Source organism: Xanthomonas sp. NCPPB 3200 (genome assembly GCF_056393585.1).
In genome coordinates, this window is record NZ_CM150785.1 from 4,487,844 (window position 1) to 4,601,601 (window position 113,758).

The 113,758-nt window shown below is 66.6% G+C and carries 99 protein-coding genes, 1 tRNA gene and 1 other RNA gene (2 of these 101 only partly in view); 40 read left to right on the plus strand and 61 right to left on the minus strand.

What is annotated here, in order from left to right:
* From AC06DU_RS19400 to AC06DU_RS19430, 7 genes are all read left to right on the plus strand, one after another.
* Positions 1-350, plus strand: partial view of a Do family serine endopeptidase gene (locus AC06DU_RS19400; protein ID WP_478203040.1) — the 3' portion only. It extends 1,090 nt beyond the left edge of the window; only the last 350 of its 1,440 coding nucleotides appear in the window; the start codon falls outside the window, past its left edge; it ends in the stop codon at positions 348-350.
* Between the two features lie 114 nt (positions 351-464).
* Positions 465-827: a hypothetical protein gene (locus AC06DU_RS19405; protein ID WP_006450942.1), complete on the plus strand. Its 363-nt coding sequence runs from the start codon at positions 465-467 to the stop codon at positions 825-827.
* 3 nt (positions 828-830) lie between these two features.
* Positions 831-1,319, plus strand: coding sequence for a hypothetical protein (locus tag AC06DU_RS19410; protein WP_016902650.1), 489 nt, complete (start codon positions 831-833; stop codon positions 1,317-1,319).
* The gene (locus AC06DU_RS19415) at positions 1,316-1,699 is read left to right on the plus strand and encodes a hypothetical protein (protein WP_054591247.1); all 384 of its coding nucleotides are present in this window, start codon (positions 1,316-1,318) and stop codon (positions 1,697-1,699) included. Before AC06DU_RS19410 ends, AC06DU_RS19415 begins: the two co-directional genes overlap by 4 nt.
* A 184-nt stretch (positions 1,700-1,883) precedes the next feature.
* Positions 1,884-2,990, plus strand: a complete 1,107-nt coding sequence (locus AC06DU_RS19420) for an AI-2E family transporter (protein ID WP_026064355.1) — start codon at positions 1,884-1,886, stop codon at positions 2,988-2,990.
* Between the two features lie 100 nt (positions 2,991-3,090).
* Entirely contained in the window at positions 3,091-3,828 is a 738-nt protein-coding gene (locus AC06DU_RS19425) for an HAD family hydrolase (RefSeq protein WP_478203041.1), read from the plus strand.
* Positions 3,829-3,871: 43 nt separating this feature from the next.
* Positions 3,872-5,242: a leucyl aminopeptidase family protein gene (locus tag AC06DU_RS19430; RefSeq protein ID WP_039524791.1), complete on the plus strand. Its 1,371-nt coding sequence runs from the start codon at positions 3,872-3,874 to the stop codon at positions 5,240-5,242.
* A 65-nt stretch (positions 5,243-5,307) separates the two neighbouring features.
* Here AC06DU_RS19430 and AC06DU_RS19435 read toward each other — a convergent pair whose 3' ends face one another.
* Both AC06DU_RS19435 and AC06DU_RS19440 read right to left on the minus strand, forming a co-directional pair.
* Positions 5,308-6,063, minus strand: a complete 756-nt coding sequence (locus tag AC06DU_RS19435; protein ID WP_115509918.1) for an anti-sigma factor family protein — start codon at positions 6,061-6,063, stop codon at positions 5,308-5,310.
* Positions 6,060-6,575 carry an RNA polymerase sigma factor gene (locus tag AC06DU_RS19440; protein ID WP_016902644.1) on the minus strand — a complete coding sequence of 172 codons (516 nt, stop codon included), beginning with the start codon at positions 6,573-6,575 and terminating at the stop codon, positions 6,060-6,062. Before AC06DU_RS19440 ends, AC06DU_RS19435 begins: the two co-directional genes overlap by 4 nt.
* A gap of 162 nt (positions 6,576-6,737) precedes the next feature.
* Between AC06DU_RS19440 and AC06DU_RS19445 the strand changes: the two genes are divergently transcribed.
* Entirely contained in the window at positions 6,738-7,835 is a 1,098-nt protein-coding gene (locus AC06DU_RS19445) for a catalase family peroxidase (protein WP_478203042.1), read from the plus strand.
* The gene (locus AC06DU_RS19450; RefSeq protein WP_016902642.1) at positions 7,832-8,374 is read left to right on the plus strand and encodes a cytochrome b; all 543 of its coding nucleotides are present in this window, start codon (positions 7,832-7,834) and stop codon (positions 8,372-8,374) included. Before AC06DU_RS19445 ends, AC06DU_RS19450 begins: the two co-directional genes overlap by 4 nt.
* A 147-nt stretch (positions 8,375-8,521) precedes the next feature.
* Here AC06DU_RS19450 and AC06DU_RS19455 read toward each other — a convergent pair whose 3' ends face one another.
* The 3 genes from AC06DU_RS19455 to AC06DU_RS19465 form a co-directional block, all read right to left on the minus strand.
* Positions 8,522-9,310, minus strand: coding sequence for a ThuA domain-containing protein (locus tag AC06DU_RS19455; RefSeq protein ID WP_047129996.1), 789 nt, complete (start codon positions 9,308-9,310; stop codon positions 8,522-8,524).
* Between the two features lie 169 nt (positions 9,311-9,479).
* Positions 9,480-10,082 carry a response regulator transcription factor gene (locus tag AC06DU_RS19460; RefSeq protein WP_039524779.1) on the minus strand — a complete coding sequence of 201 codons (603 nt, stop codon included), beginning with the start codon at positions 10,080-10,082 and terminating at the stop codon, positions 9,480-9,482.
* Between the two features lie 91 nt (positions 10,083-10,173).
* A complete protein-coding gene (locus tag AC06DU_RS19465; protein WP_065033469.1) occupies positions 10,174-11,361 on the minus strand; it encodes a sensor histidine kinase in 1,188 nt (395 codons plus the stop codon).
* A gap of 290 nt (positions 11,362-11,651) precedes the next feature.
* Between AC06DU_RS19465 and AC06DU_RS19470 the strand changes: the two genes are divergently transcribed.
* From AC06DU_RS19470 to AC06DU_RS19490, 5 genes are all read left to right on the plus strand, one after another.
* A complete protein-coding gene (locus AC06DU_RS19470) occupies positions 11,652-12,896 on the plus strand; it encodes an efflux RND transporter periplasmic adaptor subunit (RefSeq protein ID WP_478203043.1) in 1,245 nt (414 codons plus the stop codon).
* Between the two features lie 397 nt (positions 12,897-13,293).
* Entirely contained in the window at positions 13,294-13,983 is a 690-nt protein-coding gene (locus AC06DU_RS19475) for an ABC transporter ATP-binding protein (protein WP_478203044.1), read from the plus strand.
* A 12-nt stretch (positions 13,984-13,995) separates the two neighbouring features.
* Positions 13,996-15,156: an ABC transporter permease gene (locus tag AC06DU_RS19480; RefSeq protein WP_102251085.1), complete on the plus strand. Its 1,161-nt coding sequence runs from the start codon at positions 13,996-13,998 to the stop codon at positions 15,154-15,156.
* Between the two features lie 13 nt (positions 15,157-15,169).
* Complete coding sequence (locus AC06DU_RS19485) at positions 15,170-16,489, plus strand: ABC transporter permease (RefSeq protein ID WP_184381511.1); 1,320 nt, start codon at positions 15,170-15,172, stop codon at positions 16,487-16,489.
* Positions 16,490-16,676: 187 nt separating this feature from the next.
* Positions 16,677-17,792, plus strand: coding sequence for an alpha/beta fold hydrolase (locus AC06DU_RS19490; protein WP_024939054.1), 1,116 nt, complete (start codon positions 16,677-16,679; stop codon positions 17,790-17,792).
* 241 nt (positions 17,793-18,033) lie between these two features.
* On the opposite strand, the gene rarD is transcribed toward AC06DU_RS19490, so the two are convergent.
* Both rarD and yedA read right to left on the minus strand, forming a co-directional pair.
* Positions 18,034-18,945, minus strand: a complete 912-nt coding sequence (gene rarD, locus AC06DU_RS19495) for an EamA family transporter RarD (RefSeq protein ID WP_102251087.1) — start codon at positions 18,943-18,945, stop codon at positions 18,034-18,036.
* Positions 18,942-19,838, minus strand: coding sequence for a drug/metabolite exporter YedA (gene yedA / locus AC06DU_RS19500; RefSeq protein WP_102251088.1), 897 nt, complete (start codon positions 19,836-19,838; stop codon positions 18,942-18,944). Before yedA ends, rarD begins: the two co-directional genes overlap by 4 nt.
* Positions 19,839-19,924: 86 nt before the next feature.
* On the opposite strand from yedA, the gene AC06DU_RS19505 reads away from it, so the two are divergent.
* Complete coding sequence (locus AC06DU_RS19505) at positions 19,925-20,341, plus strand: Rap1a/Tai family immunity protein (protein WP_478204457.1); 417 nt, start codon at positions 19,925-19,927, stop codon at positions 20,339-20,341.
* A gap of 124 nt (positions 20,342-20,465) precedes the next feature.
* Here the strand turns inward: AC06DU_RS19505 and AC06DU_RS19510 are convergent, their stop codons facing one another.
* From AC06DU_RS19510 to rocF, 7 genes are all read right to left on the minus strand, one after another.
* On the minus strand, positions 20,466-22,118 hold the full coding sequence (locus tag AC06DU_RS19510) for a M28 family metallopeptidase (RefSeq protein ID WP_478204458.1): 1,653 nt from the start codon (positions 22,116-22,118) through the stop codon (positions 20,466-20,468).
* 848 nt (positions 22,119-22,966) lie between these two features.
* The gene (locus AC06DU_RS19515; RefSeq protein ID WP_478203045.1) at positions 22,967-23,911 is read right to left on the minus strand and encodes an MBL fold metallo-hydrolase; all 945 of its coding nucleotides are present in this window, start codon (positions 23,909-23,911) and stop codon (positions 22,967-22,969) included.
* Positions 23,912-23,968: 57 nt separating this feature from the next.
* Positions 23,969-25,258, minus strand: coding sequence for a tryptophan--tRNA ligase (locus AC06DU_RS19520; RefSeq protein WP_478203046.1), 1,290 nt, complete (start codon positions 25,256-25,258; stop codon positions 23,969-23,971).
* Between the two features lie 181 nt (positions 25,259-25,439).
* Positions 25,440-25,649: a CsbD family protein gene (locus AC06DU_RS19525; protein ID WP_478203047.1), complete on the minus strand. Its 210-nt coding sequence runs from the start codon at positions 25,647-25,649 to the stop codon at positions 25,440-25,442.
* 250 nt (positions 25,650-25,899) lie between these two features.
* Complete coding sequence (locus tag AC06DU_RS19530; RefSeq protein WP_016904515.1) at positions 25,900-26,034, minus strand: entericidin A/B family lipoprotein; 135 nt, start codon at positions 26,032-26,034, stop codon at positions 25,900-25,902.
* Between the two features lie 82 nt (positions 26,035-26,116).
* A complete protein-coding gene (locus tag AC06DU_RS19535) occupies positions 26,117-26,269 on the minus strand; it encodes an entericidin A/B family lipoprotein (protein ID WP_006451340.1) in 153 nt (50 codons plus the stop codon).
* A 109-nt stretch (positions 26,270-26,378) separates the two neighbouring features.
* Positions 26,379-27,302 carry an arginase gene (rocF, locus tag AC06DU_RS19540; RefSeq protein WP_046346094.1) on the minus strand — a complete coding sequence of 308 codons (924 nt, stop codon included), beginning with the start codon at positions 27,300-27,302 and terminating at the stop codon, positions 26,379-26,381.
* A gap of 478 nt (positions 27,303-27,780) precedes the next feature.
* On the opposite strand from rocF, the gene AC06DU_RS19545 reads away from it, so the two are divergent.
* The 5 genes from AC06DU_RS19545 to tmk all read left to right on the plus strand — a co-directional run bounded on the left by AC06DU_RS19545 (position 27,781) and on the right by tmk (position 31,396).
* Complete coding sequence (locus tag AC06DU_RS19545) at positions 27,781-28,233, plus strand: roadblock/LC7 domain-containing protein (protein WP_054591235.1); 453 nt, start codon at positions 27,781-27,783, stop codon at positions 28,231-28,233.
* Positions 28,234-28,297: 64 nt separating this feature from the next.
* Positions 28,298-28,657, plus strand: coding sequence for a roadblock/LC7 domain-containing protein (locus AC06DU_RS19550; protein WP_016904518.1), 360 nt, complete (start codon positions 28,298-28,300; stop codon positions 28,655-28,657).
* 94 nt (positions 28,658-28,751) lie between these two features.
* A complete protein-coding gene (locus AC06DU_RS19555; RefSeq protein WP_054591234.1) occupies positions 28,752-29,669 on the plus strand; it encodes a hypothetical protein in 918 nt (305 codons plus the stop codon).
* Positions 29,666-30,208, plus strand: coding sequence for a GTP-binding protein (locus tag AC06DU_RS19560; RefSeq protein WP_016904520.1), 543 nt, complete (start codon positions 29,666-29,668; stop codon positions 30,206-30,208). The genes AC06DU_RS19555 and AC06DU_RS19560 overlap by 4 nt, the downstream gene beginning before the upstream one ends.
* A gap of 510 nt (positions 30,209-30,718) precedes the next feature.
* Positions 30,719-31,396 (plus strand): dTMP kinase, encoded by a 678-nt coding sequence (gene tmk, locus AC06DU_RS19565; protein WP_039814984.1) that lies wholly within the window; start codon positions 30,719-30,721, stop codon positions 31,394-31,396.
* A 177-nt stretch (positions 31,397-31,573) separates the two neighbouring features.
* On the opposite strand, the gene AC06DU_RS19570 is transcribed toward tmk, so the two are convergent.
* The 4 genes from AC06DU_RS19570 to birA all read right to left on the minus strand — a co-directional run bounded on the left by AC06DU_RS19570 (position 31,574) and on the right by birA (position 34,463).
* Positions 31,574-31,649 (minus strand) — tRNA-Thr (locus AC06DU_RS19570).
* 32 nt (positions 31,650-31,681) lie between these two features.
* On the minus strand, positions 31,682-32,569 hold the full coding sequence (locus AC06DU_RS19575; protein ID WP_478203048.1) for an SPOR domain-containing protein: 888 nt from the start codon (positions 32,567-32,569) through the stop codon (positions 31,682-31,684).
* 155 nt (positions 32,570-32,724) lie between these two features.
* Entirely contained in the window at positions 32,725-33,453 is a 729-nt protein-coding gene (locus tag AC06DU_RS19580) for a type III pantothenate kinase (RefSeq protein ID WP_184381503.1), read from the minus strand.
* Positions 33,450-34,463, minus strand: a complete 1,014-nt coding sequence (gene birA, locus AC06DU_RS19585) for a bifunctional biotin--[acetyl-CoA-carboxylase] ligase/biotin operon repressor BirA (RefSeq protein WP_311544223.1) — start codon at positions 34,461-34,463, stop codon at positions 33,450-33,452. Before birA ends, AC06DU_RS19580 begins: the two co-directional genes overlap by 4 nt.
* 40 nt (positions 34,464-34,503) lie before the next feature.
* On the opposite strand from birA, the gene AC06DU_RS19590 reads away from it, so the two are divergent.
* Together AC06DU_RS19590 and AC06DU_RS19595 are read left to right on the plus strand one after the other, a co-directional pair.
* Positions 34,504-34,818 carry a hypothetical protein gene (locus AC06DU_RS19590; RefSeq protein ID WP_024939067.1) on the plus strand — a complete coding sequence of 105 codons (315 nt, stop codon included), beginning with the start codon at positions 34,504-34,506 and terminating at the stop codon, positions 34,816-34,818.
* 8 nt (positions 34,819-34,826) lie between these two features.
* Positions 34,827-35,582: a M90 family metallopeptidase gene (locus AC06DU_RS19595; RefSeq protein ID WP_184520032.1), complete on the plus strand. Its 756-nt coding sequence runs from the start codon at positions 34,827-34,829 to the stop codon at positions 35,580-35,582.
* 156 nt (positions 35,583-35,738) lie between these two features.
* Here AC06DU_RS19595 and AC06DU_RS19600 read toward each other — a convergent pair whose 3' ends face one another.
* The 14 genes from AC06DU_RS19600 to aroE form a co-directional block, all read right to left on the minus strand.
* Complete coding sequence (locus tag AC06DU_RS19600) at positions 35,739-36,926, minus strand: DUF1501 domain-containing protein (RefSeq protein WP_448122138.1); 1,188 nt, start codon at positions 36,924-36,926, stop codon at positions 35,739-35,741.
* Positions 36,927-37,008: 82 nt separating this feature from the next.
* Positions 37,009-38,490 (minus strand): DUF1800 domain-containing protein, encoded by a 1,482-nt coding sequence (locus tag AC06DU_RS19605; protein WP_478203049.1) that lies wholly within the window; start codon positions 38,488-38,490, stop codon positions 37,009-37,011.
* A 231-nt stretch (positions 38,491-38,721) separates the two neighbouring features.
* Positions 38,722-40,092 carry an ATP-binding protein gene (locus AC06DU_RS19610; protein ID WP_024939071.1) on the minus strand — a complete coding sequence of 457 codons (1,371 nt, stop codon included), beginning with the start codon at positions 40,090-40,092 and terminating at the stop codon, positions 38,722-38,724.
* A 74-nt stretch (positions 40,093-40,166) separates the two neighbouring features.
* Positions 40,167-40,850 (minus strand): response regulator transcription factor, encoded by a 684-nt coding sequence (locus tag AC06DU_RS19615; protein WP_002808458.1) that lies wholly within the window; start codon positions 40,848-40,850, stop codon positions 40,167-40,169.
* A 71-nt stretch (positions 40,851-40,921) separates the two neighbouring features.
* Positions 40,922-41,224: a hypothetical protein gene (locus AC06DU_RS19620; RefSeq protein ID WP_054591227.1), complete on the minus strand. Its 303-nt coding sequence runs from the start codon at positions 41,222-41,224 to the stop codon at positions 40,922-40,924.
* Between the two features lie 334 nt (positions 41,225-41,558).
* Positions 41,559-42,563: a tRNA dihydrouridine(20/20a) synthase DusA gene (gene dusA / locus AC06DU_RS19625; RefSeq protein WP_126966445.1), complete on the minus strand. Its 1,005-nt coding sequence runs from the start codon at positions 42,561-42,563 to the stop codon at positions 41,559-41,561.
* Positions 42,564-43,017: 454 nt separating this feature from the next.
* Positions 43,018-43,242, minus strand: a complete 225-nt coding sequence (locus AC06DU_RS19630; RefSeq protein ID WP_016902784.1) for a hypothetical protein — start codon at positions 43,240-43,242, stop codon at positions 43,018-43,020.
* A gap of 862 nt (positions 43,243-44,104) precedes the next feature.
* Positions 44,105-44,680, minus strand: coding sequence for an ankyrin repeat domain-containing protein (locus tag AC06DU_RS19635; RefSeq protein ID WP_054591226.1), 576 nt, complete (start codon positions 44,678-44,680; stop codon positions 44,105-44,107).
* 58 nt (positions 44,681-44,738) lie between these two features.
* On the minus strand, positions 44,739-46,244 hold the full coding sequence (gene katB / locus AC06DU_RS19640) for a catalase KatB (protein WP_180968604.1): 1,506 nt from the start codon (positions 46,242-46,244) through the stop codon (positions 44,739-44,741).
* 436 nt (positions 46,245-46,680) lie between these two features.
* Complete coding sequence (locus AC06DU_RS19645; RefSeq protein WP_478203050.1) at positions 46,681-47,289, minus strand: DUF6624 domain-containing protein; 609 nt, start codon at positions 47,287-47,289, stop codon at positions 46,681-46,683.
* Positions 47,290-47,478: 189 nt separating this feature from the next.
* The gene (gene dinG, locus AC06DU_RS19650) at positions 47,479-49,611 is read right to left on the minus strand and encodes an ATP-dependent DNA helicase DinG (protein WP_167764380.1); all 2,133 of its coding nucleotides are present in this window, start codon (positions 49,609-49,611) and stop codon (positions 47,479-47,481) included.
* A 253-nt stretch (positions 49,612-49,864) separates the two neighbouring features.
* Positions 49,865-50,101 (minus strand): hypothetical protein, encoded by a 237-nt coding sequence (locus AC06DU_RS19655; protein ID WP_039524729.1) that lies wholly within the window; start codon positions 50,099-50,101, stop codon positions 49,865-49,867.
* A complete protein-coding gene (locus tag AC06DU_RS19660) occupies positions 50,098-50,472 on the minus strand; it encodes a hypothetical protein (RefSeq protein ID WP_016902791.1) in 375 nt (124 codons plus the stop codon). The genes AC06DU_RS19655 and AC06DU_RS19660 overlap by 4 nt, the downstream gene beginning before the upstream one ends.
* On the minus strand, positions 50,462-51,313 hold the full coding sequence (gene aroE, locus AC06DU_RS19665; RefSeq protein WP_102582101.1) for a shikimate dehydrogenase: 852 nt from the start codon (positions 51,311-51,313) through the stop codon (positions 50,462-50,464). The genes AC06DU_RS19660 and aroE overlap by 11 nt, the downstream gene beginning before the upstream one ends.
* A gap of 52 nt (positions 51,314-51,365) precedes the next feature.
* Between aroE and AC06DU_RS19670 the strand changes: the two genes are divergently transcribed.
* On the plus strand, positions 51,366-52,247 hold the full coding sequence (locus AC06DU_RS19670; protein WP_478203051.1) for a TolB family protein: 882 nt from the start codon (positions 51,366-51,368) through the stop codon (positions 52,245-52,247).
* A gap of 865 nt (positions 52,248-53,112) precedes the next feature.
* Here AC06DU_RS19670 and AC06DU_RS19675 read toward each other — a convergent pair.
* The 3 genes from AC06DU_RS19675 to AC06DU_RS19685 all read right to left on the minus strand — a co-directional run bounded on the left by AC06DU_RS19675 (position 53,113) and on the right by AC06DU_RS19685 (position 57,474).
* Positions 53,113-55,632 carry a PepSY domain-containing protein gene (locus tag AC06DU_RS19675; protein WP_478203052.1) on the minus strand — a complete coding sequence of 840 codons (2,520 nt, stop codon included), beginning with the start codon at positions 55,630-55,632 and terminating at the stop codon, positions 53,113-53,115.
* A 344-nt stretch (positions 55,633-55,976) separates the two neighbouring features.
* Complete coding sequence (gene hemB / locus AC06DU_RS19680) at positions 55,977-56,966, minus strand: porphobilinogen synthase (RefSeq protein WP_440584971.1); 990 nt, start codon at positions 56,964-56,966, stop codon at positions 55,977-55,979.
* A gap of 265 nt (positions 56,967-57,231) precedes the next feature.
* Positions 57,232-57,474 carry a hypothetical protein gene (locus tag AC06DU_RS19685; protein WP_024939083.1) on the minus strand — a complete coding sequence of 81 codons (243 nt, stop codon included), beginning with the start codon at positions 57,472-57,474 and terminating at the stop codon, positions 57,232-57,234.
* 198 nt (positions 57,475-57,672) lie between these two features.
* Here AC06DU_RS19685 and AC06DU_RS19690 point away from each other — a divergent pair, with 198 nt between their 5' ends.
* Positions 57,673-58,110 (plus strand): hypothetical protein, encoded by a 438-nt coding sequence (locus AC06DU_RS19690; RefSeq protein WP_167710025.1) that lies wholly within the window; start codon positions 57,673-57,675, stop codon positions 58,108-58,110.
* Positions 58,111-59,037: 927 nt separating this feature from the next.
* On the opposite strand, the gene AC06DU_RS19695 is transcribed toward AC06DU_RS19690, so the two are convergent.
* The 3 genes from AC06DU_RS19695 to AC06DU_RS19705 all read right to left on the minus strand — a co-directional run bounded on the left by AC06DU_RS19695 (position 59,038) and on the right by AC06DU_RS19705 (position 64,312).
* Positions 59,038-60,840 carry a DUF885 domain-containing protein gene (locus tag AC06DU_RS19695; protein ID WP_478203053.1) on the minus strand — a complete coding sequence of 601 codons (1,803 nt, stop codon included), beginning with the start codon at positions 60,838-60,840 and terminating at the stop codon, positions 59,038-59,040.
* 343 nt (positions 60,841-61,183) lie between these two features.
* A complete protein-coding gene (locus tag AC06DU_RS19700) occupies positions 61,184-63,412 on the minus strand; it encodes a S9 family peptidase (RefSeq protein ID WP_478203054.1) in 2,229 nt (742 codons plus the stop codon).
* A 210-nt stretch (positions 63,413-63,622) separates the two neighbouring features.
* Complete coding sequence (locus AC06DU_RS19705) at positions 63,623-64,312, minus strand: glutathione binding-like protein (protein WP_104553141.1); 690 nt, start codon at positions 64,310-64,312, stop codon at positions 63,623-63,625.
* A gap of 249 nt (positions 64,313-64,561) precedes the next feature.
* Here AC06DU_RS19705 and AC06DU_RS19710 point away from each other — a divergent pair, with 249 nt between their 5' ends.
* The 5 genes from AC06DU_RS19710 to AC06DU_RS19730 all read left to right on the plus strand — a co-directional run bounded on the left by AC06DU_RS19710 (position 64,562) and on the right by AC06DU_RS19730 (position 72,188).
* On the plus strand, positions 64,562-67,576 hold the full coding sequence (locus AC06DU_RS19710) for a TonB-dependent receptor (protein ID WP_184616101.1): 3,015 nt from the start codon (positions 64,562-64,564) through the stop codon (positions 67,574-67,576).
* Between the two features lie 177 nt (positions 67,577-67,753).
* On the plus strand, positions 67,754-68,455 hold the full coding sequence (locus AC06DU_RS19715; RefSeq protein WP_226427926.1) for a SapC family protein: 702 nt from the start codon (positions 67,754-67,756) through the stop codon (positions 68,453-68,455).
* Entirely contained in the window at positions 68,445-69,458 is a 1,014-nt protein-coding gene (locus tag AC06DU_RS19720) for a cupin-like domain-containing protein (protein ID WP_478203055.1), read from the plus strand. The genes AC06DU_RS19715 and AC06DU_RS19720 overlap by 11 nt, the downstream gene beginning before the upstream one ends.
* A 12-nt stretch (positions 69,459-69,470) precedes the next feature.
* On the plus strand, positions 69,471-71,036 hold the full coding sequence (locus AC06DU_RS19725) for a tryptophan halogenase family protein (protein ID WP_478203056.1): 1,566 nt from the start codon (positions 69,471-69,473) through the stop codon (positions 71,034-71,036).
* Between the two features lie 132 nt (positions 71,037-71,168).
* Positions 71,169-72,188: an energy transducer TonB gene (locus AC06DU_RS19730; protein ID WP_226427924.1), complete on the plus strand. Its 1,020-nt coding sequence runs from the start codon at positions 71,169-71,171 to the stop codon at positions 72,186-72,188.
* 374 nt (positions 72,189-72,562) lie between these two features.
* Here the strand turns inward: AC06DU_RS19730 and AC06DU_RS19735 are convergent, their stop codons facing one another.
* From AC06DU_RS19735 to AC06DU_RS19755, 5 genes are read right to left on the minus strand one after another with little or no spacing between them, the layout of a single operon-like run.
* Positions 72,563-73,756 carry an ABC transporter permease gene (locus tag AC06DU_RS19735; RefSeq protein ID WP_102251113.1) on the minus strand — a complete coding sequence of 398 codons (1,194 nt, stop codon included), beginning with the start codon at positions 73,754-73,756 and terminating at the stop codon, positions 72,563-72,565.
* On the minus strand, positions 73,753-74,499 hold the full coding sequence (locus tag AC06DU_RS19740; protein WP_024940732.1) for an ABC transporter ATP-binding protein: 747 nt from the start codon (positions 74,497-74,499) through the stop codon (positions 73,753-73,755). The genes AC06DU_RS19735 and AC06DU_RS19740 overlap by 4 nt, the downstream gene beginning before the upstream one ends.
* A gap of 31 nt (positions 74,500-74,530) precedes the next feature.
* Positions 74,531-76,114 carry an alpha/beta hydrolase gene (locus tag AC06DU_RS19745; RefSeq protein ID WP_478203057.1) on the minus strand — a complete coding sequence of 528 codons (1,584 nt, stop codon included), beginning with the start codon at positions 76,112-76,114 and terminating at the stop codon, positions 74,531-74,533.
* A 60-nt stretch (positions 76,115-76,174) separates the two neighbouring features.
* A complete protein-coding gene (locus AC06DU_RS19750) occupies positions 76,175-76,375 on the minus strand; it encodes a helix-turn-helix transcriptional regulator (protein ID WP_016903655.1) in 201 nt (66 codons plus the stop codon).
* A complete protein-coding gene (locus AC06DU_RS19755; RefSeq protein WP_167710015.1) occupies positions 76,372-76,959 on the minus strand; it encodes a hypothetical protein in 588 nt (195 codons plus the stop codon). Before AC06DU_RS19755 ends, AC06DU_RS19750 begins: the two co-directional genes overlap by 4 nt.
* 328 nt (positions 76,960-77,287) lie before the next feature.
* Between AC06DU_RS19755 and AC06DU_RS19760 the strand changes: the two genes are divergently transcribed.
* Positions 77,288-78,853, plus strand: a complete 1,566-nt coding sequence (locus tag AC06DU_RS19760) for a GH39 family glycosyl hydrolase (RefSeq protein ID WP_478203058.1) — start codon at positions 77,288-77,290, stop codon at positions 78,851-78,853.
* A gap of 282 nt (positions 78,854-79,135) precedes the next feature.
* On the opposite strand, the gene AC06DU_RS19765 is transcribed toward AC06DU_RS19760, so the two are convergent.
* A non-coding RNA gene (locus tag AC06DU_RS19765) (sX9 sRNA) lies at positions 79,136-79,210 on the minus strand.
* 62 nt (positions 79,211-79,272) lie between these two features.
* Positions 79,273-79,545: a metal/formaldehyde-sensitive transcriptional repressor gene (locus AC06DU_RS19770; RefSeq protein ID WP_039514053.1), complete on the minus strand. Its 273-nt coding sequence runs from the start codon at positions 79,543-79,545 to the stop codon at positions 79,273-79,275.
* 65 nt (positions 79,546-79,610) lie between these two features.
* On the opposite strand from AC06DU_RS19770, the gene dmeF reads away from it, so the two are divergent.
* Positions 79,611-80,609, plus strand: a complete 999-nt coding sequence (gene dmeF / locus AC06DU_RS19775) for a CDF family Co(II)/Ni(II) efflux transporter DmeF (RefSeq protein ID WP_478203059.1) — start codon at positions 79,611-79,613, stop codon at positions 80,607-80,609.
* A gap of 260 nt (positions 80,610-80,869) precedes the next feature.
* Here the strand turns inward: dmeF and AC06DU_RS19780 are convergent, their stop codons facing one another.
* A complete protein-coding gene (locus AC06DU_RS19780; RefSeq protein WP_161961245.1) occupies positions 80,870-81,697 on the minus strand; it encodes a ferredoxin--NADP reductase in 828 nt (275 codons plus the stop codon).
* Positions 81,698-81,732: 35 nt separating this feature from the next.
* Between AC06DU_RS19780 and AC06DU_RS19785 the strand changes: the two genes are divergently transcribed.
* From AC06DU_RS19785 to AC06DU_RS19800, 4 genes are all read left to right on the plus strand, one after another.
* The gene (locus AC06DU_RS19785; RefSeq protein WP_024940739.1) at positions 81,733-82,749 is read left to right on the plus strand and encodes an ABC transporter ATP-binding protein; all 1,017 of its coding nucleotides are present in this window, start codon (positions 81,733-81,735) and stop codon (positions 82,747-82,749) included.
* Positions 82,746-83,549, plus strand: a complete 804-nt coding sequence (locus AC06DU_RS19790) for an ABC transporter permease (RefSeq protein ID WP_046345017.1) — start codon at positions 82,746-82,748, stop codon at positions 83,547-83,549. Before AC06DU_RS19785 ends, AC06DU_RS19790 begins: the two co-directional genes overlap by 4 nt.
* Positions 83,550-83,554: 5 nt before the next feature.
* A complete protein-coding gene (gene panE / locus AC06DU_RS19795) occupies positions 83,555-84,499 on the plus strand; it encodes a 2-dehydropantoate 2-reductase (RefSeq protein ID WP_435012957.1) in 945 nt (314 codons plus the stop codon).
* Between the two features lie 363 nt (positions 84,500-84,862).
* Positions 84,863-85,378 (plus strand): hypothetical protein, encoded by a 516-nt coding sequence (locus AC06DU_RS19800; RefSeq protein ID WP_024940686.1) that lies wholly within the window; start codon positions 84,863-84,865, stop codon positions 85,376-85,378.
* A 6-nt stretch (positions 85,379-85,384) separates the two neighbouring features.
* Here AC06DU_RS19800 and AC06DU_RS19805 read toward each other — a convergent pair whose 3' ends face one another.
* The 9 genes from AC06DU_RS19805 to mgtE all read right to left on the minus strand — a co-directional run bounded on the left by AC06DU_RS19805 (position 85,385) and on the right by mgtE (position 97,887).
* On the minus strand, positions 85,385-85,789 hold the full coding sequence (locus AC06DU_RS19805) for an acyl-CoA thioesterase (RefSeq protein ID WP_024940687.1): 405 nt from the start codon (positions 85,787-85,789) through the stop codon (positions 85,385-85,387).
* Positions 85,790-85,827: 38 nt separating this feature from the next.
* On the minus strand, positions 85,828-86,280 hold the full coding sequence (locus tag AC06DU_RS19810; RefSeq protein WP_478203060.1) for a hypothetical protein: 453 nt from the start codon (positions 86,278-86,280) through the stop codon (positions 85,828-85,830).
* Positions 86,281-86,320: 40 nt separating this feature from the next.
* On the minus strand, positions 86,321-86,647 hold the full coding sequence (locus AC06DU_RS19815) for a thioredoxin family protein (RefSeq protein WP_024940689.1): 327 nt from the start codon (positions 86,645-86,647) through the stop codon (positions 86,321-86,323).
* Positions 86,619-87,104, minus strand: coding sequence for a flavodoxin (locus tag AC06DU_RS19820; RefSeq protein WP_039521114.1), 486 nt, complete (start codon positions 87,102-87,104; stop codon positions 86,619-86,621). The genes AC06DU_RS19815 and AC06DU_RS19820 overlap by 29 nt, the downstream gene beginning before the upstream one ends.
* Before the next feature lie 200 nt (positions 87,105-87,304).
* Complete coding sequence (locus AC06DU_RS19825; RefSeq protein ID WP_046345022.1) at positions 87,305-88,348, minus strand: ribonucleotide-diphosphate reductase subunit beta; 1,044 nt, start codon at positions 88,346-88,348, stop codon at positions 87,305-87,307.
* A gap of 185 nt (positions 88,349-88,533) precedes the next feature.
* Positions 88,534-91,032 carry a ribonucleoside-diphosphate reductase subunit alpha gene (locus AC06DU_RS19830; RefSeq protein ID WP_102582119.1) on the minus strand — a complete coding sequence of 833 codons (2,499 nt, stop codon included), beginning with the start codon at positions 91,030-91,032 and terminating at the stop codon, positions 88,534-88,536.
* A gap of 1,371 nt (positions 91,033-92,403) precedes the next feature.
* Positions 92,404-93,444 carry a DUF475 domain-containing protein gene (locus AC06DU_RS19835; protein WP_478203061.1) on the minus strand — a complete coding sequence of 347 codons (1,041 nt, stop codon included), beginning with the start codon at positions 93,442-93,444 and terminating at the stop codon, positions 92,404-92,406.
* A 106-nt stretch (positions 93,445-93,550) separates the two neighbouring features.
* The gene (locus AC06DU_RS19840) at positions 93,551-96,259 is read right to left on the minus strand and encodes a bifunctional acetate--CoA ligase family protein/GNAT family N-acetyltransferase (protein WP_046345026.1); all 2,709 of its coding nucleotides are present in this window, start codon (positions 96,257-96,259) and stop codon (positions 93,551-93,553) included.
* A gap of 260 nt (positions 96,260-96,519) precedes the next feature.
* Positions 96,520-97,887 carry a magnesium transporter gene (mgtE, locus tag AC06DU_RS19845; protein WP_478203062.1) on the minus strand — a complete coding sequence of 456 codons (1,368 nt, stop codon included), beginning with the start codon at positions 97,885-97,887 and terminating at the stop codon, positions 96,520-96,522.
* 548 nt (positions 97,888-98,435) lie between these two features.
* Between mgtE and AC06DU_RS19850 the strand changes: the two genes are divergently transcribed.
* Complete coding sequence (locus AC06DU_RS19850) at positions 98,436-100,247, plus strand: monovalent cation:proton antiporter-2 (CPA2) family protein (RefSeq protein WP_053051610.1); 1,812 nt, start codon at positions 98,436-98,438, stop codon at positions 100,245-100,247.
* A 733-nt stretch (positions 100,248-100,980) separates the two neighbouring features.
* Here the strand turns inward: AC06DU_RS19850 and zwf are convergent.
* From zwf to AC06DU_RS19875, 5 genes are all read right to left on the minus strand, one after another.
* Positions 100,981-102,843, minus strand: coding sequence for a glucose-6-phosphate dehydrogenase (zwf, locus tag AC06DU_RS19855; RefSeq protein WP_478203063.1), 1,863 nt, complete (start codon positions 102,841-102,843; stop codon positions 100,981-100,983).
* A complete protein-coding gene (locus AC06DU_RS19860; protein WP_102257127.1) occupies positions 102,840-104,639 on the minus strand; it encodes a glycoside hydrolase family 15 protein in 1,800 nt (599 codons plus the stop codon). Before AC06DU_RS19860 ends, zwf begins: the two co-directional genes overlap by 4 nt.
* A 63-nt stretch (positions 104,640-104,702) precedes the next feature.
* Positions 104,703-105,032 carry a low molecular weight protein tyrosine phosphatase family protein gene (locus AC06DU_RS19865; RefSeq protein WP_016902847.1) on the minus strand — a complete coding sequence of 110 codons (330 nt, stop codon included), beginning with the start codon at positions 105,030-105,032 and terminating at the stop codon, positions 104,703-104,705.
* A 26-nt stretch (positions 105,033-105,058) separates the two neighbouring features.
* Complete coding sequence (locus AC06DU_RS19870) at positions 105,059-108,379, minus strand: ankyrin repeat domain-containing protein (protein ID WP_184434889.1); 3,321 nt, start codon at positions 108,377-108,379, stop codon at positions 105,059-105,061.
* Positions 108,372-108,632 carry a YcgL domain-containing protein gene (locus AC06DU_RS19875; protein ID WP_039529613.1) on the minus strand — a complete coding sequence of 87 codons (261 nt, stop codon included), beginning with the start codon at positions 108,630-108,632 and terminating at the stop codon, positions 108,372-108,374. The genes AC06DU_RS19870 and AC06DU_RS19875 overlap by 8 nt, the downstream gene beginning before the upstream one ends.
* Before the next feature lie 218 nt (positions 108,633-108,850).
* Here AC06DU_RS19875 and AC06DU_RS19880 point away from each other — a divergent pair, with 218 nt between their 5' ends.
* From AC06DU_RS19880 to AC06DU_RS19895, 4 genes are read left to right on the plus strand one after another with little or no spacing between them, the layout of a single operon-like run.
* Positions 108,851-110,047: a beta-ketoacyl-[acyl-carrier-protein] synthase family protein gene (locus tag AC06DU_RS19880; protein WP_024940579.1), complete on the plus strand. Its 1,197-nt coding sequence runs from the start codon at positions 108,851-108,853 to the stop codon at positions 110,045-110,047.
* Positions 110,047-110,820 (plus strand): beta-ketoacyl synthase chain length factor, encoded by a 774-nt coding sequence (locus tag AC06DU_RS19885; RefSeq protein ID WP_184434895.1) that lies wholly within the window; start codon positions 110,047-110,049, stop codon positions 110,818-110,820. Before AC06DU_RS19880 ends, AC06DU_RS19885 begins: the two co-directional genes overlap by 1 nt.
* Positions 110,817-111,638, plus strand: a complete 822-nt coding sequence (locus AC06DU_RS19890) for a glycosyltransferase family 2 protein (protein WP_478203064.1) — start codon at positions 110,817-110,819, stop codon at positions 111,636-111,638. The genes AC06DU_RS19885 and AC06DU_RS19890 overlap by 4 nt, the downstream gene beginning before the upstream one ends.
* Entirely contained in the window at positions 111,635-113,257 is a 1,623-nt protein-coding gene (locus AC06DU_RS19895; protein ID WP_184434900.1) for an NAD(P)/FAD-dependent oxidoreductase, read from the plus strand. The genes AC06DU_RS19890 and AC06DU_RS19895 overlap by 4 nt, the downstream gene beginning before the upstream one ends.
* 309 nt (positions 113,258-113,566) lie before the next feature.
* Here AC06DU_RS19895 and fabG read toward each other — a convergent pair whose 3' ends face one another.
* On the minus strand, positions 113,567-113,758 hold the 3' portion of the coding sequence (gene fabG, locus AC06DU_RS19900) for a 3-oxoacyl-ACP reductase FabG (RefSeq protein ID WP_024940574.1). 546 nt of this gene lie beyond the right edge of the window; the window shows 192 of its 738 coding nt (coding positions 547-738); the start codon falls outside the window, past its right edge; it ends in the stop codon at positions 113,567-113,569.

A 113,758-nucleotide genomic window follows, 5' to 3' on the forward strand; every position in this document is an offset into this window, starting at 1 on the left:
GGCTGGAGATTCGCCGCGATGGCAAACCGCTCACCCTCACCGCCAAACTGAAAGAGCAGGACCGGGCAGTCACCGGCGACATGCTCGACCCACGCCTGGGCGGCGCCACCTTCGTGGACCTGCCCGAATCGCTGCGCCAGTCCGGCATTACCGGCGTCATGGTCAGCGAGGTCAAACGCGGCGGTCGTGCCGCAGCCAATGGTCTGGTCAGCGGCGATGTGATCGTGGCCAGCAGCGTGGGCGAGTTTGCCGATCTGGCCAGCTGGCGTGCCAACTTCCAGCGCAAACCGCAGCAACTGGTCGTGCGCATCCTGCGTGGCAACGCGCAGTACGACGCGTTGATGCGTTGACGTGGCGTGCACTGCCATCGGCGCGCACTAACACCTCCTACACCGTAGCGATGCTATTGCTGCACCACGCCCGCATGCTGTCGCGGCTGCCATCAATGACGAAGGAGATATCGCATGAGCCCCACCAATACCGACCAGCTGAAAGAAAATCTGAGCGAAGCCAGCACCCACCTGAAGTCTGCCGCCAGCGCCGCAGGCGAAGCCGTCAAGGGCGCCACCAGCGCTGCAGGCGATGAGCTCAAGCTCGGTCGCGCCAACGTCAAGGCTGAGCTTTCCGATACCGCACTGGCCGGCATGGCTGCTGCCGAGTTCGGCGGCGCCGCTGCCAAGGAACAGCTCGACGTGCTGGTCAGCAAGGGCAACGATCTGCTGGAAAGCGCCACCGATCTGATTCGTGAGCGCCCGCTGGCTGCGTTCGGCGTTGCGTTTGCGACCGGCTGGATCATTGCCAAGCTGGCACGCAGCAACGACAACTAAGTCGTGAGCGACCAGGCCTCTACAGCTGCCGCCTCCGACGCGCCCAACGCGCGGCCGGAAACGCCAGGACTGGACGAAAGCGTACGTGCGGTCGGCGCAGCCGGCCGCGCCACGCTGGGCTCGGCCAAGGACACCAGCCGCGCGTTGCGCCGGCTGGTGTCGGCCGACTTGCAACTTGCACGCAGTGCCTTCGGGCGTGGACTGGCCTGGGCATGCGTTGCCGTGGTCTTCGGCGCGTCGTCGTGGCTGTTGCTGGCAGGTGCGATCATCGCGCTGCTGCAACGCGCCGGCCTGTCGTGGTTCCAGGCGATGTTTTTCACCGCGTTGGCCAGCTTGTTGGTCACCGGCATTGCGGCGTGGCGGGTGTTCTTCTACTTCGACCACACCGGCCTGAATGCAACACGTCGTCAGCTGGTCAAGCTGGGCATCTTTGATGACAGCAGCGACGACGACGATGCCCACGCATCGGCTGCCAATGGAGCACGCACATGAAGTTCGGCACCTTGCGTCAGCGCGTGGAACGCGCCGAATTCCTGGTGGAGGGGCGCGCCCAGGAAACACGCCTGCATTGGGGACAATTGCGTGACACCTGGCGTGCCGGGTGGTCTCCGCTGCGAATCATGGTGGTTGGTTTCGGCCTGGGGTTTGTCACCGGCCGCAACGAACCGCAGGCGGCATTGGGCAGCATCGCCAGCAAGCTCGGCGGTATCCCGAAGATTCTGCAGATGATCAGCACGATCTCTGCGCTGTTCACCGCACACCGTGCGCAGGAAGCCTCCGAGCAGGCCGAACGTGCCGCAGACAGTGCCGAAGAGGTCGCTGCCGATCCACCGGTGACGGTGGTGCAGGCGCCAATCGATCGCGCCGCGTAATGGCGGGTTCCCGAGCACCGCTCGGGATCACGCTGCGGGTATCCGCCGCCCGCTGCGCGGCAGAGCCCGCCACCGATGCTATTAAGGACTGACGTTACACGCACACCCTCTGTGCGCTGCGTTGACGCGTTCGGCTGATAATGGCCCACCGCTGGCAGCACGCCAGTCTGCTGCCAGGGCGCGCATGACTCTTCCCGTCGATTCTATGGATGCTGCCGTTGCGGCAGATTCGCTCCCGCCGCCACCGGCACCGCGCCCGCGCGCACCGGTCTCGCTGGTGGTGCTGGCCACGCTTGCGGTGGGTTATACGCTGTGGGCTGCACAGACGATCATCCTGCCGGTGATGCTGGCCGCCTTCTTTGCCCTGATCGGCAACCCCATCCTGCGCGGTCTGCGCAAGCTGTACATCCCCCGCTTCCTCGGCGCCTTGATGGTGCTGTGCCTGGGCCTGGCCGGTACCGTGACACTGGCCGCGCAGCTGGCCGGGCCGGCCGCCGAATGGGTGCAGCAGGCGCCCCGGCAGATGCGCCAGATCGCGCGCGACGTGCGCGATTTCACCAAGCCGGTGATGCAGGCCAACCAGGCCGCGGAAAACTTTGCACGCGCGGCCGGCGGCGATGGCCAGCGCAGCGTGCAGATCGTGCGCACGCAGATGGACGACCCCTACAAGGCGCTGGTGCGCACGCCGAAGCTGGCCGCCTCGGTGCTTGCGGTGGTGCTGCTGACGTTCTTCTTCATGGTCTACGGCGAAAGCCTGCAACGGCATGCGATCGCCTTGCTGCCCAACCGACAGCAGCAACGCTTCACCACCGAAATCATGCTGGACATCGAGCGCGAGGTCTCGCGCTACGTGCTCACTATCAGCGTGATCAATACGCTGGTCGGGCTGGTCTTCGCAGGCATTCTGTATGTGCTCAAGATTCCGCTGCCCGAAGCGCTGCTGTGGGGCACGGTGGTGGCGCTGCTCAACTTCGCGCCGTATGTGGGCCCGTTGATCGGCGTGATGCTGATGCTGCTGATGGGCTTTGTGGAATTCCGCACTACCTTGTCGGCGATGCTGCCGGCGATCCTGTACCTGGCGCTGCACACCATCGAAGGCCAGGTGGTCACCCCGATCGTGCTCGGCCGCCGCATGGCGATCTCGCCGCTGATGCTGATCCTGGCGTTGATGCTGTTCGGCTGGCTATGGGGCATGGTCGGCCTGCTGCTGGCGGTACCGCTGCTGGTCTGCATCAAGATGGTGCTGAGCCGGGTGGAGGGAATGCAGCGTTGGGCGCGGCTGCTGGAGTAGCCGGGAATCGGGAGTTGGGAATCGGGAATCGCAAGAGCAGTGGCTGCGCTCTACCCATTCTCGATTCCCGACTCCCCATTCCCGGCATTACAATTTCGCGATGAGCTTCCAAATCAGCGCCATCACCCTCGACCTCGACGATACGTTGTGGCCCTTTGCGCCGATCGGGGCGCGGATCGACCAGGTGTTGTACGACTGGATGCGCGAGCACAGCCCGGTCACCGCCGAGCGGTTTCCGGTAGAGGCAATGCGCGAACTGCGCGAGCGCAGCTTTGCCGACAACCCGCACCTGCATCATGACCTCAGCGCGCTGCGGCGGTTGACGCTGGAAATGGCGCTGCGCGAGAGCGGCGGCGACCTGGCCTTGCTGGAGCCTGCGTACGACGTCTTCTACGCCGCGCGCAACCAGGTGGAGTGCTACCCGGATGCGCTGGACGCGCTGGGGCGTATCGCCGCGCATGTGCCGGTGGCGGCGCTCAGCAATGGCAATGCCGATCTGCAACGCATCGGGCTGATGCATCACTTCGCGTTTCAGCTGGGCTCGCGCGAGCACGGCAGCGCCAAGCCGGATCCGAGCATCTTCCTGGCTGCATGTGCGCGGCTGGAGGTACCGCCGGCGCAGGTGCTGCATGTGGGCGACCACGTGCGCATGGACGTACTGGGCGCGCTGGATGCCGGGCTGCGCGCCTGTTGGATCAACCGTGATGGAGCGCAGTGGTCGCACCCGACCCAGCAACCGGATCTGGAGTTCGACTCCATGACCGGGCTGGCCGACTGGCTGGACGCGCAGCAGCCGCACCCCGACCCCGCACACGCCGGCATCCGCCTTCCCGCCTGAGCCACTTTTTGCTCGGCGCATGGCGCCGCCTCCGAGGATTTCCATGTCGCAGCTCACCGGTTTCATCGATCCCAACGCCGCAGCCTTGCCGCTGCATGTGCTCGACCGCGAAGGCTTTGCACGTTGGTGCGCCGAGCAGCCCACGCACGTGCTGTCGTGGGCACAGGCGCAACGGTTCGATGCCGCGCCGGGCAGCGTGCTGTTGTTGCCGGGCGAACAGGGGCTGGCCGGCGCGGTGCTGGGCATCGGCGACCGCGCCGATGCCTACGCCTACGCGCATGCACCGATGGCGCTGCCGCCGGCCAGCCGCTGGACCCTGGCCAACACGCTGAGCGAGAGCGAGCAGGCGCTGCTGCACCTGGGCTGGGGCCTGGGTGCGTACCGCTTCTCGCGCTACCGCAAGGTACCGCGCGCACCGGCCGAACTTGCCGCTACGCCGACACCGCAGACGCGCGCCTTGATCGAGGCCTGCATCCGCGTGCGCGACTGGGTCAATACGCCGACCGAGGACATGGGCCCGCAGCATCTGGAAGAGGCCACGCGCGCACTGGCGCAAACGCATGGCGCCCAGGTCGATGCCATCGTCGGCGAGCAATTGCTGGCGCAGAACTTCCCCACCATCCACGCGGTCGGGCGTGCCTCGCACCGGGCGCCGCGGCTGATCCAGCTGCAATGGGGCGATGCGGCGCATCCGCATCTGGTGCTGGTTGGCAAGGGCGTGTGCTTTGACACCGGCGGGCTGGATCTGAAGCCGGCCGATGGCATGCGCAACATGAAGAAGGATATGGGCGGCGCGGCGCATGCCTTGGCGCTGGCCGGCCTGGTGATGGCGCAGCAGCTGCCGGTACGACTGACCCTGTTGATTGCCGCGGTGGAAAACGCCGTCGGCCCGGATGCGTTCCGCCCGGGCGAAGTCATCACCACCCGCGCCGGCGTCACGGTGGAAGTGGACAACACCGATGCCGAAGGCCGCCTGGTGCTGTGCGATGCGCTGAGCTACGCCACCGAGCAGCGCCCCGATCTGATCCTGGATTTCGCAACGCTCACCGGTGCCGCACGCATCGCCTTGGGGCCGGACCTGCCCGCGCTGTTCGCCAACGACGATGCGCTGGCGCAGGCCTGGCTGCGTGCCGGCGAGCAGACCCGCGACCCGGTCTGGCGCATGCCGCTGTGGCGCCCGTATCTGCGTTACCTCAACAGCCACGTCGCCGACATGGCCAACGCCGGCTCGCGCATGGCCGGCGCGGTCACCGCCGCGCTGTACCTGGAGCGCTTTGTCGCGCCGGGCCAGCTGTGGGCCCATCTGGACGTGTACGCCTGGAACGACAGCGACCGCCCCGGCCGCCCGGCGGGCGGCGAGGCGCTGGCGCTGCGCTCGGCCTTTGCGATGCTCCAGCAACGCTACGGCGGCTGAGCTCGCAGAGCTCGCCGCGCACGTAGCGCGCGCGGGCCATCAGCACGCAGCTTGAGTCGCGCCGGTCATCCCTGGCTGCGCAGCAACGGCGCGATCGTGCGCATGCGCGTCTGCGTCGCCGGGCCGACCAGCGCAAACGCGGTCTCGCCTTCGGCCCAGTACTGCGCCAGTAGACGGCCATCGCGTCGTTCGCCGGTGGGCATCGGCCCGCTGCGCGGACGCAGATACAGGCCGATACGCGCGCCGTCGGCATCGCTGTAGACCAGCATCGCTGCCGCGCCTTCCGGTGTGGAAAGCAGCTGCCCGCCGCGCAGCACATAGCCCTGCGCGCGCAGATCCGGCACCACACCGGCATTGCCGAAATGCGTGCGCAACCACGGCTCCAACTCCGTACGGCGCTGCACCTCCAACGCAACGCCCGGATGCGCGTCGACATCGGCAAACAGGCGGTAGGCGGCCACTGCATCAGCCATCGGCACGCGCTGAATGGCGAGCCGGCTCTCGCGCAACTGCCAGCCCAGCCCGGTGCCCAGGCCCAGCGCCAGCACGCAACTGGCGGCCATGGCCGCCAGGGTCCGGCGGCGTTGCTGCAGGCCACGGCGAATCGCCGCAGGCGTCAGCGCCAGCGTGGCCATCTCCGGCTCCAGGCCGGCGTGCGCGGCGCGCAGCGCTTCGGCATCGCGTTTCCAGCCGGCCACGCGCGCGGCCTGCGCCGGGTGCGCCTGCAACCAGGCGGCCACCGCTGCGCGTTGCGCCGGCTCCAGCCGGCCATCGACATAGGCGTGCAGTGCGTGTTCGTCAGGCGGCGGCGTGCTGGTCATTTCAGGATCCTCAATGCAGGTGCGTGGCGCACGTGGCCTTCGTTCAATGCACGCAGGCGTTCGCGCGCACGCGACAGCCGCGACATCACCGTGCCGATCGGGATGCCGAGGGTGTCGGCCACCTCGCGGTAACTGAAACCCTCCACGCTGACCAGGAGCAGCAAGGCGCGCTGTTCCGGCGGCAGCAACGCCAGGCTGGCCAGCATGGCGCGGCCGTCGTGCACCTGCTCGGCCGATGCGGACTGGCTGGGCTGCTGCGGTGCGAACAAGCCCACCACGCGCTGCCAGCGCGCGGCGCGGCGCTGCCCGTCCAGAAACTGCCGGTACAGGATGGCGAACAGCCACGGCTGCAGGGCCTCAGCGGTATGGCGGGTGCGCCAACGCCGCAGCGCACGTTCCAGCGTGGCCTGCACCAGGTCGTCGGCGCTGGCGGGCTCGCCGCTCAGCGAGCGCGCGAAGCGACGCAGCGCCGGCAGCACAGCACGCAGTTGGTCATCGTCCAGAGCATCCATCGGCAGGTTTGGTGGTGGCATCACAAAGTAGACGCGCTGGAGCGTGGACTATTCCCAAGTTCGATGCGCGTGCCACAACGCCTGGGCGATCACGGGAATAAGTCGGCCTGCACGTCGTCTCACTGCATCGACCACTCACCGCACCGACCCCTGGAGCCAGCCATGACCTTGCCACCTCCTTCCCCACCGCCACAGCATGGACGCGTTCGCGTGGCGCCCTTGCTGGGGATCGCCGCGATTGCCGGCGGCCTGGCGGTTGCGTTCGCCTGGACCGCCGGCTGGATCGGTGGCGACCGGCTGACCGCCGCGCGCATGACCGACACCATCGAGGCCAGCGGGCCGCCGCATCCGGGCTTTCGCCGCGCACATACCAAGGGCGTGTGTGTGAGCGGGGACTTCAAGGCCAGCGGCAAGGCCACCTGGCTGTCGTCGGCACGCATCTTCAGCCAGGCCAGTACGCCGGTACTCGGGCGCCTGTCGATCGGCGGCGGCGACCCGCATGGCGCCGATGGTGCGGCACGCGTACGCAGCATGGCATTGCTGTTGCGCAGCGACGACGGGCAGGAATGGCGCACCGCGATGAACAGTTTTCCGTTCTTCGTGGTGGCCACGCCGGCCGGTTTCCAGGCATTGAACGTGGCATCGCGGCCGGACCCGGCGACTGGCAAACCCGACCCGGCCAAGCTGGCCGCGTTCGGCAAGCAGTATCCGGAAGCGGCCAAGTTCCAGCAGTGGGCCAAGACCGCACCGTGGTCCAACAGCTGGGCCAATACGCAATACAACGGGGTCAATGCGTTCCGCGCGATTGCCGCCGATGGACGCGAGCGCTACATCCGCTGGTCGATGCGTCCGCATACCCCGTTCCAGGAGCTCAGCGCCGAACAGCGCGCGCAGGCCGATGGCGATTTTCTCGCCACCGATCTGGACACGCGCCTGGCGCAGGGGCCGCTGCGTTGGGACCTGGTGCTGACCATGGCCGAGCCGGGCGATGCGGTGGACGATCCCTCGCAGCCATGGCCGGAAAGCCGCAAGCAGATCGTCGCCGGCACGGTATCGATCGATCATGCCGAGCCGCAGGCCACCGGCCCGTGCCGCGACCTGAATTACGACCCGCTGATCCTGCCCAAGGGCATTGCCGGATCCAACGACCCGATCCTGGCGGCGCGCTCGTCGGTGTATTCGCAATCGTTCAACCGGCGCGAGCATGAGATCGCCAATGGCACAGGCAGCGCCGCCACCGGCCAGGGAGCACGCCAATGAGCAGCCATACCCACTTCAATCTGCCCGCACGCGTGCTGCACTGGTTGATGGCCGCGATGATCCTGACCATGCTGTTCGTCGGCGTGGGCATGGTGGCTTCGGTGACGCAGCGGCCGTGGTTGATCGATCTGCATCGCCCCTTGGGCATTGCGATCCTGATCCTTGCGGTGCTGCGCCTGATCAATCGCCTGCGCAACCGCCCGCCACCGCTGCCGGCCGACCTGCCGGCCTGGCAGAAGGCCGCGGCGACCGCTTCGCACTGGTTGTTGTATGCGCTGATGCTGGGCATGCCGTTGATCGGCTGGGCGATGCTGTCGGCCGGCGCTTATCCGATCGTGCTATGGCCGGGCGCGAACCTGCCGGCGATCGCGCCGCACGATCCTGCGCTGTACGCCTGGTTGCGGAGCGCGCACGGCTGGTTGGCGTACCTGTTGTTCGCCACCGTGCTGGGGCATCTGAGCGCGGCGCTGTTCCATGCCTGGGTGCGCCGCGATGGCGTGTTTTCCAGCATGGCGCGTGGCGAGCGGTCTGCGCGTTGATGGATGGCTGCTGGCTCCCTTCTCCCGCCGGGAGAAGGTGCCCCGCAAGGACGGATGCGGGTGCGGGCGAAGCATCGGGTTGACCGCCATCTGGAGTGGCGTTGCCGCGCACCCTCACCCCTCTCCCGGCGGGAGAGGGGCTAGGATTTAACGCTGGCGTTTTGTCTTGGCCGCTGGCGCGGATGCTTGGATGCCCTTGCCGGTGGCGGCCCAGTAAATCCCGCCGTACAGATGCTCAAGATAACGTGGGTCGTTGTAGGCCTCGGCCAGGTGGCCGAGCGCGGTGGCGAACACGCGGCCGCCTTCGAAATGGTGGTACCAGGCCACCGGGTGCTGCTTGCCCATGCCCTTGGCGACCTGGCCCGGCCAGATCAGCGTGGGGTCGTAGCTGGTTTCGTCCACCGTCATCAGCGTGACCAGGTCGTCGCTGTACGGCGGATCGTATTCGTACCATTCGTCGGTCCACACCCAGCGCGCGGGCAGGCCGGCAGTGGCCGGGAAGTTGGCGTCCACCACGTCGACCATCGCGGTCTGCATGTACGGATGGGTGCGGAACGAGCGGCCGATCAGATGGTCGTACCACTCCCACTCGCCGCGCTTGATCGCAAACGCCTTGTGCACCGCCACCACGCCGCCGCCGTTGCGCACGTAGGTCTGAAAGTTCGCACGCTGCGTGGGATCCAGATCGGTGGCCGGCGTATTGAGCAGCACGATCGCCGCGTATTGCGATAGATCGCCATCGAAGGCCTTGGCATTCCACGCCCACACCAACTCGACATAATGCTTGCGCGCCATCGCTTCGAATTGCGGCTTGGCGACCGGGATATAGTCGTGGTGATACTGGTTGGGAATCGCCGCCACCAGGATCTTGAATTGCTCGGCAGACGCGTTGAATGCGCACACCATCAGCAGGCCCAACAGCCACAGGGATTTCATGCCGTTCGCTCGCAGGGATCGTTCTGGCCCGGCAGTGTACCCGCGCCTGCGCGGCATGCTTTTCGCGTTATTTGGAATAGCGGCAGGCGGCAATGCACAACAGATACGCGGCGCAGCATGCCATCCATTGCTGCGCTCGCTGATAGCGCAACGCGTCTGCGTCACCGCGTCACAGCCAGCCTTTCTGCCGCGCCAGCCGATACGCTTCGATGCGATTGGCCACGCCCAGCTTGCCGATGCATTCGGACAGGTAATTGCGCACCGTGCCATGCGACAACTGCAATTGCTGCGCGATCTCGCTGGCCGAGCGGCCTTCGCCGGCCAGCCGCAACACCGTGCGCTCGCGTTCGCTCAAGGGATCGGCTTCGACCCAGGCGTCCAGCGCCAGTTGTGGGTCGATCACCCGCCCGCCACGCTGCACCTGACGCAGGGCGCCGACCAGTTGTTCGGCCGGCGCGTCCTTGAGCAGATACGCCGCCACACCGGCATCCAGCGCGCGGCGTAGAAATCCCGGGCGGGCGAAGGTGGTGACGATCATCACCCGTACCGGCAGTGCCTGGCGCTGGATGCGCTGGGCCAGCTCTAAACCGGTCAGGCCAGGCATTTCGATATCGGTGATCAGCACGTCCGGCTGCAGTCGTTGCAGCTCGCGCCAGGCAGTTTCGCCATCGCCTGCGCTGCCGACCACCTCGATATCGTCTTCCAGCCCAAGCAAGGCGACCAACGCGCCACGCAGCAGCGCCTGGTCTTCGGCCAACAACACCCGGATCATCGCGCGCGCTCATATGCAGACAACGGTGGCGCACGATAGCAGCGCTTGGGCCCGCCGTGCATTGCGTGCAATGCGGTGGACGTGTGCGCGATCAGCGCGACGGTGGCAGCAGCGGCACCGGCAAGGGCGGCTGCGCCGTCGCCAGCGTGGGCTGCGGCAACGGCACGCTGGCGCGCAGGCGCATGCCGCGCGGCAGCGCTTCCACTTCCAGCGCGCCGCCCAGGCCGTGCAGGCGTGTGCGCATGCCGTCCAGGCCATTGCCGGGCACGATCACCCCGCCACGCCCGTCGTCGCTGATATCCAGCACCGCCTGCTCGCCCTGCGCGCGCAGGCTCACGCGCATCCGCCTGGCCTGCGCATGCCGTTGCACATTGGTGGCCGCTTCGCGCACCACCAGTGCCAGTGCGGTTTCGTGTTCGGGCGGCAAGGCCAGCGTTTCCAGTGCGTGTTCCAGCACGATGCCGTCCATCTCCAGCAGTACCCGCGCCGACGCCAGCTCGGCCACCAGCCCGGCGGCGCGAATGCCGGTGACCGCACGCCGCACCTGCGCCAGGGCATCGCGCGAAATCTGCGCCACCGCATCGATCTCGCCGCGCGCGGCCTGCGGATCGCGCGCGATCAGGCGCGCGGCCAGATCGGACTTGAGTGCCACCAGCGACAAGGTGTGGCCGAGCAGATCGTGCAGGTCGCGGCCGATACGTTCGCGCTCGGCGGTGGCGGCCAGCCGGCGCACTTCGTCCTGCGACAGGCGCAGCAACGCGTCCTTGCGTTCGTTGATGCTGTACACCGCACCGACACCGGCCATGCCCAGCACCGACACCGGCAACCACACCAGCGATTGCAGGCGCATTCCCAGCCAGTGCGCCCAGCCCAGGTAGAGCACGTTCATCACCACCAGCATCGCGAAGTGCCGCCACAGGGCCTGCCGTGTGGACGGGGGCAGGCTCAGGCAGGCGAAGACGAAATAGCTGATTCCCGAGGGATACACCGGCAGCAACGCGGCACTGAGCACACCCATCGCCCAGGCGTAGCGATACAGGGTGCCGCGCGGCGCCAGCAACATGCGCGCATACAGCAGCAGGAAGACCGGATACGACAGCAGGGTGCACAGCAGCCAGGTGCTGTCGTACCCCCGCGAGGAAAACACCGGCACCACGAACACCCAGCTCGACCACAGCAGATGCACGCCATCCATCCACGGCGACTGGCCCTGCGCCAGCCGCGCGGCAACCTGCGAATTGGCGGCGGGGCGAAGCCAGGCGGGTAACGACACGCGCATCGAGGTGGGTCCATGTAGGTGATCGGATTCTGCCACTGCCGGGCCCGACCGGGCGCCCGATGCTGCAGCCTCGCCCATCCTGAAGGGCGCGGCCAGTTGCCGCTGTCATGCACGGCAGGTGACAGCTGTCACTGGTGGATGCCGCCATCGCGGTCGCATGCTGCGCAGCACCTGGCAGCAGCGTTGGTCGCGCTACCGTTCGTCGCCGCGATCGCATTGGTGACTTCCGGCAGCTTGCGGCGCCGCCTGCGGCCGGTCACATTTCGCGCAGCATCCCGTCCTGGTCATCGATGAATACTTCCGCCGATCTGCTCAAGCAACTCCGCATCGACCGCCAGCGTCCTGCCGCCCCCGAACCTGCACGGCGCAGCGGCTGGATCATCGCCGCCGTGATCGTCATCGTGCTGCTGGCGGCCGCGGCGTGGTGGTTCACCCGTCGCCCGGTGGCGAAGGTACAGACCGCAGCGGTGGTGGCGATCAGCGCCGGCAGCAGCAGTGCCTCGGTGCTGGACGCATCGGGCTACGTGGTGGCGCGGCGCATGGCCACGGTGTCGGCGCAGGTCACCGGCAAGGTGCGCGAGGTGATGATCGAAGAAGGCATGCGCGTCGAACAAGGCCAGGTGATGGCCACGCTGGACCCGCTGGATGCCGATGCGCAGCGCACGCTGTCGGCATCGCAGCTGTCGGCCGCACGCAGCCAGGTCGACAACATGCAGGCGCAACTGGCAGTGGCCAATGCCGATGCGGCGCGGCTGCAATCGCTGGTCGGTGCGCAACTGGTGTCGCGCTCGCAGTACGAGCAGGCCACCGCACAGCGCGATGCCTTGCGCGCACAGCTGCAGAATGCGCAACGCAATGTGCGCGTGGCATCGGACCAGCTGGCGATCTCGGCAATCCGCTCGGACTTCAACGTGGTGCGTGCGCCGTTTGCCGGCGTGGTCACCGCCAAGGCCGCGCAGCCCGGCGAAATCGTCTCGCCGCTGTCGGCCGGCGGCGGCTTCACCCGCACCGGCATCGGCACCATCGTGGACATGGAATCGCTGGAGATCGAAGTGGAAGTGGGCGAGTCCTACATCGGCCGCGTGCAGCCGAAGATGCCGGTGGAAGCGGTGCTCAACGCCTATCCGGAATGGAAGATTCCCGGCGAGGTGATCGCCATCATTCCCACGGCCGACCGCGGCAAGGCCACGGTGAAGGTGCGCGTGGCGCTCAAGCTCAAGGACCCGCGCATCGTGCCGGAGATGGGCGTGCGGGTGAGCTTTCTGGAACGGGCCAATACGCAGGAGGCCAGCAAGCCGCAAGGCGTGCGCGTGCCGGCTGCGGCACTGGTCGAACGCGACACGCGCACGGTCGCGTTCGTGGTCGGCGAGCGCAACACCGTCGGCATGAAGACGGTCACTCCCGGGATGGTGATGGGCGAGGACCGCCAGGTGGTGTCGGGTTTGAGTGCGGGCGACAGTGTGGTGCTGGATCCGCCGCAAGGCCTGAAAGACGGCGACGCGGTGGCCGAAGCCGACGCGGCCGCTGCCGAGTAACTGCGCCGGTCACTGCAGTCACCAGCTGGGCAGCGACGCCGCTCCGGGGAGCGCGGCGCCCACGGTGGCGGCGATGGCTGATGCGATCGTGGCACCTGGATGGCGCTGCGATCGCGCAAGGTAATGCAAGCACTTAGTAACGATCGCAGCGGCGTTGGTGATCCACAGCCAGCGGCGTCATCGGTCAGTACAGACCTAGCCGCCTGCTTGTCGCCGCCATGCGTCGTCGCGCACGTCACCCAGCAGTTGCGTCTGTCGTCATCCAGCCTCGTACCGTCTTGCCGCCTCACCGTCACCGCATCGCCGTGTTGCCGTGTTGCCGTGTTGCCGCCTCATGCAATCGCGGTCGCCGTGCGCATCGCGCTTGCCTCTTTCCATTGCACCATCAGGAGTCGCCATGACCGCCCTCGTCAGCTTGCGCAACATCACCAAGACCTACCAACGCGGCCCCGAGCAGGTGCAGGTGCTGCACGGCATCGACCTGGAGATCGCCAGCGGCGACTTCGTCGCGCTGATGGGTCCGTCCGGCTCGGGCAAGACCACCTTGCTCAATCTGATCGGCGGGCTGGACAACCCCAGCGGTGGCGAGATCGAGATCCAGGGCGAGCGCATCGGCCGCATGAGCGGCGGCCAGCTCGCGACCTGGCGCAGTCACCACGTCGGCTTCGTGTTCCAGTTCTACAACCTGATGCCGATGCTCACCGCGCAAAAGAACGTGGAGCTGCCGTTGCTGCTCACCGCGCTCACCGCCGCGCAACGCAAGCGCAATGCGGAAATCGCCCTGACCCTGGTCGGCCTGCAGGAACGCCGCAACCACAAGCCCAGCGAACTGTCCGGCGGCCAGCAGCAGCGCGTGGCGATTGCACGCGCGATCGTGTCCGACCCCACGTTCCTGATCTGCGACGAACCCACCGGCGATCTGGACCGCCATAACGCCGAAGAGATCCTGCGCCTGCTGCAGGAACTCAATCGCGAACACGGCAAGACCATCGTGATGGTGACCCACGACCCCAAGGCCGCCGAGTACGCCACCCATACCATCCATCTGGACAAGGGCGAGCTGGCCGATGCGCCGCTCGTGCTCTAAGGGAGTGCTGCCATGAAGTATCTCTGGCTGGTGTGGGCGCAGTTGTTCCGCAGCAAGACCCGCACCTTGTTGACCTTGCTGTCGGTGGTGGCGGCGTTCCTGCTGTTCGGCATGCTCGATTCGGTGCGCGTGGCCTTCACCTCCGGCGGCAGCGTCAGCGGCGTGAACCGCCTGGTGGTGGCTTCGCGCCTGTCGATCACCCAATCGCTGCCGATCAGCCTGGAGCCGCAGATCCGCAGCGTGCCGGGCGTGCGCGATGTGACCTCGGCGATGTGGTTCGGCGGCATCTACCGCGACCCGAAGAATTTCTTCCCGAACTTTTCGGTAGCGCCCAATTTTTTCGACGTCTACAGCGAGTACGAGCTGCCCAGGGAACAGCTCAAGGCGTTCCAGACCACGCGCACCGGCGCCGTCGTCGGCGAGACCCTGGCCAAGGCCAATGGCTGGAAGATCGGCGACACCATTCCGCTGCAGGCCACCATCTTCCCGCGCGGCGGCAGCAACGACTGGCCGCTGCAACTGGTCGGCATCTTCCGCATGAAGGACCGCGCGGTGGCGGCCAACCAGGAACGCCAGTTGATGATGAACTGGAAATACTTCGACGAGTCCAACGACTACATCAAGAGCAGGGTCAGCTGGTACACGGTGACGTTGCGCAACGCCGACCAGGCCTCGCGTGTGGCGCAGGCGATCGACGCGTTGTCGGCCAACTCCGATCATGAAACCAAGTCGCAGACCGAATCGGCGTTCCAGCAGGCCTTCATCAAACAGTTCGCCGATATCGGCCTGATCGTCACCTCGATCATGGCCGCGGTGTTCTTTACCTTGCTGCTGCTGACCGGCAACACCATGGCGCAGGCGGTGCGCGAGCGCATACCGGAGCTGGCCACGCTCAAGACGCTGGGCTTTCAGGACCGCACCGTGTTGAGTCTGGTGATGGTGGAGTCGGTGCTGTTGATCGGCCTGGGCGGGTTGATCGGCATGGGTCTGGCGTCGCTGGTGATCCCGCTGGTGGCCGCACGCAGCGGCGGGGTGATGCCGGTGCAGGGCGTGCCGCTGCAGACCTGGTTGGTCGGGCTGGGCCTGATGGCCGGCATCGGCATCGTGGTGGGTGTGCTGCCGGCGCGACGCGCGCAGCGCTTGAAGATCGTCGATGCCCTCGCCGGCCGCTGACAGGAGCAGGCAAATGCAAACCCAATGGAAGAACCGTCTGGTCAATCTGCTGTCGATCGTGTCGCTGGCCGTCGGGTTGGCCGTGTGGATCGCGCTGCCGTGGATCGGCGTGCTGGTCGCCGCCGCCTTGCTGGCGGTGTGGCTGGTTGTCACGCGCAGCGGCCGGCTGTCGTTGGCCGCCGCACGTATCGGCATTGCCACACTGCCGCAACGCTGGGGTGCCAGCTCGGTGATCGTGGTCGGCATCGCCGGTGTGGTCGGCGTGCTGGTGGCGATGCTGGCGATGGGCCAGGGGTTTCAGGCCACGCTCAACAGCACCGGCGACGACACCACCGCGATTGTTCTGCGCGGCGGCTCGCAGGCCGAAACCAACTCGGTGATCACCCGCGACCTGGTGCCGCTGATCGGCAGCCTGCCCGGCATCGCCGCCGATGCCAGGGGCCGCCCGCTGCTGTCGCCGGAGCTCTCGCAGGTGGTCAACATCGCCTCCAGATCCGATGGCACCGACGTCAACGCGCAACTGCGTGGCGTGGGCGAACAGGCCTGGGCGGTGCACGACAAGGTCAGGCTGGTGCAGGGCCGGCGCTTCACCCCCGGCCTGCGCGAGATCGTGGTCGGCAAGGGCGCGTTGACTCAGTTCCGCGGACTGCAGCTGGGCAAGACGCTCACTCTCGGCAGCCAGCAATGGACCGTGGTCGGCGTGTTCGCCTCCGGCGATGCGCACGATTCGGAGCTGTGGACCGATGCGCAGACGCTGGCCACCACCTACAACCGCAGCGCCTACCAGTCGATCAGCGTGCGCACCACCGGCAAGGCCGGTTTCAGCCAGTTCAAGACCGCCATGGCCGCCGATCCGCGGCTCAAACTGGATGTGGAAACCACCCGTGCCTACTACGGCAAACAGGGCGGTGGCTTGAACAGGTTGATCAGCATCCTGGGCACGGTGATCGGCGCGATCATGGCGGTGGGCGCGGTGTTCGGCGCGCTCAACACCATGTATGCGGCGGTGGCCACGCGCGCGCGCGAGATCGCCACGATGCGGGCGATCGGTTTCCGCGGCACGCCGGTGATCATGGCGCTGATGCTGGAGACCATGCTGCTGGCGCTGCTGGGCGGCTTGCTCGGTGGCCTGATCGCCTGGGCCATCTTCAATGGCTACAGCGTGTCCACGCTGGGCAGCAACTTCAGCCAGATCGTGTTCCAGTTCAAGGTCTCGCCGGAGCTGTTGTGGAGCGGGCTGAAATGGGCGCTGGGCATTGGCCTGGTCGGCGGGCTGTTCCCGGCCTTGCGGGCGGCGCGGTTGCCGATCACCACTGCCTTGCGTGAGGTGTAGCGCGGGCCTTGGCCCGCCGGGAATGGGGAATCGGGATTGGGGAATGGTGACAGCCAAGGCAGAGGGAGTGCGGGTGCTGCGGCTGAACGTAGTGCGGGCTGTCATCGTTCTGTCACTGCACTGCGGTAGATGCGCGGGGCGGGCAGGCCGTAGGCTGCCCGGCCGTTGCATCCATCGATCTTCGCCCATGACGCGCCTGATTCTGCTGGCCTGCGCCTGCCTGTGGCTGGCCGGCTGTTCCTCGTCCTCCACCTCGCTCAGCGAGCGCCTGGTTGCACCCGGCGGCACCTCGCCGTTGCTGGATGAGGAGCGCATTGCCGCTACCATCGCCACCGTGCCCAACCGCAGCGGGCATGTGGTCACGCGCGATCAGGTGCCGATCTTCTGGCGCGCGATCGACCCCGGCCAGTACGCCATGCACTACCGCTATCTCGGCCAGCGCCACGATCCGGCGCATGCGCTGGATGTCGATTTCAGTTTCAAGGTGCCCACCGCGACCCCGCCGACGCCGCGCGGCACCGTGGTGCTGCTGCATGGCTGGATGATGGATGGCGATTCGCTGCTGCCATGGTCGCTGGAGCTGGCGCAGGCCGGCTACCGGGTGATCACCATCGACCTGCGCAACCATGGCCATTCCGGCGGTGGCCCGTCCGGTTACGGCACGCGCGAATCCGACGATGTGATCGACGTGCTCGATGCGCTGCAACCGCGTGGCGAGATCCGTGGCCCGCTGTACCTGTTCGGCATTTCCTACGGCGCCGCCACCGCACTGTTCACCGCCGACAAGCTCGGGCCGCGCGTGACCGGCGTGGTGGCGATGGAATCCTTCGCCAACGCCGGGCGCGGCATTCGCGACATGGTCCCGCACCTGCTCGCCAGCCAACCGAATGGCTGGCGTGGGCAGGCGGTGGCCGCGTATGCGCGCTGGCGTTATGCCGACCAGAATATCGATGCGGTGATCGCCGCCGCCGACCGCCAGCTGCAGCTGGACCTGGACCACGTCGATGTCACGCAGGCCTTGGCCGACACGCGCAGCTGTGTGCTGCTGGTGCACGGCGATGCCGATCAGCACATCCCGGTCGCGCATGGGCGTGCGCTGGCGCTGGCCAGCCCGCGCGCGCACTACGTCGAGCTACCTGGCGAAACCCATCTGAGCCTGCCGCTGCGGCTGGATCTGCTGGGTGGGCCGATCGACCAGTGGCTGGCGCAGACGCAACAGGATCCAGGCCACTGCCCCGCGCCGCAGGCACTGCCGACCTCCACGCTGGCGGTGGCGACACCGGCGTTGGCGCCGCGCGGCTGAGAGCGGTGGACGAAGGTCGCGAACGGTCGTCAGGCGGGAGCGGACCGCGCGTTCCGAAACGGTGGGTCTGAATGACATGCCGATGACTGCACCCGCACCGCGGTGAACGCAGTCGTCTGTTGCTCGCCCTGAATCCAGGCAGGAGCTGCGCAACGGCAGGCTGTCGAAGCGCGCACCGCGCTGCTGCCCACCTAGCAACGCAGCCGCTGCGCGATCGCCCGGATCGCGCAGCGGCCGATGCTTAAGGCGTCACCACCACCGGCCGCCGCTGCCGCCACAGGCTATCGCCGACGAACAGCAGCAGCCCCACCCAGATCGCGGCAAATCCGATCGCGCGCCCCTGATCGAACGGCTCGTGGAAGAACCACACGCCCAGCAGCAACTGCAGGCTCGGCGCGATGTATTGCAGGATGCCCACCAGCGACAGCGGAATCCGCCGCACGCCATACGCAAACCCGATCAGCGGCACCGCGGTCAGCACGCCGCCCAAGATCAGCAGCAGATCGGTACGCAGATCCCAGCCGCTCAGGAAGGCGCCGCCATGGCCCTGCTCGCCCCAGCCCGCCAGCAGCAGCGCCGGCACGAACAGGTACACGCTTTCCACGCCCAGCCCGGCCACCGGATCCACCGCCACCAGCTTGCGCAGCAGGCCGTAGGCACCGAACGAGAACGCCAGCCCCAGCGCGATCCACGGCGGCGCACCGGCATCCAGGGTCAGCCACAGCACGCCCACCGCCGCACACACCACCGCCACCCACTGGATGCGCTGCAGGCGTTCCTTCAGCACCAGCACGCCCAGCAACACGCTCAGCAGCGGATTGATGAAATAGCCCAGGCTGGCCTCGATCACGTGCCCGGCGTTGATCGCCCAGATATACAGGCCCCAGTTGAACGCAATCGCCACGCTGCTGCCGGCCAGCATCCATAGCGCGCGCGGCTGCGCGGCGATGGCGCGCCACCAGCGCAGGCCCGAGCTGGCCAGCAACCACGCCACCACCAGCAGCGCGCTCCAGACGATGCGGTGCGCGATGATCTGCAGCGACGGCACCGCCTTGAGCAGGTGCCAGTACAGCGGCACCAGGCCCCAGATCACGAAGGTCGATGCGGTGATCAACAGCCCGCGACGCGCCTCGGTCGGCGAGACCGCCGTCATCGCCGCGCCTTGGCCAGGGTCACCACCAGCACGCCGGACAGGATCACCGCCATCGCGCCGATGTCGTGCGCGCTGAAACGCTCATGCCCCAGCCACGCACCCAACGCCACCGCAATCACCGGGTTGACGTAGGCGTAGCTGCCGGCCAACGCCGGGCGCACGTGATGCAGCAGCCACACGTAGGCGGTAAATGCCACGATCGAGCCGAACACGCACAGATAGGCCACGGCCAGCAGCCCCTGCGAGGTCGGCAGGCTCTGTGGGCGCTCGCCGATCAGCAGGCCGGTGCTGACCAGCAACACGCCGCCGCACAGCATCTGCCCGGCGGCAGTCATGAACGGCGACGGCAGGTCGCGTCCGCGCGACCACACCGAGCCGAAGGCCCAGCCGATCGGCGCGATCAGCAACAACACCAGCCCGCCCGGCGTGGCGGTCAGGCTGCTGCCGGCGTTGAGCCAGACCACGCCCAGAAAGCCGATCACGATACCCAGCCATTCGCCACGGCTGGCGTGCTGCCCGCGCAAGGCGCCGAACAAGGCCATCCACAGGGGCACCGATGCCACCGAGGTGGCGGCCAGGCCCGACGACACGCTGCGCTCGGCCAGCACCACCATGCCGTTGCCCAGCAGCAACAGGGCCGCGCCCATCATCGCCACGTTCTTCCATTGCGCGCGCGTCGGCGCAGCCACCCCGCGCCAGCGCAGTACCGCATACAGCACCGTGCCGGCCACGACGAAGCGCGCCCCGGACACCATGGTCAGCGGCAACGCGCCGCCTTCCAACGCAAAGCGGATCGCCAGATAGGTCGAGCCCCAGACCACATAGACCAGCAACAACGCGACAACGACCAGGCCGCTGCGCGCAGGCGCCACAGCATCGTGTGAAGAGGACATCGAAGATTGCCAAATACAGCGGAAGCTTCAATTCTAGATCACCTGCCCACGCCAACGTCGTACGCCTCTCGGGCGCCTGCCGCGGTATGGTGCACATTGATCCCCGGCCCGGAGTGCATATGCAGCGTCGCGTCCCCTGCTTGATGTTGGCCGCCCTGACCGTGCTATCGGCCAGTGCATTGGCACGCGTGCCCGAACCCTGGGAGCCCAGCGGGCGCAAGCTCCTCGAGGCCGGGCTGGACGGTTCGTTGGCGCCGGAGATCGCGCCCGAACAAACCGAGCTCAAGGTCATGCTCTCGGCGAACCGCGCCGGCGCTTACCTGCTCGGCGTCGCCAGCAGCAGCTACCGCACGCAATGGTGCATGCCGGCCGGCAAGAGCGGCCCGCCGGACATGCAGGCGATCATCAGCGATATCGGCGCGCTACCCGATGCACGCCTGGACGAGGCCGCACCTGCGTTGATCGTGCAGGCGTTGGCCAAGCGCTACCCGTGCCGCAAATAGGCGGCGCGGTCGCCGCAGGCCGGCTCGACCAACCGCCACGCAATGGCCCGATGCACTGACGTTCGCCTCGCCGATCGCCCGACGCCCGGGCTCGAAAGCAGCAGGCGTTTGCACACCGCCGGCCCTACTTGCGCGCGGCGTCGCTGCTGGCGCGGATCGCCTTGAACTCCGAACCGTCCTGCCAGCTCGGCCACTGCCGGCCGTTGGCCAGCGCCACGCCGACATCGTAGACCAGGGTGGTGTCGGCCGCGTGGCCGCTGGCATCCCATTGCGGGGTCCAGCGATCGCAGGGCTGGTGATAGCACTCGGCAAAATACTTGTCGCGCAGCGCCTTGCCGGCCGTCACGCCGCCGTCGAGCATGTCCAGCCCGGGACCGGCGGTGATCGCCGGCACGCCCATGCGCGCAAAGGCGAAATGGTCGGCGCGGTAGAAGAAGCCCGCTTCCAGATTCGGATCCGGCGAATAGCTGCGGCCGCGCGCCTTGGCGGCGGTTTCCAGATCGCCTTCCAGCGATACCCGTCCGCGTCCCCACGAGGCGATATCGCGGGTGGGGCCATCGGGGCTGAACATCTCCATGTTGAGCACCGCCACGGTCTTGTCCAGCGGCGCCAGCGGATGCGCGGCGTAATAGTTGGCGCCGAGCAGGCCCTTCTCTTCTGCCGTCAACGCGATGAAATACAGCGTGCGCTGCGGCTTGGGGCCGGCCGCGAACACGCGCGCCAGTTCCAGCACGCTGGCCACGCCGGTGGCGTTGTCCACCGCGCCACGCCGCACCGTGTCGCCGCCGGCATCGGCCTTGCCCACGCCGAAGGCATCCCAGTGCGCGGAGAAGATCACCGTCTCGTCCGGATGCTGGCTGCCGGTGAGCTTGGCCACCACGTTGTGCGTGACCACGCGCTCGCGCTTGAGCTTGAAGTCCACCGACAGCGTCGCATCGCCCAACGCCACCGGGGCGAAGTCGCGCTGCTGCGCGCGCAGCTTGGCCTGCGCAAAATCCAGCCCGGCGCGCTGAAACAGCGACACCGCCAACGCCTGCTGCATCCAGCCACGCACCGGCACATGCTGCGCCTTCGCATCGGCATCGCTGCGTTCGATATCGAACAACGGCGACAGGCCCGAACTCTGCACCGTCGCCCAGCCGTACGCGGCCGGCGCGGTCTCGTGCACGATCAACACGCCGGCGGCACCACGACGCGCGGCCTCTTCGTACTTGTAGGTCCAGCGGCCGTAGTAGGTCACCGCCTTGCCATCGAAGGCGCCAGGCTGGCTGGATTCGAAGTCGGCATCGTTGATCAGCACCACCGCGATCTTGCCGCGCAGGTCAACGCCCTTGTAGTCGTCCCACTGCCGCTCCGGCGCACTGATGCCGTAGCCCACGAACACCAGCGGTGCATGCTTCAAGCGCACCGCGTCCTGTGGACGCAGGCTCTGCAGGGTCACATCGGTGCCATTGACCAGCGTCTGGCTCTTGCCCCCGACACGCAGGCTGGCGCGCACCGGGCCATCGACCTGGGCGCGTACCAACGGCACCGCCTGGGTCCAACCGCCCTGCTCGCCGCCCGGCTGCAGGCCGCCAGCCTTGAACTGCTCGACCAGGTAATCGACCGTGCGCTGCTCGCCGGCACTGGCCGGCGCACGGCCCTCGAACTCGTCCGATGCCAGCAGGCGCACGTGCCGCGACAACGCTTCGGCATCGATGCCGCCACCGGGCAGATCGTTGGCGGCCTGCGCCACGCCCCCCACGAACAGGCAGGCGGACAACAACAGGATGCGCATCGGATTCACGGCATGGCCTTGCAACAGATAGATGACACACAGTTTACAAGCGCGCGGCCGTCACGGGAGCGCTTTGACACGCGTTGGCAGGCGCGATGTCTTCCTCTCTAGCAGGCCCCTTGGGCTGCATGGATGCTGTCACGGAGTTCAATGGGCGGGTGTACGGCCTGTCCCGTGCGTGGTGATGGCATCGCGCCTTCGACTCACCGAGCTTTTGAATCGAGCCTCTGATTGCGCGCAAACACGGTTACGGTTCAAGGTCTCGATTGTTTTGGCATGGTTTTCCGGAGCCTGTGCAGTGCGGACAGATCAGTTGCAGGGCGGCGGATCTGCGGCTTGGCTGCAAGGCCCTTGCCCGCCCACCATCGCGGGACACGCCGCAAGTACGTCCATGTAGGCTCTTACGCGGCATCCATGCCGCGTAAGGTCCCGCGACGGTGAGCGGACAAGGACCCGTCGGGATGGTCGGTGTGCATGGTTAAAAGCGGTGCATGACCTGCGCTGGTCGGATCACTTGTTCGTTCGATTAGCGCCTCACCATCTTCCCATCGCGAGCCGAGCGGCAGGCAGGTGTCAACACGCAACTTAAAAAACGTCTCATCTACTACCGCTAGCCGAGCAACAAGCTTTCAAAAGCAGCCGACCAACTCTCTGGTGCGGTGTCCTCGCCGGTTGCGGGACCGTGTGGCGGCATGGATGCCGCCACCGCGCCTCCACGCACGGATTCACGGCAAGTCCCGCAAGCGGTGAGGGCACCGCGCGCTCGACTGACGCAGCTTTTGACTGTTGCCGAACGACGCGACGACTCGCTGCAGCGTTCTAGTGGGGTGTTACCCACTCCAGTGGCGCTAATTGGTACGCGTCGCGCGATCCAGCCAGCACGCCAGGCCCTGCGCGTTGAGTTCGATATCGGTGCCCAGTAGCTGCGCCACGCGTGCATCGTCCAGCCGGCAGCCGTGCAGGCGGGCGCGCTGCAGATACAGGTCGGTCAGCGCCGCCACCATGCAGCGACGGCGGTCCGCTTGCTGCGCGCAGTCCAGCGCGATGGCGGTCATCGCATGGATCTGCTCGACCAGAGCCTGCGCCAGCGGTGCCGGCGATTCGACCCGGCCGTAATGGGTGAGATACATCGCCTGCGGCGCGGTCTCCATCAGCCGCGCGATCGAGTGCAGCATCGCCTCCGGTTCGAACTGCACCGGCGAGGAGGTCGGCAGGATGAAGGCGCCTTGCGCGCTATCAAGCTGGCGATACGACAGGCCGAAGGTGTCGCCGGTGAACCAGCTGCGGCTACGCGCATCCCACACGCACAGATGATGGCGTGCGTGGCCCGGCGTCTCGATGGTGCGCAGCGCGCGCTCGCCCAGCATCACGGTCTGTCCGTCGGCCGCTTCCAGCACGCGCTCGGCCGGCACCGGCACGATCGCGCCGTAACTGCGCGCCATTTCCGCCGCGCCGTACACCGCCGTGGCACCGGCGATCAGCCGGGCGGGGTCGATCATGTGCGGCGCGCCGCGCGGATGCACCAGCACCCGCGCATTGGGCAGGTGCTGCAGCAAGGCACCCGCTCCGCCGGCGTGATCCAGATGCACGTGGGTCAGGATCAGCCAGTCCACCTGCGCCGGCGTCAGCCCGGCCGACTGCAATGCGGCCAGCATCTGCGGTACCGACAGCGAAGTGCCACAATCGACGAAGGCGCCACGTTGCGCCTCGACGATCAGGTACGCCGCATCGAACTGCACACCGCCAAAGCCGGTGTCGATGGTGTGGATGCTGGAATCGGCAGTCGCTGTCATTGCTCCCCCACGGCTATGCGAGAGGCCACAGTCTAGCCACCGGCTCCATGAGTGTCGTTACGCCTCGCGCAACACGCGCAGTGCCGCCAGGATCAACTCCGCCTCCACCTGCGCATGCACGCCCGGCAATTGCAGGTCGCTGCCCTGCTCGGCCTGCTTCAGCCGCGCAATCAGCTGGCCCGCATCGCGTGGCGAGGCGAAGCCGTCGCTCTGCAGCAACAACGCACCGGCGCCATCGGTCAACTTGAAATAGAACTGCCCGTCGCTCTCGCGGTATTGCTTGAACACCGGCGGCGCGCTCTTCTCGCTCGCTGGCGTCGTAGCCGCATCGCCCTGGCTGGACAGATCGCGCAGCCCCACCGCAGCACGCAGCTCGGCCAAAAACGGCGTGGCGTAGCGCGCGCGCAGACGTGCGCCACCGGCGCGCAGAATCGCCTCGATCTTGGCCGGCTCGGCCATCAGCGCCTCGTAGCGCGTGCGCAGCGGTGCGATCTCCTGGTCGATACGCTCGAACAGCTGTTGCTTGGCGTCGCCCCAGCCGATGCCATCGGCAAAGGCCTGCGCAAAGGCCGCCGTTTCCTGCGGCGTGGCAAAGGCCTGGTACAGCTGGAACAATGCCGACCCCTGCGTGTCCTTGGCTTCGCCGGGCGCGCGCGAATCGGTGAGGATGGAGAACACCAGCTTGCGCAGTTCGTCGCGCGGTGAGAACAGCGGAATCGTGTTGCCGTAACTCTTGCTCATCTTGCGGCCGTCCAGACCCGGCAAGGTCGAGACCTGCTCGTCGATCACCACCTCGGGCAGGGTGAAAAAGTCGCGGCCATACACGTGGTTGAAGCGCTGGGCGAAATCGCGCGCCATCTCGATATGCTGGATCTGGTCGCGCCCCACCGGCACCTTGTGCGCGTTGAAGATCAGGATGTCTGCAGCCATCAGCACCGGATACATGAACAGGCCGGCGGTCACGCCCGCATCGTCGTCTTCGCCGTCGGCGCGATTCTTGTCCACCGCCGCCTTGTAGGCATGCGCACGGTTGAGGATGCCCTTGCCGGCCACGCAGGTCAGCAGCCACAGCAACTCGGTGGTCTCCGGCACATCGGACTGGCGATAGAACCACACCGTTTCCGGGTCCAGGCCGCAGGCCAGCCAGCTGGCGGCGATCTCCAATGTGGAGCGCTGCGTCCGCGCCGGGTCCTGCGCCTTGATCAGGCTGTGCAGGTCGGCCAGGAAGTAGAAGCTTTCCGTATCGGCAGCCGTACTGGCCTGGATGGCCGGGCGGATCGCGCCGACGTAATTGCCCAGATGCGGGGTGCCGGAAGTGGTGATGCCGGTAAGGACGCGAGTGGTCATCTGCGTAAGGCCAGGGAGTCAGCACGCAAGTTTAGCGGTTCCGTGCCCCTGGCATGAACGAGACGGTGCCTTGTACCTGCCGCTACCGGCAGCGGCGGCAGACGCAGAACGGGCCGCATCAAGCGGCCCGTCCTGTGCAGTTGCGCTCACCACGGCGGGTGGGCGTGGTTGCGCGGCACCGTCAGGTGTCGTCGCGCAACGACTTTTCGAAGGCGCGCACTTCGGTCTGGGCGCGGTCGCGATCCAAGCCGTAGCGCTCCTGGAGCTTGCCCTGCAGATATTCGGCGTTGCCCTCGGCAACCTTGAAATCGTCGTCGGTGAGGTCGCCCCACTTGGCCTGCGCCTTGCCCTTGAGCTGGGTCCACTTGCCGGAAATGATGTCAGTGTTCATTGCGTCGACTCCGCTGCTGCGGCCGCGATTGACCGTCTACGCAGGTTGCCCATGGCGCCGTTCGCCGCAGATCAAAAGCCGTCAAATCCGCACTCACCGCACTGAACGGTTGCCGATGCTTGCGGCGCAGTTCTACGTATGGCCGCGCCGTCGCATGCCCAGATGCGTCGCCGCGCTGCCCTGCCTGCGCAAGGCATCAGGCAAAAAAAAACGGGCCTTGCGGCCCGTTTTTTCTGCATGCAGCGCTAGATTACTTGCGCGCAGCGTCTTCCACCTTCTCGCCAGCGCCCTGCACGTCCTTGCCGGCACCTGCGACGGTGTTGCAACCCGACAACATACCGACCGACAACACCGACAGCACCAGCAGCACAATTGCACGCTTCATAACAGACTCCTTCGTGGGTAAAGCGGCGGCTTGCCGCAGATCAATCAAATCAAACAACTAGGGTTCAAACAAAACGCAAGGATCAGCACTTACCGTCGCTGCAATTGTCGGCCTTCTTTTCGACCTTCTCACCTGCACCCTGCATGTCCTTGCCAGCGCCGGCCATGGTGTTGCAGCCAGTCATCACGCCGGCCGAAAACAGGCCCAGTACCATCAGTGTCAGCAGTCGCTTCATCGGTCTTCCTCAGTTCTGCGTTCGGTGCAGACGCACCGTGTCTGGCGACAAATCTGACTGCGCGGCCGTGGATTTGATGTGAACGCGGCGTGCTGCGTTCAGCGATCGATCAATCTCGCATCAGTGTCGACTTGCCGAACAGGCTCTCGACCAGATCCACCGCCAGCTCGGCGGTGGCGTTGCGGTTGTCCAGGACCGGATTGAGCTCGACGATGTCCAGCGACCCCATGCGCCCGGTGTCGGCGATCATCTCCATCACCAGCTGCGCCTCGCGGTAGTTGGGCCCACCCGGCACGGTGGTGCCCACGCCCGGTGCGATGCTCGGGTCCAGGAAATCCACGTCGAAGCTCACATGCAGATGGGTGTCATCACTCATCCCCTGCAGGGCGGTCTCCATGGTGCGTTTCATGCCGGCCTCGTCGATGTAGCGCATGTCGTAGACATCGATGCGGTGCTGCTTGATCAGGCGCTTTTCCTCCGGGTCCACCGAGCGGATGCCGATCTGCCGCACCTGCTCGGGCAGCAACGCCGGTGCGCTGCCGCCCAGATGCGTCAACGCCTGCGGGCCCAGCCCGCACAGGCAGGCCACCGGCATGCCGTGCACATTGCCCGACGGCGTCACCTCGCTGGTGTTGAAGTCCGAGTGCGCATCCAGCCATAGCACCCGCAGCGGGCGTTGCTGCTCGCGGCAGTACTTGGCCACCGCGGTGATCGAGCCGATGCCCAGGCAGTGGTCGCCACCGAGCATGACCGGCATGCGGCCTGCGCGCAGCTGCGCATAGCTGGCCTCCATCAGCGCCTGGTTCCAGGCCACCACCTCGTCCAGATGCCGGTAGCCGGCCTGCGGGGCCTGCCAGGGATTGCGCGGGCCATCCAGGTTGCCCAAGTCGTGCACCTCCACGCCGCGGCCGATCAAAGCCTCTTGCAGCCCGGCGATGCGCAACGCCTCCGGCCCCATCCGCGCACCACGGTGGCCGGCACCGATGTCGGTGGGAACGCCAATCAAGGAAACCGGCAGGTACTGCGTCGCCATGCATTGCTCCAGCATCGAGAAAGCGCTGCAGTCTAGTCGCCGGCTCGTGCGCTGACGCGCGGCAGCGCAGCACGGCGCCCGGCCTGCGTCACCGATCACGCAATCGCATTTGCCACTGCAGCAATCGAAAGTGCGGCCGATAGTGCGTAGCGGGCAATGGTCGGACCGGTACGGATGGCAGGCGCAACACCGCGGTACAGGCGCGCTGCAGTCAGGCCGGAGCACTGGCAGTGCATCGGCCGCGCCCGCTTGGCGGCGGCGACCAACGCGTGCTGGCCGCTTGAAGTGACGTGGTTGGGCAGTTTGTGGCGTATCTGCGCTTTGCGGACTGTGCTTGTCTGACCGCACAGTTAAGAGATTGAGGGTGCTATGACGATGACGGAAGGTGCCGATGCTACTGTTCGCCCGCCAGCGCGGGACCCGGTGTCATCGACAAGGTCTTTCATCGCGCAGCGGGTTTCGTACAGGGGAGGATTTCATGCCGCATAACGCCGTCAACCAGGTCGTCAAGGCTGCCGTGGGCGAGGTCGCGCGGGCGTCGCACCAATACGATCTGCAGCGCATCGGGCGCGAGTTCGCGCAGACCATCGAGCGCGAGCCGGGCATCCGTCTGCTGATGCTGTCCACTGCCGACGGGCGCGCCATCGCCGAACAATCCAGCCTGGATGTGGACGGTCGCCGGCTGGCAGCGATGGCCAATTCGTTCCTGACCCTGGGCGAGACCCTGGCACGCGAATCCAGTCTGAGCGAAGCCGACTACGCCACCATCAGTACGCGCGGCGGGCAGCTGGTGCTGATCCGCATTCGCGCCGACAAACCGCTGACGCTCACCGCGGTGGGCAGCAGCGATCTCAATGCCGCAGCGCTGCTGTTCAACGCACGCGACTGCGCCGGCCGCCTGGCGACAGCGCTGGCGCAGCCGGCCGACTGAGCGTTTGGCACTGTTCGTGCTTGTGCCAGTGCACTGAATTTCTCACCGCTCGTAAGGACGACCCGTGTCAAAACTCAATCTGGAACACCTGCATTCGATCGCCGGCTTCGTCGGCGCTGCCCTGGTCGATAGCGACAGCGGCATGGCGCTGGGCATGACCGGCGGCACCGATCTCAACCTGGAACTTGCCGCAGCCGGCAACACCGAGGTGGTGCGTGCCAAGCGCCGTATCGCCGAGCAGCTCGGCCTCAACGACACCATCGAAGACATCCTGATCACCCTGGCGCGTCAATACCACCTGCTGCGCCCGCTGGAGAGCAACGGCACCTTGTTCCTGTACGTCGTGCTGGATCGCGCCAAGGCCAATCTGGCCATGGCCCGTCATGAGCTCAAGGCATTCGAGAAGACCCTGGACTTCGGTTGATGCCAACCAGGCGGCGCGCACGCGTCGCCTGCCCGGCCTGCCGGTCCGTACCGGCAGCCACCGTACTTGCTACGCGCCGACGCGGCGCCCTGTCATGACCTCACCCATTCACACCATGCGGGTCGCCACGGCCGGCCTGGACCTGCTGCACACCACGCGCCTGAAACTGGCGTGCTCGTTGCTGCTGGCCGAGCGCATCGACGTGCAGTTGGGGCAATGGCCGCAACACGCCGCCGAGGTGGTGGTGCTGGGGCTGGAAAGCCCCGACGGCCTGGCCGCCTGGCAGGCCTTGCAAGGGCAACCCGTGCGTGTGCTGGTGGTGTCGCGGACACCGGTCGGCGGCGCATGGCTCAAGCACGGCGCCACCGTGCGCGAACTCAACGAGCAGATGCGCCTATTGCTGTCGTCCTCCGATCATGCGCAGGTCGCCGAGCCGGCCTTGCTGGTCCGCCATTGCCGCGGCGAATTCGGCACCGCTGCGGTGCTGCTGCGCAACGGACATTTGCAGGTGCGCGTGGACCCGGCCGACAGCTGCGTGCAGCTTCCCGCCGGCATCGCCTTGACCGAGCTGCTGGCGGCCCTGGATCGCCCCGGCTGGCAGGTTGCGCCGGACACTGCCGACAGCGCACTGAGCCAACGTATTTCCTTCGAGGCGCTGTATTTCGCCCTGCCCGAGCACCTGCGCCCCGCGCTGCCGGCGGTAGAACCCAGCCATGCGCTGCGGTTGCGGCAATGGCCGGAGCTGAGTGCCGAGACCAGTTCGCCGGCGCAGCTGCTTGCCATTGCCCACCTGCATGCGCGCCCGTGGCGCCCGCAGGCGCTGGCCAATGCTTGCAAGCTGCCGCTGCAAACGGTGGAATGCCTGTTCGCCGCTGCACTCGCCAGCGGCCTTGCCCAGACTGCGGAGATTCCCGTGCCTGCAACGCAGCCCCGTCCGGACAGCAGCAACTCCCGGTTCTTCTCCTGGGTCGCACGTCGCTTTGGCCTCTCTCTCTTTCAGGCGCAGTCATGAGTCTTCCGGCCAACAAACTGGTGTTCGTTGGCGGCATGGGCGCCGGCAAGACCACCGCCGTGCGCGCCATCTCCGACGTGGAGCCGGTCAGCACCGAGATGCCGCTCAGCCAGGATGCCTACGGCGACAAGACCTACACCACGGTCGCACTGGACTACAGCTCGATCGAACTGGAAGACGGCGAGTTGCTGCACGTCTACGGTGTGCCCGGGCAGAAGTACCTGGATTTCATGTGGCCGCTGGTGTGCGACGGCGCGTTGGGCGTGATCGTGCTGGTCAGCGCGCGCGATCCGCAGATGCGCGATGCCACCGTGGCCTTGCTGCGCGAGTTTTCGCAGATCGCACCTGCGGCAAGCCTGGCGGTGGGCATCACCATGACCGACGAAATGCAGGACTTTTTGCTGCCGCCGTTCCGTGATGCGCTGGTGGCCGAAGGCTTCCGCATCCCGGTCATGCGCGTGGACGCACGCTCGGCCACCCAGATCACGTTCCTGGTGAAGTCGCTGCTGTCCTATCGTTACACCTCGGCGACCAGCTAAGCGGGCGCGTACGTGGCATTGCCGACGTGGTCGGCGCGCGAGAAAAACAAGGAATCCGGTCACGACGGTGCCTGACAGGGCGTCACGCGGGGGATGCCGCCTCTAGGGTGACGGCGACGCGTCCATCTTCCTTGTTGCCAGGCACGCGACGCGGACGTCATACATTCGGGTGCTTTGCCTGACTTGTTCAGTATGCCGCGCAGCCAGAAATCAGGGCATCGGGACGTTCCCGACATCGCGCAGGACATACCGGTCATACGGCATATGCAATAGCGCCAGCAGCCGGCAGCGCCTGCAACCGGCGGTCGTGATGCGGTTGTTGTGCATGCCCGGCACTGCGTTGGACATGACGGTCGTCAAGCCATCTCGCACAGGCATCGACGCGCGGCAGCGGCGGTGCCATCGGTAACGCGCAGCGCAGACCCGATGCGCCGGGATCGGCCGCTGCAGGGCGACGTCCGCGCCAATGCCAGGTGCTGATCCAGCACCACGATCGGATAAAGTAGCGCGATGACAATCGAACTGAAGCCCGGCGGTCTACTGATCGCGATCGAAGGCATCGACGGCGCCGGCAAGACCACCCTCGCCCGCAGCCTGGCCACCACGCTGGAAGCGGCCGGCGCGCGCGTGGTGCTCAGCAAGGAACCGACCAATGGCCCCTGGGGCACCCAGCTGCGCCAGTCCGCCGCCACCGGCCGCCTCAGCGCCGACGAAGAAGCCGAGCTGCTGATCCGCGACCGCCACGAACACGTGGACACCCTGATCGCGCCGGCGCTGGCACGCGGCGACATCGTGATCCTGGACCGCTATTTCCCCTCGATGGTCGCCTACCAAGGCGCCGCCGGCCTGCCGCTGGACGACCTGCTGGACCGCAACGCCTTTGCGCCGCGCCCGGACGTGCTGCTGCTGCTCGACCTGCCCCCGCCCACCGGCCTGGCGCGTATCCGCGCCCGCGGCGATGCACCCAATCACTTCGAAACCCAGGACAACCTGGAGCGCTGCCGCAGCATCTTTGCGCAGCTGCAGTTGCCGGGAAAGCACGTCGTGGATGCCAGCGCCGATGCGGACAGCGTGCTCCGCCAGGCCCACGCCATCGTTGTTGCCGCACTGGCCGAACGCCTGCGCGTCGACGCCACCGATGCCGACCAGGCCACGTTGGAACTGCTGTCGGCCGGTCGCCCGGCCTGAGTCGCTGCGCGTACCGCGCGCAGGCAACAGCAACTGGCGCGCTGCGATTGGCGGGCTGCGGGCAGATAGCTGTTTTCGGCAGATCAAACCGCGCAAGACGCGGTCTGGAGACGCTGACCCACAGCGCAGTCAATTGCATGCGACCCGTGCGTCTACAGGTTGAACCAAGAACCTTCGTGGTGCCGGCACCCGGATTCGAACTGGGGACCTACCGCTTACAAGGCGGTTGCTCTACCAACTGAGCTATGCCGGCAAAGGCGGGCGCATTGCGCGCCGGTGCGCATTCTAGCGCAGCGCGGCGCAATCTAGCGACCGCTGACGCGTTGCACCTGCGGTGCCTTGCAATGTGCCGATCGCAGCCGTGCTGCGCACATCGATCCACCAGCGCGATTGCCCGGTGCCGCTGGGCAGCAACTGCGCCGGAAACCCTGCACCGACCAGGCTGGCCTGACGGCGCTCGGCACGCTCGCGACTCTGGTACTGCCCCAGCGCGATGGTGTTGTTCTCGCCCTGGGCAATCACGTAATAGTCGCCCATGCCGGCGGCGGCGATGCGCTTGACCAAGGCTTGCGCCGCTGCACGATCGCCGACATTGGGCAGCATCACCCGGAACGTACTGACCCCGGCGTCCTTGTCCTCGCGCACGCGGGTGCGCAGGGCCTGGCCACGCAGGCGTGCCAGCGCGGCATCCGCATCGGCGCGCGCCGCATACGGCCCCAAGCTGGCGCAACGCTCCGGCGCAGCGGCGGGAGTAGATACCGCTGGCGATGGTTTGATCGCCACTGCCGCAACTTCGTTCGGTGTTGGAGCGACCTTGGCTGGTGGTGGAACCTGTGCCGACGTCTGCGACGTTGCGGCCACCTTCGCGGCGGCCGCATCTATCGAAGAAGACGCTGCCGCTGCTGCCGTCGGTGTCTCAGTCGGTGCAGGTGCAGGTGCAGGTGCAGGTGCAGGTGCATCCGATGGTGCGGTGACCGCAGCTGCCGGGCCCATGCCTGCCTCGCTCGCCTCGCCTGGCGATGCTGCCGCAGTGCTCGGCAGCACTTCCAGGCGCGCCACACCGGCCGGCTGCGGCGGTGCCGCCACCGCTGCCGGTGCCGGCTGCAACGCCCACCACAAGGCCACACCGGCATTGAGGACGATCAGGACGACGATGAGTGCGCGTACATACATGCGATGGATTCTAAGCGCGGGCAGTCACAACCGGCGAGCGCTGGTCGGCTTGCTGCCCATGCCAGGTAGTGGGGGCGCAGTGTACGAGCGCTGCCGACCGATTCCGTCTCCCGGCCGCGCCCGCCGCGTGGCCGCACGATCGCATGGCCCGCCGTTCAAGGCGCCGACGCAGACCTCGCCCAGGTCGCCAGCCCGTCCAGCACCAGCGCGGCGCGGAAGCTGGCATCGGGCAACAACGGCAGCAGCGGCGGCGCGCCCCCCCCGTGCACCAGCAGCCGCACCGGTACGCCCAGACTGCGTTGCGCGTGCTGCAGGCTGCGCTCGATCAGCGCCACCGCCGCGCCATCGCAGCCGGAGGTCAGCGCATCGTCGGTGTCGTCGGCCAGCTCGACATAGTTCCCGCCACTGGCCGGCAACTGCACCGCGCGCGCATGCAGCGCCTCGCGCATGGTGGTCGGCGAGGCGGCGATACGGCCGCCGTGGTGCTGCCCATCGGCGCCGAGCACATCGATGGTCAGCGCGGTGCCCACGCCGGCCACCAGCACCGGTGCGTCGCCGCGTGCGCCCAGCAGCGCCAGGAAGCGATCGACCCCGAAGCGGCCCGGGTCTGCATAGGCGATGCGGATACCGGCGCATTCGGCCGCGGTCCGCACGATGCGCACCTGTTCGAAACGCTCGCGCAGGCAGCCGAGCATGCGCTGCGTCAACGCCGGCGCAGCCACGCTGGCCACGTGCGCGATGCGTCCGGTGGGCAAGGCCGACAACGCGGCCGCGTCCATCGCCTCGGCACCGTGCGGCCAGGCCTGCACGTCGCCGGCGCGGTCGCCCTGCAGCGGTGCGTACTTGAACCGCGAATTTCCCAGGTCGAACAACCACTCGCTCATGCAGGTCTCACGCTCACTTCTCCGGAGTGGAACAGCCGTACCGTCTCGCCCAGTTGCACCCGCAACGCGCCGTCGGCTGCCAGGCCAAGCGCAATGCCGTGATGCCGGGTGCCGGCTTCCTCGACCTGCACCGCGCGGCCGCTCAGGACGTCCAAGGCCGCATAGCGGCCCAGGAACGGAGCCAGCCCCTGCGCCTCGAACAGTTCCAGCGCCGGCAGCAGCGCCGACAACACTGCGGCCACCACGGTATCGCGCGACACCGCGTGGCCGGCCAGCGTATCCAGATCCACCCACGGTTGGTCGATCGCAGCGGCCGCTGCCGCCGGCATATGCACGTTCAAACCCAACCCGATCACCGCGCGCGCGTTGCCGGCCATTTCTCCGCCGCCTTCGATCAGCAGGCCGCCCAGCTTGCGCTCGCGCGCCAGCAGATCGTTGGGCCACTTCAACCCGACATCGGCAAAGCCACAACCGCGCAGGGCCTCGGCCACCGCCACGCCCACGGCCAGGCTGAGCCCGGCCAGCTGGCCCAATCCGCCGCTGAAACGGCGCGAGGCCGACAGATAGATGTGCGCACCCAGTGGCGAGGTCCATTGACGCCCACGCCGGCCGCGCCCGCCGGTCTGCCGCTCGGCCAGCAGCACCGCCACGCCCTGCGCCGGCGCCGGGCGCGCCAGCAAGCTGGTGTTGGTGGATTCCAGGGTCCAGGCGATCTCCAGCGCAGCCAGGCCTGCCAGCGCATCGGCCGCCATCGCCGCACGAATGCGCGCGTCGTCCAGCAGGTCCAGCGGCGCCGCCAGGCGGTAGCCGTCCCCGGCCCGCCCTTCGATCTCGACCCCGGCCGCGCGCAGATTCTGGATCCGCTTCCACACCGCCGCACGGGTCAACCCGGCATCGCGCGCCAACGCATCGCCGGATAGCCGGCCGCTCGCAAGTTTGGCCAGCAAGGCGCGGTCATCCACGGCAAGTCCCCAAATCGATCCGCGAAAGTATGCGCCAAGCGTCCGCACCCGCCCAGCCTGGCTTGCGTGAGGGAGTGAAAAGCACGTTATGATCGGCGACTCACGCCGCTTGCCCTGGATGTGGACGATGCGCCGAATCACGGTTTGCCTGCTCTTGTTGTTGGCTCCGCTTGCCGCGCTGGCATCGGACCAGCTGGCCGATGGCGATCATGAGAGCTGCGTCAGCAGCAACTCGGCGGCACGCGGCAGAACCCCCAACGGCGAGCCGGCAACCCCGGCACGTGCTCCCGCGCACAAGCCCGCGCCGGCCACCGGCGGTGGTGGTGGCGACGGCGACGGACTGTTCCCCCGTATGCGCACGATGCCGCGCTGGCATAGCTTCCTGCCGGGCATGTTCCGCTGATCCAGTGGTTGTTGCGCCGGCTGCGCCGGCCGCCGGCCGATATTCCCGATGCCTTATGGCTGCAGGTCAGCCGCCGCTGCGCCTGGGTCGCTGCGCTCGATCTGCCCCGCCAGCACCGTCTGCGTGCACTGACTGCGCAGTTCCTGCGGCAAAAAACCATTTCCCCGCTCGACGGGCTGCAGCTGCAACCGCACGATCACGTCCTGCTGGCAGCCATGTGTTGCCTGCCGCTGCTGAACATCGGCGCGGCCGGCTGGCGTGGCTGGTCGCAGCTGATCGTTTACCCGGACGCATTCCGCGTGCAACGCACGCATGTGGATGCGGCCGGAGTGATGCATGCCTGGGACGACACCCTGATTGGCGAGGCCTGGGAGCAAGGGCCGCTGATCGTCAGCTGGGCCGACGTACAGGCCGACCTGGACGACCCGCAGGCCGGCTTCAACGTGATCGTGCATGAGATGGCGCACAAGCTCGATGCACTCGATGGCGCGCTCGACGGCACCCCGCCGCTGCCGCGCGATGCGCAGCGTGCCTGGGCACGCGATTTCCAGCGCGCCTTCGATACGTTTTGCCAACGCGTCGATGCGGGCGAAGATACCGAGATCGACCCGTATGCCGCCGAGGCACCGGAAGAATTCTTCGCGGTCGTAAGCGAATACCACTTCTCCGCGCCACAGCTGCTGGCGCGCCTCATGCCGGATGTCGCTGCACAGCTGACGCGTTTTTATGGGCCGTCGCCGTTTGCGGCGTCAGCGCAGCGCTGATGGTGCGGTGGCATGCCTGCATGCGTTGGGCTGTCGTCGTGCAATGCTGTCGCGCGCATCAATCGCACGCGTTTCAAGCGACTGAGCACACCAATGCGCGATGTCGCACGCGGCTACACGCGGACGGATCGACATCGCTCGCGCATTGCCAGGCACTCACACCAACCCAAGATCGCGCGGCCTGGCACCGGGAAACACCCGTTCCAGCTGCGCAGGCGACAATCCCCACAACCGGCTCAATACACCGCCGAACAGGCTGCGGTAATTGGTGAGCACCGGATAATCGCGGTTCTGCAGCAGCTGCGCCTGCGCAACTTCTACCTGCTCGCCGGCGATCCGGCCGCCACGCACGCTGCCACCCAGCACCCAATAGGTGGTGCCGTGCCCGTGATCGGTGCCCCTGCTGCCGTTCTCGCGGAAGGTGCGGCCGAACTCGGACAGCACCACCACCACGGTATCCTTCCATGCCGGCCCGAGGGCGTCGGCGTATGCCGCCAGCCCTTCGCCCAGATTGCGCAGATTGTTCGCCAGGCCGCCTTCGACACTGCCCTGATTGGCATGCGTGTCCCAACCGCCGACATCGACAAAGCCCAGCCGATAACGCTCGCGCATCAGGCTTGCCATGCGCCGGGTTTCGTCGGCGAAGGTGCGCGCACTGGCGGCGCCGCGACCGGCCTGCTCCATCTCTTCGCGCAGCTGCGCGGTGACCTGCTGACGCAGTGCCAGTCCCTCGCGCGCAGCGGCCGCCAGCGGGGTTGCGTCGTACATTTGCGACAGGATCTGTGCCTGACGCGCATCCAGACCGCCCTTGCCGATGCCCCGCAACGACACGTTGGGCAAGTCGCCGCCGCCCTGGAAGGTCAGCGGTAAGGAATCGGTGAAGGCAATCGCCGGCACTCCGCTGAGCACACCCGACAGGCGCGCCATGAAGCCGGAACGATAATCGCGGCGCTGTCGGCCGGATTGCCCGGATTCGATATCGTCCTGGGTTTCGAAGTGACTGCGCGACAGATCGTCGGTACCGGCAAACGGCACAAACGCCAGTTGCCGGCGTTGCCACAGCGGCAGCAGCGCATCGCGCATCACCGGGTTGAGACCCCATTGCGTATCCAGCGCAACGGCACTGTTCGGGTTGGCCGCATCCGGCCGCGCGATCGCCAGGGTCGGACGCGCCTGATAATAAAAATCGCTGGCATGCGGTACCAGCAGATTATTGCTGTCGTAGCCGCCGCGCAGAAATACCACCAGCATGCGCGCACTGTCGCGTGGCGCAGCAAACAGGCGACCGCTCCAGGGCAGACTTGCGGCCGCTGCAGAGGCAAGCAGAAATTGACGTCGTTGCATGGCGCGCTCCGTGGCGGTGATCGCTGGTCGAACGTCGAACAGCGGGTTTGAATCGGCAACCGTCGAATCGGCGACCCTCGAATCAGCGATAGTTGAAGTCCGGCGATGACAGCAGGAATCCGTTCCATTCCGCAGGCGAACGCGCCTGCGCCAAGGCATCGCGCGTGCCGCTGGAGAGCGACGGCGCCACCCAGCGATACGATGGGCGCGTGTCGATCTGCGTCAGCACCGGCAGTGGCGTGTCGTTATCGCCATCGAAGCGGAACAATTGCTTGGGCCCGCTGCCCAGCGAACGTGCCACCTCGAAGCGTCGCGCCAGTTGCCCGGAACTGGTCCATGCCTGCGATTGCAGCGACCAGCCATCGGGGGTGATGCGCCCGAACAGCGGCTCGCCGAGTTGCTGCAGCCAGCTCGCCATCGGCGCGGCATTGACCACCGGCTGGCCCTCGTACGCCAGCCGCATGGCCGAAACCACGAACCGATTCGGATCCTTGAACTTGCGCGGTTGCGCCTGCGCAAATTCCGGCGCGTCCAGCATGGCCTGCATCACCTTGGCGATATCGCCATCGCTGCGTTGAAACGTGTTCGCCATGCGCTCGACCAGCGCGGCCGGCGGCTTGTCGCTGACAAAGTACTCGGCCAAGCGCTGCGAAATGAAATACGCGCATGCCGGCTGCCGCACCAACAGCTGCACCGCGCGCTCGATCTCGTCCAGACCACCCGCGGCGATGCGCTGGCCCAGTAAGTTCTTGTCGCCGGGTTGATGGCGCGCAGGATTGAATTCGAACAGCCCCTTGCGCACCACCTGCGGTTGCCCCGGCACGGCAGTCGGCAAGGGCGGAGCGCCCCCGGCCTTGACCGGCACCAGGCCGGCACCGGTCAGTATCAGCGCCAGTTGCTGCACATCCTGCTGGCTGTAACCGCCATGCACGCCCAGCGTGTGCAGTTCCATCAGTTCGCGCGCGTAATTTTCGTTGACCTTGCCCTTGGCGTTCTTGGCGTTGTCCAGATATTCCAGCATCGCCGGGCTTTCCAGCGTCGCCATCACCAGGTCGGCGAACTTGCCGGTGGCATGCGGGCGGATCGCGTTTTCCATGTAATCGGCCGCCATCCATTTCACCCGCCCCTTATCGGCGTACACGCTGAAATGATTGAGCCAGAACCACACCAGCTGCTCGCGCGTCTGCTCCGGCGCATACACCGCACGCAACAGCTGCGCCTGACGCGCCTGGGTCAGCATCTGCCCGCCACGCGCCTGCCATGCCTTGCGCAAGGCGGTCTTTTCCTCACCATCGGGCATGTCTTGCAGGCGAATCTTGTCGGCCTCGTACTGCGTGAGCAAGGTCAGCAACGGTGTGTGCAGCGCATCGAAGTGCTGCAGCTGTGCACGGATCGGCGCTGGCAACGCCGCGTCGTCGCTGGCCTGCAACAGCGACCTGCCATAGCGCTTGGGACCGAGCCGCTGCAGTTGCGCGGCGCTGTCGGCATCCACGCCGTAGGTCGCACGCTGCAGCCAGCGCGTCTGCGCCGGCGTCAGTGCTGGATTGGCAGCACTGCACGACATGGCCAAAGCGCAGCCCGCCAACAGCCATGCCAGCTGCCATCGGTGATGGCGGGGTGCGCCTGCTGGACGTGCGCTCAGCCAGCGCGTCTGTGCATTGCGCTCGAACATGCAGCTCTCCATCGCAACGGCCTGAAACGGGCCCAGTATGGTCAAGCCAACGCGCGGGGCGTTAAACGGTTGTCGGAGCGCGCCGCAGCGTTGACCACGGGTTCATTCCGCACCCCATGCCGGTCACAGTCCCGGCGGCAGGGTCACGTCGAAGCGGGCGCCGCCCAGTTCCTGCGAGCGCACCACCTGCAGCTCGCCGCGGTAGGCCTTGATCAGATCCTGCACGATCGACATGCCGATGCCGTGGCCTTGCACGCGCTCGTCGCCACGTACGCCACGCTGCAGGATCTTGGCCACGTCTTCCGGCGCGATGCCGGGGCCGTCGTCTTCCACCGACAGGATCAATCCGGCACGACGGCTGCCGGTGGTGGGACCGGGCTGTGCGGTCAGCAGCACGCGGCTGCGCGCCCACTTGAAGCCGTTTTCCAGCAGGTTGCCCAGCAATTCCTGCAGATCGCCCGGCTCGCCATGAAAGCGCGCATCGGGCGAAATATCGAATTCGCACAACACGCCCTTGACCGAATAGACCTTCTCCAGCCCGCGCACGATCTCCTCGGCGGTCGACTCGATCGGCAGCGGTGCGGCGAACAGCTTGTGTCCACTGGAGGCCGCGCGTGCGAGCTGGTAGGACACCAGATCGTTCATGCGGCGCAACTGCACATCCATTTCCTCGTGCAGGTCGCGCTCGGACTGGCCGCTATCGAGCTGGGTGCGCAACACCGCGATCGGCGTCTTGAGGCTGTGCGCAAGATCGGCCAGCGTATTGCGCTGGCGGTCCAGATTGTCGCGCTCGCTCTCGATGAAGGCGTTGATGCTTTCGGTCAGCGGCTCCAGTTCGCGCGGATGCTGCTCGCTCATGCGCTGGATCTCGCCGCGCTGCACCTTGGTCAACTCGTTGATGACCCGCCGCAGCGGACGCAGGCTCCACTGCAGGATGAAGGCCTGCAGCACCAGCAGCACCACACCGGCACTGCCGAGGTAGAACCACACCGCGCCACGGAACACGCGCAGCTGCGCGCCCATCGAGCGCGCATCTTCCATCACGTAGATGGTGTATGGAATCTCGCCGCCGTGTTCGCGCTCGACATAGCTCACGCCCAGGCCGTAGCGGTACAACTGGCCCACGCTGCCGTCGATCTGGGTCATCTCCAGCGGGCCGATGAATTCTTCCTGGCGCGGCTCGAGCATGCGCCCGTGCGGAATGTTCGGGCCTTCGGCCGACATCGAGGTCCAGCTTTCGTCCGGGCGCACGACTTCCACGTACAGCCCGCCGCCGGGCACATCGAAACGTGGATCCGGCGGCTGGCCGCCGATGTAAAGCGAGCCGTCGCGGACGAAATCGATATTGGCGGCATACGCAGAGGCGTAGTTCTTCAGCCGCTCGCGCAGATTCTTTTCGGCGGTGTCGGCGAACGCCACATCCAGCGCGTAACCCGCCAGCGCCAGGAAGGCCACCAGACTGAGGCTGGCGGCCAGCAGCTGGCGGGCCTGCAGCGAGCGCGGCCGCCAGCGTCTATACCACTTGGAGCGGCCCGGCACCTGATCTTCCTGCTTGCCGATGCGCGGACTCAGCCTTCGGTACGCGGAATGGCGAAACGATAGCCGCGACCGCGTACGGTCTCGATCGGCTTGAGCTCACCATCGGGATCGAGCTTTTTGCGCAGGCGGCCGATGAACACTTCCAGCACGTTCGAATCGCGATCGAAATCCTGCTGGTAGATGTGCTCGGTCAGATCGGCCTTGGAGACCAGTTCGCCGGCATGCATCATCAGGTATTCGAGCACCTTGTACTCGTAACTGGTCAGGTCCACGTTGGCGCCATTGACGCTGACCGTCTGCGCGGCCAGATCCAGCGCGACCGGGCCGCATTCCAGCGTCGGCTTGCTCCAGCCTGCCGCGCGCCGCAGCAGCGCATTGACGCGCGCCAGCAGCTCTTCGACATGGAACGGCTTGACCAGGTAATCGTCGGCACCCTGCTTGAGGCCCTCGACCTTGTCCTGCCAGCTCGAACGCGCGGTCAGGATCAGCACCGGGAATTTCTTGCCTTCGTCGCGCAGCGCCTTGATCAGCTCCATGCCCGACATCTTGGGCAGGCCGAGGTCGATGATGCCGACATCGAACGGGACTTCACGGCCCATGTACAGGCCTTCTTCGCCGTCTTGTGCAGCGTCGACAGCAAAGCCCTCACGCTTCAGGCGCGCGGCAAGGGTCTCGCGCAGCGGAGCTTCGTCTTCGACCAAAAGGATACGCATGCACTCTCCCTAGTTACGTTGTCGGCCAATGGCCGGGGAATTTATGAGACTGAACGCAGAACTATCTACGTCTAGTGGTTATCGTCGCGTGGTGGCGCATCCGGCGGCGCCTGGCTGCGCGGCGGCGCGGCCTGCATCTGCTCCGACTCGTACACGGTATGCACGCGGCCGTCCTTCATGTACTTGACGCGGTTGAGATTGCCCCCGTCGAACGGCACGCGTTCGGCGCTGAGGATCTGTCCACCGGTGGACCGCTGCACCTGTCGGATGGTGTCCGAGAGCGTGCGCCCATTACCGCGCGCGGAAGGCGGCAATGGATCGCGTCCCGCGTGCGACATCGGATATGCCTGCCCCCACGCCAATGGCGCTGCCATGGCTAGCCCGAGGGCAACCAGGACGACATAGCAAGCGCGGCAGGAGGGCTGGGTCACAATGAATCCTAGCGGGTTGTTCAGGAACATTCAAAATTCGTGAAACCGGCCACCGGTGACAGCATGGTCGAGCCCGAGAATGGTCCAAATTCTTGATTTTTCGGGGTGAATCCCATCTGAACTTTTTAGCTTTGTGTTAACGCTGTTCAGTGAAATGAATATCTGGACGCCTGGAACGGCACTTTTCTGGAACTCGTGCCCGTGCCCGGCAGTTGGCATCCCGGTCAGATGCAGACAGCGGAAATGCCTGTTCAGGTAATGCAAGCGGCAGGCCAATTCAGGCCACAACGCGCCAGCCCTGGGTGTCGGTCCGCTGCAAGGCCTGCTCGACCAGCTCCCAGCCGGCACCTGGCCGGTGTGCGCCCTCGCTCAGGACCTGCCGGAACGCGCGTCCGCCCGGCTGGCCATGGAACAACCCCAACACGTGTCGGGTCATGTGTTTCAAGGCCAGGCCTTGCTCCAGTTGGGACTCGACGTAGGGCCGCAAGGCGCGCAGTAATTGGTCGCGCGGCTGTTCCGCACGATGCGTCAGGGCTGCATCCAGGCGATGCAGTACATAGGGGTCGTGGTAGGCGGCGCGGCCGAGCATGACGCCGTCGGTTTGGTGCAGATGCTCCATCGCGGTCTCCACCGCCGCGATGCCGCCATTGAGCACCACTGGCAGCGCGGGGCGCTCCTGCTTGAGGCGATACGCCCAGTCGTAACGCAGCGGCGGCACTTCGCGGTTTTCCTTGGGCGACAGGCCCTTGAGCCACGCGTTGCGGGCATGCACCACCACCATGGCGGCACCGGCTGCGACCACCTGATCGACGAAGCTGGCGAACACGGCGTAGTCGTCATCGTCGTCCACGCCGAGGCGGCACTTGACCGTGATCGGCAGCGTGGTCGCCGCACACATGGCGGCAACACAGTCGGCCACCAGGTCCGGCTCGCGCATCAGGCAGGCACCGAAGCGCCCGGCCTGCACGCGATCAGACGGGCAGCCGCAATTGAGGTTGATCTCGTCGTAGCCCCACTCCTGCGCGATCGCCGCCGCCTGCGCAAGCAGCGCCGGCTCGCTGCCGCCCAATTGCAGCGCCAGCGGGTGTTCGACCGGATCGAACCCGATCAGCCGCGTGCGATCGCCATGGATCACCGCATTGGCGTGCACCATCTCGGTGTACAGACGTGCCGAGGGTGCCAGCAGGCGATGGAAGACCCGGCAATGGCGGTCGGTCCAATCCATCATCGGGGCGACGGACAGGCGCAGGGAGGCGGCGTAGCGATCTGTGGAAGCGGTCATCGACATGTGGCCGCAGCGGGCAGCCATCGGAATGCGGAGCAGGATCAACAGCTTACACGGGTGTCGATGAATCTGCCGCAGCGCGGCATGGCATCCTGCGAGGCTGTCCTGCTGGAGCCCGCTGATCGATCGCCGGTTTACTGCGCCATGTGATCGACCCGTAGGGGCTGGCGAAGGTCGGCATGCCGCGCGTTGATGGAACCCGCTGGCGGCGCGCCTGGGCGTCCGGTATCGCGGCTATCACTGCCACCGAAAGAGACGAACGACACCCTGCTGGCGCTGCTGTCGTTGCCCTCGCACGCCAGGTGCGCGCGTTATCGGGCGGCATCGCTGCAGGATGCGCAGTGCCTGGGCGTTCGCCCATGTCGAGCGAACGCGGTGCATCGTCAATGACGAGCGGAGCTTGTGTCGTCCAGTGCTGGCGTCGTGCACTGCGCCTGGACAGGATCTGCAGTTATGGGTTGCGGAAGCCCACACGCTCTTCGGCGCTCAGCGGCTTGCCGAGCGCATGGTACGAGGCAACCAGGGTGATCAGGGCGGTACCCAGCACGGTGTAGAAGCTCCACGACGTGGCCAGCACGTGTACCTGACCGAACACCAGCGCGACCACGGCGGTAGCGGTGCACAGCACCATCGCCAGCAGGGACATCAGGAAAGGGATGGAGGGATCGAGCTTCATGGTCCGGGGGTTCCAGTGTGCGATAGCGGAAGCATCGGCGTTCGCAGTGCTTTCTTGAACTGTTTTTTGCGATTTTTCCGAACAAATTTCAGGCAAGTCAGCGCGCACTCAGACTTATGTCAAACCCTTGGCGCACAAAGGTTTCCGTGTCAGGGGACTCCTGACGCATTGGCACAAAAATCACCAGCGCCGCCAAAGATCCAACGCGCCTGCGGCGGAAAACCGGCGGAGGCGGTGGCTGCGTTTTCCAGCGAGTCGTGGAGACAAATCGAGCAGGTCGGCGAGCCACTGGCCGACCCGGGAGCGAGGATTCACTGCTCTCGGTGCACAGTGGTTGACCTCCGAACCGGGCCGAGGCGGTGGTTGCGCCTCTCGGCAGGTGATGAAGGCAGTTTGAGTAAGTCACCGCGCGGCCAGCCGATCTAAGAGCGAGCATGCGGTGCGCTCGGTACGCAACGGCTACCTCCCGAACCACGTCGGTGGTCATAAATGAGCGGGTGTCGCCGGTACGCACCGGTGGCGTCAGCACGCGCGGTGGAGTGCTGCAGGCGAGGCCGTCGAGGCTCCGGGTATCGAGGTGCAGGACTCGGGCGATAACAATCAGCGACTCATCCGACGGCCACCGGGATGGAGCTGCCGTCGCAACCACCTACAGCGCTTCGAAGACGGCCGAGCGCTATGCGTGCAATCCGCCAGGATGCGGGCTGCAGGCGACTGGCCTGTGCATCAGGTGCATCGTGGTACGGCACGCTGCAGCACGCATCGCCGTCGGCTCACGCCGGTATCGGCCGCATGGCGCCGGTGCGAGCCTGCTGACGCCTGGCGTCACGCATACCTGCCCCGCCACGCATGACAGGCGCGCTCAGCGCGCCGGGGTCGTCGCAAACTCGCCGCGCTGCAGCTTGGTCACATCGTTGCCCTGCCCATCCTTGAGGCTGAGGTCTGCGCCCTTGGCGGCCAGATCCTTGAGCACGTCGGTGCGCTGGAACAGCGCTGCGTACATCGCGGCGGTCTGACCGGCATTGTTGCGCTGGTCCGGCGCGCAGTCGGCCTGCATCAGCCGCTTGGCGATACCCAGCTCGCCCTTGAAGATCGCGCCCATCAGCGCAGTGTTGCCGCGCTTGTCCTGCGCGCAGGGGTCGGCACCGGCGCTGAGCAGTTGCTCCACTGCCGGGCGCTGGCCGTGATAGGCCGCCAGGATCAGGGCGGTGTAGCCCTTCTCGTCACGGGTATTGAGGTCGTAGTGCGAGCGGATGAACTCGGCCAGCATGTCCTGCCGCCCTTCGCGTGCCGCGTCGAAGAAGTACTCGCGCAACTGCAGCTTGATCTGCGCCGGGTCGGCGGCGGCAGCGGTGGCGCTGGCGGACATCGGCGCGGGCGAGGCAGCATTGGCAGCTGCAGACAGGGTGCCAAGCATCAGAAACAGCAGGGTGCGCATATGGCTCTCCCGATAGCGAAAACGGCACCGCGGCACAGGCCGCGATGCCGTGGGTGGGTCAGTCCTGCAGGCTGGAGGCCAGCTGCTTGACCCGGGCCAGGTCGCCCTTGGCGACACGCGTCACGCCAGTGCCGTACTCGGGGTCGGCCTTGTACAGGAACGACAGCAGGAGATGCTTGCTCTCGGTGTCGGTGGTGGCCAGCGACTCGCCGAAACTCTGCACCAGATCGGCGCGATCCTTCTTGCTGTAGGACCGATACAATTCACCGGCCTGCTTGAAGTTCTGCTCGCGGGTGATCTTGGCCTGCTGGGTGGTGCCCGACAGCGGCAACGCGCTGTAACGCGCAGCGGTGTCCTGCGGCCGCGGCTCCAGCCGGCTCGGCTCGTAGTTCACGCCGCTGGTGGTGTGGCCGTTATTGCCTTCGCCATCCTGGTTGCCGTTGTTGACGGCCACACGCGGACGGTTGACCGGCAGGTTCAGGCCATTGGCACCGATGCGATACAGCTGGGTGTCGGCGTAGGAGAAGATGCGCCCCTGCAGCAGACGGTCTTCCGACGGCTCGATGCCCGGCACCAGGTTGGCCGGCGCCATCGCGACCTGCTCGGTTTCCTGGAAGAAGTTGTCGACGTTCTTGTTCAACACCATCTGGCCGACCTTCTGCTCCGGCACGTCGGGCCAGATCTTGGTGGCGTCCAGCGGATCGAAATCGAACTTGGCCAGGTCTTCCGGCTTGAGCACCTGTACGTACAGGTCCCACTTCGGGAAGTCGCCCTTCTTGATCGCACCGACCAGATCGTTGGTCAGGTGGCTGTAGTCCTTGGCCTGGACGGCAGCGACCTGCTTGGGATCGAGGTTCTTGATGCCCTGCAGCGTCTTCCAGTGGAACTTGACGTAATGCACTTCGCCCTGCGCATTGACCAGCTTGTAGGCATGCACGCCGTTGCCATCCATGAAGCGATAGCCCGCAGGGGTACCTTCGTTGGAGTACAGCAGGGTCAGCGTGCGGGTGGCCTCGGGCACGTGCGAGAAGAAATCGAAGCGGCGCGAATCGTCGTCCAGATTGGTACGCGGGTCCGGCTTGAACGCGTGGACCATATCGGGGAACTTGATCGCATCGCGGATGAAGAAGGTCGGGAAGTTGTTGCCGACCAGATCCCAGTTGCCTTCGCTGGTGTAGAACTTGGTGGCGAAGCCATGCGGGTCGCGCAAGGTTTCCGGCGAGTGGTTGCCGTGCACCACCGAGGAAAAACGCACGAAGACCGGGGTCTTTTCGCCGGCGCTGAATACCTTGGCCTTGGTCAGGCTGGACAGATCGGCGGTGGCGGTGAACTCGCCTTTGACGCCGGTGCCGCGTGCATGCACCACGCGCTCGGGGATGCGCTCGCGATCGAAACGCTGCAGCTTCTGGATCAGCTGCACATCCTGCAGCAGGGTCGGGCCATTGGCTCCGGCGGTCTGCGAATTCTGGTTGTCACCGACCTTGGCGCCGTTGTCGCGGGTCAGGACGGATTGGGCGAAGACCGGCGGTGCGATCAGCGTCGGGGCTAGCAGGGCTAGCACCATGAGGGATCCAGGGCGCATGGCGTCAGCTCGTTTGAGGGAGCTGAATCATGGCCAGCGGACCGAAGCGTGAGAAGTCGTTAGTTATGATCGCTGCGATAGGCGAACATGATGATGACTACAGAGCGTGATATGCATCGCGTTGCAAGGCGGTAGCACGTTGAAGATCATGTCGCTTGCGCTACGCATGCGGTGACTAGGCTGATTCACAACGACGCACGTAGTGCGTTGGTGACCGTAAGAATACTGCAGTGCAGAAGATCGGCAGGCTCACGAACCAGCAACGCCATGCGGTGAAAAATAAGCGCAGGGCCGGGCGTCATCGCCTGGTGGAAACCGAAGCACCAACAACTCGCAACGTCTTCTTGATCCAGGTATGCACGCGCGCCCCATGCGTTGACCAGCATCTATCGCGTCGCAGCTGGATATCGCTTATGGTTCAAAGGCCCCCAGAACCGCCCTGTTCGTCAGGCAAACCTACGTCTGCCCGTCTGCGTGCCAACTGGGCAGGATCCTCCAGCTCGAACAGGCTGCCGTCCGCCTTGCGCTGGGTGCCGTAGCGCTGCGGCTTGCCCGACATGATCAGATTACGATCCACGAACAATGCCATGTCTACGGTGCTGTAAGACCCGCGCGCCACCGCAACCTCGATGTTCTTCAGGAAGCCATCGCGAAACGTGCGGTCAGTGGAGTGCTGCGCGACCAGGAAACCGGCATGCGCCCCGTCCTCGCCGACCGACGCGACATCGGGGAAGCCGAATTTGTCGATCAGTGCAGACAGCGCAGCCTGGTTTTCCCGTTGCGACGCAACCAGACGCATGGCCATGTCTTTCGCTGCACCTTGATTGGCCTGCAGCTGTTGCGCCGTGAAAGCACCACGAATCTGCTCACGGATCTTCTGATCGGCATCGGCCAGTGCCAGCAGCTGTTCGCGATAAGAGGCGTTCATGCCTGGACGACCTTGCTGCAGAGTGCGATCGGCTTCGGCAATCGCCCATCCCGCCGTTGTCAGCTGCCATAGCAGTACACCGAGCATCACTGTCTTCATCCGCAATCCTCCCGGATCTCAAAAGGTCACGACATCGCGTCGATAAAGCACGGCAGGGAAAGATACCGCTGCCATCGACACCACACGCGCAGCGACGGGCACGGTCATGCACCGCAAACGTGTGACAGCGGCACTCTGCGAGACGGATGTTCCATCCTCCGCACGGGACTGGCGCAGGGCTGCCCTGGGCTAGCCAATCACCCGCTTGAACGGCGGCAACGCGTCGATGATGCGTTTGCCGTAGCGGCGTGTCAGCAGGCGCGAGTCGAGGATGATCACGCGGCCGTGGTCGCTGGAACTGCGGATCAAGCGGCCCGCGAACTGCGTGAGCGTGCGCAGCGCGTGCGGGATGGCGATCAGGTTGAAGGCGTTATGGCCGCGACTTTCCAGCCATTCGCTCAGGGTCGAGGTCTGCGGGTCGGTCGGCACCGCGAATGGCACCTGGGTGATGACCACCGTGGTGCAGGCATCGCCGGGCAGATCCAGGCCTTCGCCGAAGGAGTTCAGGCCAAACAGCACCGAGCCTTCGCCGGCGGCGATACGGCGCAGGTGTTCGGTGATCAGTTGCGACTTGTTGCCCTCGCCCTGCACCAATACGCGGTTGCGCTGCGCCAGCGGCATCAGGTCGGCGACCTTTTCCATCTTCCAGCGCGAGGTGAACAGCACGATGCTGCCCTTGCCGGTCCAGTCGAGTTCGCGCACCAGGTAACGCGCAACTTCCTTCGGGTGGCCTTCGCGATCGTCTGGGGTGACCGGGAAATTGGGCACGATCAATTCGGCCTGATTGGGCAGGTCGAACGGTGAGGCCAGCGAGGCCATTTCGGCGTGATCGGGCAGGCCGTTGTCGATCGCGAACGCTTGGAAATCGCCGCCGCCGGTGAGTGTGGCCGAGGTCATCACCACCGAATCCACTTCGTTCCAGATCATCGTGCGCAGCACCTGCGCGGCCGACACCGGCGAGCAATGGCAGATCAAATCGCCGTCGCGCGAGAGGGTGATCCAGCGCGCCATCGGCGGCTGGCCTTCCTTGTCTTCGCGCCGCCAGCCGCTCCACAGATTGTGTTGCTGCTCGGCCATTTCCAGAGCCAGGCCGAGGCTGCGCTGCAGGCGTTCGCGCGCCGAGTCGTCCTGCTTGCCCTTGGCGATCGCGCTGTGCGCGGCATGCACCCAGTTGAACAACGCGCGGGTTTCTTCGCCAAGCTCTTCGATGGCCGGGCCCCATTGCGGCGGCAGCTTGCCGTTGGCCGCACGCCACAAGGGATCGCGCTCGCCGGGCTCGGGCTTCCACACGCGTTCGACCTCGGCGTGGAAAGCCTTGAGCAGCTTGGACACGCGCGCGGCCAACTCGATGGCCTCGTTGGGCAACAGGTTGCCGATCTTGTCCTTGTCCACCGCGCGGTAGGCAGCGGCGATGAGGATCTGCAACCGTCCGGTGCGTTTGGCCATCTCGTCCAACGGCAGGCTGGCGGCGCCCTGGTCGATCGCCACGCCGGCGATGTGATGGCCTTCGTCGAGCACCAGCAGCATGTCGGCGGGCGGGGCGATCAAGGGCTGGCCATTCTCGGCATCGCCCAGCGACAGCGACGACAACAGCAATGCATGGTTGGTGACCACGATCTGCGCTTCGCGCACGTCGGTGCGCGCCTTCAGCACCGGGCATTGCGCGGCGTAGCTGCAGCGGCGGCCGGCACAGCCGGAGGCCGGCGTGGTGATGCGCAGGCGCAGCGGCACCGAGACCTGCTCGGGCGCATCGTCCAGATCGCCGTTCCAGCTGCGCTCGGCGTAGGCCGTGGCCAGGCGCTTGGCCAGATCCGCGTCGGCCGGGCTGAGCGGGCGATCGTAGAGCACCTGTTCGTCGTCGAACATGCCTTCCTGGCTGGTCTCGCCCTGCAGCTCGGCGGCGTTGCGCGTGCACAGGTAGCGGGTGCGGCCCTTGGCCAGTGCGACCGTGGCTTCCAGCCCGGTGGCCTTGAGGAAGGCCGGGATGTCGCGCTCCACCAACTGCGACTGCAGCGCCACGGTGCCGGTGCTGATCACCAGCTTCTTCTTGGTGGCCAGGGCGATCGGCACGCCGGCGGTGAGATAGCCCAGGCTCTTGCCGACGCCGGTGGGGGCCTCGGCAATGCCGATGCCGCCGGAGGTGGCCAGCGCGCGCGAGACCAGGCCGATCATCTGGCTCTGCGCCCGCCGTGTGGCAAAGCCGGGCGTGTTGGCCTGCAGCTTGGCGTAGGCCTCGCGGATGCCGGCCTTGATCGGGTCGGTCAGAACGCGCTGGGTGGGAACCGGCGCCGACGGCGCGGCCGGTGGGGCGACTTCATTCATCGCGCTATTTTCGCACGGACCGGCGCAGCGCCTGCGACCGACGTGGCACTCGGCTGAACGTGTTTGCTGGCGCGGGGCGGCGCCACCGCCATCTTGGTCCCGGGTACGCACGCTGCACGGCCACTGCATGCGTCGGATCCGCTCATCGCTGGCGGGCACTGCCCGCAAGTTCTGACCCGAAGGGGCGCGCAACGGATGCCGCCCCAATCACCCTGCGCTGCCTGCAACGAGCAGGCAGCGTCGCTCCACGTTGTCAGCGGCCTTGCGTCCGCGGCGGCCATGCATGGCGCGCCCATACCAGCCCGATAACCACCATTGCGACGCCCATCAGCAACATGCCGGCACCCACGCCAGTGGGCCCGAAGCGCTCATACAGCAGGCCGCCGCGATTGACCGCAGCCAGCGCCTGCGGATGCAGCAGCGTCCACCCGCCCTGCCCGGCACTGACCAGCCCGAGCACCACCAGCGCGATGGCTTTGAGCGGAATCATGGGCGCGGGCCGGCGGCGGGCGGCACGCGTTGCAGGCTGCCTGCCAGCGTCCACACCAGCACGCCGATGCCCACGCCTTGCATCGCCATCAGCACGAAGTGGGCGATGCTGGTCACCATGCTGATCTGACGCACATTGCCTTGCTGCAGCAACAGCATCGGAATCGCCTGGAAGGCAACCTCGGCAAACAAGCAGCCCAGCAGCAGCCAGAGCGCGGCCAGCCCGGCACGCCGCAGCGGGCTTTGCGAGGCACGCCACAGCAGAACCAGCCCGAGCAGCAACGCGATCAGCATCGGCACGCGCGACAGCAGGCTGGTGACCAGGGTCAGCAGGATATCGGTGGCGGTGACGCTGCCCACCTCAGTCGGCACTGACCAGGAGGGCCTCGCGCGCGCGCAGCGCGGCGTAGACCGGGTCGGTGTCCGGGCGCACGCCGTGCCACAGCGCGAAACTCTCGGCGGCCTGTTCCACCAGCATGCCCAGGCCATCGACGGCGTAGCGGCATTGCGCCGCGCGTGCCCAGGCCAGGAAGGCGATGGCGGTGGCGCCGTAATTGAGATCGACCGCCGCGGTGAGGCTGTTGACCAGGCCCAGCGGCATGGCGAACGCGCCGGCATCGCGATCACGCCCGGCCGCGGTAGCGTTGACGATCAGCTCGAAGTCGCCCAGATCGCGCAGGTCTTCGATGTAGCGCGAGACCACCCGCCCCGGTTCACCAAGCGCATCGCACAAGGCATCGGCACGCTCGGGCGAGCGGTTCACCACCACCATTTCGGTGATGCCCGCTTCCAGCAGCGCCGGCGCCACGCCGCGCGCGGCACCACCGGCGCCGAGCAGCAGCACGCGGCGACCGCGCAGATCCAGCCCGTGGCGGTCGGTGAGGTCACGTACCAGACCGGCGCCATCGGTGTTGTCGCCCTGCCACTGGCCGTCGTTGCGCACCAGCGTGTTGACCGCACCGGCCAGACGCGCGCGATCGCTCAGGCTGGCCGACAACGCACAGGCGGCCTCCTTCAGCGGCAGGGTGACGTTTGCGCCCTTGCCGCCTTCGTCGGCGAAGCGCTCCAGCGCGGCAGCGAACTCTTCTGGCGGTGCGTCGATGGCGGTGTAGTCCAGCGCGATGCCGGTCTGCTTCCCGAAGTCGGCATGGATGGCCGGCGACAGCGAATGGGCGACGGGGTGACCGAACACGGCATAACGGGATACGGGCATGAAACGCTCTCTGGTTGACTAGACTGTGCGCGACTTGAGGCAGGAACCCCGCATGCAACTTCGATGGACACTGCTCGCGCTGGCGGCAAGTTTACTCTGCGTCCCGGTCGCGTCGGGGCTTGCCGAATTCGGCATCGAAGGCATGGGCGTGGTCTCCACGCCGGCCAACGAAGCGCGCGCCACGCTGAGTCCGGACGGGCAACGCATTGTCTGGGCCAGCGACCGCGCCGGCGGCACCGGGGGCTGGGATCTGTGGCAGGCCCGGTTGAGCGGCGGGCGCTGGCAGAACGCAGAAGTGCTGCCGATCAACACCGCGCAGGACGAGACCTCCCCGCTGTTCAGTGCCGATGGCCGCTGGCTGCTGTTCGCCTCCACCCGGCCCGGCGGTGCCGGCGGCGCCGACCTGTATCGCGCGCCGGTGGATGCGCAGGGCCGGATCGGTGCGGTGCAATTGCTGGGCGCGGCGATCAACAGCCGCGGCGACGAGCGCTCCCCGACACTGTCGCTGGACGGCACCCGCCTGCTGTTCGCCAGCAACGGCCACGGCGGCGCCGGCGGCATGGACATGTTCGTGGCGCGCTGGGATGGGCAGGCCTTCATCGCGCCGGTGGCGCTGAGCGATATCAACAGCGCTGCCGACGAGCTGGATGCGGCCTGGCTTGGCGATGGACGGGGGCTGGTATGGGCACGCGGCCAGCAAAATGGTCCCAGCCAGTTATTGCTGGCGACCTGCAGCAACGGCCATTACACCGTGGGCCAGGCAGTGCCGCTGTCGTTCAACGGGCCGCAGGAACGCACCTTCGGTGCGGTGGTGGATGCGGCCAAGCCAGGCGAGTTGCTGGTGACCGGCAGTGCGCGCGCACCGCGTGCGGGGCAGCTGGACATCTACCGGATGAAGGCGCCGGCGGTGGAGGGGGATACGAGCTGCCGTTGAGGGTGGGTGGATGCGCAGACTCTTGCCAGGGGGCTGCCCGGGACACGACTTCACGCCAAGCGGTTGCGGAGCGAATGATCTGGGTCACGCTACAGGGCGCTGATATGCGGTGTGACTGCAGGGCTGCTGATCTGAGGCTTGGTCGCAGGGCCCTTGCCCGCCCACCATCGCAGGACACGCCGCAAGTACGTCCTTGTAGGCTCTTACACGGCATCCATGCCGCGTAAGGTCCCGCGACGGTGGGCGGACAAGGACCAGTCGGGATGGTCGGTGTGCATGGTCAGAAGCGGGAGCGGCGACCGATGGGTCAGACGCAGCGGTGGTTGCATGATCCTTGTGATCTGGCAGACGTGGTCTGATTTCCAAAGCTGTCCGTCGAAAGCGGGAAGCAAGTGGATTGGGCTTGCCCCCTATCGCTAATGGTCATCCACACATGCATGCAAGCGACCAGACCGCTGCGTTAAGTCGCCTCGCTTGAGTCATCCCGCTTGTGCGGTTCCATCAGTGCACGACCGACTTCGCAGGCGTGATGTCCTTACCGGTTCCGGGACCCTTGGCGGCATGGATGCCGCCACGGAGCCTCCACGGACGGATTCACGGCGTGTCCCGGAAGTAGTGAGGGCATCGCGTCCTCGACCAACCAGGCTTTTGATTCAAGCATCGGACCGCGCTTAGACGCCGCCATGGTTGGCAGCTAACAAAACCACCGCACACGCTGCAAGGAGGGCGCGGTCGATGCTAGCTAGGACGCAGCATGTCTCCGTCGTTCACCGGGATTTTCCCAAACCGTTCGCACCCGCTGGGCGACCGCACGCCACGTTTTACTGGCCGCTCCAACCCAGCGATGCAGTGGCCATGACCGCGCTCAATACACATCGCGCCGATAACGTCCCGCTGCGGTCAGCGACTCCAGCCGCGTCTCGCCCAGCAATTCGCGCAGCGTGACATCGACCTCACGCGCCATGCTGTCCAGGCTGCCGCAGACATGGATTACCGCACCGCGATCGATCCAGTGGCGCAAGGTGTCACCGGTCTCGCGCAAGTGATGCTGCACGTAGCGCTTGTGCGCCTGGTCGCGCGAGAACACCCGGTCCAGCTGCTGCAGATGGCCACGCGCGTGCCAGGCCTGAAGTTCGTCGGCAAACAGACCATCGTGCGCGGCCTGCCGTTCGCCGAACAGCAGCCAATGTCCGTGCACGCCGGCCAGCTCGGCCTCGCGCAGCAGACTGCGCAAACCGGCGATACCGGTGCCGTTGCCGATCAACACCATCGGCGCCTGTTCGATGCGATGGAAGCCGGGATTGGTGCGCAACCGTGCGCGTATCTGCCCACCGACGGGTGCGTGACAAATCAGCCAGCCCGAGCCCAGGCCGGGGCTGCCGTCGGCGCCTGTGGTCAGGCGCACCACCGCGGTCGCAACGCCATCGGCCGGCACGCTGGCCAGCGAGTAATCGCGGGTCGGCAGCCAGGCGCAGGCGTCCAGCCAGGTCTGCGGATCCGGATGCGGCGTGGGCGGGCGCGTGGGCGGCTCCGGCAGCACGCGCTCCGCGACGGCCTGCTGCAGCGGCAGCAACTGCGCATCGACATGCACCAGCGCGTCGGGCGGCAGGCCCCAGGCGGCCAGACACGCGCGCACGTGCGTGTAGGCGTGCGCCGGCTGCAATTCGAGGATGTCGCCGGCCTGCCAGTGCGTGCCGGGCGATGGCAGCAGATCGATCTGCCAGATCGGTGCTCCCTCGCTGCCCGGGTTGAGATGCGTACGCGCCGCCAACGTCCAGTGCAGCAGCGTCGGGCGGGCCAGCGGCACGGCGGCCACCGGCGCACCGGCAATCTGCGCCAATTGCGCATGCCATTGCGCCAGGGCCTGCGGATCGGTGTTGTCCATCTCCACTGCCGGAAACAACGGCTGCGCGCCCTGCGCCTGCAGCCACTGCTCGATGCGTCGGGAAAACCCGCAGAACTGCGCGTACTGGCGGTCGCCCAGGGCCAGCACGGCATAGGTCAGCTGTGGCAGCGTCATGCGCTGACGCAACAGTTCGCGCTCGAAGCTGCGGGCGGTATCGGGCGGCTCGCCATCGCCAAAGGTGCTGACCACGAACAAGGCATGCCGGGTGCCCTGCAGATGCTGCGCAGTGAGCTGTGCCAGCGAGCGCACCTGCACCGGCAGACCGGCCGCCTGCAGATGCCCGGCCGCCTGCCAGGCCAGCCGTTCGGCAAACCCGCTCTGGCTGGCGAACCCGATCAACCACGGCTCGGCCTGCGAGGCCGCCGGTGCACCGTGCAGGACATCGCGCGCGGCACGCAGCGCGCGCTTCTTGCGGCGGCGATCCAGGTACAACATCCAGCCGGTCACGAAGAACACCGACATGCCGACACTGGCCAGCATCACCACGATGCGGCCCGGCAGCCCGAAGAAGCTGCCCGAATGCAGCGGAAACATGCTCACCAGCAACTGCTGGCCGCGCGGCAGCAGTGCATAGTCCTGGCGACGCAGCAACGCACCGCTGCCCGGCTCGATCTCCAGATTGTCGTAGGCGCGATCGTGATCGGGATGGTCGGGCAGGAACCGCACGCTCAGCGGTTGCCCCGCACGCGGCGGGATACGCAGGTCCAGTGCCGTGCTGTGCGTGGCCGGGATGGCATCCAGGGTGCGCTGCACGGCTGCAAAATCCACCGTGGCCGGGCGGTGATCGCGCCCGTTGCCACGCATCGCCGGCTCGGTGCCGAGCAAGGCCACCATGCCGTCGCGGTACCAGCTGTAGGACCAGGTCAGCCCGGTCAGGGCCACCAGCAGGTACACCAGCAGACACCAGGTGCCGAACACCGCGTGCAGGCTCCACAGAAAACTGCGCCCCTGCCGCCGCCATTCCACTGCCCACCAGGTGCGCAGACTCCACCAGCGTCGCGGCCAACGCAGATACAGGCCGGAAGCGCAGAAGAACAGCAGGATCAGGGTGCTCGCACCGGTCACCGCCTGGCCACGCTTGCCGGCGGTCAGATGGCGGTGCAGGTCCTCGATGAAGGCAAACGCGCCGCTCAGCCGCGGGGGGGCGACCCTGTCGCCGGTGTACGGATCGAAATACACCCGGCCGCCGCCCTTGCCGGCCAGGCGTGCATTGGACGGACGCTTGCCAGTCGGATCGATCAGCATACGGGTGACCGCCTGTTGCTGATCCAGGTCCAGCCGGCGCAGCAGCACATTCACCGGCAATGGCCGCTCGCCTGCGGCATGCCGCTGTGCCAGCTGCGCGATGGCCGGATTGGCCAGCCGCACGATCTCGTTTTCGAAGGACATCAACGCGCCGGTCAGCCCCATCACCGACAGCACCAGCCCGGCCGTGATGCCGAACAGCCAGTGCAATTGGAACAGGACGGTCTTGAGCACGCGCGAGCAGCCGCAAACAGTGGGCTCGCCATTGTAGATGAGAATCGTTATCGTAGTTTGCGTGGGGTTTTGGAGGCTCGCGCCGTTGACGCAACGCCGTCAGACAGCGACTGCTGTGTCACTCGATCGTTGCAGCAACGCCGGTACCCATTGATCTGCGGGAAGCAGATTGATCAAGCTGCCTGCGCCACACCTTCCCTCCCCATCCGGAAGGATGGCCCGCGCCGCACGCAGCGCAGGCCGGGAGAGAACGCGGCCTGCGAGATCGTTGGGTTTTCGAATCGGGCCAAGCTTGCAGGCGCCAATTGCGGCCTGGAGGGCGCCACAGCACCGCCTCGGCGCACTCAGCCTTCCCGCAACCAACGCGCCACCTGCGGTGCGAAATAGGTCAGCACGCCGTCGGCGCCGGCGCGCTTGAACGCCATCAGCGCTTCCAGCACGCACTTGCGTTCGTCCAGCCAGCCATTGGCGGTGGCGGCCTTGAGCATCGCGTACTCGCCACTGACCTGATAGGCGAAGGTGGGCACGCGGAATTCCTGCTTCACCCGCCGCACCACGTCCAGATACGGCATGCCCGGCTTGACCATCACCATGTCCGCGCCCTCTTCCAGGTCCAGCGCGATCTCGCGCATGGCCTCGTCGCTGTTGGCCGGGTCCATCTGATAGGTGGTCTTGTCGGCCTTGCCCAGATTGCCGGCGCTGCCGACCGCATCGCGGAACGGGCCGTAGAACGCCGAGGCGTACTTGGCCGAATAAGCCATGATGCGCACATTGAGATGGTCCTGCGCATCCAGCGCGCGGCGGATCGCACCGATGCGGCCATCCATCATGTCCGACGGCGAGATGATGTCCACACCGGCTTCGGCATGCGACAGCGACTGCCTGACCAACGCCTCGACGGTGATCTCGTTGAGCACATAGCCCTTGGCATCGATGATGCCGTCCTGGCCGTGCGTGGTGTACGGGTCCAGCGCCACGTCGGTCATGATGCCGAGTTCGGGAAACCGCGCTTTCAGCGCGCGCACCGCACGCTGCGCCAGGCCGTCCGGATTCCAGGCCTCGGCCGCGTCCAGGCTCTTGCCGGCCGGGTCGATCACCGGGAACAGGTCGATCACCGGAATGCCCAGCTCCAGGGCCGCTTCGGCTTCGCGCAGCAATTCGTCCAGCGACAGGCGCTCGACGCCGGGCATGGATGCGATCGGCGCGCGGCCGGACAACTCATGCACGAATACCGGCCAGATCAGGTCATCGGTGGTCAACGTGTTTTCGCGCATCAAACGGCGCGAAAACGCATCGTGGCGCATGCGGCGGGGACGGTAATGGGGATGGGCCATCATGGGCTCCTGTCAGCAGCCCGCAAGTTTACGCCCGCGACCCGCCGCCGGACGCGCTGCGACGCTGTGTCGCAGCGGTGCAACGGGCCGGATCTCGCCGTGATCAATGCAAATGCAAGCGTGATCCGCTTGGACCACGCGGTCAGCTCACCCCACAGGGAACACGCCCGGCTGGCGGCGGTGCCACGCGTCGATCTTCTCCGTCCCCAGCCGGTGCACGGCCCTTCAGAGCTCGCGCGACCTGCCTGGAAGGCGACGCCGCGTGCTAGATCACGCCGCCGCCCAGGCTCAGGCGGATCACCCCGACCACGATCACCAGGCCGTTGAGCAGCAGACCGGTCTTGGCACGTCCGCGATTGCCGGCCGAGGTGAACAGCAGCGCGATCGCCGCGATCAGCGCGCCCAACGCCGCAAACGGGATCAGGAACCAGTTGCCCCAGCCCAGCAACGGGATGAAGGCCAGCACCATCCACAGCAGCGCCACAATGCCCCACAGCAGGCTGATCAATCCCACGTGCCACCTCGCCATTCAAAGAAGCCCCGAGCTTAGCGCCGCGCCCGCCAAGGCGCTGTGGGCAGATGGTCACCCTGACCAATGGCGGCTTGGCGGTAGCCTCACGTGGGCATGGCTAGGGTGCGGCAAAGTCCAGAGCGATTCAGTCCGGGCGCCGGATCATCGTTGCCATTACCCACAGGGGGTTTCACCATGTACATGCAATCGCTGATCAGGAATGCCGCCATCGCGGCAGCCACCGTTGCCTTGCTGGCCGGTTGCGCCAGCAGTTCCAAGGTGATGCTGGGCCAGGCGCGCGCGCCGATCGACCCGTCACTGGTGCAGGTGTACTCCAATGCACCGGTCGGCTCGGTGGAAATCGCCCAGCTCGAATCCACCAGTGCTGCCGGTTTCGGCACCCAGGGCCAGACCGATGCGGCCGTGCAACGGCTCAAGCGCGAAGCCGCCAAGCTGGGCGCCAACGGCGTGGTCATCGTCGGCGTGGGCTCGGAACGCTCCGGCGGCGGCCTGTCGGTCGGCGGCGGCAGCTACGGCGGCCGGGTCGGCGGCGGGCTGGGCATCGGCATCCCGACCACCCAGAAGCGTGCGGCCGGCATGGCGATCTGGGTGCCGGCGGGGGCGCAAGACTAGGACCGCTCGCTGATTGCTCCTCTCCTGCTGACAGCAGTCGCTACGTACTTGCGGCCAGTCAGTTAGCTAATATGGCTGCCTTCGAAAGCGTTATCGACCTTTGATTGCCGACCCGCATGCGTCCGGACGTTCATGGCTTGGACGCATGCCCACAAGGTGAAACCCGAGATAGGATGCGTTATCTTGCCCGGGCAGATGAGTTTGCAGGTACCGCATGCGCATCTTACAAACAAATAGGAATTGGGTGCTCTTAGCGATGATCAAATCGCCAATCGTTGATTAATTGCATCTATTGACCTCCCTGGACATAAGGACTAGCGATGAAGAACTTGATATGGATATTGGTATTGTTTTTTGCAGGCCAGGCCGAGATTCAGGCGCAAAGCGTTTATGAAAAGCTTGTGTGCCGCGACAATGACCCATTCGTATTCTGTACACAGGGATGCAAAGGTGCGGACAAGAATTGGATAGCGGTAGATCCAATCAGTGGGACAACAGCACCGATGCTAGGCTACTGTGTTCAACCCAGTCTCTCCGTCTGCTGCAAAGGCCCGTATTGCGGACCATGGACCCAGACTGGAATCGATGCGTATTACCAGTACAAAAGGATCTGCCCCAAAGCGATGAAGCGAGGTAGTTGGAATGGCAAGAGGCCGCCTGAAAACGTTCCTCATGACCATTGAGTGCAGATGCACTGGATAATCGTCGTGAAGCGGCACATGCGCATCAGACGATGCATCGCTGCCTGCGCTCTCCAGCCTCAAAGAATCGGACCGGCTAGTTTCGGCAGGCGCCGATCACTTCTGCCGTTTGAAACGCATTGCACCCGTTCAATGTAGCTACAGTCTGAAGACATCGGAGTCGATCCATCGGCGCGTCATTCGGGACCGCGCCGCAGATCCAGCCTCATATAGCTGTCAGAGTCAATCAATTTGACTGGCTGTGATTACCTAGCTGCGCTGGGATGAACTGCGTCTCCACCGCCTTGGCCAGTTGGTCCGGCGGCAGCAGGCCCTGGTCGAGCAGGAAGTTGTTGAAGGCCAGGCGGTCGAACTTCTTGCCCAGGACCAGCTCGGTGCGCATGCGCAATTCGAGGATGCGGGTGTAGCCGTAGAAGTAGCTGCCGGCCTGGCCGGGGGCGCGGACGGTGTAGCGGTCCAGTTCCTGGCGGGTCATCGCCGGCGAAAGGCCGACGTCGTCTTCCAGTACCTGGCGTGCGCGTTCACGGTCGATCAGACCGAGGTTGAGCATCGGGTCGAGCATGGCGCGGGCGGCGCGCAGCAGGCGGAACTGCAGGGCGATCAGCTGACCGTCGAGCGGTTCGTACGGGACCATCTCGGCTTCGGCATACAGCGCCCAGCCTTCGACATTGACCGAGTTGAACGCGAACAGGCTGCGCGCCAGCGACACGCCGCGTTCGACCATGGCGGTGAACTGCAGCTCGTGGCCGGGGCGGCCTTCGTGCGCGCTGAGCGTCCAGGCGGCCGATCCGAAGTTGAAGTCGTCGTACTGCTCTTTCTTGGCGCCGTCGGCGGTCGGGTTGCCCAGCGGCAGCACGAACTGGCCCTGCTGGCCGGTATTGCCGATCAGCGGGGCCGGCAGGAAGTGCGGCGCCGGTTGCGCGGCACTTTCGGCGGCACTGCCCAGGCGCATCTGCATCGGGCGATTGGGCACATCGACGATGCGCTGCTGACGGATGATCGGGTCGATCTGGTCGATCACGCCGCGGTAGTGAGTTTCCAGCTGGTCGTCGGCGATCTTGTTGCCCTTGAGCGCACGGATCACCTGTACATAATCGCTGCCCTGCACGCCCTTGGCCTTGGCCACCAGCGGCGCCAGCTGACGCATCGCCGAGCGGGTTTCCATGAATTCCAGCTGCGCGCGCTGAATCAGCTGCTGCGGGGCGACATCGATGCCGACCTGCTTGAGCTGGAAGGCATACAGCGGTTCGGGCAGGCGGGTGTCCTTGCGTGCCTTCGGCAATACTGTGGTGCGGGTCCAGTTGGCGTAATCCTTCAACTGGGTGGACATCGCCTTGAGCGCTTCGTCACCGCCGGCGATCTTGTACTTGGCGAACAACTCGCCGATGCCGGCGACGTAGGTGTCCACGTTCGCCAGCGCCTGCTCCACTTCGCGCTGAGTGGGCTGCAGCAAGGTGGTGTTGCCAAGCTGCTCTTCGTAGCGCTGGCGGGCCAGCGTGGTGGTCGGCGTGCTGCCCGGCACCAGGCCGACGTAGCGCTTGAGGCGATCCAGCGCCTTGGCGCGGCGCTCGGGCACGGTCTGGTCAGACAACAATCCGTTGAGGCCGCTGAAGACCAGCTGCGGGGCATCGTTCCACGGCAACAGATAGCGCTCGTTGAGTTCGCTGCCTTCGATGTTCTGCTCGGCCGCAGCGATCATGATCTGCAGGTCCTGGCGCACATTGACGTCGCGCTCGGTGGCCAGCTTGGCCTGCAACGCGGCGCGTGCCTTGTTCATCGCATCGCGGTAGCGCGCGGCGTTGTTTGGCCCCAGGTCGATGACCTGGTCGTCGTAGCCGGGCACGCCGAAGAAGCTGGCGTATTCGGGCTGGAATGGCGCCTGCGCATTCAGCAGGATCTGTGCATAGCCGTTGCTGGTCTGCACCCAGGCCGGCGTGGCAGGCTGGGCCTGCGCGGCTTTGCCGGTCTGTGCCTGCAATGGCAGCGAAGCACCGAGCGCCAGCGCAATGGCGAGAACGAGTGGTTTCATGGGGCGGATCCGCAAGTTGAGTAGCGCGACCCTACCCATCCGCGGCGGCTGCGGCAATGCGTCTTAGGTCATGGTCGGCAGGAGTGCGGCGGCGCTTGCGGGTCGGCTACCAGGTTGATTGGATTGGCGGTGTGCTGGCGAATGTCAGCATTTGCTAGCGCCATCGCCCGTGCCTGCGACCGGCGTCCGCCTGGCGCCGGCTTCCCTCGCCGCGCGGCCCGTGCAGGTCCACGCTTCAACGGGCATCTCCTGCCCGACCGCTCTGGTGAATGTCGCCGATACCAGGCATCGGCGACCGTTTACCACTGCAGTTCCGTCTCCCCGGCACCCGATTGCCGGCCGCTCAGGGCATCAGGCAGCGCTGGATGAATGCCTCCGCGGTCTTGTAGCGATGCAGGGCAGTGCTGCCGGACAAGCCGTGCTTGGCGCCGGGATAGGTCATCAGTTCGAAGGCAGTGCCGCGCGCCTGCAACGCGCTCATCAGCGCGGTGGAGTTGGTGAACAGCACATTGTCGTCGGCCATGCCGTGGATCAGCAGCAGCTTGGCGCGCAGGCCGTCCAGATGGGTGGCGATGCGTGCGTCGCGGTAGCCGGCGGCGTTGCCGGCCGGCAGGTCCATGTACCGCTCGGTGTAATGAGTGTCGTACAACCCCCAGTCGGTGACCGGTGCACCGGCCACGCCGCAGGCGTAGGCGTCGCTGTGTTTGGCCAGCAGCATCAGCGTCATGTAGCCGCCATTGGACCAGCCCTGCACGCCGATGCGGGCGGGATCGACCCAGCGCTGCGCCTTGAGCCAGGCCACGCCTTGCAGCTGGTCGTCCACTTCCACCGTGCCCTGCTTGCCGTACAGCGCGCCACCAAAGGCGCGGCCGCGTCGCGGGGTGCCGCGGTTATCCAGCGAAAACACCACGTGACCACGCTGCGCAAGATATTGATCGAACAGCGCATCGCCACGGCTTGGCCAGGCATCGAGCACGGTCTGCGCGGCGGGGCCGCCATACACGTACACCATCACCGGATAGCGCTTGGCCGGGTCGAAGTCGTCCGGTTTGATCAGGCGATACTGCAGCGGCGTGGTGCCGTCGGCGGCGGTGAGCGTGCCGAATTCCACCGGGCGCTGCGCGTCGCGGTATCTGGCATACGGGTGCTGGGGATCGGCCAGATCGTTCTTCAGCAACGTGGCGATTTTTTCGCCATTGGCGCGAAACAGCTCGATCTGCGGCGGCGTGGAGGTGTTGGACCAGCTGTCGACATACACGCTGGCGTTGTTGGCGAAGCTGGCGGCGTGCGTGCCGTGGGGTGTCGAACGTTGTTCGATCGCACCGCCGGCCAGCGGCACGGCGTAGATGTGGGCCTGGGTCGGCGACTCCTTGCTGGCGGAAAAATACACCGTGCCGGCTTGCTCATCGACGGCGAGCAGTGCATCGACCACCCAGGCGCCGGAGGTCAGCGGCGTGAGCGTGCGGCCATCTTCCGATGCCACGTACAGATGCTCGTAGCCGCTGCGCTCGGAGTTCCAGATGAAGCGACCGTCCTTGAGAAAACGCAGATCGTTGTGGAGCGGCACCCAGGTCGGCGAGGTCTCGGTGATCAGCGCGCGTTGCTTGCCGCTGGCCAGCGTGGCTTCGATCAACTCGAGAGTTTTCTGGTCGCGCGACTGGCGCTGGAAGGTCAGCCGCTGCGCATCGCGCCAATCCACCCGTGCGAGATAGATATCGGGATTGCTGCCCAGCTCGATCCAGCGCGGCGCGGCGTTGGCGCGCGGTGCGATCACACCCAGTCGCACGGCCACATTGGGCTGGCCGGCCTGCGGATAGCGCTGGCTGATGACTTCGGTGTGGTCGGCATAGACTTCGGGGCGCTTTTGTACCGGCACGCCGGATTCGTCGATACGCGCGAAGGCGATCGCCGAGTCGTCCGGCGCCCACCAATAGCCGGTGTGGCGATCCATTTCCTCGTCGGCGACGAACTCGGCCACGCCGTTGCCGATGGTCTCGCTGCCGTCGCTGGTGAGCTGCAGCTGCTTGCCGCTGGCCAGGTCGATCACCCACAGGTTGCGCTCGCGCACGAAGCTGACGAAGCCGCCCTTGGGCGAGAGCTTGGCGTCGGTGGCGAAGCCTTCGCCGTGGGTGAGCTTGCGTACTGCCGCCGCGCCGGTCTTGCGCAGGTCGTACAGATACAGTTCGCCACCGAGCGGGAACAACAGTGCATGTGCGTCCGGCGCCCATTGGTAATCGACGATGCCGGCGAAGGCAGCGATGCGTTGGCGCTCGCGGCGGGCCTTTTCGACATCGCTGAGCGTTTCGGTGCCGGGCAGCACGATTTTGGAATCCACCAGCAGCCGGGTCTGACCGCTGGCGATGTCGTACTCCCACAGATCCAGCTGATTGCGGTCGCTGTCCTTGCCGCGCAGGAAGCTCACGCGCGAGCCGTCGGGGGCGACCTTGGGTTTCATCAGCGTCGGGCCGGACAACGGCAATGGGCCGGTGATGGCGTCGAGGGTGAGTCTTTCGGCGTGGGCGGTGGTGATCGTGCTGAGCATGAGGGCAAGGGCGGCGAACAGGGCGCGCATCGAAGATCCTGTCTTGAGATAGCACACAGGATGCGGGCACGTGGGGTGTTTGAGAAGCGCGGCGGGTGATGGCGCGCGTGGACGTCCTGCCACTTTGTGCGCGCGGTAAAGGCGCGCGGACCGTACCGTCACCCCAACCCCTTCCCGGGGGGAGGGGGCTCAGCCGCCGTGTGGAACTGCCGTGCGTGCCGCGCTGTTGCTACTGCGCCCTCAGCGCTTGCCGAACAGATGCTTGCGCTCTTCCTCGCTCAGCGGCTTGCCGGCGTTGGGGTTGACCTGCTCCTTGAGCGCATACGCACGTTGCGTGGCCGGGCGCGCGGCGATGGCGTCGTGCCAGCGCTTCAGATGCGGGAGCTCGGCGTAATCGGGGCGGATGTCGGCGTAGACCTCGATCCACGGATAGCTGGCCATGTCGGCGATGCCGTACTCGGGGCCGGCCAGGAATGCCTGCTCGGCCAGGCGCTTGTCGAGCACGCCATGCAGGCGACGCACCTCGGCGTTGTAGCGTTCGATCGCGTAGGGAATCTTTTCCGGCGCGTAGACGTTGAAGTGGCCCATCTGGCCACTCATCGGCCCCAGCCCACCCATCTGCCAGAACAACCACTCCAGCGCGGCGATGCGGCCACGCGCATCGCGCGGCAGGAAACGGCTGGTCTTCTCGGCCAGGTACAGCAGGATGGCGCCGGATTCGAACACGCTCTGCGCCGGGCCGCCGTCGGCCGGTGCGTGGTCGACGATCGCGGGCATCTTGTTGTTGGGCGAAATCTGCAGGAAGGCCGGCTCGAACTGCTCACCCTTGCCGATGTTGACCGGCTTGAGCGTGTAGTCCAGCCCGGCCTCTTCCAGGAACAAGGTGACCTTGTGGCCGTTGGGGGTGGGCCAGTAGTACAGGTCGATCATCGTGCGCTCCAGTTCGGCAAGGGGTGGCACGCAGCGCGCGCCTTGGCGATCGATGGTACGACCAAGCCCGCGACCGGTGCGTGCGCGTGCGGTGGTGCTGGCTGGAACGATGTGTGACGCGATTGGCTCGTGGCCGATGCTGCAGTGCAAATTGACTTGGTTAAGCCTGCGCTCACAAATGCACGATTGTGTCATCGACCTTTGCCTGCCCTCTGGGGCCGGCTATCTTCATTTGGGGAAGAAATCATTGTGAGAGAGCCACGCACCCTGCCGCGCACGCGGCGTCTGACGTCTGCCCTGCTGTTTGCCCTGTCGACGCCGCTGGCCGCGCAGACCGCGCCGGCACCGCAGTCCGCATCTACCGTCCCCGGCGCGAGCCAGGCCGACCCCGCCACGCTCGATGCGGTGCAGGTCACCGGCATCCGCGGCAGCCTGACCTCGTCGATGAACGTCAAGCGCGATGCGCAAGGCATCGTCGACGGCATCGTGGCCGAAGACATCGGCAAGTTCCCCGATACCAATCTGGCCGAGTCGCTGCAACGTATCAGCGGCGTGTCGATCGACCGTTCGCTGGGCGAAGGCTCGCGCGTCACCGTGCGCGGCGTCGGCCCGGACTTCAACCTGGTGCTGTTGAACGGCCGGCAGATGCCGGGCGCCAGCATCGAGGAATCCAACGCCTCCAATTCGCGCGCGTTCGACTTCGCCAACCTGGCGTCGGAGTCGATCTCCGGCATCGAGGTGTTCAAGACCAGCCGCGCCAGCACGCCCACCGGCGGCATCGGTGCGACCATCAACATCAAGACCAGCCGGCCGCTGGACAACCCGGGCCTGCATGCCAACGTCGGCCTCAAGGGCGTACACGACAGCTCCAACGAGAATCTGCCCGGACGCCTGCAGGGCGATGCGCTGACCCCGGAAATCTCCGGCATCTTCAGCAACACCTCGGCCGATGGGCGCTTCGGCGTATCGCTGAGCGGCAGCTACCAGGAACGCGACTTCGGCTATAGCCAGGTCGGCGTGCCCAACGGCTGGCGTTCGTTCCGCGGCGATTCCACCGCCTACGGCACCATCCCGCAGCCGGGTACACCGGGCTCGGAAAACATCGTCAACCGCCCCGGCCCGAATGACATCTACTCGGTGCCGCAGAACCTCAACTACCGCGTGGTCGGCGTCGAGCGCCAGCGCACCAACGGCCAGTTGACGCTGCAGTACAAGCCGCTGGACAACGTCACCACGACGCTGGATTACACCTATTCGGAAAACAAGATCCAGCAGCAGCGCAACGAGATGTCGGTGTGGTTCAACTATGGGCCGTCGGCCAGCGCCTGGACCAATGGCCCGGTCGCCGGGCCGGTGAGCTATTCGGAGATCGTCAATCCGGCCACCAGCGATCTGGCCACCGCCGGCTCCAATGCGGCCACGCGCAACCAGAACAAGTCGCTGGGCTTCAACGTGGATTGGGCGGTGAATGACCAGTTCAAGCTCAACTTCGACATCCACCGCTCCACCGCAGAAGCCGGTGCGGACAGCCCGTTCGGTTCCAGCAATTCGCTGGGCGTGTCCGGTTTCTACCGCGGCACCTCGGTGGTGGATTTCAGCAAGGATTTCCCGGTGTTGCAGCAGCAGTTGGGCTTCGGCCTGACCGGGCTGGATCCGTCGCGCACCTTGGTCACCGGCTCGGCGTTCCGCAACAGCTACATGAAGTCGGAGATCGACCAGGCCCAGGTCAACGGCGACTTCACCTTCGAAAATTATTCGCAGTTGAAGTTCGGCATCGGCAGCACCGAGGTCAAGAACCGCTCGGCATTCTCCAACGTGCAGCGCGACACCTGGGGCGGTGCCGGCACCGCGGCCGATTATCCGGACGATCTGTGGATCCCCAGTTCGTTTGCGCAGTACTTCGATGCGATCGACGGCAGCGGCAATCCGGCACAGTTCAACCAGCTGTTCCTGTTCGACTTCGAACGTGCCCGCCAGGCGGCCGCGCAGGTGGCCGGCGACGATGCGCTGTACCGCACCTCGCCGGTGTTCACCACCGACCGCCGCGTGACCGAAAAATCCAAGAACGCCTACCTGCAGTGGAACAACAGCTGGGACGATCTGCGCGTGCCGATCAGCCTGGCCGCCGGTGTGCGTTACGAAGAAACCAAGGTGGAGGCGCAGGCACTGGTGCCGGTGGCGGTGGGCATCGACTGGGTCGCCAACAACGAGTTGCCGATCCGCCTGGCCGACTCGGCGTTCGCCAGCGGCAGCGGCAAATACGAATACTGGCTGCCCAGCCTGGACCTGAGCTTCAAGCTCACCGAGGATCTGGTGCTGCGCGGCAGCTACGGCGAAACCATCGGCCGGCCCGGCTGGGGCGACATCCAGGGCGGGCAGACGCTCAACCAGATCGCGCGCCTGGAAGGCGGCACCGGCCAGGAAGGCAATCCCGGCCTGAAGCCGCTGCTTTCGCACAACATCGATTTTTCGCTGGAGTGGTACTACAGCGATGCCAGCTACGCCTCGGTGGGCTTCTTCCGCAAGAACATCGACAACTACATCGGCGTGACCACGCGCAACGACACCTCGCTGGGCCTGAACACGCCAGTGGGTGGTGCGTACTGGAACGAAGCGCTGGGCAACGGCTGCGCCTCGGCCGACCTGACCTGCATCCGCAACTACATCTTCCGCAACCGCGGCGGTGCGCCGGGTGTGGTGCGCGGGCCGGACGACTCCAACGGCAACGCCACCGGCGTGATCAGCGGGCAGCCGGGCGATCCGGTGGCCAACTTCGCCATCACCGCGCCGGCCAACCAGCGCTCGGCCTCGCTGGACGGTTGGGAATTCAACCTGCAGCACATGTTCGGCGACAGCGGCTTTGGCGTGTCGGCCAACTACACCATGGTCGACTCCGGTCTGACCTACGACAACTACGTGATCGGCGAGCAGTTCGCGCTGGAAGGGCTGAGCGATTCGGCCAACGTGGTCGGCTTCTACGACCGGGACAAGTGGCAGGTGCGTGCGGCCTACAACTGGCGCGACGAGTTCCTGGCTGCACGCTTCGACGGCAGCGGCCAGCCCAACCCGGTCTACACCGAAGCCTATGGCCAGCTGGACCTGAGCATCGGTTACCAGTGGACCGAGAACCTGTCGCTGAGCCTGGAGGCGATCAACCTCACCGACGAGGTGCAGCGCCAGCACGGCCGTCACCCGAACCAGATCATCTACGCCACCCAGACCGGCCCGCGCTACATGCTGGGCGTGCGTTACAAGTTCTGGTGATGCAGCGCGTTGGTCATGCAGTGATGTTCTTTTAAGCGCTCCCGGCAGCGAGTCTGCCGGGGCGTTTCGCACGGCGCTCTCGTGGCGTTTCCCGGATGTGTCGCATCCGGGACTTGCCATGCCGAAGCAACTGTCCAAGCATGGGCCACGCGCCCCGCGTGATGTTTCTTTCCCCCCATGACCAATGCCGTGTTGTTGAACAACCTCGATCACCGCGACCTGCGCGTGATCACCACGCACGGCGCCGCCTACGGCGACGACGTGATGTCGGCCGCGACCTTTCCGCAGGAGTTCCGCCAACTGCAGGCGCAGTACCCGATCGTGTTCCATCGCAGCGGCGAGCGCAGTTTTCAGCCGCTGGCATTGCTGGGATTACGCCTGGGCGAGAACCTGTTCCTGGACGGCGCGCGCTGGGATGCGCCGTACGTGCCGCTGGCGATCCAGCGGCAACCGTTTTTGATCGGCGAGCAAGAGGACGGGCCGATGGTGCACGTGGACCTGGACAGCCCGCGCATCAGCCGCAGCGAAGGCGAGGTGCTGTTTCGCGAACACGGCGGCACCAGCGAGTTTCTCGATCACATCAGCCAGGTGTTGCGCACCTTGCACGATGGCCTGGCCGCGAGCGAGGCCTTCGTCGACCGCTTGCTTGGCTACGACTTGCTCGAACCGTTCGTGTTCGAGGCCACGCTGCAGAACGGCCTGGAATGCCGTCTGACCGGGCTCTACGCCGTGCACGAGGAACGCCTGCGCGCACTCGACGATGCGGCCTTGCTCGACCTGCACCGGCATGGCGATCTGGAGCCGTTGTACATGGCGGTGGCCTCGATCGCGCAGTTCCGCCATCTGCTCGACCGCATGCAGCGCCGTCATGCTGGCTGAGCCGCGCGCCATCGAAGAACGGCACGGGCTGGACCCGCAGCAGCTGGACCCGGCCGTGCTGCGCTCCACCATGCCGCTGGTATTGCGCGGGCTGGTGCGCGACTGGCCACTGGCGCAGGCCGGCGCCACCTCGGCGCAGGCCGCCGCCGCCTACCTGCGCGGTTTCGATCGCGGCGAAGCGGTGGTGGCACAGGTCGGCCCGCCGGACATCGGCGGGCGCTTCTTCTACAACGCGGACATGAGCGGCTTCAATTTCCGTCCCGAGCGCGTGCCGCTGGGCGTGGTGCTGGAGACCTTGTTGCGCGATCTGCACAACCCGCAGCCACCGGCGATCTACGTCGGCTCCACCACGCTGGACACCTACCTGCCCGGCCTGCGCGCGCACAACCCGATCGCGCTGCCGCAGCGCGAGCCGCTGGCCAGTATCTGGATCGGCAACCGCACCCGCATCGCCGCCCACCAGGACCTGCCCGACAACCTGGCCTGCGTGGTCGCCGGGCGCCGCCGCTTTACCCTGTTTCCGCCGCAGCAATTGGCCAATCTGTATATCGGCCCGCTCGATCTCACCCCGGCCGGGCAGCCGGTCAGCCTGGTGGATATCGCCGCGCCGGACCTGCAGCGCTTTCCACGCTATGCGCAGGCGCTGGAACACGCGCTGGTGGCCGAGCTGGAACCGGGCGATGCATTGTTCATTCCCAGCATGTGGTGGCATCACGTCGAAGCGCTGACACCGTTCAACGTGCTGGTGAATTTCTGGTGGCGGCAGAGCCCGGCCTACATGGATTCGCCGATGAACGCGCTGATGCTGGCGCTGCTCACCCTCCGCGACCTGCCAGCCGAGCAACGCGCGATCTGGCGGGACGTGTTCGACCATTACGTGTTCGATGCCGATGCGGACACCGCCGCACACATGCCGGAGTCTGCGCGCGGCGTCCTGGCGCCGATGGACGAGGCCCGTGCCCGCAGCCTGCGCGCGCGGTTGCTGCAACGCCTGAATCGCTGAGGATCTGACGCCATGACCGACACCGCCTCTTCCGACCCACAACAGCGCCCGGTACGCCGCGTCGTCATCGCCGGTGGCGGCACCGCCGGCTGGATGGCCGCCGCCGCGTTATCCAAAGTGCTGGGCCGGCATCTGCAGATCGTGCTGGTGGAGTCGGACGAGATCGGCACCGTGGGCGTGGGCGAAGCCACCATCCCCAGCCTGGTCACCTTCCACCGCCTGCTGGAGATCGACGAGGCCGCGTTCATGGCCGCCACGCAGGCCACCATCAAGCTGGGCATCGGCTTCGAACACTGGCGCGATGTGGACCGGCACTACATCCACTCCTTCGGCCACACCGGCACCGATCACTGGAGCGCGGGCTTCCAGCATTTCTGGTTGAAGGGCCGGCAGCGTGGCCTGGCGCGCGACTTCGGCGACTACTGCCTGGAACTGCGTGCCGCGCAGGAAGGCCGCTTTGCGCATCTGCCCAATGGCGGCATGAATTACGCCTATCACCTGGATGCCGGCCTGTACGCGCGCTTCCTGCGCCGCTTCAGCGAAGGCTTCGGCGTGCAGCGCATCGAAGGCCGCATCGGCAGCGTGGAGACCCACGCGCACAGCGGCTATCTCACCGCGCTGACGCTGGACGACGGCACGCGGGTGGAAGGCGATCTGTTCCTGGATTGCACCGGCTTTTCCGGCCTGCTGATCGGCAAGACGCTGGGCGTGGGCACCGACGACTGGTCGCAGTGGCTGTTCGCCGACAGCGCGCTGGCGGTGCAGACCGAATCGGTCGGCGCGCCGGTGCCCTACACCCGCTCGCGCGCCGATCAGGCGGGCTGGATGTGGCGCATTCCGCTGCAGCACCGCGTCGGCAACGGCATCGTGTACTCCAGCCGCTACATGGATCAGGACAGCGCCGCGCAGGTACTGCAGCGCAATCTCAGCGGCCGCGCACTGACCCAGCCGCGCGCACTGCGCTTCACGCCCAATCAGCGGCATCGGGTCTGGGAAAAGAACTGCGTGGCGCTGGGGCTGGCCAGCGGCTTCCTGGAGCCGTTGGAATCGACCAACATCCATCTGATCCAGCGCGGCATCATCCGGCTGATGCAGACCTTTCCGCAGGTCATCAACGATGTCGACATTGCCGAGTACAACCGCCAGGCCGCCGCCGAAATCACCCATATCCGCGATTTCGTGATCCTGCATTACCACGCCACCGACCGCCGCGACACGCCGTTCTGGCGCGATTGCGCGGCGATGGACATCCCCGACACGCTGCGTCACCGGGTGGAGTTGTTCCGCCAGAGCGGGCGGGTGTTCCACCAGGCCAACGAGCTGTTTGCCGAGAATTCCTGGGTGCAGGTGATGCTGGGCCAGGGCATCACGCCGAAGCAGCACCACCCGGTGGCCGACCTGATGGGCGATGCCGAGCTTCGTCATTTCCTGGAAACCATCCGCACACGGGTCGATGCCGCATTGGCGCGGCTGCCTGCGCATGCGGACTTCCTGCACCGCTACTGCCCTGCGCCGCCGCTGCCCGAGCCGGCCACGCGGCTGCCGGCCAACGCCGCGCTGGCTACCGGAGCGCGATGAATTTTGCGCCCGGCAGGCGCCCCCCTTGGCTTAGACCGCCCCAGCAATGCTAGATTGCCGCTTTGCCGTCCATTGCGGGAACAATGGCCGGCCTCGCCGCAGCATCTTTCGCAATCGGGGTAAGGGGGACGCATGTTGGATCTGACACAGGGCCGTATGGCACGCCGGATCGCGCCGGTCATTTTGTTGGTCGGCCTGGCCGCCTGCTCCAAGCAGGACGACAAGGCCGCCGCCACCGCGCCTGCCACCGGCACCACGCCTTCGGCACCGGCCGCCGCGCCGACGCCGGCCACCGCAGTGTCGCCGCAGGTGCAATCGATGGCCGCCGACCAGTTGCGCGCATCGGCCACCAAGGCCTTGCAGGACAATCGCATGTACGCCCCGGCCGGCGACAACGCGGTGGAGTACTACCTGGCCTTGCGTGAAAAGCAGCCGCAGGACGCCACCGTCAACAGCGCGCTGACCGACCTGCTGCCGTACACGCTGATCGCCGCCGAACAGGGCATCAGCCGCGAAGAATTCCCCGAAGCGCAGCGCCTGATCGCGTTGATCGAAAAGGTCGACCCCAAGGCACCGGCACTGCCGCGGCTGAAGAGCGGCCTGGAAACCGGCATGAAGACCGCCGCCAGCCGCTCCGAGCAGGATGCCGAGCAGGCCAAGAAGCTGGTCGAGGACAAGGCCAAGCAGGCCGCTGAGCAGAAGCGTCTGGCCGAGCAGCAGACCCGCGAGGCGGCCGCTGCGCAGCAGATCGCCGCGCAACAGGAAGCCGCCCGTCAGCAGAGCGCCGAGGCCGAACGCCAGGCCGCCGCGCGCCGTCAGGCCGAGACCCCCACGCCTGCTCCGACCCCGGCCGCCCCGCGCCCGGCCCCGGCGACTGCCGCGGCTGCACCGGCCGCACAGTCGCTGCGCCCGATCAGCACCCCGGCACCGCGTTACCCGCCGGAAGCGCTGCGCGCCGGCACCTCCGGCGAAGTGCTGGTGGAGATCACCGTCGGCACCGACGGCTCGATCACCGCCTCGCGCGTGCTGCGCGCCACCCCGCCGCGCGTGTTCGACCGCGAAGCGCTCAATGCGGTCAAGCGCTGGCGCTTCGAACCGGTGGCTGCCCCGGTGACCACGCGGCGCACGCTGTCGTTCAACCCCGGCGGTTGATTGGTGCGTTGGGCGATCGAGTGCATCTGCATGCGGCTGAGTGAGTGAGTCTGTTGGTTGGTTGCTTGATTGGTTGCTTGATTGGTTGCTTGATTGATTGATTGCTTGGTTGCTTGATTGGTTGCTTGATTGGTTGCTTGATTGATTGATTGCTTGACTGATTGATTGGTTGCTTGGTCGTTGATCGCTTGATTGGTCGATCGTTTGTTGATTGCTGGTTGATGGCCAATGGCTGCCGATGATCGATGCACTACACGCCCGGCGAATGTCGGGCACCAAACAAAAAGCCCGCAGCGATGCGGGCTTTTTGTTTGCTGGTGACCCGTACCCTCATCCGCCCTGCGGGCACCTTTTCCCGAGGGGGAGAAGGAACATCAGCCGGAAATCGCCAGCCGCTCCTGGTGATAGCGCCGCACTGCCGCGTACCACAGCACCGCGGCCACACCGAAGCCCGCCAGCAGATACACCGCCCAGGTCTGCGCGTTGATCTGCTCGTGGCGGATCACCTTGAGCAGCATCTGGTTCTGCGCCAGAAACGGCACCGCGAAATGCCAGAGCTGCGTCTTCAACGGATACGCCATCAGCGCATAGCCCGGCAGCATCGGCAGCAGCAACAGCCAGGTCATATGCCCCTGCGCTTCCTTCATGCTCTTGGCGGCGGCGGCCAGATAGGTCAGCAGCGAGGTGCCGATGAACAGCATCGGCACCAGGATGAACAGCATCTGCAGCATCGGCACGAAACCGACGTTGAGCTGGCGGCCCAGGTTCGAGGTGGACAGCTGCGCACTCAACTTGAAGGCCAGCAAGGTCAGCAACAGCGACACCATGCCGATCACGCAGGCGGCAGCGATCTTGCCGCTGACGATCGCGCTGCGCGGCGCCGGGGTGGCCAGCAAGGGTTCCAGCGACTGGCGTTCGCGCTCGCCGGCGGTGGCATCCAGGATCAGCGAGGCGCCACCCAGGAACGAGGTGATCACCAGCAGCACCGGCAGCAGCATCGCCATCATCTGCCCGCGCTTGGCGTCGGCAGTGGCCAGATCCTGCGCGGCGATTTCCAGCGGCCTGCCCACCTGCGCATCGATGCCGCGCGCCAGCAGGCGCAGTGCACCCACCTGCTGGCTATAGCTGCCGAGTGCGGCCTGCAGGCGCAGGCTCGGCACGTCGGCCTCGCGCCGCGTGCTGTCCTTGATGACCTCCACCAGGGCCGGGCGCCCGGCGCGCCAATCGTCGGCGTAGCTGTCGCTGATGCGCAGTGCCACATCCACATCCTGATTGCGGATCGCGGCGGTCAGATCGGCCGGCGCATCGACCGCATTGAGGCCCTGCGCGGCCAGGAACCGCACCAGATTGGGCGCGTTCTCGCGGCCGAGCATTGGGATCTCCAATGGCTTGTCGATCTGCGTACGCACGCGGCTTTCGCTCAATGCGCCCATGCCCAGGATCAGCACCGGATACAGCAATGGCGACAGCAGCAAGGCCAGTGCGAGCGTGCGGCGATCGCGGCCGATGTCGCGCAACTCCTTGCGCAGCACCGTCCATAGCGTGGACAACAACGATGTGGTACTCATGCGTGCAGTCCCTCGTCCGAGCCGATCGCCTTGACGAAGGCGTCCTCCAGATTGTCTTCGCCGGTGCTGGCGCGCAGTTCGTCGGCGCTGCCGCAGGCCACCACCGTGCCCTTGGCGACGATGACGATGCGATCGCACAGCGCCGCCACCTCCTGCATGATGTGGCTGGAAAAGATCACGCAACGCCCCTCGGCACGCAGTTGCTGCAGGAAGCCACGCATGGCGCGCGTGGTCATCACATCCAGCCCGTTGGTGGGCTCGTCGAGGATGACGTTGCGCGGGTCGTGCACCAGCGCGCGCGCAATCGCGGTCTTGGTGCGCTGGCCCTGGCTGAAGCCTTCGGTCTGACGGTCGAGAATGTCGTCCATGTCCAGCGCGGCCGACAGCAGGCGCGTGCGCTCGGCGATCCGCGCACGCGACAGGCCGTGCAGCTCACCGAAATAGGCAATGTTCTCGCGCGCGGTCAGCCGCTTGTAGACGCCGCGCGCATCCGGCAACACGCCCAGCGCGCGGCGCACGGTCACCGGGTCGCGGGCGGCATCCACGCCATCCACGGTGACGCTGCCCTGGTCGGGCGACATCAGCGTGTAGAGCATGCGCAAGGTGGTGGTCTTGCCGGCGCCATTGGGACCGAGCAGGCCGGTGATCTGGCCATCGGCAGCACTGAAACTGACCCCATCGACCGCCTTCACCAGCCCGGTCTTGGTCTTGAACGACTTGTGCAGTTTGTCGACGACGATCATGCGTGCGCCTCCGTGGCGTGGTCGGTGCGGCTCATGGTTCCCATCCGTTGAACGAGGTAAACGCGGGCACGTTGTTGAGGCTGGCCACGCACTGCGCATCCAGTGCCTTGGCATTGGCGGTCTGCAGGAACTGGCCCAGCACCTTGGGCATGCAGCCCAGTCGAAACACTCCGTGGCCCTGCCCCGGCGCCACCAGGTGACGGCCATTGGGCAGGCCCTGCAGCACACGCTCGGCATAGCGCGGCGGCGTCACCGGATCCAGCTCGCCCGACAGCAACAGTACCGGCAGGTTGGATTTGAACGGTGCGGCGTCGGCAGCCGGGGTCGGCTTGGTCGGCCAGGCCTTGCAGGGCGCAAAGAACATCTGCGCCACCTCCGCTCCCAGCAAGGTGTCGTCCTTGCCGGATGGCGGCGTGTAGCGGCCGGCGTCTTCGCTGCACAGCACCGACCATTGCATCGGGCGATTCATCTGGTCGGACATGTCCGAAGCGCTCATCTGCGCCAACGCCATCAGCGAGGCGTAACGCCCTGCCGCCGCCTCGTCCAGCACCAGCGGCAACAACGAGGCGGTTTGCGGCACATACGAAAACCCGAACGCCAGGCCGACCACGGTATCGGCCGTCACCTGCTCGTGGTGCAGTTCACCGGTGCGCGGGTCGCGGTAATCCACCGCCACCGGCGCCTGACGCAAGCGCTCCACCACCTGCCGTAGCTGCGTGCGCGTGTCCACCGGAAAGCGTTTGGCGCATGCCGCGTCCTTGCGGCATTGGGTGGCCTGCAACGCGATCGCGTCTTCGAACGTGCGCGCGAACTTGCCGCCGATCACCAGATCGTTTGGCGCCACGCCATCGATCACCAGCGTGCGTGTGTGTTGCGGATAGCGCGCCGCATAGTGCTGTGCGACCCGGGTACCGTAGGAGCCGCCAATCAGGTTGAGCGTCTGCACGCCCAGTGCGGCGCGTACCGCATCTAGATCGCCAATCGCCTCGCTGGTGGTGAAATAGCGCGGATCGGCATCGTTGCGTAGCCCTTGTGCACATTGGCGTGCGTAATCGGTCAATTGCTCGGCGGTGGCGGCGCTGCTGTTTTCCAGTACGAGCGGCTTGCCGGCGGCATCGCGGCACGCAAGCGGATGCGAACCGCCGGTGCCGCGCTGGTCGACCAGGAAGATGTCGCGCCGTTTGCGGACTTCATGCAGCCCCATGTCCACGATCGCGGCGACCTGGGTGGCCGATTGTCCCGGTCCGCCGGCGATGAAGAACACCGGATCCGGCGTGCTGCCGGCGCCGGCCTCGCTTTCCAGCCAGGCGATCTTCAGATCGATGCTGCGCCCGGTCGGCGCGGCCGGGTTTTCCGGCACGCGCAGGCTGGCGCATTGCGCCTCGATATTGCCGGCCGCGCTGCCGGAACTCAGCGTGCACGGTGCAAATTGCAGCGTGCCGTAACGATTGCCTGCGGCGGTGCCGGTCTGCGGCTGCGCGAGGCCGGGCGTGGCTGCGCCCGTCTTGGTCGTGGCAGCCGTGTTTTTAGCTGGCTGGTCCGCAGGCTGGCATCCGGTTGCCAGCAATGCGATCAGCAGCGCCGCCACCAGTGTGGGTTGCTTCACCATGTTCACCATCTCTCCTGATAGTTCCTGTCCCCTGACGCCGCATCCGGTCGGGTGTGACCGGCGCGGCTACTGCCCGTCTTCGTAAAGAAAGACGTGCTCGATCGATTCCCCGAACAGACGCGCGATGCGAAATGCCAACGGCAGACTGGGATCGTACTTGCCGGTTTCCAGCGCATTGATGGTCTGCCGCGATACGCCCAGGCGTTCGCCCAACTCGCCCTGTGACCAGCCGCTGGCCTCGCGCAATTCGCGCACCCGGCTATTCATTCGAACCGTCGGGCATTGATGCTTTTGGTGATGCCGTAGATGGCGCACAACATCGGAAATACCCACAACATCGCCACCGTCGCGGGGATGTCGATCAGCTCGGCGGCCTGCAGGAACCCGCCGGTCATGTACGCGCCGCTGACCAGGCCGGCGGCAATGGCGATCGACTCCAATTCGATGCGCCGCTGCATTTCGTCCGAGTCGCGCACGTAGCGCGCCACCGCGCGGATCACCAGGGCGACCAGCACGGCCGGCAACAAGGCGATCAGCACGCGTGCCCAGCTCGGATCCACATGCGCAAGCAAATATCTCCAGAACAGCATCACCACCACATACAAGCCCATCGGCACGCCGAATTCGCGGTAATAGCGCCGCGCCAATGCCGGCCGTGTGCTGTCGCGCAGGCTGCCGCGCGACAGCAAGAGCAGCAGCGACAGCACCAGGCAGGACACGCCCGCGCCGGCACAGAGCCCGGCAAGGTGGGCACTCAGCGGCAGCAGTTGCCAACGACCGAGCGCGCTGACGGCGAGCAGGCCGGCTCCCAGGCAGAGCGCCAGTAGCGCATTGCGTCTGCAGCGGGTCATGCGCGTTGCCTCGCGCGGTCCGATGGACGCACTGGCAGGTCAGTGCCCTCCATCCCGGTATCGCTGCGCAGCGACCGCTGCGCCGACCACGCCGGTATGCACTCCCATTGCCGATGCTGCTGACGCATTCCCTTCGCCTGTCAAGTCAACTTGACAGGCACGATGCGCCGGGCGCGGCCGGCTGTCAAGCACCCTTTACACACTCGACCGCGTGCAATCCCTGCCCATCGCCACGCAACGCTGGCAGCAGGAAGACCAAGCACGCCCGTCCGCAGCACTGGGCCGGAGCTGGGTTACGCTCCGCGATCGAACATTGGCGGGAGCGGTGATGCGTCTGAAGATCTGGTTGGCAATTGCACTGAGCGGCTGCATGGCGAGCTCTGCCATGGCGCAGGCCGCCGCACCTCGCACGATCGAGCTGGATCTGGCCAGCGCCGCCGGGCCGGTCGACCGGTTCTACGACCTGTCGATCGGCTCGGACTTTCCCGGCACCTTGATCCGCAGCGACAGCCAGGCGCAACTGGTTCCGGCGGTGCAGGAGCTGGGGTTTCGCTATATCCGCTTCCACGACGTGTTCCATGACGTGCTCGGCACGGTGAAAGACGTCGACGGCACGCTCGTCTACGACTGGACCAAACTGGATCAGCTCTACGATGCGCTGCTGGCCAAGCGCATCCGTCCGTTCGTGGAATTGGGCTTTACGCCCGACGCGATGAAGACCTCCGAACAGACGCTCTTCTACTGGAAGGGCAACACCTCGCATCCGGACCCGGCCAAGTGGACGCAGCTGATCGATGCGTACGTGCGCCACATCCGTGCGCGCTACGGTGCCGACGAAGTGCGGCAGTGGTATTTCGAGGTGTGGAACGAGCCCAACCTCAAGGATTTCTGGGAGAACGCCGACCAGCAGGCCTACTTCGACCTGTATGCGAACACCGCGCGCACGATCAAGGCGATCGATCCGCAGCTGCGCGTCGGTGGCCCCTCCACCGCCGGTGCGGACTGGGTGCCGGAACTGCTGGCCTTCGTTGCCAAGCACAAACTGCCGATCGACTTCGTCACCACGCATACCTATGGCGTGGAGGGCGGCTTTCTCGATGAACATGGCAAGCAGGACGTCAAGCTGTCGGCATCGCCGGATGCCATCGTCGGCGACGTGCGCCGCGTGCGTGCGCAGATCCAGGCCTCGTCATTTCCGGATCTGCCGCTGTACTTCACCGAGTGGAGCAGCAGCTATACGCCGCGCGATTTCGTCCACGACAGCTACATCAACGCGCCCTACATCCTGACCAAGCTCAAGCAGGTGCAAGGCCTGGTGCAGGGCATGAGCTACTGGACCTACACCGATCTGTTCGAAGAACCCGGTCCGCCGCCCACGCCCTTCCACGGCGGCTTCGGGCTGATGAATCGCGAGGGCATCCGCAAGCCGGCGTGGTTTGCCTACAAGTACTTGAACGCGCTCAAGGGCCGCGATATTCCGCTGCGCGATGCGCACGCATTTGCGGCGGTGGATGGCCAGCGCATCGCCGCGCTGGCCTGGGATTGGCAGCAGCCGGTGCAGGCGGTGAGCAATACCCCGTTCTATACCAAACAGGTGCCCAGCACCGACAGCGCAGCGCTGGTCTTCCGCCTGGCACACGTGCCGGCCGGCAACTACCGGCTGCAGGTGCGCAAGACCGGCTACCGGCGCAACGATCCGCTGTCGCTGTACATCGACATGGGCATGCCCAAGGACCTGGCGCCGCGGCAGCTGGCGCAGTTGCAGCAAGCCACGCGCGACACGCCCGAGCAGGACCGGCGCGTACGCGTCGGCGCCGATGGCGTGGTGGAGATCCGCGTGCCGATGCGCAGCAACGATGTGGTGCTGATGACGCTGGAGCCGTCGGCGCGCTGAGCGCCCGGCACGCCGTTGCGCCTGCAATCAGGCGAGGCGTTGGGTGTGGATTGCGTGCGCGCAACGATGCGCGCAGTTCGGCGCGACGTCCCGACCGTGCATCGTTCGCAACATCGGATGCGTCACGCGTGCGTTGCGGCACGTCGTGCGCATCGCCGCAGGACACTGCAGGCACGACATCATCAAGGTCCAGCGCGCTGGGCCGTCGCTCAGCCCGCGCAGCGCACAAGGTTGAAATCGAATCGGCGTGATCGCTTGGACCCGATGTGCAGGACTCGAAGCGGCAAACAAAACGTAGCGCGCAGTGACCAGCGGGTGCAGACAGCGCGGAGGAACCGCAGTGCACGAGTGGTACATGCCCATTCCAAGCACCGGCCGCGCCCACCTGATGGTGAGCGCAGTCGTTTTGATGACCGCTCTTACTTGAGATAGGTCTTGAGAATGGCGGTGATGTCGTCGACCGCCAGCTCGCGCTCGCCCAGCGCCTCCGGTGCCGCGACATGGTGCTTCAAGTGCTCGCTGAGCAGCTCGACCATCAGGCCCTGCGCCGCGCCACGAAACGCCGCCACCTGCGTCAGCAACGCGGTGCAGTCCACGTCCTGCGCCAGAGCTTTCTCCAGCCCCTCCACTTGCCCGCGGATCCTGCGCACGCGGGCGAGCAGTTTGGACTTGTCCTGATTCAGATGTGCCATTGCCGTATACCCCCTGGGGGTATCTGAGATACCCTTGGGGGGTATCGTAGCCAGAGCCTCTTCCGATGTCGATCACGCACGCCGCGCCGCATTGCGCGCAGTTGCACACATTCGCCAGTGCCAACCCGCTCGCCGAGCGCAGCACCCGCAAGGCCGTCATCCTGACCGTGGTCATGATGGTGGTGGAGATTGTCGGCGGCTGGACGCTCAATTCCATGGCCCTGCTCGCCGATGGCTGGCATATGAGCTCGCACGCACTGGCGCTGGGGCTGGCACTGTTCGCCTACCGCTTCGCGCGGCGCAATGCCAACGACCTGCGTTTCAGCTTCGGCACCTGGAAGGTCGAAGTGCTGGGCGGCTATACCAGCGCCATCCTGCTGTTGGGCGTGGCTGGCCTGATGGCATTCCAGTCGCTGGAACGGCTGTTCTCGCCCAAGCCCATCCAGTACCAGGAAGCCACCGTCATCGCCGTCATCGGCCTGCTGGTCAACCTGATCTGCGCCTGGTGGTTACGCGACTCGCACGGCCACGCGCATGGTCATCACCACGACCACGCGCATGACGGTCATGGTCATGGTCATGGTCATGGTCATGGTCATGGTCATCACCACGATGGGCATGCCGATCTCAACTTGCGTGCCGCGTATCTGCACGTGGTGGCCGACGCGGCGACCTCGGTCCTGGCGATCGTCGCGCTGCTCGCCGGCATGTACTGGGGCGTGACCTGGCTGGATCCGATCATGGGCATGCTCGGCGCGGTGCTGGTCACCGTGTGGGCGTGGGGGCTGCTGCGCAGTACCGGCCGCGTGCTGCTGGATGCGGAGATGGATGCACCGGTGGTGGAAGAAGTGAAGCAGGTCATCGCCGAGCTGCCGCATGCCATCGACATCGGCGACCTGCATGTCTGGCGCGTGGGCAGCGATCGTTATGCCTGCGTCGTCAGTCTGGTCACGGCGGCCGACATCGATGCGGACCTGGTCCGCGCTGCCCTGCAGATCCACGAAGAACTGGTGCACATCACCGTCGAGCTGCAGCGCCCGCCAGCGACGCGGGCTGCAGCCTGACGATTCGGCGGCGCGCTGCATTCGGCGCCCTGCAGTAGTGAGCGCGGAAGCGGTCAGCGAGAATGCCAGCCCGAGCAGCAGTGGCTCCAGTTGCACCACGCGCCGGAGCACAGGATGCGACTGCAGCAGCGCACAGTGGGCGGGGAGGATGCCTGGGACAGCATCGCAATGCTGTCGAGCGGCCTTGAACGCGTCGGGAACCGCGTACCGGGCGCGATCGGCGGGTACTGAGCAAGCCAGCCCGGCACCGCGCGACTGGCTCAGGTTTTCGCCGGAGCCGGGCTGACGTATTTCTCGCGGCGGATCTGCGCGTTCGGCAGGCCGGCTGCCTTCAACGCCTCGATGCAGCTGTCCACCATGTCCGGGTTGCCGCACAGGTAGGCGATATCGCCCTGCGCGTCGGGCGCGCATTCGGCTAGCTGCTGCTGCACGTAACCGTGCCGCACATCGGCATGCGGCTGCTCGGGCAGCTCGCGCGAAAAACACGGCACATAGCGGAACTGCGGGTGCGCATCGGCAAACGCGCGGAAGTCGTCGCCATACAACAGCTCGGCCGGCGTGCGTGCGCCCTGCAGCAGCAGCACCTGCACGCCACGGGTGGCGATCGCCTCGGCCAGCAGCGGCAGCATCGACCGGTACGGGGTGACGCCGGTACCGGTGGCGATCAGCACATAGCGCCGGTTGTGGTCGCCCGGCGGCAGGCAGAAGCGCCCGTAGGGCCCGCTGGCCTGCAACTGGTCGCCGATCTGCAGGCCTTCGAACAGCGCGGTGGCCGAGCCGCCGGGCACGAAGCTCACCGCGATATCCACCGCCTCGCCCGGTCCGAGCGCATGGTCGTGGATGGTCGCCAGCGAATAGCTGCGCTTGGTCGGCGTGCCGTCGGCGGCATCGAAATGGATCTGGATGAACTGCCCGGGCTGGAAATCCAGCGGCTGCCCGTCGTCACGCAGGAACTGGCAGTGGGCCACGGTGGGCGCAATCATGCGCCGGTCGACAAGCTTGAGGGGGAATTGAACGGGCACGAACGTATTTGGGACAGTCTGTGATCGGGGCTTGCCCCCGCGGGCTTCTATAATAACGGCCTGCAACTCGCTGCGCCGTCACGCTGACGCGAAGGAATATCTTGAATTCTCCATCTCCGATCACCGCACCCGCGTTGCGTGTGTGCGATCTGCGCAAGACCTACGACAACGGCACCCAGGCGCTCAAGGGCGTCTCGCTGGACGTGGCGCCAGGCGATTTCTTCGCCCTGCTCGGCCCCAATGGCGCCGGCAAATCCACCCTGATCGGCATCATCAGCTCGCTGGTGAACCTGTCCGCCGGCCAGGTGGAAGTGTTCGGCACCGACCTGGTCGGCCAACGCAGCGATGCGATGCGCCTGATCGGCCTGGTCCCGCAGGAGGTCAACTTCAACCTGTTCGAAAAACCCTTCGATATCCTGGTCAATTACGCCGGCTTCTACGGCATGCCGCGCGAGCAGGCCGCCGCGCTGGCCGAAGCCGAGCTGCGCCGCTCGCACCTGTGGGAAAAGGCCCAGGTGATGAGCCGCACGCTGTCCGGCGGCATGAAGCGCCGGCTGATGATCGCCCGCGCCATGATGACCCAGCCGCGGTTGCTGATCCTGGACGAGCCCACCGCCGGCGTGGACATCGAGATCCGCCGCGACATGTGGCGCGTGCTCAAGGAGATCAACGCCGCCGGCACCACCATCATCCTAACCACGCATTACCTGGAAGAAGCCGAGCACCTGTGCCGCAACCTGGCCATCATCAACCACGGCCAGATCGTCACCCAGGGGCCGATGCGCGAACTGCTGGCCAAGCTGGACGTGGAAGGCTTCCTGTTCGATATCGACGGTGTCCTGCCGGCCGAACTACCGGTGATCGAAGGCACCACGCTCACCGCCATCGATGGCCACACGCTGGACCTGGACATGCCGCGCGCGATGGACCTCAACCGCGTGTTCGCCACGCTCGGCAGCGCCGGCATCCGGGTGCGCTCGATGCGCACCAAGAGCAATCGCCTGGAAGAGCTGTTCGTGCGCCTGACTGGTGACGCCCCGGTACCGGCCACCGCCCCCACGCCCGTCGCCCCCAACGGCACACCGCCCGCGCAGCCGCGCAGCGGAGGCCAGCCATGAACGAGATCCGCACCGTGACCGAACCCACCAACGCGCGCCGCAACTGGACTGCGCTGGGCACCATCGTGCGCCGCGAAGTGCAGCGCATCCTGCGCATCTGGGGCCAGACCCTGGTGCCGCCGGCCATCACCATGACGCTGTACTTCTTGATCTTCGGCGGGCTGATCGGCTCGCGCGTGGGCGACATGGGCGGCTACTCGTACATGCAGTTCATCGTGCCGGGCCTGGTGATGATGAGCGTGATCCAGAACAGCTACGGCAACATCTCCTCCAGCTTCTTCGGCGCCAAGTTCGGCCGGCATGTGGAGGAGCTGCTGGTCAGCCCGATGCCCAACTGGGTGATCCTGTGGGGCTACGTCTCCGGCGCGGTGCTGCGCGGGGTGATGGTCGGCGCGTTGGTGCTGATCATCGCGATGTTCTTCACCCCGGTGCGCATCCCGCATCCGCTGGTCACGCTGACCACGGTGCTGCTGGGCGCGACCATCTTCTCGCTGGCCGGCTTCGTCAATGCGGTGTACGCCAAGAAGTTCGACGACGTGGCGATCGTGCCGACCTTCATCCTGACCCCGCTGACCTATCTGGGCGGCGTGTTCTATTCGGTGAAGCTGCTGCCGCCGTGGGCCGAAGCGGCCACCCACGCCAACCCGATCTTCTACATGGTCAACGCGTTCCGCTACGGCCTGCTCGGCAGCTCGGATGTGCCGATCTGGGTCGCCTACGCGCTGATGCTGGGCTTTGTCGCGGTGCTCAGCGCGCTGGCGCTGTGGCTGCTGCGCCGTGGCGTGGGTCTGCGGAGCTGATGACGATGGCGATGCGTATCCTCATCCTCGGTGCCGGCGGCACCGGCGGTTATTTCGGCGGACGCCTGGCGCAGGCCGGGGTCGATGTGACCTTTCTGGTGCGCGATGCACGGGCCGCACAGCTGCAGGCCGATGGCCTGCGCATCCGCAGTCCGTTGGGCGATGCGGATCTGCCGGTGGCGCATGTCACCGCGCAGGACCTGCCGGCCCTGGTGGCGCAGCGGCCGTTCGATCTGGTGATCCTCAGCTGCAAGGCCTACGACCTGGATAGCGCGATCGAGGCGATTGCGCCGGCGGTGGGCGAGCACACGACGGTGCTGCCGATCCTCAACGGCCTGCGCCATTACGCGGCGCTGGACGAACGTTTCGGTGCGGCGCGGGTGCTGGGTGGGTTGTGCTTCATCAGCGCGACCAAGGGCGAGCACGGCGAAATCCTGCACCTGGGCAAGCCGGCGGCGATGACCTTCGGCGAGCGCGATGGCCGCGCCGCATCGGCACGGGTGCAGGCGCTTGCGGCGGCCTGCGCGCAGGCGGGCATCGATCATGTCGCCAGCGAGCAGATCGCGCAGGAGCAGTGGGTCAAGTACAGCTTCCTCACCGCGCTGGCGGCGGCCACCTGCCTGATGCGTGCGCCGGTCGGGGCGATCGTCGCCACCGACGACGGCCGCGCGTTGATCAACGGCCTGTACAACGAATGCCTGTGGGCCGCCGATGCGGCCGGGCAGCCGATCCCGGAAGCTGCGCGCGCCAAGGCGCTGCAGACCTTGTTGCAGGTGGATTCGCCGCTGAAGGCCTCGATGCTGCGCGATCTGGAAGCCGGCCAGGACGTGGAAGCGGCGCAGATCGTCGGCGACATGTTGAAGCGGGTGCGCGAGACAGGGCGCAACGCGCCGCTGCTGATGGCGGCCAATGTGCATCTGCAGGCGTATCAGGTGTTGCGGCATAGCTGAGGGTGTTGGGGTGTGCGTGAACCGTGCCCCCATCCGCCCTGCGGGCACCTTCCCCCGGTGGGGGACGGGCTGTGACCTGGAGCGGACGGCTTTTCGCGTGGCGCCCTCCCTCTCTGGCACCTCCACGCTTGTTGCAGCTGATTGACGCCCTTTCGGCGCTGATCGTTGAAGCGGTCTTCGCAAAGAAGCCGGTTCCTGATGCCTGCTTCGATCAGGCGCATGCGTCGCAGTGCCAACGCATGACCACTGCAAGGCGACATCGCCGCAACGCGCCACCGCCGACATGGGCATTGCCATTGCCTTCGCGCTGCAACGACGCGGTGCACACGATGCTCTGCGTCCCCCTTGCCCGTGTCGCCGCCGATGAAAGCGCTCAGCCACCTGTTCCGTGCCGGTCATTTCGTGATCCTGGCGTTTTTCGTGCTGTGCGCGGCGGGTCTGGTGGCGATGGCCGGGCTGGAGCTGTGGCATGGCTTCACCCCGGGCGGCGACATGGTGGTGCGCGACCGCTTCAACGTGGTGCTGGAGGCGATCGGCCTGCTCACCGTGGCGCTGGTGACGCTGGAGCTGGGCCAGACCATCTTCGAGGAAGAGATCCTGCGCGACGTCAAGGTCAGCGGCCCCACGCGCGTACGCCGCTACCTGTCGCGGTTCTTCGTGGTGATCGTGATTGCGCTGGCGATCGAAACGCTGGTGTCGATCTTCGAGCTGATGCACGACGACCCGGCCAAGCTGCCGTATGCGGCGGCGGTGGGCCTGTGCGCGGCGCTGTTGCTGATCGCCTGGGGCGTATTCGTCAAACTCAATCGCAGCGCCGAAGAGCTGGAGCCCGAGGCGATGGCGGAAACCAAGCGCGAGGACCGCGAGGTCGAGGAATAAGCGCCGTCAGCTGCTGACCGCGGGCAGCGGCGGCACCGTGGTCGGCTTGCCGTCGTCGCCGAGCGCGATCATCACGAAGTGGCCGCGGGTGCACAGCTCGCGTGCGCCGCTGAGCAGGTCTTCGGCGATCAGTTCCACTTCCACCTTGATCGAGCTGCGCCCCACCGCCACCACCCGCGCGATGGTTTCCACCATCTGGCCCTGGCGGATCGGCAGCTTGAAATCCACCTGGTCCGAGCGCGCGGTCACCACCGCACGGCGCGCATAGCGCGAGGCGGCCAGGAAGGCGGCCTTGTCCATCCATGCCAGCGCCTGCCCACCGAACAGCGTGCCCATGTGGTTGGTGTGGTTGGGGAACACGATCTCGGCCATGCGGGCCTCGGTCGGTGCAACGGTGGTGGAGCTGCTCATGAAGGCGGTACCGGAAGAAGGAAGGAAAGCCAGCCAGATCAGCTGCGCAGCGTTGGCAGGAAGCTCAGGTCCATGTGGTAGCGCGCTGGGCGTCGTGGATCGACCAGGACCCGCAGCGGTTGCCCGTCGACCAGAAACGGCTGCGGATCGATCCACAGGTTGTCGCTGCGATACTCAGTCAGGGTGTTGTGCGTGCGGTCTTGGCGATGGGCAAGGATACGGAACGGGTGCACGCCGTTGACCTGCAAGGACGCATTGCGTTCGACGCACACCAAACGCGCTTCCACCACCGTGCCATACCGGCGCAACCACGCAGCACGCCGCGCATGCCAGACGCGATAACCGAGGATGCCGCCCCCCACGCCGCCGAACGCCACACCCAGCAGCAACAGGATCCAGCGCGCCTGATCGGGCAACAGCGCCGCACCGGTCAACAACCCCAGCCCCGCCAGCAGGAAGCTCCAGGCGACGATAGCGACGGTGGCGTTCATCGCCGGAAGCCTGCGCGGTTGCGATGGACTTCCGGCGCGCTCACAGCCCGCTACGGACCGCCGCTTCGACCTGCGCCGGCGACTGGAAACCGGGGAGACGTGTCACTTCCGCGCCGTCCTTGAACAAGGCCAACGTCGGCGTCTGCCGCAGGCCCAGACTGCGAAAGAACTCCTCGCCAACCACTTCCAGCTTCACCTTGAGCAGTGCGACGCCTGCTGCGTCCTCGCTCGCGGCGAACTTGGTCAGCGACATGTCGAGCATCTTGCAGCCCGGGCAATTGTCCTTGTAGTAGTCGACCAGCAAGCGCGGATGCGCGGCCAGGGCGGCGGTGTAGTGCTCAGGCGACGTGACGGTAATGGTCTGCATCATGGGGATCGTTCTTGCATTGGGCCAGGACCTCGTCGGTCCAGGCGGCGATGGCCTGCGCGTCGCGCTGGCCGTGGGGCATCTGTTCGATGGTCAAACGTGGAAACGGGCTGGCGAAGAACTGAGCGATGCGATGCACCGCGCCGCAAAAATAGTCCTCGCCCCATTGCGTTTCGCCGGTGCCGAACACCGCCACCCGCGGCGGCTTGCCCAGCGTCTCGACCAACTCGACGATGAAGCGTTTCATCTCTGCCGGCGTACGGCCGCCGTTGTCGGTCCAGCTACCGAGCAGAAACAGTTCGTACTGCCCCGGCGCATGCGGCACCTGCGCCAGCGTCTGCACATCGGTTTCCACCCAGGTCACCGCATGCCCGGCCGCTTCGCAGCGCAGTGCAACACTGCGCGCGACATCGCGCGTGTTGCCGCTCAACGAGGCCAGTGCGAGCAGGATGTTCATGGGGCGGGGATTCGGGAGTCGTGATTAGGGATTCGTCTAAAGCAGGGATTGGAGAGTCGAACTGGAGATTCGTCAAAGCACATCAAGTTGCTGTTGCAAATCCCGCCTACCCACTCTCCAATCCCGGATCTTGATGATTCGTAAAGCGCATCGATGCGGCTGCGACGAATCCCAAATCCCGAATACCTAATCCCGGCTCCTCACAGATCGTCGAAGCCGTTATCCGAGTTGGTCTTCTTGTACGAGGCATTCCGCATCTCAAAGAAGTCGGTCTTGGTTTCGGTGAAGTTGTCGGCGTAGGCCTTGATCCACGGCATCACGTTGTCGTTGGCGCCTTCGTACAGCTTCTCGATGCCGAGCATGCCGGCCATCTTGTTGGCGCGGTACTTCACGTAGCGGATCATCTCGTCGACGTCGATGCCGTCGATGCCGTCCAGCACTTCGGCGGTCCACTGGGTTTCCAGGTCGATCGCGTGCTCGAAGGCCTTGTGCACGTAGTCGGTGAGCTGGTCGCCCTGCAATGCCTGGTTCTCGCCGATGATGGCGCGAATCAGCTCGCTGATGAACTTGGAGTGGGCCAGCTCGTCGCGGTTGATGAAGCTGATGATCTTGCCGGTGCCGGTCATGCGGTTCTGGCGGACCAGATTGTAGAAATACGCAAAGCCGGAATAGAAATTGATGCCTTCCAGGATCGAGGACTGGATCAGCGCGCGGATCAGCGTTTCGGCCGTCTTGTCGCGCATGAAGTCTTCGTAGGCGCCCATGATCGGCGCATTGCGCTTGATGATGGTCGGATGCGTGCGCGCGATCTCGAACACGCGGTTCTGATCGGCCAGGCCGGTGATCGAGGCCAGCACGTAGCTGTAGCTCTCGTTATGGATCACTTCCTGCTGGCCGATGATCGCGGCATTGGCATGCGCGGCCGGGTCGGTGATGTATTCGGCGACGTTGTAGATGAAGCGCGTCTGCGGCGAATCCAGCGTGGCCAGCAGGCCGATGATCGAGTCGTAGGCGTTCTTTTCGCGCGCCGACAGCTCGTTGTACTGGCGCGCGTCGCCCTTCATGTCCACTTCGTCGGGGATCCAGAAGTTGGTCGACAGCTCCTTGTAAGCCCGATAGAAGGACGGGTACGGGATGTCGTTCCAGTTGAGGATGCCGGACGTCTGGCCATTGATGATGGCGGTGGAGCGGTTCGGGTGACGCGGCTCCAGGATCTTGATGCGCTCAAGCGATGTTGCGGACATGGGTTTCTACTCGTGTTTCAGGCGTCGCGCGTACGGCGGCGCAACAAATCAATCTGGAGGAAAGCCCCCTGAGTCAGGGGGCGCGCCGAAGACGCGGGGGTGTGGGAGCTGGTGAAGCAGGGTCCACGGTTCGCAACGCGAACCGTGGAAGCGAAGCGCGAATGCGCTTAGCTACTGCATGCGCTTTAGCTCGAACACCACTCGCATTCGCTGATGTCGATGTCGTTGGAGCGCACGTAGTACGTGGTCTTCAGGCCTTCGCGCCAGGCGGTCATGTGCAGGTCCAGCAAGGTGCTCGCACGGATGGTGCTGGGCACGTAGAAGTTGAAGCTGATCGACTGGTCGACGTGCCGCTGGCGACGCGCGTTCTGGCGCACGCTGGCGAACTGGTCGACCTTGTAGGCGCCCTTTTCGTAGTACGGCCAGGTTTCCAGCGACAGGCCCGGAGCGGCGACCGGACGACGGAAGTCCTTCTTCTCTTCGTAGTAGAACGCGCTGTAGATCGGGTCGATCGAGGCGGTGGAACCGGCGATCTGCGCGGTGCTCATGTTCGGCGCAACTGCCAGCATCCAGGCATTGCGCACGCCGTTGACCGCCACCTGTGCGGACAGCTCCAGCCACTGCGGGCTGTTGTAGTCACGCGCACGGAAGTACTCGCCGGTGTGCCAGTCGCTGCCGCGGAACACGCTGTAGGTGCCCTTTTCCTTGGCCAGCTCCATGCTCGCCTGCACGGTCAGATAGTTGATGCGCTCGTACAGCTCGTCGCTGTAGTCCTCGGCTTCCTTGGCATTCCAGTGGATGGACTTCTGCGCCAGCAGATGGTGCCAGCCGAAGGTGCCCAGGCCGATGGCGCGGTACTTCTGGTTGGTGATGGTGGCCTGCGGCACCGGCAACTGATTCAGATCGATCACGTTGTCGAGCATGCGCACCTGGATCGGGATCAAGCGCTCCAGCACGTCGGCGCCCAGCAGATCGGCCTGGTCTGCCTGCACGGTGATCGCACGGCCCAGGTTGATCGAGGACAGGTTGCACACGACGAAGTCGCCGGCCTTCTTGGTGGTGACGATCTGATTGCCGCTGATGATCTCCTGCATCATCCGCGTCGGACTCATGTTCTGCAGGATCTCGGTGCACAGGTTGGACGAATAGACCATGCCCTCGTGCTTGTTCGGGTTCTTGCGATTGACTTCATCGCGATAGAACATGAACGGGTTGCCGGTTTCCAGCTGGCTGACCATGATCCGCTTGAAGATCTCGATCGCCTTGACCGTCTTGCGGGTGATGCGCTCGTCGGCAACCACTTCCTCGTACTTGCGACGGAAGCTGCTGTTGGCGTCGCCCTTCTTCTCGTCGTAGAAGTCCTGCAGGTACCAGCCCTTGATCCGCTTCACTTCGTGCGGATCGAACAGGTACCAGTCGCCGCGACGCTCGACCGCTTCCATGAACAGGTCGGGGATGCACACCGAGGTGAACACGTCGTGCGCGCGCAGACGCTGGTCGCCGTTGTTCAGGCGCAGATCCAGGAACGCCTCGATGTCGCGGTGGAAGATGTCCAGATAGACCGCGATGGCGCCCTTGCGCTGGCCCAGCTGATCCACCGACACCGCAGTGTTGTTGAGCTGCTTGATCCACGGCACCACGCCGCCGGAGGAATTGGACACGCCGCGGATCGCCGAACCGGACGAACGCACATAGCCCAGGTACGCGCCCACGCCGCCGCCGTGCTTGGACACGCGCGCCACGTCGGTATTGGAGTCGTAGATGCCCTGCAGGCTGTCGTCGACGGTGTCGATGAAGCAGCTCGACAGCTGGCCGCCGACCTTGCCGGCATTGGCCAGGGTCGGGGTGGCCACGGTCATGTACAGGTTGGACAGCGCCCAGTAGGCCTCGCCGACCAACTGCATGCGGCGCTCGCGGCTGCCCTTGCCGTTGCCGATCTCGTCCTGCATCAGGTACAGCGCGATGGTCAGCCAACGCTCCTGCGGCAGCTCGAACACGCCGCGCGAGTTGTCGGTGGCCAGGTAACGCGTGGCCAGCAGGTACAGGCCGTTGTAGGCGAACAGCTTGTCGCGCTCAGGCTCGATCATCTTGCCGGCTTCGATCAGCTCGTCCTTGGAGTAGCGGCGCAGGATGTCGTTGGAATAGACATTGCGGTCGGCCAGGCTCTCCTGCAGGCCGACGAACGAGCCGTACTTCTGGCTGGCGTCGTAGAAACGGTTGCGGCTGGCGCGCTTGTACAGGCGGCGCAGGTACAGGCGCGCGGCAAAGTGCTCCCACTCCGGGGTGGTCAGATCGACGCGGGCCTCGGCCTCGCGGATCAGGTGGTCGACCAGATCGTCAGCGTTGACGCTGTCCTTGCGGTCGACGAAGCCGAACACCGAGCGCTTGTAGTCGGCCACGTCCAGCTGCGGGAATTCGGCATGGATCTGGTCGATGGCGCGCTCCAGGCGCTCCGGCTCGAACGGAATCCGACGGTTGCCGGCTTCCTTGGTGATCCAGGTGGCGACGGCTTGTTCTTCGATGGTCTGTGCGTGCATTGCAATGGCTTGGCGGGGAGGCGGCACGATGTCCGACGGGTCGGTCAATTCCGGCGCGCCGCAACCGGGCGCGCTGACACTGGCGGGAACGCTGGTGGGTGTTGCGGTACCGGCGGCGATCGCGGCAAGGGTGTCGTTGGTGGTCATGCGTCCTCCATGCGTAGGCACACGAACCCGGCTGGGGACGGGTTGCGGCCGGATCCGGATTCCCTGGACAGCGATGGCGGTGCGCGACGACCAGCACGCAAGACCCACGGTCTGCGGCGGCATCGCCTTCACCAGCCATCTCCTTACCGGAGATTCCACGGCCGCCACCGCGCGGTGTGCTGTCGCGCAGTGGTCGGTGGCGAAACAACCGCGGCGCAACGAGACCACGCCGCCCGCTCCAGGCGACGCCCGGATGGCTGTGATCGTTCGTTGCTGCCGCCGCGGAGAGGCGTTTGATTGGCAACCTGCTGCAAATCATGCTCTCACTGGTCCGGACGCCTTGGGGCGACCAACCACCGACTCCCCCAAGATAGTGGGGTCCCCCGGAGGGGTCAACACCAAATGTAGGAAAATCCCGAAAACCCTTACAGCACAAAGCACTGTCTGACGAACGGTCGGCGCAAGGCTGCGAACCCGTCCAATTGGACTGCGCAGTCAAGGCCCAAACCGGTAATTCTATCGATCAGTTGGGTCCGGTTGGGTTGGCTGCGACACCCATTGACACTAAAGCCGGTCACGGTTGGCCGTGACTGTCTCAGGCGGCACCGCACGCCTGGGGCGCCTGCCCGGACACCGGCAATGGGAGGAACTCGCCGCTGCCGACGTTGGGTCGAGGGCGCGGCGCCCTCACCGCTCGCGGGACACGCCGTGAACCCCTCCCTGGGGGCTCGGCGGCGGCATCCATGCCGCCACACGGTCCCGCAATCGGCGAGGACACCGCACCAGACTGCTGGTCGGTGGTCGCGTGAAAGCTGCTGTAGCGCATTGCGCATCGGACGCTGAGCCGGCGCGTCATGATCGAACAACGCGCATCAAGCACGGCTCCTACCGTGCACACCGACCATCTCGACTGGTCCTTGCCCGCCCACCGTCGCGGGACCTTACGCGGCATGGATGCCGCGTAAGAGCCTACATGGACGTACTTGCGGCGTGTCCCGCGAGGGTGGGCGGGCAAGGGCTCGGTAGCAAACTCACAGCGCCGAGAGCCTGGCGAGGACAACGCACCGGTTGCCGGCTGCTTCGCTAAAAACCATGCGCGCCGGCCAACTCAACTGGTCCTTGTCCGCCCACCGTCGCGGGACCTTACGCGGCATGGATGCCGCGTAAGAGCCTACAAGGACGTACTTGCGGCGTGTCCCGCGAGGGTGGGCGGGCAAGGGCCCTGCAGCAAACCCACAGCGTCGAGGTTGGGCGTGCAAAGGCAATGCAGCCAAGCCACAGAACTAGCGACGCCCGCCCGATGGCCATGAAGACGCTGTCAGCCGCTCTCAAGTCAACAGCATTACGCCCTGAGCGCGGCCATGCGCGAGATCAGATCTCGGTCGGGCCGATGTGGTGGCGCTTGCGGTAGCGGATCGACGACCACACCGAGGCGGCGATGAAGGCCACGCCGATCAGGCCGGTCAGCACTTCCGGCACGTGGTACACGGTGCCGACCAGCATGATGATCGCCAGCACGCCGATGGCGTAATGGGCGCCGTGCTCCAGGAACACGAACTCGTCCAGCGTGCCCTTGTGCACCAGATAGACCGTCATCGAACGCACGAACATCGCACCGATCGCCAGGCCCAGCATGATGATGACCACATCGCGGGTGATCGCAAACGCGCCGATCACCCCGTCGAACGAGAACGAGGCGTCCAGCACTTCCAGGTACAGGAAGGCGGCAATGCCCGAGCGCTTGGCCGGGCCCATGCCGTCTTCGCTCTCTTCGGACTCGAACAAGGCATCCACGCTGCCGACCAGCAGGTACAGCAGGATGCCGCCCAGGCCGGCGAACAGCACGCTCTGGAAGATGGCCTCGGGCAGGAACAGCTTGGTGCACAGCAGCACCGTCACCGCCACGATCACCGACATCGCATCGGCCTTGCCCAGCTTGCCGACCAGCCGTTCCACCGGGCCGAGCCAGTGCAGCTTGCGCTCCTGGTCGAACAGGAAGTTCAGGAATACCAGCAACAGGAACATGCCACCGAAGGCGGCAATGGACGGGTAGTTGTCGGTCAGCACCTGGCTGTAGCGGTCCGGCTCCTTCAGCGCCATCTGCATCACCGGCACCAGGCCCATGCCGGTGGCCACCGACACGATCACGATCGGAAACACCAGGCGCATGCCGAACACCGCGATCAGGATGCCGACGGTGAGGAACAGCTTCTGCCAGAACGCGTTCATGTGCTTGAGCACGCCAGCGTTGACCACCGCGTTGTCGAACGACAACGACACCTCCAGCACGCTCAGCACCAGGCACAGCCACAGCGCCTGCCACAGTCCCATTGCGGTGGTGTGGCCCCACCAGGCGGCAACGCCCAGGCAGATGGCGGCGACTAACAACGACATTCTGAACTCGCGAAACATTGACACTCCCAGGCGGGCCGAGACGACAGCCGAAGCAACCGGCCAGGGTGAGGCCCGGCAGATCCGGCATGCGGTGGAGGATGGGGGACCGCGGCGTGACGCAGGGTCAGGCCGGGCGTGGCTCGCCCATTATAGGGAGTGTCACCGCCATCAGGGTCGCATCGTCCGGATCCGGGCGGACCCCGAAGCCCAGGCTCTGGCACATTGCCAGCATGGTGCGGTTCTCGCGCAGCACCTGGCCTTCGATCTGCTTCAGGCCCAGCCAGCGCGCGTACTCGATCATGATGCGCATCAGCTGCCAGCCGATGCCGTGGCCCTTGAGGTCGGAGCGGATCAGGATGCCGTATTCGCCGCGCTCGTAGTCGGCGTCGGCATGCAGCCGCACCGCGCCGAGCATGTCGCCGGTCTTGGGGTCGATGGCCACCAGCGCGATCGAGCGCGCGTAATCGAGCTGGGTCAGCCGCGCGATGAATTCGTGGCTGAAATGCTTGACCGACTGGAAGAAGCGCAGCCGCAGGTCCTCGTCGGTGACCCGTGCGAAGAACGCGCGGAACAGCGCGTCGTCCTCCGGGCGCACCGGGCGCACCAGCGCATGCGTGCCATCGCCCAGCCCGATCTGGCGCTCCCATTCCTTCGGGTACGGGAAGATCGCAAAACGCGGATGGCCGCGGCCCTTGTGCAGCTTGCGCGCCGGCGCCACCGCCACGCGCGCGTCCAGCGCGATCACGCCATCGCGGTCGGCCAGCAGCGGGTTGATGTCCAGCTCGGTGATCTCGGGGATGTCGGCGGCCAGCTGCGCCAGCTTGACCAGCACCAACGCCACCGCGCGCTCGTCGGCGGCCGGCACGTCGCGGTAGGCCTTGAGGATGCGCGACACCCGCGTGCGGCCGATCAGCTCGTGGGCCAGGCGTAGATCCAGCGGCGGCAACGCCAGCTCACGGTCGTTGATCACTTCCACCGCGGTGCCGCCGCGGCCGAACACGATCGCCGGGCCGAACACCGGGTCGTCGGCGATCCCGGCGATCAGTTCGCGCGCCTTGGGCCGCAGCACGGTGGGCTGCACGATCACTCCTTCGATCAGCGCATTGGGGTGCGCGGCGCGCGCACGCGCCAGGATGCCGGTCGCCGCTTCGCGCACCGCCGCCACGCTGGACAGGTTCAGGCGCACGCCATCCACATCGGACTTGTGCGCGATGTCGCTGGACAGCACCTTCAAGGTCACCGTGCGGCCGACGGCCAGTAACGGGTCGGCCAGCAATGCGGCCTCGTTGGCGGTGGCGGCCACCTGCAGCGGCACGATCGGGATGCCGTAGGCGGCCAGCAGGCGGTTGGTGGCGACCGGGTCCAGCCAGCGCCGACCGGCGGCCAGGGCGTCGTCGACCACCGCCCGGGCGATGCCGGCATCCACCACGAAATCTTCCGGCAGGCTGGGCGGGGTCTCCATCAACGCCGCCTGCGCCTCGCGGTAGCGCACCAGGTGGGTGAAGCCGCGCACCGCGTCCGACTCGGTGGCATAGGTGGGCACGCGCGCGGCATTGAGCGCGGCGATTGCCGCATCGTCCTGGCCCAGCCATACGGCAAACACCGGCTTTTCGCGCTGGTAGCGGTTGCGTTGGTCCAGCGCGCGGGTCAGCGCCTTGGCCGCATCGGCCGAGGAGGTGAACGCGGTGGGCACGTTGACCACCAGCAGCGCGTCGTTCTCCGGATCGTCCAGCAAGGCTTCGATCGCCGCCGCATAACGCGGCCCGTCGGCATCGACGATGATGTCGACCGGATTGCTGCGCGACCAGCCCTGCGGCAGCGACTGATCCAGCCGCTCCAGCGTCTTGGCCGACAGCTCGGCCAGGGTGCCGCCGCGCAGCACCAGCTGATCCACCGCCAGCTGCCCCACCCCGCCGCCGTTGCTGAGGATGGCCAGCCGCCGGCCGGGAAAACTGCCGAGCCGGCCCAGGGTTTCGGCGGCGGCGAACAGCTCGTCCAGCGCGCCCACCCGCAACAGGCCGGCACGTGCGAATGCCGCGCCATACACCGCGTCCGAGCCGGCCAGCGCCTGCGCGTGGGTGTCGGCATTGGGATTGATACGGAACTGGCGCCCGGACTTGACCACCACCACCGGCTTGGCGCGCGCGGCGGCGCGTGCGGCCGACATGAACTTGCGCGCATCGCCGATGCGTTCGACGTACAGCAGGATCGCGCGGGTACGGTAGTCGGTGGCGAAGTAGTCGAGCAGATCGCCGAAATCCACATCCAGCGTATCGCCCAGCGACACCACCGCCGAGAACCCCACCGAGCGCGCCACGCCCCATTCCACCAAGGCTGCGGCAATCGCGCTGGATTCGGAGATCAGCGCCAGGTCGCCGGCCTGCGGGCAATGCGCGGCGATGCTGGCATTGAGCCGCGCATGCGGGGCGATCACGCCCAGGCAGTGCGGGCCGAGGATGCGCATGCCCTTGGCGCGCGCGGCCGCCTCCATGCGCGCGGCCGGCGAGCCCGGGCCGTTGCCCAGCCCGGCGGTGAGGATGATCGCCGCGGCCACCCCGCGCCGCGCCGCGATCGACACGATGCGCGGCACGATGCGCGCTGGCGCGGTGATCACCACCAGGTCCGGCACCCAGGGCAGATCGGTCAGCCGCGCCACCGTGCGCACGCCATCGATCTCGCTGTAACGCGGGCTCACCCAGCCGATCTGCCCGGGAAACCCGGCCGCGCGCAGGTTGCGCACCACCGCCCGCCCGGCCGAGCGATCGCGCGGACTGCCGCCGACCACCGCCACGGTGGTGGGACGAAAGACCTGCTGCAGGTGGTAGGTACTCATCGTGCGGAAGAGAACAATGCCATCGCGCTACGGTACACGCACTGATGGATCCAGGCATCGGCGCGCTGTGCACCATGAGTGTGTCACGCCGGGGTCACCACCCCAACCGGGGGTGCAGAGGCATCGCCAGAGTCGGCGATGCGCCAGGCCGATGCACCTGATGCGCCAAGGACGCAGGCATTCACCCTTCCGGTCAGTCGAGACACGTCCGGCATGGATAGAGGCCTGGCGACTGCTCGCCAGGCCTCCAAGGCAACCGATTACAACAGCGTGCCACTCAAGATCGCCGCGGCAATGCTGAAATAGATCACCAGCCCGGTGACATCCACCAGCGTGGCCACGAACGGCGCCGAGGCGCTGGCCGGGTCGAAGCCGAGCCGTTGCAGCACGAACGGCAGCATCGAGCCGGACAGCGAGCCGAAGGTGACGATGCCGATCAGCGCCGCGCCGATGGTCAGCGCCACCATCTGCCAGTGCGGGCCGTAGTCGTACAGGCCGGCGGTCTGCCAGATGGTGATGCGCACGATCGCCAGGAGGCCCAGGATGGTGCCCAGGGTGAGCCCGGTCGGCAGCTCGCGCAGCGCCACCTTCCACCAGTCGCCCAGGCGCAGCTCGCGCAGTGCCAGCGAGCGGATCAGCAGCGAGGTGGCCTGCGAGCCGGAGTTGCCGCCCGAGCTCATGATCAGCGGAATGAACAGGGTCAGCACCACCGCCTTGGACAGCTCGTCCTCGAAGTGCTGCATCGCGCTGGCGGTGAGCATTTCGCCCAGGAACAGTACGCTCAGCCAACCGGCGCGCTTCTTGATCATCTGACCGAAGCCGATCTGCATGTAGGGCTTGTCCAGCGCTTCCATGCCGCCGAACTTGTGCACGTCCTCGGTGGATTCGGCGATCAATGCGTCCAGCACATCGTCCACGGTGACGATGCCGAGCACATGGCCGTGCGCATCCACCACCGGGATAGCCAGCAGGTCGTGGCGGCGGATCAGGCGGGCGACTTCTTCCTGGTCCAGTGCCGGGTCCACCGTGACCGGCGGATTGACCTGCGCCACGTCCAGGATCGGCGCATCCGGCGCGCCGGTGATCAGCCGGCGCATGGTGACCACCTGGGTCAGCACGCGGCTATGCGGGTCGAGCAGATAGATTGCATAGACCGTCTCGCGGCTGCGCTCCACCTCGCGGATGTGCTGCAACGTACGGCCCACCGTCCAGTCGGCCGGCACCGCCACGAACTCGGTGGTCATCAGCGCGCCGGCGGTATTGGGCGGGTAGCGCATCAACGCCTGGATCGACAGCCGCGCCTCGGCACTGAGCAGCCACAGCAGCGGCTGGCGCTGCTCGGCATCCAGGCCATGGAAGATGTCGGTGGCGCGGTCGTCGGCCATCTGCCCGAGCAGGGAGGCGGCCTGCTCGGCCGGCAGCAGCGCGACCAGCGCGCTGGCGGCATGCAGCTCGGGTTGTTCGAGCAATTTCACCGCACGCGGCTGCGGCAGCGCGGCCAGCACCTGTGCGGCCTCGTCGCGGTCGAGGGTGTTGAGGTATTCCACCGCATCGGCCGTGTTGAAGTCGGCGATGGGTGCGATCAAGGCATCGACGCCTTGGGCAAGGCGCAGGGTTTCGTTGTGCATGGTGGTTCGCCTGGTGACGACCGTCGTCGATGACAGCCGGCGAACCTGAGCCTCAGGCGTGCGCCAGCTGGGTCATCGACCCGGGTCTAGGGTGACTGTCGCTGGACATGAGTAAGGGCTCCGAAAAGTGCGTACCGGCCGGTGATCCGGGCGGCAGCGCGGCGCAGTCTGCGCGCCTGCGCCCGCTTGGTCAATGCCCTGCGCAGGCCATGCTCAGCGGGCGTCCAGGCGGACGCCACAACGCCGGGCCTGTCATGTCGACAAGCGACTGCACTGCACCCGACGACCGGCCGTGCGCGACCGACCAGGACCGTGGGTCATTGCCTGCAACGGCGGCTGCGTGCACGCATGCAATGCGGAACGACGTGGCGACATGCGGCTCAGTCATGCGGACCACGTGGCGCATTGCTGCCCGCGATGTGGTGCTGCCGGCTTGCATCACCGGACCAGAGCACACCGCCAATCCACACAGTTGCACGCAGCGCACGCCGATCCAGGCCAGCAGCCGACCGCGGGCGGCATAATGCGAACCTCAACGGAGAACGTGCATGCATAGCGGTGGTCTGGAACTGGCTCTGGTGCTGATGCTGGCCGCCATCGTGGCGGTGCCGGTGTTCAAGCGCTTCGGCCTAGGCGCGGTGTTGGCCTATCTGGTCGCCGGTGTGGTGCTCGGGCCCGATGGCGTGGGCGTGGTGCAGGATGCCGAGCGCATCAGCGGCGCGGCCGAGATCGGCGTGGTGATGCTGCTGTTCGTCATCGGCCTGGAACTGTCGCCGGCGCGCCTGAAGGTGATGCGTCATTCGGTGTTCGGTGCCGGCGCCACCCAGGTGGTGGTGACCACGCTGATCCTGGGTGGCCTGCTGATGCTCGGCAACCTGGGCTGGAAGAGCGCGTTGATCGTCGGCGTGGCGCTGGCGTTGTCGTCCACCGCGGTGGGCCTGCAGCTGCTGGCCGAGCGCAAGGCGCTCAATAGCGACTACGGGCGCCTGGCGTTCGCCATCCTGCTGTTCCAGGATCTGATCGCCATTCCGTTGCTGGCGGCCATTCCGCTGCTCGGCGGCAGCAAGAACGCCACGCTGGCATGGCCCGACGTGGCCAAGGCGGTCGCGGCACTGGCGCTGGTGATCCTGTGCGGGCGCTTCGTGCTGCGCCATCTGTTCAACGTGGTGGCGCGCACGCGCATGCCGGAAGTGTTCACCGCCAGCGCCCTGCTGGTGGTGCTGGGCACCGCCTGGATCATGCAGGAAGCCGGATTGAGCGCCAGCCTGGGCGCCTTCATCGCCGGCGTGCTGCTGGCCGATTCGGAATTCCGCCATGAGCTCGAATCGCAGATCGAGCCGTTCGAAGGATTGCTGCTGGGGCTGTTCTTCATCTCGGTCGGCATGGGCATCGATCTGAACCGGGTGGTCGCCGAGCCAGGCCTGATCGCCGGCGGTGTGGCGATCCTGCTGGTGGTCAAGTTCTCGCTGCTGGTCGGCATCGGCAGCGTGGCGAAGTTGCCGCTGCGCAGCAGCCTGATGCTGGGCAGCGTGTTGTGGCTGGGCGGCGAATTCGCCTTCGTGGTGTTCAACGAGGCCGATCGGGTCGGCTTGCTGGAGCGCGCCAACCACGACCGGCTGGTGGCCGTCGTCGGCGTGTCGATGGCGCTGACGCCGCTGTTGCTGCTGGGCATGCAGCGCATCCTCAACGGGCCGCTGCGGCTGCATGCGCCCAAGTCCGACCGCCCGTTCGACACCATCGATGCGCAGACGCCCAAGGTACTGGTCGCCGGCATGGGCCGCTTCGGTCAGGTGGTCGCGCGCCTGCTCACCGCGCGGCATGTGCCGTTCGTGGCCCTGGAACACAATCCGGACACCGTGGAAGATCTGCGCCGCTTCGGCAGCCAGCTGTACTACGGCGACCCCACGCGACCGGAACTGCTGCGCGCCGCCGGCGCCGACCGCATCAAGGTGTTCGTGATCGCGGTGGACGACCCGGACACCAACATCAAGACGGTGCGGCTGATCCGCCGCCTGTACCCGCAGGCCACGGTGCTGGCACGTGCACGCAATCGCCAGCACGCCTGGAAACTGATGGACCTGGGCGCAGAACCGTTCCGCGAGGTGTTCGCCTCCAGCCTGGAACTGAGCGAACGCGTGCTGACCTCGCTCGGTTTGGGCGAGGCGGTTGCCAAGGATCACGTCAAACGCTTCCGTCAGCACGACGAAGAGTTGCTGCATCGCCAGCACCTGGTCTACGACGACGAGGCCAAGGTGATACAGACCTCGCGCGACGCACGCGCCGACCTGATGAATCTGTTCGAAGCCGACGTCAAGGCCGATGTGGACGGCGAGCCCGCGCCTACCACACAGGATCGCTGAGCCCTTGGTAGGAGCGTGCCTGCGCGCGACCCGGGCGTTACCGATAAAGCTCGTCGCGCGCAGGCACGCTCCTACGTGGATGTGGTGCATCGTTTGTCAGCGGTAGTGACGCAGTCGATGCCTTGGAAACGACCTGCACGCAAGCGGCCGATTGCGTCCAAGTCATACGCCGATGTGATGGCGAGCCCCCACCAACCACCCACAATCACTTCGTCGTTCGTAGGAGCGTGCCTGCGCGCGACCGGGCGTTACCGATAAAGCCCGGCGCGCGCAGGCACGCTCCTACGTGGATGTGGTGCATCGTTCGTCAACGGTAACGGCGCCGTCGTTGCCTCGGCGACAACCTGCACGCGAGCGGCCGATTGCGTCCAAGTCATACGCCGATGTGATGGCGAGCCCCCACCAACCACCCACCATGGTTGCGCCGTTCGTAGGAGCGTGCCTGCGCGCGACCCGGGCGTTACCGATAAAGCCCGTCGCGCGCAGGCACGCTCCTACGTGGATGTGGTGCATCGTTCGTCAGCGGTAGTGACGCAGTCGATGCCTTGGAAACGACCTGCACGCAAGCGGCCGATTGCGTCCAAGTCATACGCCAATGTGACGGCGAGCCCCACCAACCACCCACCATCACTTCGCCCTTCGTAGGAGCGTGCCTGCGCGCGACCGGGCGTTACCGATAAAGCCTCGTCGCGCGCAGGCACGCTCCTACGTGGAGCTGCGGCGGCTGCCTCCGTCAGCGGCGTGGCGCGCGCACCGCGGGCTTGCTGGCCGACTTCTTCGCTGCGCTCTTGCCAGCCGCGGTTTTGCCGGCGGTCTTTGCGACCTTGCCGGTTGCGCGTTTGCCCGCGGCTTTCTTTGCCGCACTGCCCGGCGACGTAGCCGCATCCTGCGATGGTCTTGCTGCAGCCGCAGATGCGCGTTTGGCTGGCGCCTTGGTGACCCTTTCGGCTGCCGCCTTGGTGATCTTCCTGGCCGGCGCCTTGGCAGCCTTCTTGACCGTCTTCCCGGTGGCTTTCTTGATCGGCGTTGCAGCGCTGCTGCGCGCTTCCGGTGCGCGGCGCGGCGGTGGCTTGCGGCCGGGGGTGAGCGCGCGCCAGGCGTGTCCACCGTTCATCGCCAGCAAGGCGTCGGCGGCCGAGGGTCCGGCGCTGCCGGCGGCGTAATTGGGGAAATCGCTGGGCGGTTGCTTCCAGGCATCCAGGATCGGTTGCACGATACGCCAGGCACCTTCCACCATTGCCGCATCCTGGAACAGGCCGGCCTCGCCGTTCATGCAGTCCTGCAGCAGGCGCTCGTAGCCCACCGTGTATTCCTTGGGGAACCAGTCGCGGTAGCGGAAGTCCATGCGCACCGGTGCCAGGCTGACCTGCGCGCCGGGGCGTTTGACGTCGAACTGCAGCGAGATGCCTTCGTCGGGCTGGATGTGCAGCACCAGCCAGTCGGGGCCATAGCCGCCCACTTCGGTGCTGCGGAACGGCGCCAGCGGCGCGGGCTTGAAGCGGATCGCGATCTCGGTGGTGCGCTCGCGCAGACGCTTGCCGGTGCGCAGGTAGAACGGCACGCCGGCCCAGCGCCAGGTGTCGACCTGCAGCTTCATCGCCACGTAGGTTTCGGTTTCCGAATCGTCCGGCACGGTGTCTTCTTCGCGATAGCCGGGCACGGCGCTGCGGTTGACCGCACCAGAGGCGTACTGGCCACGCACCACGTCTTCGGGCTTGATCGGGCGCACCGCTTCGATCACTTCGGCGCGGCGGCGATGCATCGCTTCGGTGGTGAATGCAGCCGGCGGCTCCATCGCAATCATCGCCAGCAGCTGGAAGAGGTGGTTGGGCACCATGTCGCGCAGGCAACCGGTGGGGTCGTAAAAGCGCCCGCGCCCTTCCACGCCGATGGTTTCGGCGGCGGTGATCTGCACATGATCGATGCGGTCGCGGTTCCACACCGGCTCGAACAGGCCATTGGCGAAACGGAACGCCAGGATGTTCTGCACGGTTTCCTTGCCGAGGAAATGGTCGATGCGGAACACCTGGTCCTCATGCAGCACCTTGGCGACGGTGGCGTTGAGCGCGACGGCGCTGGGCAGGTCGTGGCCGAAGGGTTTTTCCACGATCACCCGACGCCAGCCCTCGCCCTCACGTTGCCTGACCAGCCCGGCTTCGCCCAGGTTGAGCAATACCGGCTCGAAGAAGCGCGCGGCGGTAGCCAGATAAAACAGCACGTTGCCCTGGGTGCCGTAGCGCTTGTGCAGCTTCTCCAGCGCGCCACCCAGGGTTTGATAGGCACCCAGGTCGGTGAAATCGCCGCGCAGATAATGCATGCGCTCGCGCAGCCACTCCCAGGTGTCGGTGTCGAACTCGTCGGTCTGGAATTCGGCATCGCGGCTGCTGAGCAGCTGGGTCATCGACTGGCCCATCATCGTGCGCCACGAACGCTCGCTGATATCGCCGTGATCCATGCCGACGATGGCGAACTGCTCGCCCAGCGCACCGGAGCGGCGCAGGTTGTACAGCGCCGGCATCACCAGGCGCTTGGTCAGATCGCCGCGTGCACCGAACACCACGATGATGCACGGCGGGGTGGTGGCTTGTTCGTTCATGGATGTGTTTCCTCTTTGCCCATGCGTCCGTGCAGGCGCAATGCCGCATTGACCAGAGCCACGTGGGAATACCCTTGCGGGAAGTTGCCAAGCATGCGTTTGCTGCGCGGGTCGTACTCTTCGGCGAGCAGGCCCACGTCGTTGCACAACCCGAGCAGACGCTCGAGCAGGACGCGTGCCTGCTCGGTGCGCCCGAGCAGGGCGTAGTTTTCCACCAGCCAGAAGCTGCAGGCAAGAAAGGTGCCCTCGCCGGCCGGCAAGCCGTCGGCGCTGTCGTCGGCGCGATAGCGCTCGACCAATCCATCGATGGTCAGATCGCGTGCGATCGCATCGGCGGTCGCGGCAATACGCGGATCATCGGCCGGCAGGAACCCCACGATCGGGATCAGCAACAACGCCGCATCCAGACGATCGGACCCGTAGCTCTGCACGAAGTGCCCGTCCGGGTGCACGCCTTTTTCCAGCACTTCGGCGCGGATGTCGTCGGCGATGCGGCCCCAGTGCGCGCGCTTGGCCGCATCGGCATTGGTGATGCCATCGCGCGCGCCGCAGTCGAATGCCAGCCAGGCCATCACCTTGGAATGCACGAAATGACGGCGCTCGTCGCGGATTTCCCAGATGCCTTCGTCGGGCAGGCGCCACAGCGTTTCCAGCGTCTCCAGCACCTTTTCCAGCAACGATGCCGACGAGCCATCATCATCGGACGGCGGCGCCACGCCCTTTTCGCGTGCGTAATGGAACGCGCCGATCAGCTCGCCGTAGACGTCGAGCTGGAACTGGTCCACCGCGCCGTTGCCGATCCGCACCGGCCCGGAATTTTCATAGCCGGGCAGCCAGTGCGCCTCCCACTCCTGCAGGCGGCGTTCGCCGGCAATGCCGTAGAGCGCCTGCAACTGATCCGGCGAACCGGCGATGGCGCGTTGCACCCAGTCGCGAAAAGCTTCTGCTTCGTCGCGATAGCCGGCCTGCAGCAAGGCGATCAGGGTGAACACCGAATCGCGCAGCCAGCAGTAGCGGTAATCCCAGTTGCGGCTGCCGCCCAGATGCTCGGGCAGCGAGGCAGTCGGCGCGGCGACGATGCCGCCGGTGGGCAGATAGCTGAGCCCTTTCAGCACCACCAGCGAGCGGCGCACCTGCGCGGTCCAGGGGCCGACATCGGTACAGCGCCGCGCCCAGCCATGCCAGAACGCGGTCGTGCGTTGCAGCGCCTGTTCCGGATCGATCGCCGTCGGCGTGGGCTGATGCGACAGGCCGTGGCTGAGCACAAACCAGGTGCTCTCGCCCTGCCGCAGCGTGAAGTCGGTTTCGGTGCCCATGTCCTCGCCGTGCAGCGCCTGCGGCGAGCGCAGCGCCAGCTGGTCGGGGCCGGCAATGGCGCGGATGCCGCCGTCGATGCGCGTCACCCATGGCACGGTGCGGCCATAGTTGAAGCGGAAGGTCAGGCGCATGTGCATCGGCACCTGGCCCTGCACGCAACGCACGATCCGCACCAGGTGCTGGTGGCCGTCGCCTTCATCGCTGGCGACCATGAAGTCGACCAGTTCCACCGTGCCGGTGTCGGTGTGCATGCGCGTGCACAACACCAGGCTGTCGTCTTCGTAGGCACGCTCGCTGCGAAAGTCGCCGGCCGGCGACAACGCCCATTGCCCGTGCTGCTCATCGCCCAGCAGGGACGCGAAAAACGCATCGGAATCGAAACGTGGCAGACACAGCCAGTCGATGGTGCCGCGGTGGTCGACCAGGGCCGCGCTGTGGCAATTGCCCAGCATGGCGTGGTCCTCGATACGCACGCTCATCGTAGAGGCGCTTCCTTCGTGCGAGGGAGGGCCAAGTTTTGCATGCGCGGTGTCGGGATCAGGTTACGACTGCGCCGGCAGACGCAGCAACGGTGGCACCGTGTGTTCCAGGCGACGGATCAGTGCCGGATCCATATACGCGTAGTCGTCGGGAATCTGCAGGCAGATCACCCGGCAATGGCGCAGATGGGCGGCGAAGCGCTTGCGCAGCAACTGCAGGTGACGACGCTCCATCACCAGCACCAGTTGCGCTTCGTGCAACAGCTCCGGGGTGAGCTGTACCTCCGCATCGGCGGCCAGCCCGGCCGATTGCGTCTGCACGCCCGGCCAGTCGGCGAACACGCGCTCGGCGGTGGGGCTGCGCAGCCGGTTGCGGCTGCACACGAACAGCACCCGCAGCGGTGCGCCGGCGCGCTGGCTCAGCGGCCTTCGCGCAGGAAGCGCGCCATCGAGGACACCCCCGGCAAAGCGGGTTCGAACTGGCCGGCCACATCGATGAAGCCGCGCATGATCGCGATCTCGCGCGGGGTGCGGTTGAGCGCGTCGCGGCGGTCGGCATCGGCGCCGGCACGCAGCAGGCGCTGCACCAGCAACGGCAGGCCGTGCAGTGCGGCCAGGTGCAACGGCCCGAAACCGCGTTGATCGGCCACGTCCAGCGAGACGTCTTCGTCGAGCAGGCGTTCGACGCCGGCCAGCACCACCTGCTCGTCGCAGGCGGTGCCCGGCTCGGCGCGCGCACCCAGCACCAGCAGCAAGGGGCTGACCCGGCCGCCGGCCAGGTAGTCCGGGTCGGCGCCGGCCAGCAGCAAGGTATCCAGCAAGGCCAGCAGGCGGCTCTTGTCGCGCGCCGTGAAGCCGTACAGCGCGGCGCAATGCAGTGGCGCCAGGCCTTGATCGTCGTTGGCGTGCACATCGGCCGCCGCGGTGAGCAGGCGCGCCACGATATCCGGCAGGCCCAGCGCGCAGGCCAGCATCAGCACGGTGACGCCGCCGGGCAGACGGTGCTCGATCTGCGCACCGGCCTGCAGCAACGCGGCCACGATCTCGGTCTGACGCATGCTCACCGCCGCCGACAACGGCGTGGCGCCGCTATTGGCCGCGCGTTGCGGGTCGGCGCCGCGACCGAGCAGATGCGCCACCACGCCCAGATGGCCGCCACCGGCGGCACGCAGCAACGCGGTGCAGCCCTGGGCATCGATCGCATCGACCGGCAGGCCCAGATCGATCAGGCGGCGCACCGCATCGGTGTCGCCGACCATCGCGGCGGCCGGCACGTCCGCCTCGCGCAGGCTGCGCTGCGGCAGCGACCAGATGCGCCAGTCCAGCCAGTCGGCCAGGTCGCGGCGGCCGATCGACAGCGCCACCCCCAGCGGGGTCTGCCCGTCGGCAGCGCGCGCTTCCGGCGAGGCGCCCTGCTTGACCAGCAATTTCAGCGACGCCTCGCGGCCCAGCGCGGTGGCCAGGTGCAGCGCGGTCATGCCATGGCTGTCGCGCGCCTCGCGGTCCACGCCGTGTTCCAGCAGCCACTGCTGCAGGCGCAGCCAGCCCAGCCGCACCGCCAGCGACAACGGCGGATCGCCGGCCGCCGATGCGGCGAACGGGTCGGCGCCGCGTTCCAGCAGTTCCAGCGCGAACTGTTCCAGCCCGCGCGATGCCGCATCGTGCTGCACGCAGGCGCTGAGCAGCCGCGTCAGGCCGCCGGCACCGGCCGGCGACACGCCATGGCGCAGCAGCGCCTGCAGCGCCGGCACCGCCTCCACGCCCCGCGACAGCAGCGCAAACATCGGCACATCGCCGCAGGCATCGCGCACTTCGGCATCGGCCCCGTGGCGCAGCAGCCAGTCCACCGCATCGGCGTTCAAGGCCAGATGCGCGTCGTGCAGCAGGCCGCCGAGTTCTTCTGGGCCGCACAGGCGGGCCAGTGCGACCAGACCGTCGCGCTGGCCGAACTGCAGGCCTTCGCGCAGCAGAACCAGTGGCGGGCGATCGGGCAGTACCGTCACGCCGGGGCTCTCGCCGTGCGCGTCACTGACCGCCGCCGGCAAGGGATAGCCGGGATCGAGCAACTGCACGATCGCCCAGCGCCCGGCTTCGGCGGCCACATCCACCGCGCGACGGCCGTGCGCGTCGGCGCTGTCGGCCGGCACCTGCAGCTCGAGCAGGCGCCGGATCAGCGCCGGCGACACGCTGTCGGCGGCGCAGGCCAGCATCACCGCATTGCGGCCCTCGCCGTCGATGGCCAGCACGTCGGCCTTGCGTGCGACCAGGCGTTCGAGCACCCCGCTGCGCGCCTGCCGCGCCGCATCCAGCCACGGCGTGCGGCCGAGCAGATCGCGCGCTTCCAGATTGGCGCCGGCCGCCAGCAGCGCCTCGACGATGTCGCCATGTCCGGCCAACGCGGCTTCGTGCAGGGCACTGCGGCGTTGGCGGTCGCGCGCATCCACGCGCGCCTTGTGCTTGAGCAGCAGTTGCACGCCGGCCGGGTCGTCTTCCTCGGTGCCGGCCGCGGCCAGCAGCACCGGCGCGCCACCTTCCGGTTCGGAGTGCGCGCCGCGTTCCAGCAGGAACTTGGCCAGCCGCCAGTTGCCGACCTGGCAGGCCATCGCCAGCGGCGAGTGGCCTTCGTTGTTGAGCGCATCGAGTTCGGCGGCGGCATCGCGCAGCAGCGCGGCCACGCCCGGGTCGGAACTGCGCACCGCGTGGTGCAGCGGCGTGTTGCCGTCGTTGTCGCAGGCGCGCGGGTCGGCCCCGTTGGCCAGCAGCGTCATCACCGCATCCGGGCGGCCATGCCAGCTGTCGCGGGTGGCGGCCAGCAACGGGGTCATGCCGCGATGCGGCTGGTTGACGTCGACGCGGCGCACGATCAGCTCGCGCAGCAGGCGCAGATCCGGCAGCACCGCGGCCAGCGCGGGCAGGCTGCGTTGGTCGCGCCACTCCGGCAGCGGCATCGCCTGCGGGTCGGCCCCGGCGTCGAGCAACTGCAGCGCGCGGTCCACGCGTCCGCTGCGCGCGGCCTCGAACAGCTCCGGCACCAGTTGGTGCTGGGCCACCGGCTCCAGCGGACGCGGCTCGGCCGCCGCTTCGGAAAAGAAATCGGCCGCCTGCAGGGCCGCCGGGGCATCGCTGCGCGCCGGGGCGGCCGTGCGTTGCAACAGCAGGTGGGCAGCGGGCAGCAGCACGCTGGCCGCGATCGCCAGACTCCAGCGCAGGCTGCTCGACAACCAGCCCGGCCAGGCCAGCGCCACCACCAGCGTGCACATCGCCAGCACCAGGGCAGCGGCCAGCAGGCCGCGCCAGGCGTGCAACTCCTGCGTTGCCAGCGCATGCCAGCGCGGGGCCAGGGCGCCGCCATCGCGTTCGACCTCGCCCCACAGCGGCCAGGTCCGCCACAACCCGAGCAACGCGGCGCTGACCGCCACACTCAAGGCCAATGCGGCGGCCAGGCTGCCGCTGTCGCGCAGGGCGGTCAGCGGCCAGCTGATCAGGGCGGCCAGCGCCAGCAGGCCCACACCCCAGATCGTCAGCAACGGCGGCACTGCCTGCGCAACCGCACGCGGCTGGCTGGGCAGTGCGCGGCTACCGCGCGCCCACGACACCGCCAGCGCGAACGCCGGCTGCGCCAGCCACAGCGTCACCGCGGCGACACCGCCGCCGATGCCGCCCAGCAACGACAACGCCACGCCGGCCAGGCCGGCCAGCGCTGCGGCCCGCAAGCGTGCGGCCCGTGCGGCCTCAGTCATAGTCGCACTCGCCCGCCAGCACCACCGTCTTGGGCAGTTGCAGATAGAAGCCGTGCCTGGCGAGCGCTTCGCGCACCGTGGCCACGTCGGCCTGCGCCAGACGGCGCTCCGGCGTCAACGCCACCTCCAGCACGAACGCGAACGGCGCCAGCTGCGCGTGCACGGCGGCGGGAAGACCGGAGAAGTCGTCGCGCGTGGCGAGATAGACGAAGGTGTCCTGCTTGCGTTGGCTTTTATAGACGTAGGCGTGCATGCGCGCGTGGTCGCGCTCGATCGGCAAGTGTGTCGCAGGATTGTGTCCCAATTGCGCCGATGGCGAAAGCGCGGCAACGCGCGAAAACTCCAGCCCCGTCAGCGACATGACCGGCACGTTCAGTTGCGCCATCGACGGGAGGCGCACCCGCCATCGATATACTGAGCCCACTTCTTGCCAGCCAGACCACCGTGAGCCAAGCGCAGCATTCGTCCCAGATGGCCCCGGTCGCCGTCACCGCTTTTACGTCCACCACCGCGCTCGGCGCCGGGCTCGATGCCCAGGCCGCCGCCCTGACTGCTCGCCGCAGCGGCATGCGTCGCAACGATTTCGGCCCGCAGCCGCTGGCGTGCTGGATCGGCCGCGTCGACGGCGTGGAAGACATCGTGTTGCCGGAGGCCCTGCAAGGCTGGGACTGCCGCAACAATCGCCTGGCCTGGCTGGCCCTGCAGCAGGACGGCATGGCCGAGGCGGTGCAGGCCGCCGCGCAGCGCTACGGCGCCGAGCGCGTGGCGGTGATCATCGGCACTTCCACCTCCAGCATCGGCGCCAGCGAAGAGGCCTACACGCGGCTGGTCGAAGACGCCGACGGCGCGCGCTTCCCCGACGACCTGGATCGCCCGATCGTGCACACCCCGCACTCGCTGGGCGACTTCGTGCAGCACGCCACCGGCCTGCGCGGCCCGAGCGTGACCGTGGCCACCGCCTGTTCGTCCAGCGCCAAGGTGTTTGCCCAGGCCGCGCGCCTGATCGATGCCGGGGTGGTGGATGCCGCCCTGGTCGGCGGCGTGGATACCTTGTGCGGCAGCGTGCTGTTCGGCTTCAACTCGCTGCAGGTGGTGGCACCGGAGCTGTGCCAGCCGTTCGATGCGCGCCGGGTCGGCCTGAGCCTGGGCGAGGCCGGCGGCTTTGCCATGCTCGAACGCACCGCTGCCGCACCGGACGCAACGCTGTGGCTGTACGGCTATGGCGAATCCAGCGATGCGCACCATATGTCCGCCCCGCATCCGCAGGGCCTGGGCGCGCAGTTGGCGATGCGCGGCGCGCTCGAACGCGCCGGCCTGGAGCCGGCCGCGGTGGGCTACCTGAACCTGCACGGCACTGCCACACCGGCCAACGACAGCGTCGAAGCCGCCGCAGTGGCGGCGATCTTCCCGGCCACCCTGCACGCCAGCTCGACCAAGGCCTGGACCGGCCACACCCTGGGCGCAGCCGGCATCGTCGAGTCGGTGATCGCGCTGCTGGCGCTGCGTGACGGCGTGCTGCCGGGCACGCTCAACAGCGAAGTGCCCGACCCCGCCTGCGGCCCGCAGATCCGTTTCGACAATGCCCATTCCAAGATCGATTACGCAATGAACAACTCCTTCGGTTTTGGCGGCAACAACTGCTCGCTGCTGTTCGGGCAGGCCCGCTGATGCTGGCTGCCACCATCGAGGGGATCGGCTTCTGGACCCAGGGCCTGCCGAGCTGGGACGCCGCTGCGGCGTTCGTGCGCGGCGGCGCGCTGCAGGACACCGGCGCGCGCCCGGCGCCGCAGCTGCTGGCCGCCAACGAGCGCCGTCGCGCACCGGACACGGTGGCGGTCTCGCTGGAGGCCGCGCTGGCCGCCTGCACCGCCGCCGGCCGCGAGCCGGCCAGCCTGCCGTCGATCTTCACTTCCACGTACGGCGACCTGGCCATCTCCGACTACATGTGCACCACCCTGGCCAGCGACCCCACGGCGATCTCGCCGACCAAGTTCCACAACTCGGTGCACAACGCCGCGGCCGGCTACTGGACCATCGGCGCCGGGGCGATGACCCCGGCCACCGCGATCAGCGCCAGCCTGGGCAGCTTCGCGCAAGGCTTGCTGGAGGCGCTGGTCCAACGTGCCGCCGGCATGGACGCAGTGCTGCTGGCCGGCTACGACGCCCGCTCGGTCGGGCCGCTGGGTCGGGTCGCCCCCAGCCAGGGGCTGCTCGGTGGCGCGCTGGTGCTAGGTGCGCCCGGCCAGGCCGGCAAGCCGCAGTTGCGGGCGTGGCTGGACGACGGCACGCCGACGACGGGCGCCGGCCCGCTGGCGCGGCATGTCGCCGCCAATGCGATGGCGCCGATGCTGCCGTTGTTCGACCTGATCGCCACTGGCGGCGAACGCGTGGCGCTGTACGCCGGCCCGGGCCGGGTGTTGCGCGTGGAGCTCCAGCAGTGAGCCGGCAGCCACTGACCCGCGAGGACACCGCGATCCTGGTGCCGGCGCTGAACGAATCGCTGCGCATCCGTGAAGTGGTCAACGATGCGCTGACCTATTGTTCCAACGTGATCGTGATCGACGACGGCTCCGATGACGGCACTGCCGACTGCATCGCCGGCCTGCCGATCACCTTGATCCGGCACCCGCAGCGCAAGGGCAAGGGCGCCGCGTTGCGCAGCGGGTTTGCGCAGGCGCAGCGGATGGGCATGCGCGCGGTGATGACCATGGACGGCGACGGCCAGCACAAGGCCGCCGATTTCCCGCGCCTGTTGGCGTCGGCCAACCGCCACCCCGGCTGCGTCATCGTCGGCGCCCGCATGCGCAAGCGCGCCACCCAGCCCACCATCCGCCGCATCGGCAACGATTTCGGCGACTGGGGCATCGCCTGGGCCTGCGGCTTCCAGCTGGTCGACAGCCAGAGCGGCCAGCGCCTGTATCCGGCCTCGGTGTTCACCCTGCCCGACGTGCCCGGCGAAGGCTTCGTGTTCGAAGCGCAACTGCTGATTTCCGCCGCACGCCAGGCCGGCGCGCGCGTGGTCGCGGTGCCGATCGAAACCCGCTACGCCGGCACCTCGCCGGGCGCGTTCCGCAAGAGCCATTTCCGCCTGGTACGCGATCTGTGGGAAATCACCTCGCATGTGGTGGTCCAGGCCTGGAGCTACGGGCATATCTGGCGCGAGTACCGCCGCGTGCGCGCCAACCCGGTGCTGATCGACGACGCTGACGGCGAATTTGCTACTGTGCCGGCGGTTACCAAGAGCAAGCCATCCCCATGAATGCACAGCGTGCCGATGTCGTTATCACCGGTGGTGGCCTGGCCGGCCTGAGTCTGGCCCTGCAGCTGCGCCAACGCGACCCCGAACTGGCGATCACTGTGCTGGAGCGCCGTGCGCACCCGGTGCGCGAGGCGGCGTTCAAGGTGGGCGAGTCCACGGTGGAGATCGGCGCGCACTACTTCGCCGAGGTCTTGGGCCTGCGCGAGCATCTGGAAACCGAGCAGATCCGCAAGTTCGGGTTCCGCTTCTTCTTCTCCGACAAGCGCGAGGACATCGACCGCTGCACCGAGCTGGGCGTGAGCCAGATCCTGCCGACGCCGTCGTGGCAGATCGACCGTGGCCGCTTCGAAAATTTCCTCGGCGAGCGCGCCCGCGCGCAGGGCATCACGTTTGTCGACAACTGCAGCGTCAAGGGCGTGGACCTGTCCGATGACCAGGCCGACCACGCCGTGCGCTACGAGCGCGCGGGCGAGGCCGGCACGCTGAGCGCACGCTGGGTGGTGGATGCCAGCGGCCGCGCCGGCCTGCTCAAGCGCAAGCTCGGCCTGGCGCAGGACAATGCGCACGACGCCAATGCGGTATGGTGGCGTGTGGAAGGCCTGATCGACCCCAATGGCTGGTCGCAGGACAGCAACTGGCTGCAGCGCTGCACGCCGCCGGACCGCTGGCGCTCGACCAACCACATGTGCGGGCCGGGCTACTGGTTCTGGCTGATTCCGCTGTCGTCCGGCGCGCATTCGCTGGGCATCGTCTGCGATGCAACGATGCACCCGCTGGACACGATGAACACCCACGACAAGGCGATGACCTGGCTGCGCACGCATCAGCCGCAGGTCGCCGCCACACTCGACAAGGCCGACTACCGGCTGCAGGACTTCCTGTTCCTGCGTAACTTCTCCTATGGCTGCAAGCAGGTGTTCTCGCCGCAGCGCTGGGCGCTGACCGGCGAGGCGGGCTTGTTCCTGGACCCGTTCTATTCGCCCGGCAGCGACTTCATTGCGATTTCCAATACCTACATCTGCGAACTGATCGGCCGCGACCGCGCCGGCAGATCGCTCAGCCCGTATGTGGAGCTGTATCAGCAGCTGTATTTCTCGTTCTACGAAAATACCCTGACCCTGTATCAGGACCAGTACGCGCTGTTCGGCGACGCGCAGGTGATGCCGGTCAAGGTGATCTGGGACTACACCTACTACTGGTCGCTGCTGGCGCCGCTGTTCTGCAGCGGACGCATCGCCGACCTCAGCCTGCTCTCGCGCATGAAGTCCGATTTCTTCTATGCGCGCGACATGAATCTGGCAATGCAGCGTGTGCTGCACGACTGGGGCCAGCACAACACTGCACAAGGCCTGGCCACCGACGATGGGCGCCTGCTCGATCAATACCTGATCGGCTGGTTCAACGAACTCAATGGCGCCTTGAACGACACCCTCGACGACGATGCCTTTGCCGCACGCATCCACAGCAACGTGGCGCAGATGGCGGTGCTGGCACGCGAGATCCTGCAGCAGGCACGCCAGCGCCATGCCGCACTGCCGGACCACGGGCTGGACGCCTTGACCGCCAACGCCATCGGCGAGCCGATCCTCACCGCCGCCTGGTACGCCGACGCGGCGTGAGTTTGAAAACCGCGCCGGCAACGGCGCGTTTTTTCTTGATTTGCGCTAGCTTGCCCCGCGCGTGTGATGCACCACGGCGACACCGGCGGCCAGCCCGAGCCTACATGGACGTACTTGCAGCCTGTCCCGCAACGTTCCCTGCGGCCAAGCCGCAGCTCCTCCGCTCTACAGCCGACGCATCTGCACGGGTCAATCGCTCTCACGCCAAACAAGGGGCTGAGCTTCAGCGTCGTTACGACATCCCAAAGCAGGGCTGGTCGGGGGTCGTGCCCATCAGGTGGCGAACACGGTCGTTTTCGTTAGCCGCTCTCAGCCCATCCCACCATTGATGCCGATGACCTGGCCGTTGATGTAGCCGGCTGACTCCGAACACAGAAACGCCACCAACGCGGCCACTTCGTCGGGCTTGCCGACGCGGCCCGCCGGTACCAGTTGCTTGATCACTTCCGGCGCGAAGCTTTCGCCGACCATCTCGCTTTCGATCACGCCCGGCGCGACCAC

Excerpts from the sequence above, each read along its gene's own strand:
- AC06DU_RS19405 (WP_006450942.1), top strand. The coding sequence starts at position 465 with ATGAGCCCCACCAATACCGACCAGCTGAAAGAAAATCTGAGCGAAGCC.
- AC06DU_RS19415 (WP_054591247.1), top strand. The coding sequence starts at position 1,316 with ATGAAGTTCGGCACCTTGCGTCAGCGCGTGGAACGCGCCGAATTCCTG.
- AC06DU_RS19420 (WP_026064355.1), top strand. The coding sequence starts at position 1,884 with ATGACTCTTCCCGTCGATTCTATGGATGCTGCCGTTGCGGCAGATTCG.
- AC06DU_RS19425 (WP_478203041.1), top strand. The coding sequence starts at position 3,091 with ATGAGCTTCCAAATCAGCGCCATCACCCTCGACCTCGACGATACGTTG.
- AC06DU_RS19430 (WP_039524791.1), top strand. The coding sequence starts at position 3,872 with ATGTCGCAGCTCACCGGTTTCATCGATCCCAACGCCGCAGCCTTGCCG.
- AC06DU_RS19435 (WP_115509918.1), bottom strand. The coding sequence starts at position 6,063 with ATGACCAGCACGCCGCCGCCTGACGAACACGCACTGCACGCCTATGTC.
- AC06DU_RS19440 (WP_016902644.1), bottom strand. The coding sequence starts at position 6,575 with ATGGATGCTCTGGACGATGACCAACTGCGTGCTGTGCTGCCGGCGCTG.
- AC06DU_RS19445 (WP_478203042.1), top strand. The coding sequence starts at position 6,738 with ATGACCTTGCCACCTCCTTCCCCACCGCCACAGCATGGACGCGTTCGC.
- AC06DU_RS19450 (WP_016902642.1), top strand. The coding sequence starts at position 7,832 with ATGAGCAGCCATACCCACTTCAATCTGCCCGCACGCGTGCTGCACTGG.
- AC06DU_RS19455 (WP_047129996.1), bottom strand. The coding sequence starts at position 9,310 with ATGAAATCCCTGTGGCTGTTGGGCCTGCTGATGGTGTGCGCATTCAAC.
- AC06DU_RS19460 (WP_039524779.1), bottom strand. The coding sequence starts at position 10,082 with ATGATCCGGGTGTTGTTGGCCGAAGACCAGGCGCTGCTGCGTGGCGCG.
- AC06DU_RS19465 (WP_065033469.1), bottom strand. The coding sequence starts at position 11,361 with ATGCGCGTGTCGTTACCCGCCTGGCTTCGCCCCGCCGCCAATTCGCAG.
- AC06DU_RS19470 (WP_478203043.1), top strand. The coding sequence starts at position 11,652 with ATGAATACTTCCGCCGATCTGCTCAAGCAACTCCGCATCGACCGCCAG.
- AC06DU_RS19475 (WP_478203044.1), top strand. The coding sequence starts at position 13,294 with ATGACCGCCCTCGTCAGCTTGCGCAACATCACCAAGACCTACCAACGC.
- AC06DU_RS19480 (WP_102251085.1), top strand. The coding sequence starts at position 13,996 with ATGAAGTATCTCTGGCTGGTGTGGGCGCAGTTGTTCCGCAGCAAGACC.
- AC06DU_RS19485 (WP_184381511.1), top strand. The coding sequence starts at position 15,170 with ATGCAAACCCAATGGAAGAACCGTCTGGTCAATCTGCTGTCGATCGTG.
- AC06DU_RS19490 (WP_024939054.1), top strand. The coding sequence starts at position 16,677 with ATGACGCGCCTGATTCTGCTGGCCTGCGCCTGCCTGTGGCTGGCCGGC.
- rarD (WP_102251087.1), bottom strand. The coding sequence starts at position 18,945 with ATGACGGCGGTCTCGCCGACCGAGGCGCGTCGCGGGCTGTTGATCACC.
- yedA (WP_102251088.1), bottom strand. The coding sequence starts at position 19,838 with ATGTCCTCTTCACACGATGCTGTGGCGCCTGCGCGCAGCGGCCTGGTC.
- AC06DU_RS19505 (WP_478204457.1), top strand. The coding sequence starts at position 19,925 with ATGGTGCACATTGATCCCCGGCCCGGAGTGCATATGCAGCGTCGCGTC.
- AC06DU_RS19510 (WP_478204458.1), bottom strand. The coding sequence starts at position 22,118 with ATGCGCATCCTGTTGTTGTCCGCCTGCCTGTTCGTGGGGGGCGTGGCG.
- AC06DU_RS19515 (WP_478203045.1), bottom strand. The coding sequence starts at position 23,911 with ATGACAGCGACTGCCGATTCCAGCATCCACACCATCGACACCGGCTTT.
- AC06DU_RS19520 (WP_478203046.1), bottom strand. The coding sequence starts at position 25,258 with ATGACCACTCGCGTCCTTACCGGCATCACCACTTCCGGCACCCCGCAT.
- AC06DU_RS19525 (WP_478203047.1), bottom strand. The coding sequence starts at position 25,649 with ATGAACACTGACATCATTTCCGGCAAGTGGACCCAGCTCAAGGGCAAG.
- AC06DU_RS19530 (WP_016904515.1), bottom strand. The coding sequence starts at position 26,034 with ATGAAGCGTGCAATTGTGCTGCTGGTGCTGTCGGTGTTGTCGGTCGGT.
- AC06DU_RS19535 (WP_006451340.1), bottom strand. The coding sequence starts at position 26,269 with ATGAAGCGACTGCTGACACTGATGGTACTGGGCCTGTTTTCGGCCGGC.
- rocF (WP_046346094.1), bottom strand. The coding sequence starts at position 27,302 with ATGGCGACGCAGTACCTGCCGGTTTCCTTGATTGGCGTTCCCACCGAC.
- AC06DU_RS19545 (WP_054591235.1), top strand. The coding sequence starts at position 27,781 with ATGCCGCATAACGCCGTCAACCAGGTCGTCAAGGCTGCCGTGGGCGAG.
- AC06DU_RS19555 (WP_054591234.1), top strand. The coding sequence starts at position 28,752 with ATGACCTCACCCATTCACACCATGCGGGTCGCCACGGCCGGCCTGGAC.
- AC06DU_RS19560 (WP_016904520.1), top strand. The coding sequence starts at position 29,666 with ATGAGTCTTCCGGCCAACAAACTGGTGTTCGTTGGCGGCATGGGCGCC.
- tmk (WP_039814984.1), top strand. The coding sequence starts at position 30,719 with ATGACAATCGAACTGAAGCCCGGCGGTCTACTGATCGCGATCGAAGGC.
- AC06DU_RS19575 (WP_478203048.1), bottom strand. The coding sequence starts at position 32,569 with ATGTATGTACGCGCACTCATCGTCGTCCTGATCGTCCTCAATGCCGGT.
- AC06DU_RS19580 (WP_184381503.1), bottom strand. The coding sequence starts at position 33,453 with ATGAGCGAGTGGTTGTTCGACCTGGGAAATTCGCGGTTCAAGTACGCA.
- AC06DU_RS19590 (WP_024939067.1), top strand. The coding sequence starts at position 34,504 with ATGATCGGCGACTCACGCCGCTTGCCCTGGATGTGGACGATGCGCCGA.
- AC06DU_RS19600 (WP_448122138.1), bottom strand. The coding sequence starts at position 36,926 with ATGCAACGACGTCAATTTCTGCTTGCCTCTGCAGCGGCCGCAAGTCTG.
- AC06DU_RS19605 (WP_478203049.1), bottom strand. The coding sequence starts at position 38,490 with ATGTCGTGCAGTGCTGCCAATCCAGCACTGACGCCGGCGCAGACGCGC.
- AC06DU_RS19615 (WP_002808458.1), bottom strand. The coding sequence starts at position 40,850 with ATGCGTATCCTTTTGGTCGAAGACGAAGCTCCGCTGCGCGAGACCCTT.
- AC06DU_RS19620 (WP_054591227.1), bottom strand. The coding sequence starts at position 41,224 with ATGGCAGCGCCATTGGCGTGGGGGCAGGCATATCCGATGTCGCACGCG.
- dusA (WP_126966445.1), bottom strand. The coding sequence starts at position 42,563 with ATGACCGCTTCCACAGATCGCTACGCCGCCTCCCTGCGCCTGTCCGTC.
- AC06DU_RS19630 (WP_016902784.1), bottom strand. The coding sequence starts at position 43,242 with ATGAAGCTCGATCCCTCCATCCCTTTCCTGATGTCCCTGCTGGCGATG.
- AC06DU_RS19635 (WP_054591226.1), bottom strand. The coding sequence starts at position 44,680 with ATGCGCACCCTGCTGTTTCTGATGCTTGGCACCCTGTCTGCAGCTGCC.
- katB (WP_180968604.1), bottom strand. The coding sequence starts at position 46,244 with ATGGTGCTAGCCCTGCTAGCCCCGACGCTGATCGCACCGCCGGTCTTC.
- AC06DU_RS19645 (WP_478203050.1), bottom strand. The coding sequence starts at position 47,289 with ATGAAGACAGTGATGCTCGGTGTACTGCTATGGCAGCTGACAACGGCG.
- dinG (WP_167764380.1), bottom strand. The coding sequence starts at position 49,611 with ATGAATGAAGTCGCCCCACCGGCCGCGCCGTCGGCGCCGGTTCCCACC.
- AC06DU_RS19655 (WP_039524729.1), bottom strand. The coding sequence starts at position 50,101 with ATGATTCCGCTCAAAGCCATCGCGCTGGTGGTGCTCGGGCTGGTCAGT.
- aroE (WP_102582101.1), bottom strand. The coding sequence starts at position 51,313 with ATGCCCGTATCCCGTTATGCCGTGTTCGGTCACCCCGTCGCCCATTCG.
- AC06DU_RS19670 (WP_478203051.1), top strand. The coding sequence starts at position 51,366 with ATGCAACTTCGATGGACACTGCTCGCGCTGGCGGCAAGTTTACTCTGC.
- hemB (WP_440584971.1), bottom strand. The coding sequence starts at position 56,966 with ATGGCCCATCCCCATTACCGTCCCCGCCGCATGCGCCACGATGCGTTT.
- AC06DU_RS19690 (WP_167710025.1), top strand. The coding sequence starts at position 57,673 with ATGTACATGCAATCGCTGATCAGGAATGCCGCCATCGCGGCAGCCACC.
- AC06DU_RS19695 (WP_478203053.1), bottom strand. The coding sequence starts at position 60,840 with ATGAAACCACTCGTTCTCGCCATTGCGCTGGCGCTCGGTGCTTCGCTG.
- AC06DU_RS19700 (WP_478203054.1), bottom strand. The coding sequence starts at position 63,412 with ATGCGCGCCCTGTTCGCCGCCCTTGCCCTCATGCTCAGCACGATCACC.
- AC06DU_RS19705 (WP_104553141.1), bottom strand. The coding sequence starts at position 64,312 with ATGATCGACCTGTACTACTGGCCCACCCCCAACGGCCACAAGGTCACC.
- AC06DU_RS19715 (WP_226427926.1), top strand. The coding sequence starts at position 67,754 with ATGACCAATGCCGTGTTGTTGAACAACCTCGATCACCGCGACCTGCGC.
- AC06DU_RS19720 (WP_478203055.1), top strand. The coding sequence starts at position 68,445 with ATGCTGGCTGAGCCGCGCGCCATCGAAGAACGGCACGGGCTGGACCCG.
- AC06DU_RS19725 (WP_478203056.1), top strand. The coding sequence starts at position 69,471 with ATGACCGACACCGCCTCTTCCGACCCACAACAGCGCCCGGTACGCCGC.
- AC06DU_RS19730 (WP_226427924.1), top strand. The coding sequence starts at position 71,169 with ATGTTGGATCTGACACAGGGCCGTATGGCACGCCGGATCGCGCCGGTC.
- AC06DU_RS19735 (WP_102251113.1), bottom strand. The coding sequence starts at position 73,756 with ATGAGTACCACATCGTTGTTGTCCACGCTATGGACGGTGCTGCGCAAG.
- AC06DU_RS19740 (WP_024940732.1), bottom strand. The coding sequence starts at position 74,499 with ATGATCGTCGTCGACAAACTGCACAAGTCGTTCAAGACCAAGACCGGG.
- AC06DU_RS19750 (WP_016903655.1), bottom strand. The coding sequence starts at position 76,375 with ATGAATAGCCGGGTGCGCGAATTGCGCGAGGCCAGCGGCTGGTCACAG.
- AC06DU_RS19755 (WP_167710015.1), bottom strand. The coding sequence starts at position 76,959 with ATGACCCGCTGCAGACGCAATGCGCTACTGGCGCTCTGCCTGGGAGCC.
- AC06DU_RS19760 (WP_478203058.1), top strand. The coding sequence starts at position 77,288 with ATGCGTCTGAAGATCTGGTTGGCAATTGCACTGAGCGGCTGCATGGCG.
- AC06DU_RS19770 (WP_039514053.1), bottom strand. The coding sequence starts at position 79,545 with ATGGCACATCTGAATCAGGACAAGTCCAAACTGCTCGCCCGCGTGCGC.
- dmeF (WP_478203059.1), top strand. The coding sequence starts at position 79,611 with ATGTCGATCACGCACGCCGCGCCGCATTGCGCGCAGTTGCACACATTC.
- AC06DU_RS19790 (WP_046345017.1), top strand. The coding sequence starts at position 82,746 with ATGAACGAGATCCGCACCGTGACCGAACCCACCAACGCGCGCCGCAAC.
- panE (WP_435012957.1), top strand. The coding sequence starts at position 83,555 with ATGGCGATGCGTATCCTCATCCTCGGTGCCGGCGGCACCGGCGGTTAT.
- AC06DU_RS19800 (WP_024940686.1), top strand. The coding sequence starts at position 84,863 with ATGAAAGCGCTCAGCCACCTGTTCCGTGCCGGTCATTTCGTGATCCTG.
- AC06DU_RS19805 (WP_024940687.1), bottom strand. The coding sequence starts at position 85,789 with ATGAGCAGCTCCACCACCGTTGCACCGACCGAGGCCCGCATGGCCGAG.
- AC06DU_RS19810 (WP_478203060.1), bottom strand. The coding sequence starts at position 86,280 with ATGAACGCCACCGTCGCTATCGTCGCCTGGAGCTTCCTGCTGGCGGGG.
- AC06DU_RS19815 (WP_024940689.1), bottom strand. The coding sequence starts at position 86,647 with ATGCAGACCATTACCGTCACGTCGCCTGAGCACTACACCGCCGCCCTG.
- AC06DU_RS19820 (WP_039521114.1), bottom strand. The coding sequence starts at position 87,104 with ATGAACATCCTGCTCGCACTGGCCTCGTTGAGCGGCAACACGCGCGAT.
- AC06DU_RS19825 (WP_046345022.1), bottom strand. The coding sequence starts at position 88,348 with ATGTCCGCAACATCGCTTGAGCGCATCAAGATCCTGGAGCCGCGTCAC.
- AC06DU_RS19830 (WP_102582119.1), bottom strand. The coding sequence starts at position 91,032 with ATGACCACCAACGACACCCTTGCCGCGATCGCCGCCGGTACCGCAACA.
- AC06DU_RS19835 (WP_478203061.1), bottom strand. The coding sequence starts at position 93,444 with ATGTTTCGCGAGTTCAGAATGTCGTTGTTAGTCGCCGCCATCTGCCTG.
- AC06DU_RS19840 (WP_046345026.1), bottom strand. The coding sequence starts at position 96,259 with ATGAGTACCTACCACCTGCAGCAGGTCTTTCGTCCCACCACCGTGGCG.
- mgtE (WP_478203062.1), bottom strand. The coding sequence starts at position 97,887 with ATGCACAACGAAACCCTGCGCCTTGCCCAAGGCGTCGATGCCTTGATC.
- AC06DU_RS19850 (WP_053051610.1), top strand. The coding sequence starts at position 98,436 with ATGCATAGCGGTGGTCTGGAACTGGCTCTGGTGCTGATGCTGGCCGCC.
- zwf (WP_478203063.1), bottom strand. The coding sequence starts at position 102,843 with ATGAACGAACAAGCCACCACCCCGCCGTGCATCATCGTGGTGTTCGGT.
- AC06DU_RS19860 (WP_102257127.1), bottom strand. The coding sequence starts at position 104,639 with ATGAGCGTGCGTATCGAGGACCACGCCATGCTGGGCAATTGCCACAGC.
- AC06DU_RS19870 (WP_184434889.1), bottom strand. The coding sequence starts at position 108,379 with ATGACTGAGGCCGCACGGGCCGCACGCTTGCGGGCCGCAGCGCTGGCC.
- AC06DU_RS19875 (WP_039529613.1), bottom strand. The coding sequence starts at position 108,632 with ATGCACGCCTACGTCTATAAAAGCCAACGCAAGCAGGACACCTTCGTC.
- AC06DU_RS19880 (WP_024940579.1), top strand. The coding sequence starts at position 108,851 with ATGGCCCCGGTCGCCGTCACCGCTTTTACGTCCACCACCGCGCTCGGC.
- AC06DU_RS19885 (WP_184434895.1), top strand. The coding sequence starts at position 110,047 with ATGCTGGCTGCCACCATCGAGGGGATCGGCTTCTGGACCCAGGGCCTG.
- AC06DU_RS19895 (WP_184434900.1), top strand. The coding sequence starts at position 111,635 with ATGAATGCACAGCGTGCCGATGTCGTTATCACCGGTGGTGGCCTGGCC.